Genomic DNA, 115,343 nt, shown 5'->3' with positions numbered 1-115,343 from the left:
CGAAAAGGCTATATCATCTTCTTCATATGAAAAAAGGCGAATTTTATCATAAAAAGCATGTGCTTTTTGCAATTCCCCCTTCATTTTCGTAGCCGAGTCATGAAAAGAAAGTTGCGGTTCGAGATAATTTGCCAAGGTATCGAGATAGTCTTGAGGTAGTTTTCCAAAAAAACTATCACGAGACGTTCTGCTTACTTGAGCAAGATGAGGCGCCAGTTTTTTTATTTCTGGTTGAAATAAAAATCCATTTTTTTTAAGCTCATCTAAAAACTCCAAAAACTTGGGATGCTTTGAGGCCTCTACTTTTGACTTGTCCCATTCATAACCATAAGCTACTCTTAGCTCAAAAGAATACTTATTAACCAGAGCTGTAAATTGTTCATTTACTTTAATGGAAAAGAAGTCGGGAAAAATGTTCTCAAAATTTTCAATAAGTAAGTTTGCATAAAAATTATGTTGATAGCCATGCCGTCCTGAATTATTTTCTTTAAGATATATGGCATATTTTTCTTTCCAAGAAGAATAACTGATATTAAGTTCTAAATTGCTTTGCATGGCATTCTCCTGCGAATAAACATTAGAGCTGTGCACCAGACTGGAATTGGTGCGGTGTATGCTAGAGAATATCATTTGCTTTATTAAGGTATGATTAAGGAAATAGCGTAAAAGTTGCAATCTCCCTACCAACCTATGCAGGTAGAGTATTGAATTCAGGACCATAATGGACAAGCATTATCTTGCTGGTTCAAAAATGTAAATTGGCATGCCTAGAGCAAAAGTACTGCTACTTTAAAATGAGCCGAGCAACGACAAATAAAACAAGCGCTCTTCGCTTCGCATTAAACTAACGCATCAAGGAACCAAAGTTTATACGGAATTGGTTAACGACTGTTTATTCGCAGTAACAACTTTTCTTTCAGGTTCTGTACTAAATACATTCTTATGGAGAGGATTGCTCATAGTACTTGTTAACGTATCCTCAGAACCCGGCATATTGTGCATCATAGGGATGTAAGAGGTATCCTTGTCTAAATGCCCTAATTCCTTTTGAAATGCTTTAAAATTAGCATCAGTACCATTTCCTTTAATCGCAAAAACAATATGTGTAAAAAATTGTTTATATGGGTTTTGGCTTAAAATTTCTTGATACAAATGAGCGACTTTATCAGGAGGATTACAAAAAGCACCACAGCCAAACGCACCTAATATGATATTTTTCTGATTCATTTCAACAAGAGTATCGAGCTGGGCGTGTATTTTTTTTCTCATACTTTCTTCATTAAATGGATGAGGAAAAAATGGAAGAGGAATGCCAAAAATTCTTCTACGTAAATCATCTGCTGCGGCACGCAATTCAAAGAAAGAAAAAATTGTTCCATCATTGCTTTGGGGATTTAGAAGCGTACCATCACTATCGCGAATGAGGGTAAGCTGAGAAGGATTAAAATAAACTCTCCCGTCCTCGCCATTGATTAAACGAGACATGCCGGGTGAGTAATGGTGCGCATCCTGAAGATCATCATCCTTAATCGTGAAAGACCAATTGGTTCGACGCGCGATATCTTCTTCTTGGCTGCCTCTTCGATATTGAAAGACTCCGCCCACATGGTATGCATTCGCAAAATTTACCACAACTTGAGTTTCCCCCGTTTTTTGGGTCTGGATTCGTGCTTCAGTGAGCGAATCATTGGTACTCACAGAGATTTTGCACGTAGGGCGTACTGCTTCTGCAGGTTTTTTCCAAGCATCTAAGTTATTACTTGCAGCTTTAGTGTATGCAGATTGATGGTGTTCATACGTTTGAACCACTTCAGCTAACTGACTTCGATAAATTTTATCTTTGCCTCTAAGAAAAAAACTCATAAATTTTACAGAAAACGGTAAGTCTTCCTCTTTAATAAAACGTTGCCACATTTAAATGCATTCTCATAGTTAAAGATTAAACTGTACGCTATTTTATCACATAATGCTCAAAAGATAAGAATTTTCTACAGATTATAATGGAATCAAAGTTTCATGATCTAGATCCCAGAATTAATTGTAATCTAGATATTCCCTTGCTAGTTAAGTAATGGAACGGCACAAATCCCAATTGTAAAAACCGAGCATTTCTAATGCCAAAAATCTAAAAAAACAAAGCCATAGATATCTCAGCAAAATATTGACCATCAATTAATAAAGAATTTTTGTGAGTTCCTTCAACAATAAACCCAAGAATTAATTAGTTTTTCCATCGAGTCGATTAAATGTGGAATATCATTTTTTGAAAAATTTCCCCACTCATTATAATGAACAGCAGGATTGAGTTGCCATTGATCAAAATGTGACTCTCTAGTTCTGGTCTTAATTTCTTGGTCTATAATGTTTAATTTTTGAATAGTTTCATTTTTTGAGCGAAGAAGTCCATAATGTAGTAGGATTTTAAAAAAGTGTTACAAATTTGCTGCAGCACCTTTTTTAGTCTCTACAAAATGGAACTAAACTTCTTGATTGTACTGGATTAAATGGCGCGCCCGGAAGGATTCGAACCTCCGACCCCCTGGTTCGTAGCCAGATACTCTATCCAACTGAGCTACGGGCGCGTTGACTGGCGGAGAGAGAGGGATTCGAACCCTCGATGGGATTTCTCCCATACTCCCTTAGCAGGGGAGCGCCTTCGACCACTCGGCCATCTCTCCAATCAATGGTTGCGGAGTATATCAGGTATTTTGATGCCGTCAATATCCATTACTTATAAATTAAAACTTAATAGATACCGTAGTCTTTATAAGTCTCAGTATGGTCTATAGTTATTCAATAAGGGGTGAATTACTGTCTTATCTGGATACTACTCAATATTTCAAGAAATTAGTTTAATATTTTTTTATATAATGCTTTATAAAATTTCCAAATTTTCATGATTACTGCTACTCTTTATCATTCATAAATCAAAGCCAGTTTCAGTGAGGAGTAAGGGCGTGAATTTAGAAGATTTTGCACTCTTTGGTAACAGAACTCATTGATTTTTTGGAGTATCTTTTCTTTTATCAAAACATTATTGCAAGGCTGCGCCCCAATTTAAAAATAAGGAGGATCGATGAAGCAGAAGTCGAATTTACATGGTCGAGACGTGTATATAGTTGATGGCAGTCGAACACCATTTCTCAAGGCCAAAGGGATAGGACCTTTTACTGGATCTGATTTGGCAGTAGCTGCAGGGACGACATTATTAAATCGACAACCTTTTGCTCCAACTGAATTGGATGAAGTGATTATTGGTTGTGCTATGCCTAGTCCAGATGAAGCAAATATTGCTCGAGTGATTTCCTTGCGCTTAGGATGCGGTGATAAAGTGCCCGCGTTTACAGTAATGAGAAATTGTGCCTCTGGAATGCAAGCGCTGGATAATGCAGCAATCCAAATTGCGAGCGGGCGCAGTGACTTGGTGCTTGCGGGGGGGACCGATTCTATGAGTCATGCTCCTTTATTATTTAACCAAAAAATGGCCTCCTGGTTGGCTAGTTGGTATGGTTCTAAAAGTTTTAGTCAAAAATTAGGGTTAATTACTCAATTTAGACCTGCTTATCTTGCTCCTGTTATTGCTTTGCTACGTGGTCTTACTGATCCTATTGTTGGTATGAATATGGGGCAAACAGCGGAAAAAGTCGCTTACCGTTTTAACTTAACTCGTGAGCAAATGGATGAGTTTGCGAACCAAAGCCATTTAAAGTTGGCAAAAGCTTATAGCGAAAATAGAATGACTGAAGTATCACCGATTATTGATTATAAAGGACGTGTCTATCCACAAGATGACGGTCTACGTGCAGATTCAACAGTCGAAAAATTAGCTAAATTGAAGCCTTTTTTTGATAAAAAGTACGGTATGGTTACGGCTGGGAATAGCTCGCAAATAACGGATGGTGCGTGCTTGTTATTACTCGCTAGCGCAGATGCAGTGAAAAAATATGGTTTACAGGTAATAGGTAGAATAGTGGACTCGCAATGGTCGGCCCTGGATCCATCACAAATGGGACTAGGCCCTGTGCATGCGGTTACTCCTATTTTACAAAGACAGAAATTAAAAACTGATGATATCGATTGCTGGGAAATTAATGAAGCATTTGCTGCGCAGGTTTTGGGTTGTGTTGCTGCTTGGAATGATGAGAATTATTGCCGCACTCAATTAGGTTTGGAAAAAGCATTGGGTGGCCCTTCATTGGACAAGCTTAATCGTGATGGCGGAGCAATTGCAGCAGGACATCCTATAGGTGCAAGTGGAGCACGTATCGTATTACACGTTTTAAAATCATTGGAACAAAGAAATGAGTCGCGAGGTATGGCTTCTATCTGTATTGGTGGGGGACAGGGCGGGGCTATGTATCTTGAACGAGTGACTGAGGTGAAAGGACATGAATAATTACAAACATTGGGACTTGAAACAAGATAGCGACAATATTCTGTGGTTAGGACTGGATAGAATAGATACGTCTGTAAATAGCATTAATGAAGAAGTATTAGACGAACTCAACAGTCTTCTGCATGAAATATCACAAGATAAAAATGCTATAGGGTTAATTGTTTATTCAGCTAAAGAAAAAGGGTTCATAGCGGGTGCTGATGTGAATGCCTTTTCAAAATTTGAAACTCCAGCTCAAGCGGTAGATTTTTTACGAAAAGGACAAGCAGTGTTTGCTCGATTACAGGCGCTAACAATTCCTAGCGTGGCTATGATCGATGGTTTCTGCATGGGAGGTGGTTACGAGTTGGCTTTAGCCTGTACTTATCGTGTTGCTAGTGACGAAAAAGATACTCGTATCGGTTTGCCTGAAGTAATGTTAGGTATACATCCAGGTTGGGGAGGCTCTGTACGATTACCTCAATTGATTGGTGGTTTTAATGCTTTATCACAAATCATTTTGACTGGAAGCGCAGTGCATGCTGTAAAAGCCAAAAGCTTAGGCATGGTTGATGATGTAGTTCCCGTACGTCAGCTAAAACGAGCTGCTGTTTATTTTATAAAAAACAAGCCGCCAAAGCATAGACCTTCATTCATACAAGGATTAACAAACAGTGCATGGATGAGAAAACCTATAGCAGCTTTAATGCGTCGTAACGTTGCGAAAAGAGTACGAAAGGAACATTACCCTGCGCCTTATGCCATTATTGATTTGTGGGAAAATGAAGGGGGTATGGGCGATAGGGCTTACTTGAAGGAAATAGACTCAGTAGAACATTTAGTATCTACTGGAATTACTTCAAAAAATTTGATCCGCGCGTTTTCTTTGCGTGAGCGTTTAAAAGGTTTTGCAAAAGGTAGTGACTTTAAAGCAACTCATGTACACGTCATAGGCGCAGGGGTGATGGGCGGCGATATTGCGGCTTGGTGTGCTCTACGTGGTCTGCGAGTAACTTTGCAAGATCAATCTTATGCGCAAATTGCACCTGCAATTGGCCGTGCTCATACTTTGTATAAGAAAAAATTACGTAAGCCACGACTCATACAAGCTGCGATGGATAATTTAATTCCTGATCCTGAGGGGCATGGTATTGTTCGCGCCGATGTAATTATTGAGGCTGTTTTCGAAAATCTTGCAGTAAAGCAAGAAATTATGAAAAAAGTTGAAAAGCTTGCTAAAAAGGACGCCATCATTGCGACGAATACATCCAGTATTCCACTGGATGAAATGAGTAGTGTGATGAGTAATCCGAATCGTTTGGTTGGTATCCATTTCTTTAATCCAGTTGCTAAGATGGATTTGGTTGAAGTTGTTAGTAGTGTAAAAACCTCCAAAACGGTTGAGCTTGATTCATGTGCTTTTGTCAATCAAATTGGCAAACTGCCTTTACCTGTTAAATCCAGCCCTGGATTCTTAGTCAATCGAGTGTTAATGCCCTATCTTATGGAGTGTGTCCAATTGCTGGATGAAGGATATAGTGCTGAAACGATTGATGAAGCTGCATTATCATTTGGTATGTTTATGGGACCTGTGGAGCTTGCAGATACAGTAGGATTAGATGTTGGTCTTGCTGTTGCTGAAAATTTAACAGCTCATTTTGGTGGAACTGTTCCTCAAAAATTACGTGATATGGTTAAAGACGGTAAACTGGGTCGTAAAACAGGTCAAGGATTTTATCAGTACAAAAATGGTAAGCCGGTTAAAAAACAACCCAGTACACCAATTAACCCTCATATTGCCGATCGGTTAATTTTGAGAATGGTAAATGAGTCGGCTGCCTGTTTGCGCGAGGGAGTTGTTGCGGATGCTGATTTGCTTGATGCAGGAATGATTTTTGCTACAGGCTTTGCCCCATTCCGTGGTGGCCCAATGAACTATGCAAAAGATTTTGGAACAAATAATCTGGAAAATTTGTTTAAGACCCTAGAATCCAAGTATGGTGAGCGATTTAAGGTAGATGAAAGTTTGTAATTTTGATTCTACGAGACATTTACGACAACGTCATCCTGAGAAGTTTACTATGAAGGATCTCCTGATTTTATACCCATCTTATGGAGAGCCTTCACTGCACTCGGGATGACGAATCCTCAAAACTAGGTTAGGATATCAGTACCAGATCGCATTTATGGTTAATTCATTACAAATGATCTTATTCAACCAAAGATTATTTTTTTTGATGTTTCAATTTTTTTGCGCATTTATATCTCATGCGACCACTTTGGTTTTACCAACAACAGGTAATGTGGTTGGTGAGATGCAATATGCTTTAGCTGAGGCAAATGAAACAATAGATGAGATAGGACGACGTTTTGATGTGGGATATGATGAGCTTGTTAGAGCAAACCCTCAAATCGATGCCAGACAATCTTTAATTGCAAATTCTCGGCTTGTTATTCCTGCACAGTATATTTTGCCTAATGTTCCTCGAAAGGGAATTGTAATCAATTTAGCGGAATATCGACTGTATTACTTTCCTGAAAATGAGAATGTGGTAATTACTTTCCCCGTTGGTATTGGCCGCAAAGGATGGAGTACTCCTTTGGGGGAAACCAAAATTGTAGCCAAAGTTGCAAATCCTAAGTGGCGACCAACAGAACGACTGCGTGACGAAGCAGAGAAAAATGGTGATTTTCTTCCTGATGAGTTTCCTTCTGGACCATATAATCCATTAGGTCAACACGCTTTGCGCTTAGGGTGGCCAACATTTCTTATACATGGTACGAATAGACTTAATGGAATTGGCTCGCGTGTCAGTGCGGGATGTCTTCGTATGTTTCCTGATGATATCGAATATTTATTTCGAATGGTTCCAATAGGAACACCAGTAAGAGTAATTAATGAGCCAGTAAAAATTGGTAAACAGGATGGCGCATGGGTGATTCAAATCCATCCTCTTTTAAGTGAACAACATGGTAAGCCCCTGCAATCAGTAGTACAAGAGCAATTAAAAGATCATAATATTTTCAATTTAAGTCGCAATAAAGTAATTCAAAATGAGCTTTATCATCCAACAGGTATCGTACGTAAAATATAAGTTATCGATATAATCTAAGTAACTTGAGTACAAACCTCTAAGATGCCTAGGTTTCTCTGTAAATGCTACAGTATTTCAAAAGATAGTAGCTTAAAAGCAGGACAATAAAGCCACCTATAATATCGATTAAATAATGCCATCCTAATAAAACACAAGATGCAATAAGAAATAGATTAATTATAAATAGTAGAAAACAAGGAATGGGCCATTCTCTAAGAAGATTCACACATAATAACGCCCAAATTGCATGAAAAGAGGGAAGTGCTATTAATCCTCCTTCATTTGTAGTGGGGTTTATATAATGATGAATTTGTCTGAACTTAAGGCCGGTGTCAATTTGCTCCGGTGAGAAAAAAGGACTATTGATTATACTCGCAGGAGCAGTAGTAGGAAAAAAATAATAAAATCCAAAGCCAATCAAGACCGTACTTAACAAATAAAAATAATACTCTCTTATTAAATGAAAGCGACAGGTGACAATGATCAGCAAAGGCAAAATACTCATTTGATAGATGAGACTATCATAAATTACACCGAGTAAATATTTAAACTGAGGATGATTGTGTGTCCAGGCTAATATCGCTTCCATATCGATATTCATATGTTCTTCGAGTGTGTTAATGAAGGGATCAATAATTGGGAAAGGGGTTAATTGTACTGCATTTGTTGCGATAGCAATAAAACACATCACGGAAAAAAAATAGATAAGCTCTCGTCCGACTTGCCGGATTTTATTGTCCTTGGGAAAACTGAGGATGAGCCCAAGATTTAGAAGAGTTAAAAAGAGCGCCAGAAATGGGATACCATCAGGAAAAAAATTATTACCAGGATATTTATAAAAAAAATGATTTATTGTAAAAACAATAGAGGATAATATCAGGACTAAACCAGATAGGATAATAAGTGAACGTGATGACACTTGTCTCATTTTAGATTAACTATTCAACTGTTTCTAAAAGTTGTTTTTGTTTAATGGCCTGAAAAATCTCTTCTCTATGCACATTAACAGATCTGGGAGCATCAACACCAAATTTTATATTTCCATGTTCTTGTGTTTTAAAAGCTAAAATTTTAATAGCAGTATCACCAATATGAATCATTAAAGGTTCTTCAAATTGAAGAGAAATTATATCCATTAAAAACCTCTGTACTTTCAAATAAGTTGATTATAAATCAATGACATTTACTTTTAATGCACGGTAACCTAATTCATAGATATTTGTCACTAAAATTCAATAGAAAATCAATAAAAAAAAATTTAATAGAGTTTTTCATTTGTCTTACACCCTAATTAAATTATTTTTAATTGATTGAGAATTGTATGATGCGACTAAAATGGTTATAATTAGCAGCTTTTTTTAAACCTTGCCTTACTGTTGTTTCGAATAACAGGAGGCTTTTATCCATAAGGAGAAATCATGAGACATTATGAAATTATGTTTCTTGTGCACCCGGATCAAAGCGAACAAGTACCAGCAATGGTAGAGCGCTATGAAGGGATCATAAGCAAGCACAATGGGGTCATCCATCGTAAAGAAGACTTGGGTCGTCGCCAGTTAGCTTATCCAATTTGTGATGTACATAAAGCGCATTACATTCTTTTAAACATTGAGTGTAGCCTTGAAGCTCTGGAAGAAATTAAAAATGCATTCAAATTTAATGATGCAATTATTAGAAACTTAATCACTCGTCAAAAACAAGCGATCACTACTGAATCTGTTTTGATGAAGAAAGAAAAAGAAACCAGATCAGCTTAAGAGGAGTTTTAATTATGTCAGCTTATTTTCGTAGAAAAAAAATGTGCCGTTTCAGCGCAGAAGGCGGCAATGAAATTGATTATAAAGACATCAATTTGTTGAAAAATTACATATCTGAAACTGGTAAAATTGTACCAAGTCGTATTACTGGTACTCAAACCCGTTTTCAAAGACAATTAGCTAGAGCAATTATGCAAGCCAGATTTCTTGGTCTGTTGCCATATTGTGATAGCCACAGATAAATAATAATGATGCGCGCAGGCAATTTTATAATAAAGCAATGTAAGTTAATGCTTGAAAGTAAACAGCAAGCAATTGTTTTTGCTGCAATTTTTTCGGTATTGCCTTTTGCATCTTGGCTTTCCGTCGCTTTAGTATGTTTAGTGACATTAAGAAAAGGTGCGCGATCTGGTTTTGATGTGTTATTGCCTGCACTTGTTATTCATTCTGTTCCATTGATGATGTTAATACCGTTGTCCGGAGCACTAATTAATACTCTTATTGCTTATCTTCCGTGTTATTTTGCAGCATTGAGCTTGCGAAACACTGAAAAATGGCAGGTGGCTGCAGGGGTATTTTTTACACTGTCATTTTTGGGTTGCTTACTCATTCAACTTTTAGCACCTGGTTTTATTGTCGAACAATTTAAGCTATTTAAAATGATTTTGACACAATACCAGGAACTAGTTGACTCCACTCTTAATGGCATAAACTCAGTAATTTTAGCGCAATTATTCTTCGGAATTCAGATATTAAGTGTGATTGTTTCTGCAACGATTTCCTTGATGTTTGCGCGAGCTATGCAAGCAAAATTATTTTTACCTGGTGGTTTCAGGAATGAGTTGATGGTATTTCGTAGTGGTAAACTTTCATTTTTAGTCTTCATGGGCGTTTCGTTGGCAACTTTTTATGAAATTCCTTTGGCTTTGAATGTGCTTCCCATTGTGCTTTGTTATTTCTTGGCTTCTGGATTTGGATTGGTTTATTTTATCTTTTCTCAAAAGAGACAAGTGAAGGTATTCATTTTATTAATGTTATTAATATTATTGAAGCCAACTTTTGTATTATGTACCTACATCATCCTTGGTTTGTTAGATAGTTTAGTTAATTTTAGATCGTATTTCCCTTCAAGGGTTGGCGAGTCAATTTAAGGGGTTATTAAGATGGAAGTTATCTTATTAGAAAAAGTGAGAAATTTAGGTAACCTGGGTGATAAAGTAAATGTAAAATCAGGTTATGGCCGTAATTTCTTAATACCACAAAATAAAGCGGTTTTTGCTACACCAAAAAATATTGAGCTATTTGAACAGCGTCGTGTTGAGCTTGAGAAAAAAGCGCAACAATCTTTGGCTGTTGCTGAGCAGCGTGCTGCTAAGTTGAATGATACTACAATCGTTATTAACGCTATGGCGAGTGACGAAGGAAAGCTATACGGTTCCGTTGGTGTTAATGAAGTTAAAGATGCTTTAGTAGAGAAAGGTATCGAAGCAGTTAAGCGTGAAATTGTAATGCCAGAGGGACCTTTGCATTCAATTGGTAATTTCGTTGTTGAAATACATGTTCACAGCGATGTTATTGCTAAATTGCACGTTGAGATTGTTCCTGCTAAGTAAGTTTCTTCTAACCTGGGTCAAACGCATTGCGTAACCCAGGTTTTCCTAAAATTATTCTTCAATCTCTTGTTTTATACTAAAAGTATTCGGTAGAGGGCAAGCAGTGCAATTATTGTATTTAAAACTGCCCAAATATAAGAGGGATATAATCCTTTATACCCACTATAGTAAGCATAAATGGCAATAAATGTACTTCCTGAAAAAAATATCCATTTATCATTGTAGGCAAACCCCATTGAAAGCAAAGCTATGCCAAAAACTCCAAGTATTAAAAATACACTATTTTCCTTGCCAAACATCAAATAAAACGTGAGAAGCTGACAGCACATTAATATAGGTAAGAAAAACTGAGTATAAGGCCCACTACCTAATAAAATTGCTGCGTGCCCAGCAATAAGTATTAATTGTAGGGCTATGAAAAAAAGCAATCTAAAATAAATGGCGGTAATAAGTAAAGCTACACCGCCAATGAAATAATAAAGTTGAGAATGAAGTTGAGGTGTAGTAGTTCCAAAAAACTTCAAAAGGCCACTTAATATAATAACTGAGCCTATGCATCCCAAAAAAATAAATATTTTTTTAGTCACGTATCACCATTTTAAGTAAATCCCTTTGGCCACTGATTCTTGAATAATTGCACCTTGGGATTTGTTAAATGAAATCCAATAATTTCCCATGTTGCTCAGAGCAAACTTAACTCTTGGGTATTGGCATACTTCTAATACATTACGACAGTCCACAAGAGTAGTAGTTTCATCAACACGTTTATAACATTTAAAATTTAAGTTTCTGACATCAGAAGCAAATGCGCCCCAGCTCATTGGATCCAATGTGGCATGTAAAGGGGGGCTCATAAATGCTTCCTCCGTATTTACACGTTCCATTTCAATTTTAGAATCAGAATGATTTTGTATTAAATAGTAAGACTGGTTTCCAGTCTCATTTAAAATCAAATAATTTTGACTATAACCGAAACCTGTAACTTCACATCCTCTTGGGAATGTACTTGGAACTTGAGCTTGTGCTGCGCTAATTAGTACAGCAGATAAAATAATCGATTTATTCATTTGGTGATACACAGACATAAATACCTCAGTAAGTAAACTTTGTGGGTTATTTTAATCATAAAAAATACAAAGTCTATCCCGAATAAAAGAATCTATTCTTTTTGTGCCGCTATTTTTGCCTTAATCATAGGATAGTAAGTTCTGTAAAAACTTAAAAATATATACATTCCAACATAAGCTAAGGAAAGTGTTAGACAAATCACGTTTGTATTAGGATAACTAATGAGCAAACAAATCGAACTAATAGCATAAGTAATAGAGCAAACATGCATCAGTATTTTTAATACTCTAGATTCTGTTAAATAGTCCAGTCTTGAAGGGTATACGTATTTTACAGGTACAAAAATAAGGATGGAAAGTATTGTCAATATAATTGCATTAGTCGTGGCAGACGTATTAAAAATGAACATGTATAAAATAGTAACATTCCAATAACAAGGAAATCCCTTAAAAAAATGATCTGGGGTTTTGGCATCAGACTGGCAAAATTGATAAGCAGAAGTAATTGATACCGCTGCGATCAGGACTACTGAATAAGTAGGCGGAAGCATACCGGGCTTAACGAGCAAGAAAAAGCAAGGAGTAATAACGTAATTTAAGTAATCAACAATATTATCAAGTAATGCACCATCAATTTTGGGTAAAATTTCCTTAATGTTGACTAAACGAGCCAGACTTCCATCAACTGCATCAATAACAACCGTAATAAGCATAAGCCATAAAGCAAAAATATATTCATGCTGGTACATCTTTACTAATGAAAAGACACCAATACAGGCTGCACTTGCAGTAAAGAGATGCACTGACCAAGCCGCTACGTACTGTAAGGGATGGAATTGCTGTTTGCTTAAGTTCATTAATTATCCTAGTGTTAATAGAAACCATTGCTTAAAAGTCGCACTTAATTATGGATTTCTGAAATATTTATTAATTGTACTAACATATTGGTTTAAACTACTGTTGCTTTTTTCTGAAAAGCTAAAAATATAAAAATAGTATCAATAATCAAAAGTAGTACGCAAGGAGAGTTGATAACTTTAATTAAATATACTTTATTCTGTATGGAGACATCATGAAAATTCAAACTGTAAATCCCGCAACAGAAGAGGTACTTCAAAGCTATGATTGCTTGAGTGAGCAGGAAGTTAATGAAAGACTTAATAAAGCGCATGAAGCATATCTGGAGTGGAAAAAAACCTCTTTTAGCAAAAGAAAAGCTTTAATGTTGCGACTTGCCCAATTGTTAAAATCAAAAACGGAAGAGTTAGCTCATTTAATGTCAGTTGAAATGGGTAAGCCGATCGCTGCTGGTATTGCTGAAATTAATAAGTGTGCCTGGTTATGTGAGCATTATGCAGAACATGCAGAAGCATATCTCGCTGAAAAAGTGGTGCAAACGGATATGAAAAAATCCAAAGTATGTCATTTACCGCTTGGGATCGTTTTCGCCATAATGCCATGGAACTTCCCATTTTGGCAGGTTTTTCGCTTTGCTGTTCCTACTCTTATGGCTGGTAATGTTGCGGTTTTGAAACATGCACCTATATCTTCTGGAACCGGTAATAAAATTGAAGAGTTATTCCTGGATGCGGGATTCCCTAAATATGTGTTCCAGCATTTAATTGTTGATAATGACGGTGCTGCTAAAATTATAGAGCATCCTTCAGTTATCGCAGTCACGCTGACTGGAAGTGGGCGTGCAGGAAGTGCAGTTGCAAGTCATGCTGGAAAATTTTTAAAGAAAGCGGTGTTAGAGCTTGGTGGAAGCGACCCTTATATTGTTCTAGAGGATGCCGATCTGGATCTGGCTGCACGTTGTATTGTTAATTCAAGACTTAATAATTCAGGTCAAGTTTGTATTGCTGCTAAGCGTATCATTGTTTTAAAATCTGTTGAAGAGGCCCTGGTCCAGAAGATAATTGAGCAAGTTTCCACCTTTAAAATGGGGGATCCACTTAATTCGGAAACCAAGCTTGGCCCATTAGCACGTTCAGACTTGCGTGAGAGCTTGCATATTCAAGTAGAAAAATCACTAAAACAAGGTGCTAAATTATTGCTAGGTGGTATAATTCCCGAAGGAAAAGGTTTTTATTATCCACCAACTTTGTTGACTCATGTGACACCTGGCATGCCAGCTTTTGATGAAGAGTTATTTGGACCTGTTATTGCTATTATTACTGTCAATAGTGAAAAAGAGGCCATTGCTTATGCCAATCAAAGTCAATATGGTTTAGGTGCCGCGGTGTTTACTCGCGATTTGGAAAGGGGGGAGCGCATAGCTACTGAGGAAATAGAAGCTGGTGCTTGTTTTGTTAATGCTTTTGTGGCTTCTGACCCCAGATTACCATTTGGTGGAATAAAAGAATCAGGTTTTGGCCGTGAGTTATCAAGGGAAGGTATATTAGAGTTTGTTAATACAAAAACCATAGCCATTAGTGATTCATAACATTAAAGTTTGCAGCCATTTACTTAAAGCGCAAATGGCTACAATATGATTTTTTGGCCACTCTCATTGAACTGGTTTATTTATTGGTTCAGTGTGAGTGGCTGGTTATTTTTATTTAAACAATAATTCTCGCTGTAGGGCTGAGGCAAAAATCGACGAGGTAAAACAACAATGTCTTATAAATTTGAAGAGGGTAAAGATGTATTAATTGAAGCCATTGTAGATAAAATTAGAAGCTCTATGGTAGGTGATCAAACTGAGTTTTGCGCCGAATTTGCCAAACAGTTGTATGGTACTGTAGCAATGGAGGACCTGAGTTCATGGAGTATTGATGATCTTTATGGCGCTGTAGTAAATTTTTGGTCTTTAATTAGTGAGCGAGCCCCTCATGAGACGAAAATTAGAATCTATAATCCTGACTATGAACGTCACGGATGGCAAACTACCCATACTGTAGTTGAGGTTATTTGTGATGATATGCCATTTTTGGTTGACTCAATCCGTTTGGTAATTCACCGAATGGGCTTGTCTTCTCATCTAACTATTCATATGGGCGGTATTCGTGTTAAAAGAGATAAAAAAAATCGTGTCTGTGAAATCTTACCTCGTACTCAAATTTTAGATGAGAAAGGTGTTATCCATGAAGCACCAATATTTCTCGAAATAGATCGACAAACTGATCCCAAGGTGCTTGAAGAGCTGCACAGGGGATGCGAGCGCGCGCTTGAAGACAACCGAGTCGTTTTTGAAGATTGGGAAAAAATGCGTGCCGAAGTTCGAGAAGCAATTTCAGAGATTGATAAAGTATCTTCTGTGCTTGATTTGGATGAGGTGGAAGAAACCAAAGCATTTTTACATTGGATAGAAGATCACCATTTTACCTTTTTAGGAATGAGAGATTACGAATTAGCAGAAAAAGGGAAAGAAACAATTTTACAAGCTGTTCCGAATACTGGATTAGGACTTTTGCGTGAAAGTGTTACTAAATCAATGACACGTAGTATTTCTGCAATGACTCCTGAAGCCCGTGAATTTACCTTATCTCCACGCATATTAGTTACTTCAAAAACAAATACATTAGCAAGTGTTCACCGTGATGCATACACTGACTATATAGGAATTAAACGGTTCAATGCCCAAGGACAAGTGATTGGGGAAAGAAGAATTATCGGGCTTTATACTTCTGCTGCTTATCATACCAACCCCAAACAAATTCCATTCTTGAGACGTAAGGTGGCGCTCATTATGGAAAATTCCAAATTAAACCCACGCAGTCACGCGGGTAAGATCTTATTGAATATTCTTGAAACATTACCACGGGATGATTTAATTCAGGGTACAGAAGAAGAGCTTCTGGAAATTGCAATGGGTATTTTTTACATGCAAGACAGAAAGCGCATTCGATTATTCGCGCGAGTTGACGTTTATCGTCGTTTTGTTTCTTGCCTAGTATATGTGCCTAAAGATAGGATTAATACCGAATTAAGAATGGCGATGAAGAAAATTCTTGATGATAGTTTTAACTCCGTTGAGACTACATATTCAACTCAATTTACCGAGTCTGTTTTAGCACGCGTGCATTTTATTATTAAAATTAATCCGAATATCCCACTTGAATATGATTTAAAAGATATTGAAAGAAAACTAATCGAAGCAGGGCGCTCTTGGACAGACGATTTACAAACTCATTTATATGAGGCATATGGAGAGGAACAAGCAAATAGTCTTTATGCACGTTATAAAAATGCATTTCCTCTTGCTTATAGTGATACGTTTCCTGCGAGAACGGCTGTCTATGATATTAAACACATTGAGCTACTCACATCTGAAAAACCCTTAGGCATCAATTTTTACAAACCATTAGATGAATCAGAAAATAGTTTTAGGTTAAAAGTATATCAGCACGATAGTACAATCCCTTTATCTGATGTTTTACCGATATTAGAAAAACTTGGTTTACGTGCAATAAGCGAACGCCCATATTCATTAAAATTTGAGGATGGCAAAGTAGCCTGGATTAATGATTTTGCCATGCAATATAATAAACCGATCGAGTTTGATCTGGATGAGATAAAGGAATTATTCCAGAATGCTTTTGCTAAAGTCTGGTTTGGTCAAGCTGATAATGATGGTTTTAATCAATTAGTTTTGGCAGCAGGTCTAAATTGGCGTGAAGTAGCAGTGTTACGTACCTATGCTAAATATTTCAAGCAAATTGGTATTACATTTAGTCAAGACTATATGGAAATGGCATTAAATAATAATGTCGCAATTGCTAAAAAGTTAGTGAAATTATTTGAAATTCGCTGTAATCCTGCTGAGGATCCAAATAGAGAAGATCGTTTTGCTGATTTGTCTATTGAAATATTAAATGATCTCGATACTGTATCGAATCTGGATGAAGATAAAATAATTAGACAGTATATTCATGCGATTAGTGCAACATTGCGTACTAATTTTTATCAATTAAATCAAGACGGACATCATAAACCTTATATTTCGCTAAAACTAAATAGTAAGATCATCCCTGGGGTACCTAAACCACATCCTATGTTTGAAATCTTTGTTTATTCTCCACGCTTTGAGGGGGTTCACTTGCGAGGTGGCAAAGTTGCTCGCGGAGGTTTACGTTGGTCTGATCGAAGAGAAGATTTCCGTACAGAAATACTTGGTTTGATGAAAGCGCAGCAAGTAAAAAATTCAGTAATTGTACCTAGTGGCGCAAAAGGCGGTTTCGTACCAAAGTTTTTACCTGTAAATGGCACTCGTGAAGAAATAATGGCTGAAGGGATAGGCTGTTATCAATTATTCATTCGTGGTCTTCTTGATATTACTGATAATTATGTTGAAGGGAAGGTAGTTAAACCGGAAAATGTCGTCTGCTTTGATGAGGATGATCCTTACCTCGTTGTAGCTGCAGATAAAGGTACTGCAACGTTCTCTGACCTTGCCAATGCCATTTCATTAGAGTATGGATTTTGGTTGGGTGATGCCTTTGCATCAGGTGGCTCAATAGGTTATGACCATAAGAAAATGGGTATTACTGCCAAAGGTGCGTGGGAATCAGTAAAACGTCATTTCTATGAATTGAATATAGATATTGAAAATAACGACTTTACAGTTGTCGGTATTGGCGATATGGCGGGAGATGTTTTTGGCAATGGTATGTTGTTGTCCAAACATATAAAGTTAGTGGGTGCCTTCAATCACATACATATTTTTGTGGATCCTGATCCTGACGCAGAAGTGAGTTTCAAAGAGCGTGAGCGTTTATTCCATTTACCTCGCTCAAATTGGACAGATTATGATAAAAAGCTTATTTCCAAAGGAGGCGGTGTATTCAATCGTAATGCCAAATCCATACCTGTTAGTAAAGAAATGCAGGCTGTTTTCGGAATTAAGCAGACTGAAATTGAACCAAATGAACTAATTAAAGCGATTTTGAAAGCCAAGGTTGATTTACTTTGGAGCGCTGGAATTGGTACTTATGTTAAGGCAAGTACTGAGTCTAACTCTAATGTTGGTGATCGAACCAATGATACGACTAGGATTAATGCCAAACAATTACGTTGTAAAGTTGTGGGTGAGGGTGGCAACTTAGGATTAACCCAATTGGCCCGTGTTGAATATTCGCTAAATGGCGGAATGGTATATACCGATTTCATTGATAATTCTGGTGGTGTCAATTGTTCTGACAAGGAAGTAAACATTAAGATTCTGCTGAACAGTATTGTTGCCGTCGGTGATTTAACTCCAAAACAACGTAATGAGTTGTTAATTGAAATGACTGATGAAGTAAGTAAATTGGTACTTCGTGACAACTTCTTGCAAACACGAGCCATTAGTTTATCTGCATCGCAACCTCTTCAGGCGTTGGATCTGCAAAGTCGTTACATCAGTGAACTAGAGCGAACCGGAAAAATCGATCGTAATCTAGAATACTTACCCGACGAAAAGATCATTATGGAACGTAAATTAATGGGCAAAGGTCTGATGCGCCCTAGTATTGCCGTATTAATGTGTTACAGCAAAACGATTCTTAAGGAACAAATTCTGGCTTCAGGTGTTCCTGAAGAAGGGTATATGACGCAATTTTTAAGTAGTTCATTTCCCAAGCCTTTGCAAGAGCGGTTTAGCAAGCAAATGCAATCTCATCCATTGAGAAGAGAGATTATAGCTACAAAGTTGAGCAATATTATTGTAAATGAAATGGGCTTTACTTACATGTATAGATTGCAAGATGAAACTGGTGCTCCTGTTTCTGCAATCGTAAGAGCTTATGTCATTACTCGCGCTGTGCTTAATCTCGAATCTGTTTGGAAGCAAATAGAGGAGTTGGGCACGCAGATCAGTGCTAAAAAGCAAATAGAAATGATGATGCTTTATGCTCGCTTGGCTCGTCGTATTACCCGTTGGTTCTTGCGTAGTCAGCGTAGATCTGTTGATATTTCTGATGTTGTGAAACTCTACGCACAAGGGGTTGTTGAATTGAAGATGTCCATACCAGCAATCTTAAGTGAAGATCGACGAGTAAAATTCGATGAGGATTATCAATCGCTTATTGATGAAGGTATTCCACCAGCTCTAGCACATGATTTGACTGTTGCTCGTGGTTTATTTGCTGCAACAGATATTATAGATATCGCTGATAAAAGAGATATGAAGGTAGCTCAGGTTGCTGAAATCTATTTAGGAGTCGGTGAGTTCTTGGATCTTGCTTGGATAAGAAAACAGATTATTATGCACCCAAGTGAGAATCATTGGGAATCCTTGTCCAGAGAAGCATTAAGAGATGATTTGGATTGGCAACAACGTCAACTCACTGCTGGATTGATTAACTATGATGGTGGGAACCCGGATTTGCAGGCTCGTCTTGCTTCATGGGGAGAGTCGCATCGTGCATTGATTCAACGTTGGCGCTTTATTTTAGCCGATCTGAAAGCAAGCTCAGTTCTAAACTATACGATGTTCTTTGTTGCAATTAGAGAGTTACTCGATCTTACTCAAACTACTTTGCAATCCTACGAATTAATTGAGCAAGAGGCATAATATTAGTTAATGTCTGGGGGATGGCGGAAGTCAGAACCCAGCGGGCTGTATCGGTCTATCTAAGTTTTTTGTAATATTGAAGTGGAACACCCCAACTCCAGTGCAACAAGAGAGCTCCCTTGTTGCGCTCGAGATTACAAAGCCTAAACACTCAGGCTACATTAATGGATTGGATAATTCTATTGAGGCCTCTGCCAACTCTATAGGTTGATCATGTCCATCAAGAAATACAGTTTGTCCGGTTCCTTTCAATATACTGACTGCAATTAAGTAATGCCCATACCCCAGAATAGAAAAGTCAACTAACTCACCCAGTTCACTTCCCCCAGGCTGCTCAAATAATTTTTGTCCAGAATAGATCTTATGCTCAGTTTTAATTTGATAAACGCTCATTTGATGTTTTAAAGTAGCTTTGTAATGCATACGCGCAATAATTTCTTGGCCTTTATAGCAACCTTTGTTGAAATTAATATATGGAGTTTTTTGTAAATCGAGCCTATGTGGTAAAAACAAACCGCGAGATTCGGGATAAATATCTATTTGTTGTTGAAATAGCCTTAAAGTATGCCAGGTTAGTGAACCAAGAAATTGTTCTTTTCTTATAAAACGTTCTTGAATCTCCTGTGTATGCTCATTTTGTACTAGAAAAATATAGAATCCATTACCTAAATGATAGAAGCAGGAGTGAGCGGTGTATGATTGTGCATAAAGTGCGTTAGGAAAAAAATCCGTATCGGGAAGGATATCTTCCTGATTTTGTAGATAAAATCCAAAAATTTTAAATTGGATGGTTGACTTAAGGCTGACACGAGATAAAAGCGCATATTTACTCAATGAATGAATTGTTGATTCTTGTAAATCTTTGGGGAGTACTAACTTAACTCCGTGCCAGTTAATAATATCCATTAAAGCGAGAATCCGTCCTTTAAGATTGCACTGGGCTCCTTGAATCATTTGTATATCAGATATGGAGCCTAAGTCGCAGGTTAATTGGCCTTGAAGAAAGTCAATGGCTTTATTTCCCTCAACATCAATAGTAGATAGATAAGATAAATCAAATAAATAATTTTTTTGAGGCAAGAGCTTTAACTCATTTTCCAACGCGTTAAAGGTAGTTAAGGCTCTGTTATTAATTAAATGGGTAAAAGTCGTGCTCATCATTCTAACCTAAATAAGACAGTTACTTTTCTATTATTGGTAACTGTTGAAGTAAAGTTTGCAGAGTTTATCGGATTAAACTCATCATAAAATGGTTTCTAAAGGGAAACTTAATGATTTCCGTTTATAAAGACAGTAGTGTATCATTTGTCCGTTATAAGATCACAAAGAGATTTACCATGTTGGATGTGAAGGAAAAAGCAAAACTTGCATGGCACTGCCGCCGAGGAATGCTGGAGTTAGACCTTATTTTACAACGATTTCTTGAGCAAAAAGTTGATCATTTATCCATACAAGAGCTCGCTGCTTTTAATTCATTATTAAGTTGTACTGATCCTGAGTTATTTGCTTGGTTAATGGGGCATGATGATCCTCAAGATAAAGAGTTAAAAGAAATTGTTACTATTATCCGAAATAACAATTGAACCCGGAAAGTCAAAGATTTATTTGCGTTTGATTTTAGTGGTTTATCTCATTACCGTTACATTAATACTTTTTTCATCCATATATCTATTGCTTAAACTGTTTTTTCTTGGCCTTATTTTCATTTTTTTGAAAATTGATAGGATAAAGCAAAGTCCGTGCTCATCAATTAGAAAAATTCAATTTATTGGTAATAAGTGGATTTTAGAAATGCGTCAAGGTAATAAGGAATCATATATCCAAGCAGTAGTCCTAATTCATAATCCTTTTTTCCAGCTTATTGAATTTGCAAATTTAAGACAAAAAAAACGAATTGTTTTATTTCTGGATCAAATTACACCTCATCAATTACGTCTATTACATCTCAAAATAAGCCAAAGTAGTATATAATTGTACATATGGTTTAAATAAAGGCCAGTCATTTAAATAATGGAATTATGAGGAAGTGATGAGTAAAGAAACTTCTTATAGTGATGAGGACTTGATTAATTTGGCGAGACAAGGGGACATGGAAGCTTATAATCTGTTGTTGTCACGGTATAACAATAAAATACAACAAATTATTCACTTACATATTCAAGATAGAGCAAATGTTAGTGATCTGGCACAAGAAGTATTAATCAAAGTTTATCGCTATTTGCATTATTTTAAAGAAAAAAGCCAGTTTTCTACGTGGCTGTATCGAATTACTCAAAATACAATTAAAAATCATTATCGAGCTGCTAATCTACGTATGGATCTGGAAGCAGAATTTGCTGATAATTATTATCCAGCGGTAGAGTTATCTCCTGAATATCTATTAATTAATATCGAGTTTGGTGAGCAATTGGAGCTGATTCTTTCCACTTTATCCGAAGAGTTACGTCTCTGCTATGGTATGTACATTCTAGATGGCCAATCTTATGAAGACATTGCAAAAAAAATGGATTGTCCAATAGGAACTGTTCGATCACGTATTTTTAGAGCACGAAAATTGATCATGGATTCAATAGGTCAATTTGTTTTATAGACATTTATTCTTTCCATAATTATGATATGAGCGCAATGTTCGACTGTTTTAGTCAGTTGTTTTCTAAATATTATAAAGAGTTAAACTCATGCCTAATTCTCTGGAAATTCGTTTAGCAAGCTGTCGAAACATACTTCTAGGACTTCATCTAGACTATCAATTTTATGGAAACAATGATTTTGAACCAAAAATTAAGCAACAATTAGATGAGGTGGATACGTACTATAAAGATTCATTTGAGAAATCAGCAGTGAGTTCTCACGCAATTATAGAAAGTTATGAGTTGTTTGTGTCATATTTGGTAAAAGTTAAAAAAGGTGAGATTTCTGCAGAACAAGCATTAGCCGGAATCCAAGAAGCCACTTTTAATAGAAAGTTAGCTATTGTCTTCTATAATATTGCCAAGGCATTGGAAATGACTTTTTGGGCGATTGCCATTCCCTTTTTTTTACTTAGTGCTGTCTCAGTCAGCGTACCTAACCCCATCTGTGGAATAAGTCTTACAATCATTTTCACTGCGCTCATGTTAAAATCAATAAATAATTTTTTTGACTGTATCAATGATTTCAAATCTTGTACGCGATTACTTGCCGAGGATGAACGCGAGCGAAGTTTGGTATCGTTTTTTAAACCGGCCATTTCCTCTTTACAGGAATCAAAAGAAGTCAGCTCGGAGGTGGTAAATTTGGATCCAATATTTAGTTAGCTTTGAGAGAAAACTAATATCATCTTTAATTGTTTTTCAGTTACTTGCATCATCTTTAATAGTCCTTTTAATTATGATATAAAACATTCCGATTATTTACTAATCAAGCCGATTTTATTTTTCTTCGTTAACTTAAGGGATGAATTATGACTGGTTCATTGGGAAAACGTTTAAATGAATATGATAAACAAATTGATGACCTCTTCAAAGGAGTGATGAATGAAGAAATTGAAAGACAATTAAAGGCAATCAAAACTTATTATCATAAATTATATCTTGACGCGATTGATGAAGCGGCTGAAAAAGAGCATATTCAAATGTATGGGATTCTTGCAGCTGGCCTTGAGGCAGTAAAAAACGGCATGCTGGATTCTGAGGCCGTCTTAAAGGAACTTGGTGAAATAACATCCCTAAGAAAATCGAACATTGTCTTAGAAAATATTCTTACTGCATTAGAATTACTATCTTGGGCTTTGCTTTCAGGTGCATTTTTTTCTTATTGTGTTCTTATGGCGCCGCCACTTGTAGCCGTTAATCCTTTTTTTGCACTAGCCGTGATATCAATTGCTTGCATGGCCGCAATCTATTCAACAGTCAACTTCTTTGATTGTATTGATGAATTTAAATCACTCACTCCGATCGAAGAGGAGTTTAAACGAGAAAAAAATTTAGTATCATTTTTTAAGTCTCTGCCAACTTCTGAGTCGCCGCAAAAAGTATTCGAACCCAATGCCCCTCAAAAAGAAGCACAACTATACCCTCAATTAAATTAACTACCTCAATTTATTAAACAAATATTTGACACAATAAACCCCGGATAAAGCCAGATGTTATCCGGGACTTGGTTATGATGTAATTTCAACATAGAACGTCGATTAAATTTTTAGATTTTTCTTGGTTTATATTCAACAAATAAGCTGCTATTCAAAAAACATATGATAAAATGCTAACATTCAATTGAACTCTTAAAAGAACTTTATGCTGGAAAGTGACCGCTTAATCAGTACTCAAAGTACTGCCTCGGAGGAGGCCATTGATCGTGCGATTAGACCCTTAAGTCTTCGTGAGTATATAGGGCAAGATGCAGTAAGTTCGCAGATGCAAATTTTTATTGATGCAGCTAAAAAGCGAAAGGATGCTTTGGATCATGTTTTAATCTTTGGACCTCCAGGCCTTGGTAAAACTACTTTAGCCAATATTATTGCCCATGAAATGGGTGTGAATTTGCGCCAAACATCGGGACCTGTGATTGAACGAGCAGGAGACATTGCAGCAATACTTACCAACCTGCAAGCAAATGATGTACTCTTCATTGATGAAATCCATAGGCTTAGTCCAGTAATAGAAGAAATACTCTATCCAGCAATGGAAGATTATAAACTGGATATTATGATTGGTGAGGGGCCCGCTGCACGCTCTATCAAATTGGAGTTACCGCCTTTTACCTTGATTGGAGCAACAACGCGAGCCGGGTTACTTACTTCCCCTCTCAGAGATCGATTTGGTATTGTACAGCGTTTAGAATATTATTCTGTTGACTCATTAACCCAAATTGTTGCTCGGTCAGCGCAATTACTTAATGTAAAAACCAAACCCGAAGGAGCAAGAGAAATTGCATTACGCGCAAGAGGCACACCACGCATTGCAAATCGATTGCTACGACGTGTTAGAGATTATGCAGAAGTTAAAGGTGGCGGTATTATTACCGTTGATATTGCGCAAAAAGCTCTAGAAATGTTGGAAGTAGACAAACATGGTTTTGATCTCATGGATAGGAAATTACTGTTAGCAGTGATTGAACAATTTAATGGAGGTCCTGTAGGGGTGGATAGTATAGCGGCTGCAATTGGTGAGGAAAAAGGCACAATTGAAGATGTTTTGGAGCCATTTTTAATACAACAAGGATTCCTTATGCGCACTCCAAGAGGTAGAATAGCCACACCAAGAGCATATCAGCATTTTGGTTTAAATGCAGTGGAACAGGATTGATCAATGGATGCTACAACCGTGTATCAGCATTCCTTTCGTGTTTACGCTGAAGACGTAGACTACATGGGAATTGTTTATCATGCGAACTATCTTCGTTATTTTGAGCGGGCTCGTACAGAAATGTTAAGACAGAATAATCTGGTCCTCTCTGATTTAATGAAAGAAGATACTCTTTTTGCCATATATGATGCACATGTTCGTTATAAAGCACCAGCTCGATTAGATGATTTGCTAACAGTAAAAACACAAGTTCAGCAATTAGGAGCTTGTAGTTTTTTATTTGATCAGAGCATGCAAAATCAGCAAGGCAAAATAGTTTGTGAAGCTAAAATTCAAGTTGTTTGTGTGGATAGCAATTTAAAACCAAAGCGATTTCCACATTGAGTAATGAGTTGTTATCGTTATCGGGGTATAGATAAAACTATAATTCGATGATGATTTATAAAATAAGATCTTGGTACTGGAGATAATATAAATGGGTAATCAAGCAAATGTATTAATGTACTTTATGCAAGCAGGTCTAGTTGTTAAATCAGTCATGATGTTACTCGCTGCTGCTTCCATTACTTCATGGACATTAATATTTCAACGCGCCTGGTTTTTTAATCGTAAAAAACAGCTCACAGATTCCTTTAATCAAAGATTTTGGGACAGCGGTGATTTAAGCAGACTTTATGCCGATATTGATAGTAATTCAGAAGAGCGGGATGGTATGGCTGCTATTTTTCATGCCGGCTTTAAAGAATTTGTACGTTCTAGAAAACTGGGCAACGTAATTATTGAACCCATCCAACGGGTGATGCAAATTACCCATGCCAAAGAAGCTGAAAAGCTGGAAAAACATTTGCCTTTTTTTGCTTCCGTGGGATCTATTGCCCCTTATGTAGGATTATTTGGTACTGTTTGGGGTATAATGACCTCCTTCCAGGCATTAGGTCATGCTCAACAGGCAACTATTGCTATGGTTGCTCCTGGTATTTCTGAAGCGTTAGTAGCCACCGCTTTAGGTTTATTTACAGCAATACCGGCAGTTATTGCATATAACCGATATACAACGCGCGCTAATGATTTATTAAATCGATTTGACTTATTTCAGGAAGAATTAATATCGCTTATAGAACAACAAAACAGTGATACTGTAAGAGGGTAGAATTTGAAATGATCAGAGCAAAAACCAAGCGCGAGCGCCCCATATCAGAAATTAATGTCGTACCCTATATCGATGTGATGTTGGTTTTACTTGTTATTTTTATGATCACAGCACCAATGCTGAGTCAGGGAGTAACTGTAGATTTACCTAAAGCGGCAAGCCAGACGCTGTCACCTACAGATAGAGAGCCTATTATTGTTTCAGTAAATCAACAAGGTACATATTTTCTTAACATCAGCACTACCCCCGCTGAGCCTATAGAGTCTCAAGCTTTAGTTGTTCGTGTTGCTGCAGAGTTAGAATTAGCAAATCAATCAGGTCAAAAGCTGAACGTTTTAGTTAAGGGAGACCAGGGCGTTGCGTATGGTAAGGTTGTTCAGGCAATGGCTTTACTCAAGCAAGCAGGGGCAGAACAGGTAGGATTGTTGACTGATTCAGAGCAAGAAAAATCAGAGGGGCAAGCATGATAAGTCCAAGTTATCGTAAACCTTTTTTTGCCGCAATTGGTTTACATCTCTTTTTAGTGGTAATGCTTTTGACCGATAGCTCAAGCCAACGACCTGTTTTAACGGCGGAAACGAAAAATACGCCTGGAGTAGAGCAGCCAATTGCTGTAACTCCACAAAAGGAAATAGTAAAGGCGGTGAGTGTCGATAACAAACAAGTTATGGAAACGGTCAATCGCTTGAAACAAGAGCGTGAGCAACAAAAAAAGGCTGAAGTTAATCGACAGAATGAACTCAAGCGACAGGCTGAAGCGGCAAAGCAACAAAGAATAAAAGAGCAGCAACAGCTAGCTCGACTTAAAGAAGAAGCTAATAAAATAGCAATTGCACGTAAAAAACAAGCAGAGGAAGATAAAAAGCGTTTGAAGAAACTTGAAGAGCAAAAGGCATTGGAAGCAAAGCATATTGAAGATTTAAAAAAACAAAAAGAAGAGTTGGTAAAACAACAGAAATTGGAAGCTAAAAAGCTTGCTGAGTTGAATAAGAAAAAGATAGCAGAGAAGGAGCAAGCTGATAAATTAAAAGAGGAACAAGCCCGAAAGGAAAAGGCTGATCTTGCAAAAGCAGAAATGGAAAGAAAAAAACAAGCTGAGGCCGCAGCTGCAGCGAAACAAGCACAAGCAGCAGAAAATGCTGAGAGACAGGCACGTATAGCTGGTGAAGTTGACAAATATAAAGCACTCATTGTTAATGCTATAGGTAGAAATTGGATATTACCTGAAAATGTTGACAGTAGTTTATCAAGCCAATTCAGAATACGCCTTGCTCCCGATGGAATGGTGTTGGAAGTTACTTTAACCCGCAGTAGCGGTGATCCATTGCTTGATCGTTCAGCACAAACAGCTATTTATAAGGCATCACCACTACCTGTGCCCGCAGATCAAGAAACATTTAGTTTGTTTCGTGATATAAGTTTAACCGTTCGACCAGAACAAGTGAGGGGGTAAAACTCGTGATTAACCGGATTATTACACTATTCTTAGTACTTTTTACGCAGCAAGTTTTTGCTCTTGATTTAGAATTAACCCAAGGGATTAACTCTGCTTTACCAATAGCAATCAATTCTTTCGGCTCAAATAGTACATCTCAAGAAATCGGACAAATTATTGAAAACGATTTAAATTTATCAGGTCAGTTTCGAATTGTTTCAGGTCCCCAAGGTGCGAATGCGCAATCATCAGTAAGCACGTTAAAACAACTTGGTGCGGACAGTGTTGTAACTGGACGTGTTAACCAAGTAGGAAGTCATTATGAGGTGAGTTTTACTTTAACTGATGCTGTAGCTAATGGGGCAACTTTATTAACAAAAACATATCAGATTAACGCAAATCAAATTAGGCCTTTAGCACATCACATTAGCGATGAAGTATATCAAAAGTTAACGGGAGAAAAAGGCATATTTTCTACCCGTATCGCTTATATTTCGGTTCAAAGAACTACCAGCAGCACTCGTTATTCACTCGAAGTTGCTGATGCGGATGGACATAATCCACAAAGCTTATTGATTTCATCCGAACCTATTATGTCACCAGCATGGGCTCCTGATGGTAAAAATATTTCTTATGTTTCTTTCGAGAAAAAAAGAGCTCAAATATTTACTGTTTCAGTTGAGACAGGCCAAAGACGCTTGATCACGAGCTTCCCAGGAATTAACGGCGCACCTGCTTGGTCTCCCGATGGCAGGGAATTGGCTGTAGTATTATCTAAAAGTGGGACACCAAAAGTGTACAGTATAGACATCAACACCGGTAACATGAAGCAATTAACCTTTGGTGATGCCATTGATACTGAACCACGTTATGCCCCAGATGGAAAAAGTCTATTATTTACCTCAGGTAGAGGAGGCTCGCCACAAATATATCGTTTATCTTTAGCTAATGGCCAAGTAAGTCGAATAACGTTTGAGGGTAACTATAACGCGCGTGCCTCTTATACACCTGATATGAAAAATATCATTATGTTGCACCGTGACGATAAGCAATTTAACATAGGAATGCAAAGTGCAAGTGGTGGGCCTATTGCTAGCCTTACATTCTCTGGCCGTGATGAATCTCCATCTATTGCCCCCAATGGTCGTTTAATTCTGTATGCGACCCATAATCAAGATAAAGGTGTATTGGGTATCGTTTCTCTGGACGGTAGAATAAGAATGAGACTTCCCGCACGAGAAGGAGATGTACAAGAGCCGGCGTGGTCTCCCTATTTGAGTTAATTATGACACGAATTATTTATGTACTTGTTTTGTGTTTAGGGGTTATAAATAGCTATGCTTGGAACGCGGCAGGCCACAAGGTCGTGGCACAGATTGCCTATGATAATTTATCACCAAAAGCAAGAGACATGTGCTATAAATACCTTCGTTCGCGCACGCATAACACACCTAACTCAAGTTTTGTTAGTGCTTCGACTTGGATGGATGACATAAGGTGGCGAGGAGTATATTGGTATGATGTAATGCATTATATCGATATCCCTTTTTCCAGCGACGGGACTCGCTTGCCTCCCATTGAAAGTACTAATGCAATCAAAACAATTAAACAAGCCTCGGCTGTTCTTAGCTCTAAAAAAACGAATCCATCAGACAAAAAACTTGCATTACGTATGCTAATTCATATCGCTGGTGATATTCATCAACCCTTACATGCCGTAACACAAGTCAGCGCACAACATCCTATGGGTGACTTAGGTGGTAATTTATTCTTATTGGGGAAAAATCCAGTAGGAAGTAATTTACATCAATACTGGGATAATGGCGCTGGTTTTTTTCTGGGCCAATATGATGAGGCACGAATTAAAAGTACCGCGCAGCAATTGGAACAAAAACTACCTTGTTCTACGATCATTGATGCCCAAATAAGACCTGCTAAATGGGCAAAAATGTCTCATAAGCTGGCTTTAAGAAATGCTTATCAAATAAATTCTAATGAAATACCTAGTGATAAATATCAAGAAAATGCTCAACTATTAGCGCAAAAACAGGTTACTTATGCAGGATGCAGGCTAGCGGCATTGCTTAATAAGATCGCTCAAACATAATTTTTTAATAAAGCTCAAATCATGCCCGATAAATTTAAAATTTATTTTGCGTAAAATGATTTATTTTGCTGTCGTTAAAATTCTCTTGCAATTGCTCATAGAGCGTTTCAAGCTTGGCTATTAATTTTGGAAAATTATTCTCGAGTTGTTCCTTCTTCTTCACATTTTTTCCATGCTGCCATTGTGTGAGCTTGCCAGGTTTCTTAAATGTTGAATATGCTTTTTTATGGGTTGTTTCAAAAGAGTGTTCTGTTTTTTCTAAAGCTAAGATATTCTTATTGAATTCATTAATTAGTTTATTCAACTGAACTGAGAAGGGCGCACATTTATCCTCATGGAATCTTATTTGTAAACTAATTAGTTCAACAAAAATATTAAACAGCCATTGATAATGTAATAAATCGAATACATCTATTCTATAACAAAGACAGGGAGCTATATTGTTTTGCATGAGTTTGATTGCTAGATCTGATGAACAGGGGGCTTGAAATAAAGGAAGCCGAGCTCGGTTTAATTTAGTAAAAAATGGAATTAATGAATATTTAGTAAATCCATTTATCAAAGGTTTAGCGCTTAGTTCTTTACTTGCTCCAGGTATGGCTTCCTTACAGAGATAAAGATAGAGCTGGTATTGTTGATCAGCATAATTCTTCAAATAAAAATTCAATTTTTCTTCTTCTGTAGTCGCTATCCCTGTATTTAAAACTTGAATTTTTAGATGGGTATTTTGAGACTGATAATGTTCGATTATTGATTGAGGTTCAGTATCATCAAAAACCACAAATTGAGTTTCATGTGCTTTTTCATATTCATGCTCACTCAACAAAATAATATGATTTGAAATACCAATTTTATCAAGTTGGTGTATGTGGCCTAAAGGAATGTCAGTATATTCTATATTCGACCAAATTACTGCAGTTTTCATTTGTACTTACAATAAAGGAGCGTTAATTAAATATAGCTCAGGAAATTGAGCGAGCTGTGAAGATTTTTTTAAAAATATTAATTGTGCATTCAAAAAATGGAGAAAAACAGAATATAAATCCTGTGCTATATTTTAGAGGCAATTGTTGAAAAAATGGGATTTATCCTCAAATAAAAAGGAATTATAAAAATGAATAAATTATTTGCAAAGATTAGTATATTGGGTTTATTAATGAGTGTTTCTTTATACGGTTGGACAGGACCTTGTAAAGCCATAGCAATGTCTTGTATGCAAAATGGTTACTATAAGGGCGGAGAGAATGCAGGTAAAGAGTTAGTTAAAGACTGTGTTCTACCTGTAGCAATGGGTAATAAACAATTACCCAATACCAATTTTAGTGCAGAACAATTGCAACAATGCAAAATGAAAATAGCTGAGAAAATAAAAAGTAAAATGCAAGATAAAATGCAACAGTAACAACTAAACCCTCTCCCTCAGGGGAGAGGATTTTCCTCTTATTCCTTTTGTAATGATTCCATCACTGCACCTAAGAAACGAGTGGCTTCGCCTCCAGTGACTGCTCTATGGTCAAAGCTTAGTGATAGGGGAAGTATGTTGTGAGCTTCAACATTCCCCGTACTATTGACAACTGCTCCTTGATAGAGCCTACCTACAGCTAAAATGGCAACCATTGGGGGAACAATAATCGGACTTGCAAAACGACCAGCAAACTTTCCAAAATTAGAAAGAGTTATCGTTGCTCCTTTCAATTTATCTGCAGTAATTTCTCGATTACTTACTGATTTTTTAAAATCATTAATTACTTTTCGTAGATCGGCATCGGAAAGTTTTGCTGCATCATGAATAACAGGTACAAACAAACCTTCTTCATTATCCATGGCTAATCCGAGGTGTACCTGCTCAAAACATTGGCGTGCACTATGTTTTGTATCAAACCATGCATTTAATGCAGGTTCTTTGTTAGCAGCGTTGATCATTGCTCGGACAAGGCGAACGGTAATATCGGTACCAGGCTTCCAAGTACTAATATCTGCTTCATCAAAGATACTTACCGGAACTACTTCGGCGTGTGATTGAACCATGCTGTTGAGCATTGCGCGTCTTACTCCGCGCAGGGGCTCAAAACCCGCAGGAACTTCAGAGTTTTTATCTGCTTGCGCTTGAACATCAGTACGAGTAATGACACCAAATTCGCCAGTTCCTTTAACTGTAGATAAATCAACCCCCAATTTTTTAGCAAGCATTTTAACAGCTGGTGTTGTCCTGATACGATTTCTTGTACCATGTTGGGCACCAATGGTGAAGTTATCTTCAAAAACTTCACTGCTTTCTTCTAAGTTACCGACAACGGTTCCTTTATCTGCAGTTTTGGCACTGGTTGATTCAAAAGCTACCAAGGGCTCCCCCGTTTTAATTACATCTCCAGGTTTACCGTATAATTTGCTAATAGTTCCAGACTGAGGACAGGGTACATCAACTACTGCTTTTGCAGTTTCCATAGAAACCAAAGGTTGATCTGCTATGACTTTATCACCTTCTTTGACAAACCATTCATGAATCTCTGCATCCGGTAGACCTTCACCCAAATCAGGTAGATTGAATATATTCATTATTACTCCATTATGCTCATAACGCTGTTTTTAATACGTGTAACACTGGGTATGTATTGTTTTTCCAATTGGAAATACGGCATTACCGTATCATATCCAGTCACCCGTTGAACTGGAGCCATTAAATCAGACATAGAATTTTCCATAATCTGTGCTGAAATTTCGGCACCCACTCCACAAGTTTTTGCTCCCTCATGAACGATAACACAACGCCCCGTTTTCTCTACTGAGGCTAAAATTGTCTCGATATCTAGTGGTTTAATTGTTGCTACATCAATTACTTCGCATGAAATTCCTTCGTCACCCAATTGTTTCGCTGCTTGTTGTGTTTCGTGAATACTAGCACCCCAACTTACTAAAGTGACGTCATCCCCTTGTTGCAAAGTAAAACATTTGCCTAGAGGAAGAGCTTCTCCATTATCTTCAACAGGCTGTTTAACCAAACGATAAATTCGCTTTGGTTCAAGAAAAATTACTGGATCAGGATTACGAAGAGCAGCTAAAAGCAAGCCATAAGCACGTCGTGGAGAGGAGGGGATCACTACCTGTAAACCAGGAATGTGAGCAAATAATGCTTCAGTACTTTCTGAATGGTGTTCAGGAGCACGAATACCACCACCAAAAGGGGCTCTAAAAACGAGCGGACAATGCAGTCGCCCACGAGTTCTATTACGCATTCGCGCCGCATGAGAAATAATTTGGTTCATTGCTGGATAGATAAATCCCATAAATTGGAATTCGGCTACAGGTTTTAGACCCTGTATTGACATACCAATTGCTAATCCAGCAATCATTGACTCTGCCAGAGGAGTATCAAAAACTCGTTTTTCTCCGAATCGCTCTTGTAATCCTACTGTGGCACGGAAGACACCTCCATTTTTACCGACATCTTCTCCAAAAACCACGACATTTTCATCATGAGCTAACTCATAAGCCAAAGCCTGAGTTACTGCCTCGATTAAAGTAATATCAGGCATGAGTTGCTTCCTCCATAGCTATTGCACGTTGTTCCACTAAATATTCAGGTAGTTCTGCATAATGATAATCAAAAATGCTACTAATCGGTTGTGTCTTCATACTTAAATATTCATTAACGGCTTCTTCTACCTCTTTAGAACATTGGATTACTAAATTTTCCTCATCTTGCGCATTCCAGATCTTTTGTTCTGTAAGAAACTCTTTAAATCGTGAGATAGGTTCTTTCGGTTTTGCCTTTTCAACTTCCTGACATGGTTGATACCGTGTCGCATCATCAGCAGTAGTATGATCTGATAAACGGTAAGATAGGGCTTCAATTAAAGTTGGTCCTTCACCACGGCGAGCTTTTTCTATCGCATCGCCAATTACCTGTCTTGTTGCTAGAATGTCATTTCCATCAATTTGCATCCCTGTAAAACCAGCCGCTATAGCTTTCTGGGCAATCGTTTGTGTACCAGTTTGTTGATCTCGAGGGACAGAAATAGCCCATTGGTTGTTATTAACTATAAAGACAACAGGTAACTTCCAAGTACCTGCAACATTCATTGCTTCGTAAAAATCTCCTTCTGAAGTCCCCCCTTCACCAAGGCATACGACAGCAACACGTGGTTGATTTCTGTATTGGAATGCAAATGCGACTCCCGCTGCATGCAAGCACTGAGAGGCGATAGGTACACATATAGGTAAGTCTTCTGAATTGCATGAATACTGGCTGCCACGTTCATCGCCACCCCAGAATGCCAAAATTTCAGACATTTTTACGCCGCGTTGAAATTGAGCAGCATAATCTCGATAATAGGGAACAAACACGTCTTCAGGACGCATTGCATGACCTATAGCTGCTGAAATTGCTTCTTGTCCATTAATCGGGGCGTAAGTTCCCATTTTACCAGTTCGCTGCAAAGCAATTGCTTTTTTATCAAATGTTCGTGTAAGAACCATGATTTTATATAGTTCTTTAAGCACCGCATGATCATGGGCAAAAAGGGGTAATTGACCGACCAATTTTCCATGTTCATTTAAAAACTGAGTATATGTAATATCAAATTGAGCAACTGTTGACATATAAGGCTCCTTGTCAATAAAGCGTTTGCATAGCATACTCACAAATTAATTCAAAAACCAGAGAATAAGTAAGAAACTTGTAGCCCTGGATGAGGCGTAGCGGAACCAAGGAAAGGTCTAAAATATTAATCTCCTGGGTTGCGTTGTGCTTTGTCCGGCCTAGATTGAAGTAAGATTTATAATAATTAGTAAAGAGGAATATTTTGAGTCAAATTGTATTATATTCACTGGAGTATCACGATTCATTACATGAGTACTATCAAAAATTGCACCATTTACCTGGTTTTGTTCTTCTTGAGAGTACAGATCGCTTTCATGGACGTTATGATATTATCAGTGCTTATCCTTATGATTCTATTGAAATCGATCAAAATTCTCATGATTTTCCGGGTTTATTAAAGAAAATCAGCGAAATCTTATCGCCAATACCTTCCGTAGCGGATCTTCCTTTTCAAGGTGGTGCTCTTGGTTATATTTCTTATGATCTTGGTGCAAAGTTATTAGGGATAGACTCTTGTAGACAACCTACATTAGAGAATATGCCCTTGTTGAACTTTGGATTATATGATTGGGCAATTATTGTAGATCATAATCAGAAAAACATAACATTATTCGCAGCAAATACGCTCCAATCCACTCACAAGGTAGTGGAAGAAGTATTGACATTATGGAATACCGATACGAAACAGTCTTGTGATGCAAACATTAAAAGTGATTTTACTTCTTTGATGAGCAAACAGGATTACATGAAAGCGTTTTCTTCCATATATCAATTTTTAAAAGAGGGACGAAGTTACCAGGTCAATCTTACTCAACCATTTCATGCTGCTTATGAGGGAAATAGCTGGGCTTTTTATAAAAAAATCTGTATGAAAAACCCTGTACCTTTTGCAGCCTTTCTAAGAACTGCCGATGCTGATATTTTAAGTTTTTCACCGGAGCGTTTTCTTTTTTATGACGCAGGTAAATTAACTACATCGCCTATTAAAGGAACAATTGGTCGATCCAAAAATGATATTGAAGATGAGCGATTAAAAAATAAATTAACATCTTGTGAAAAAAATCGAGCTGAGAATGTAATGATAGTTGATTTATTGAGAAATGATCTGGGGAAAATTGCACAACCTGGTTCAGTTAAGGTAACTGATTTATGTGAGGTGCAAAGTTATAATTCAGTTCATCATTTAGTAAGTACAGTTGAAGCTCAATGTTTGCCCACCATTTTGCCATTTGAAGCTTTTTTGTCTTGTTTTCCGGGTGGTTCGATTACCGGAGCACCCAAAATAGAATCCATGCGAATTATTAACGAGCATGAATCTTATGCGCGAGGAATTTATTGCGGGTCTATAGGCTATTTTTCACGACATGGGCGGTTTGATACGAATATTGCGATTCGAACGATGACGGCTAAAGATAATATTTTGCATTTAGCTGCTGGCGGTGGAATAGTTATTGACTCAAACTGTGAAGATGAATATCGTGAATGTTTTATTAAAATAGCAGCGGTTATTAATGGACTTAAATGATTTTAAAGGGAAAAAACTTATGCATTCGGCAGTAGTTGTTTTGTATGAGAAATTATCTGACTCATTAATTTTAACCCAACGCAGTGATCAATTGCGCACTCATCCTGGAGAAATTTGTTTTCCTGGTGGTATATGGGAAGAGGGGGATGAGAATTATTATGGTACCGCACTTAGAGAATTGTATGAAGAGTTAGGTATTTCCCCAGAACGTGTAACCCTAATTAAAGAATTGGATACACAAAGAACACTATTGGGAAGTATTATTCATCCTTGGTTTGCAAGCATTGAGTCTGTTCAACCCTATCAATTAAATGTTCATGAAGTAGCACGTTTAATATCAATCCCAATGACACTAGTACAAGATGCTAAAAATTATAAAGATTTTAGGGTTGAGCGCGGCGGTCGCAATTATGTCACTTGTGAGTTTACTGCGAATAAGGATTGGGTGTGGGGAGCAACAGCTCGCATAATGAAACAATTGGTTAAACAAAAGTAGTGAACAAACGCTCTGATTAGTTAGAGGTCCGGGTGGAGGCTGGTGCCATCCCCCGGGGCCACGTGTTATATTGCAACTGCTGGTTTTTTCTCGGGATGGCTAGGAGATGTAGAATGAGAATCCTTAAGTGCTCGACGAAGAATTTTTCCTACATTGGTTTTGGGAAGCTCATCATAGAACTCCACAATTTTAGGAACTTTATAAGCAGTTAGATGTTCTCTGCAATATGCAATAACTTGTTCTTCGGTTAACTCAGGATCTTTTTTTACAACGCATGCTTTAACACGTTCACCAGATTCCTTATCATAAACCCCAACTACCCCAACTTCTAAAACACCTGGATGCATTGCAATTACTTGCTCCACCTCATTAGGATAAACATTAAATCCTGATACGAGTAACATATCTTTTTTGCGATCGACCAAATAAATAAAGCCTTCTTCATCCATTTTACCGATGTCACCTGTTTTTAAGTAGCCATTTTTAGTGAATACTAAAGCAGTTTCATCGGGTCGTTTCCAATATCCTGGAGTTACTTGAGGACCTTTAATGCATATCTCTCCACTAGTTCCTATAGGTACTTCATGCTCTTCATCATCAAGAATAACGACATCAGTAGAAGGAATGGGTACGCCTATACTTCCAGTATATTCGGTCAGATTCATGGGATTCATGATGGCAGCGGGACTAGTTTCAGTTAACCCGTAAGCTTCTAATACAGGTGTTTTAGTAACCTCACGCCATTTAAGAGCCACACTTTTTTGCAGCGCCATACCTCCGGCAAGTGAAATTTTTAGTTTGCTAAAATCAACTTCCTTAAATTTGGGATGGTTTAATAAACCATTAAACAGAGTATTGACACCTGTAATTGCTGTGAAGCCTACTTTTTTGATTTCTTTGATAAAATGTCCCATATCACGAGGATTTGTAATAAGCACATTTTTTGCTCCTTCTTTTAAGAAGGTCAAACAATTAGCGGTGAGTGAGAAGACGTGATAAAGAGGAATTGCTGTAACAATGATATCACTGCCATCTGTACCTATAACAGGCTTAATCCATGCATCGGCTTGCAAGACATTAGAGATCATATTGCCATGAGTTAAAATCGCACCCTTTGCGACTCCTGTTGTACCTCCGGTATATTGCAAAAAAGCAATATCATCATGATTTAACTCTACATGATGTAAAGGCGCTTGTTTTCCCTCAAGTAAAGCATAGTTAAAGGCTACCGCATGAGGAATACTATAAGCGGGTACCATTTTTTTAACATATTTAATAATGGAATTAATAATGAGTCGTTTCGGTGTTGGGAAGAGATCAGCTATTTCAGTTACGATGACATGTTTTAATGTCGGAATGGAATTTAATCCCTTTTCGACAGTTTTTGCAAAATTGGCCAGCACAACAATCACTTCGGCTCCAGAGTCATTCAACTGATGAATAAGCTCGTCCGTGGTATAAAGTGGATTTGTATTAACAACAACATACCCTGCGCGTAAGATGCCAAACAGAGCTATGGGGTATTGAAGAACATTCGGAAGCATGATTGCTATTCGAGTTCCTTTATCCAATTTAAGCTGTTGCAGATAGGCAGCAAAATCTCGACTTAACTCATCCAGTTCGCCAAAAGTAATACTACTTCCCATATTGCTATAAGAGGTTTTTTTAGCATGAAGCGTGCAGGATTCTTTAAACAAATCTACGAGGGAAGAATATTGACTTGAGTCAATTTCATGGGGAACTCCTTTCTGATATTGTTCAAACCACCGTTTATCCACCTTAATATCCTTCTGTTATTGGTTTTCACATGTTAGTATAAACAAAAATATTCGTTATGGATATCATACTCATGAGTGAAAATACAACACAAACTCAAGCATTTAAATTAAAAGGTCGTCTTTATACATTTACTGTATTACAAGTATTAAATACGAATCCTGAGGCTTTTGGGCATCAGCTTGATGATACTATTGCTAAAGCTCCTAAATTATTTGAGCATACGCCTGTTGTTTTTGATTTATCTGCAGTACAACAAATAGAGTTTGATTTGCAGGCTTTACTGCAGCTTGCCCGTTCTCACGGCATGATTCCTGTTGCCCTCCAGGGAGGAAGTATATTACATAACACCCTAGCCCAATGTCATGGGTTAGCTGTTCTACATGCTTCTTCAACCCAAGATAAACCTATTATCGAGCGACCAATTGAAAATAATCATCATGAAACAACAAAATCAAAATTAATTACTACCCCTGTTCGTTCGGGGCAGCAAGTTGTAGCAAAAGGTGCTGATCTTGTAGTAACTTCTTCAGTAAGTCATGGTGCTGAATTATTGGCTGATGGTTGTATCCATGTATATGGAGCTCTAAGAGGAAGAGCTTTGGCCGGAATTTCAGGTGATAAAGAGGCACGGATTTTTTGTCAATCACTTGAGGCTGAATTAGTATCAATTGCTGGTTTTTATCGCTTAAGTGATGCGATCGAACCTTATAATGGCCCCTGTCAGATTTATTTATTGGATGAGCATATACATATCGAGCCTTTATGATAGAAGCTGTTTTTATTTCTGATCTTCATTTACACCCTGAAGATCAGGCCATTCAGGAACGTTTTAATCAATTTCTCGAATGGACCAGGGATTCAGTCAAAAATATTTATATCCTGGGTGATTTCTTTCATGCATGGGCAGGGGATGATACAGCCGATGATTGGAGCAAAGCGATTGCTTATCAGTTATATTCCCTGAAAAAACAAGAAATTAACGTGTTTTATATGCATGGAAATCGTGATTTTCTATTAGGAAAAAACTTTGCGAATATGGCTGGATGGACAATTTTACCTGAGCCCACATTAATTCAATTGGGCCAAGAAAAAGTTCTTTTGGTTCACGGAGATCGATATTGCACTAAAGATATACCTCATCAGCGTTTTCGTTTTTTAACCCGAAACAAAATCTTTTCTACCATATTTTTAAGTTTACCATTGAACTATCGTAAACGATTAGTAAATCAAGTGCGGTATCGTAGTCAAATGAATCAAAACAAATCCCTAGAGGAAATGGATGTAGTTGCTGAAGTTGTAGTTGACCATATGTTACACTATCAAGTGAGACAATTAATACATGGTCATACCCATAAACCAGGCATAACATGTTATCAAAAAAACTCGCAAAAACTAGTACGTTATGTTCTGAGTGATTGGGATGACAAACCCCAGTTATTGTGTTATGATCATACAAAAGGGCTCTATTTTGCCCACTTTTGATTTTCGTGGAGAAGCAGGTTATGGCGGCTAAAAATAAAGACCAAATAGATACAGAAATGAAGGATTTGAATGAACGTTCCGCTAAGGGAATGGCTGATATTCGAGAACAAAAAAATAAACAAGATCTGGATGCTTATATTGCTGAGAAACGTAAAGAAGAGCAGATGAGATATGCCAAATCAATGGATGAGCTAAGAAATAAACATCGAATGACCAGCAAACGTACAGGGAAAGAAACAACTCACTGGGAGGAGTTGGATCAAGTGGTTGAAGACGTAATTAATTCAAAACAAGACGCATTTAATGACTGGCGTTCTAATATGATGTCTTTGTTAAATTTGCTTAAAGAGGCGAATACAACAGTCAATATCTCAGTAGAACAAGTTGCAGGAGAAGGATGGGATATGGCTAAGAATCCCAAGGAAGATAGCTGGACGGCCACCAAGCTTCTTGGCAGTGCAATCCATGGTGCAGGGGATAAATACACTGAGGTCAAAAGTAAGATGCTCCATGCAATCAAAGGAGATGGAGATCTTCAGTTACCTACTCTAGAACATAAAGTTAAATTTAAAGATGGAAAAGTTGATATAGCTGATTTAACACGCTCTGACGGCATTCCACTCGATAAAACTAATGAGGCTAATCAAGCATTTAAATCAATGGTTGCCCTTTGGTTAGCTGAAAATGATTATGCCACGGTTCAAAACAAACCAGGAGAATTTGAACACTATGCGAGTGGCGCTGTATTGGATGAGGATACGTTCAATAGATTGAACGCTAATCCAGAAACGAGTTTATCTAAATTCTTAAAAGATAATGCCAACTTAAAGTATGAGGAGCAACAAGAATTACATTCTACTCCTACTCCTCCATAATTTGAGAATGTTATCTTAATTTTTATTGAATTTGCGGTATTCCGCTATGGAAGCGAAATACCGTATCAATAGACAAAATAAAATTATTTTCTATAGATAAAAACAACTGTAAACGCTGTTCTATATCTCCTCCATATAATTTCGCAAGCCGCAGATAGTCTTCAAAATGACGCGCTTCTGATTTAATTAAAGTACGGTAAAACTTTACCAAATCCTGATCTTGGAGATAGGGTATAATGGCATGAAAACGCTCACAAGAACGGGCTTCAATAATGGCACCAATAATCAATTGATCACATAAGCGTTGAAGAACATTTCTGTTCGTAACGTGTTTATGCATCTGAGTTGCATATCCTGATGGTTGCAAGGGACAAAATTCAATACCTTTGTTCGACATAAAGTTAATGACTTTTTCGAAATGAAGTAACTCTTCACGAGCCAAAGGAGACATCACATCAACCAATTCTCTTTTTTCCGGATATTTGCTCATAAAATTAATTGCAGTTGCAGCTGCCTTTCGTTCACAATGAGCATGGTCAATTAATAACAGAGGTATATGGTCGGCAGCATAATCCAACCATATTTGCGGAGTTTTTACTTGAAGAAAGTCATTTAATAATTGTAAATCAGTATCTAATCGTTTTAACATCTGCGAAATACACTATACTTATCGAATAAATTGTCTTATATCATAGGACCTTTTTACAATTCTACTATTTTGGCCCTAAGGGTTTGATTATCTTCGATTGGTACCCATGTATACTACGCTTTGTCGCTATGTAACATAAAAAAAATTAGATTTACTCTAAAGGATTGTAAACAAGGTTAATATTTTGAACATTTAAATTGGATGAAATATGAACGGGGAAGAAGCTGATAATGAATTAAGTCACTGGTTTTCAACTTACGGAGTAATCACAGCGGAACGTATACTAGGCAGATACAAAGTCAATTTAGCACAAAGTGAACTAGTAGAAGCAATTAAATGCCCATATAGTTTTTATCATCGAATGTTACGGGTTCCACTAAAAAGCGTACTCAATGGTATCGTCCTACAACAAGCGAATGATTATCATGTTTATACACAAAAATTATTTATTGATTATTTATTATCTGGAGAAAACTCTAAAGGTGAGGAGGCCCAAGGTGCTTCAACCCGTGAGGATCTAGAAAATGAACGACAACGATTAGTTACTCTTGGCGATGAGTTCCATACTGTGCAAGGGCAACATGATTATTTGATTGCTAATAGTCAGGCTGCGTTGATAAGAATGACTCAAACATTTAATACGGAAATAGAAAAAGCGATTACTACATTGAGAACCTTACTAAAAAGTGACGGTGTTTCAGAGAAAAAAAGTAAAATTCGACAGGCAATTAACCATGCACTAATTTATTGCAACATATCTGAGGTACAAAGCAACCAATATCTTTTTATAGAGAAAATGAACGAGGTTCTTAAGACTTCGCTTTCTGAAGATTTAAAGAGAAAAATGGCTATGATATTGTCCGAAATTTTGCTAATTGATATGGATTTTGATGAGCAAATCAGTGATTTTGTAGCGCAAACGGAAGAGTTAAGTCGAGCAGCTAATTCTTACCGAACTCTCTTTTATGAGACAATTCTTCGGGTTATTGAGTTAATGAAATCATTACCTGAATACAAAATTGATCCCGAACAAGATGCTATTAATAGAGAGCCTTTATATTTTGATAAAACTATTGGTTCATTAGAATAGTTATGCAAGAAAAACAAACGGTTTCTGAAATGATATGGGTGTGTCTCTGGGTTCTACTCTATTTATGAAAACTATAATGACTTTAAATGAATTTATATTAGCCATATAGCTTGGATTTCATGTATAATATTGCACTTTAACTAAACCCCTATGGAGTGCGTGATGACAAAAGAAACAACATTGTCAATTATTAAACCCGATGCAGTAGCTAAATCTGTTATTGGTCAAATCTATACTCGTTTTGAAAGCGCTGGTCTAAACATAGTTGCTGCAAAAATGATGCAACTTTCTCGTGAACAAGCAGAAAGTTTTTATGACATTCATCGTGCACGTCCTTTCTTCAAGGATTTGGTTGAGTTCATGATTTCAGGTCCCGTCATGGTTCAGGCATTACATGGTGAAAATGCAGTAATGAAAAACAGAGACATCATGGGTGCAACAAACCCCAAAGAAGCTGCTCCTGGAACCATACGTGCTGATTTCGCAGATAGTATTGATGCTAACGCAGTACATGGTTCTGATAGTCTTGAAAATGCGGCTCGTGAAATTGCCTTCTTTTTTGAACCACATGAAATTTGTGTACGATAAGAACTGGTTTTTTGACATTTAATGACACGTATAAAGTAGCCTGGGTGATGCGTAGTGGAATAGATTATCTTCTACGCCTAACCAGGTTATAGTACGCTCCAATGGTATTTTTTATCCTTTGTCATTAAATTAGGAGTAAAAATGACTGTACAAAAAGTAAATCTGCTCGATTATAACTATCAACAAATGCGTGAATTACTCAATAGCTGGGGTGAACAACCCTATAGGGCGCAACAGCTAATACAGTGGATTCATCAGGCGGGTTTTACTGATTTCACAAAAATGACCAATCTTAGCAAGACGTTAAGAGAAAAATTGACCCAACTTTCTTGCATTAAACTACCTGAAATAGTCGCCTGTCAAAAATCAAATGATGGTACCCATAAATGGCTTTTGAAGCTGGACTGCGGTAACTGCATCGAGACCGTATTCATTCCCGAAACCAATCGAGGGACTTTATGTGTGTCCTCGCAGGTGGGGTGCGCATTAAACTGTTCTTTTTGTTCTACTGCAAAACAAGGTTTCAATCGTAATTTATCCACTGGAGAAATTATTGGTCAAGTATGGTTGGCTGCACGTGAATTATCACAACAAGAAGGTGCACACGACAAAAGAGTCACTAATGTGGTGATGATGGGTATGGGGGAACCCTTACTAAATTTTGATAATGTGGTATCAGCCATGGATATTATGATGGATGATTTTGCTTATGGATTATCAAAACGCCGTGTTACTTTAAGTACCTCTGGAGTTTTACCCGATCTGGAACGTTTAAGAGAAGTGAGCCCTGTGGCCTTAGCTGTTTCATTACATGCACCTACAGATGAACTTCGAAATGTACTTGTTCCTATAAATAAGAAATATCCTTTGGCGCAATTGATGGCTTTATGCAAAACCTATTTTAAAAATGAACCTCGAAGAAAGGTAACTTTTGAGTATGTAATGCTAAAGGGGGTAAATGATCAACCCGAACATGCGAATCAATTAATTAAGTTATTGCGTAATATTCCATCAAAAGTCAATTTAATTCCTTTTAATCCTTTTCCGATGACACAATATGAGCGCTCGCCTCAAGCAGCAATTGATGCATTTAGAGATAAATTAATAGCTCATGGTATTAACACCATTACTCGTAAAACACGAGGTGATGATATCGATGCAGCATGTGGTCAATTAGCAGGGGAGGTCAAGGACAGAACAAGTCGCTCTCAAAGATGGCAAAAGTTGCACTTTGTGCCCAAAAAAGATCAGGGGCAGCACGCCGTAGAAAAATGAGGGTAGTTCTGGAGCAGCGGAGCGGACCCAATTAATATATCTCCGATTTCCGGCTTTTGCTGCATGCTTCAGTTCTTAGGTATTAGTTGGCGCTCAATAAAATCATTATTTGTGACAAATCATTTTTAATTTATTTATAAGCGGTTATAATGCGCAATCATTTCTAACCTTAGTGTGAAATATTGTGTTAAAAAAGTTTTGTCTTTTATTTATTATGACTTGTCTGTTTTTACAGGCATGTGTGCATGATGAAGAAGATGAAAAACAAAATTTGAAGAAGCCTGATCTGAGTAAAGCTGCATCGTATAATGTACAGTTAGGCCTAGGTTATTTAAAGCAAGGAGATAGGCCTAGAGCGAAAAAAAAGATTCTTACTGCACTAGAGCAAGAACCTACATCACCTGATGTTAACTCAGCAATGGCCTATTATTTTGAGCAAACTAAAGAGCTAGAACAGGCAGAAAAATATTATTTGAAAGCCATTACATTGGCAGGAAGTGGAGGCGCTCAGCTAAATAACTATGGCGCTTTTTTATGTCGACAAGGCGATTATAAAAAAGCGGAAAGTTACTTTTTAAAAGCTGTGAATGATTTAAAGTATGTGCATACTGCTGGAGCTTATGAAAATGCCGGCCTTTGTGCGCTCTCAGTTCCAAATGAAGACAAAGCTAGGCTTTATTTTACAACAGCACTAAATCAAGATCCTTCGCGTAAGGCGTCTTTTTATGAATTGCTGAAACTTGAAATCAAAAGCGGAAAAGATTCAGATGCTTTTGCGTTATTACAAAAGCACCCTGATTTAATTTTAAATGACAGAGTATTATTATCTCTGGCCAAAGAGGTTTCTGAGAAAGTCGGACAATACACTCTTGCGGCAGAATATGGGCAAAGCATAAATAATTTGAATTCCAATATCGACAATAGTGGAGTAAATAATGAATACAATAACCACGCTGGATGAAAATATAGTTGAGCATAAAAATCCAGGGGAACAACTTGCTAGTATACGTGAACAAAAAGGGTATACAGTTGAGTATGTTGCCAATAAATTACATTTAAGGGCACGTATTATCGAGTTAATTGAAAGTAATGAATTTCATTTGTTACCAGAACCTGTTTTTGTTAAAGGGTATTTGCGAGCATATGCTAAATTATTAGGAACTTCACCTGAACCATATCTTGCGATATTCAATGAGCAGTTTGTGGTTGAGAAAAAATCAGACCGTGCTCTGCTATGGCAACAAAGTAAACGTGAATCTCATAAAGCAGAACATATTATTCGTTGGTTCACAATTTTATTTGCTTTAGGGGTGATTGTTGCAGTAGGAATTTGGTGGCAAAAAAATAGAGATACCCAGCAGGTATTTCCTGCAAAAAGTACCCCTGTGGATTTATCACTAAATCAAACACCTGCAACAGAAACTCAAGAGTTAAAACTGACAGATATATCAAAAATGCAATCTTTATTAAATCCTAAACCGGAAATGTCTCCTCTGGAGAAGATTGGTGGCTGAGAGAATTCAAGCAATACGAGGAATGAATGACATTTTGCCTGAAACGACGGCATTATGGCGATCCATCGAACAAGTTTTTGTGAGTGTACTGTCCAGTTACGGTTATCAAGAAATACGTTTCCCACTGATTGAGAGCACTCAGTTATTTAAACGGACTATAGGTGAAGTCACTGATATAGTCGAAAAAGAAATGTATACGTTTAATGATTTAAATGGCGATAGTATTACTTTGAGGCCTGAAGGGACGGCTGGTTGTGTACGAGCTTGCCTGCAAAATGGGCTCTTACACAATCAACAACAAAAACTATGGTATATGGGGCCCATGTTTCGTCATGAACGGCCACAGAAAGGACGATATAGACAGTTCAATCAATTAGGTGTGGAGGCATTTGGTATGCCTGGTGCTATGGTTGAATTGGAATTAATTTCCATGTGCCGTAAATTTTGGGAACAATTAGGTTTTGCGGATTTTGTACAGTTGCAAGTAAATACCTTAGGTGAATTATCAGAGCGTCAGCGTTATAAAAAAATTCTTGTTGAGTATTTGACCGATCATGAACATCAGTTAGATGAAGACAGTAAACGCAGGTTAACTCGCAATCCGTTGCGTATTTTAGATAGTAAAAACCCTGAAATGCAGGTGTTATTGGCTAATGCACCTAAACTAATTGATGTTCTTGATGAAAAAAGTCGAGCACATTTTCAGTCTTTTTGTGATGGTTTAGACGCATTAAAGGTACCTTATGTAGTTAACCCCGTTTTGGTTAGAGGGCTTGACTATTATGGGCATACTGTTTTTGAGTGGGTAACTGATAAACTAGGAAGCCAAGCAACAGTTTGTGCTGGAGGCCGATACGATATACTAGTTGAACAATTAGGAGGCAATCCAACACCTGCAGTAGGTTTTGCATTAGGCATTGAGAGAATATATCTTCTCATGGAAACTCTGAGTGTTCTAAAGCAGACGAATAAAAAGAATGCGTTGTATATTATTGCTACTAATGATGAGGCTGTGGTACAAGCTCTCGTGATTTCTGAATTGATACGTACTCATTATCCAGAAATTGAAGTATCAGTAAATACGGCCGGTGGTAGTTTTAAAAGTCAATTTAAAAAAGCAGATAAAAGCGGGGCTCGATTGGCTTTAGTTTTAGGTGAAGATGAGCTGGCTACTAAGCAAATTAGTATTAAAGATTTGCGAAATGGGGCTGATCAAATTACAGTTGATCAAAATACGATCAATCAGGTTTTGAAAGATTATTTAGAGTGAGTGCAGGAGAATGTTATGTCAGTGTATATGACTGAAGAGGAACAATTAGAATCGATAAAAAAATGGTGGAAACAATACGGTAATCTTGTCACTGTAGTATTATCGCTTGTGCTCTTTAGTATTGCCGGATATCGCTATTGGAATTGGCATCAGGAAAAACTTACTCAACAGGCATCAGTTGCATATGAACAAATGATGGTTGCTCTCTCTAATCAAAATATTAAAGCAGTAAGAGCCTATGCTAATGAATTAATTCATGAGCACGGACGTACAGTTTATGCCGATGCTGCACATATGACCCTTGCAAAAATTTATGTATCAAAAAGTAAACTGGATAAAGCGACTGAAGAACTACAGGCTGTTGCCTCGAATAGTAAAATGCCAACTTTAAAGCAAATTGCTAAAATTCGTATTGCACGTATCTTCGCAGCAGAAAAATCTTACACCAATGCGCTTAAAGAATTGAGCAACGTTGAGGATAATACTTATTTACCAGTTATTAATGAATTAAAGGGTGATATCTATGGAGCTACTGGACAATATAAAGAGGCTATGAGCTCTTATAAACAAGCTTTAGATGAAGTAAAAAATAATGGAATGGGGAATTTATTTTTAGAAATGAAAACCAATGCGATAGCAAGTAAGTCGCATTCGATGATTTCTGGAGATAAAAAAGTAGAATCTGCATAACTATTTGTTATTAGCCTGATAGGGTCATAAAACACATGTTTCAAGATTCTCTCTATCGAGCTAAAACGTAGTCAGTGCTTTTATTGATCTGTTTTGTAAATTGAGGTTCGATTTTCATGAAAATGAAATTATTTATTTTAATTCTTTGTACCATAATTCAAGGGTGTTCAAAACTTGATGATTACATGTTAGGTAAAGACAACACTCCTAAACCTAAAGAGCTCAAGCAAATTAATGACAAAGTTAAAGTCGACCAAAACTGGTCAGTCGCTGCGGGTAAGTCATCTAAAAATAAAGAATATTTAAGACTTAAGCCTGTAATTAAAAGCGGGACTATTTATACAGCGGATGCCAGTGGACTAGTTCAAGCCATTAACAAGCACAATGGTAAAATGAAGTGGTCTACTGCATTGAAGCATGGTTTGGTTAGTGGACCTGCTGTAGCCAGTGGATTTGTTGCTGTGGGTACCAATAATTCCTCATTAGTAGTATTAAATGAGAATAATGGTAGTAAGTTATGGCAAAAAAAGGTTACAGGTGAAATTCTCTCACCACCAACTATTTTAGGTGGGAAAGTAATCGTTAAGACGATCGACGGTAGAGTGTATGCATTTAGTGCAGCTGATGGAAAACAGATATGGATGGCTGAGCATGGCTCTCCTAGTTTAATCCTCAAGGCAAGTTCCTCGCCTGTTGCTATGGGAAATTTGGTACTGATTGGTTTTTCTGATGGGAAGCTGGATGCATTAGATGTCAAAACAGGACGTGTTATGTGGCAACGAAGTATTGCTTATGCGTCAGGACCAAGCGATGTAGAGCGATTAGTTGATATCGATGCGGATCCAATTGTGGAAAATAATGTGGTTTATCTTGCCAGTTATCAAGGTTATATTGGCGCATTATCTTTATCAGATGGACAGTTTATTTGGAGAAAGCCTGGTTCTGTTTACAAGAATATGATTCTAAGTGGTAACACCTTATTCGTAACTGACAGCCATGATGTCGTTTGGTCTATTGATAAACGCAGTGGCCAAGTCAATTGGAAACAGACTGGATTGAAGGCAAGAGTACTAACTGAACCTGCATTAATTAAAAATGATTTAGTGGTTGGTGATAAAACAGGTTACTTACACTTTATTGATGCCCAAACTGGTGAAATTATAGCTCGTTCAAAAGTTTCAAGTGGTGTTAGTATTTCTCCAAGCGTAGTCGGAAGAAAATTATATGTATTAACAGACAATGGAATGTTAAATCAATTATCTGTGAGTTAATAAATGATCCCTGTGATAGCACTTGTTGGACGTCCTAATGTTGGTAAGTCTACATTATTTAATAGGCTGACTAAGACACAAGATGCCCTAGTTGCTGATTTTCCTGGCTTAACTCGTGACAGACAGTATGGTCAAGCCATTCATGATGATAAACACTATATCGTTGTTGACACCGGTGGTATCGGTGTTGACGATATTGCTGTCGACAATTTAATGTCCAAACAGTCAGAAATTGCGCTCAATGAGGCTGATATAGTTCTTTTCTTAGTTGATGGAAGAGCTGGTTTGACTGGAATTGATGAAAAAATTGCCAGTAATTTACGTAAATTAAATAAAAGAGTTCATCTTGTTGTAAATAAAACTGAAGGCTTGGATGATGATGTTGTTTGTGCCGACTTTCATTCTTTAGGCATAGCTGATGTGCATTCAATTTCCTCATCACATGGTAGTGGTATAGGAACCTTACTCGAAGAAGTTCTCTCACCATTTGCGGTACATATTGATGAAAATGAAGAAGATAAGGCAATTAAAATCGCTTTTGCTGGCCGTCCGAATGTTGGTAAATCAACTTTGATAAATCGAATTTTGGGAGAAGAGCGGGTCGTTGTTTATGATATGCCGGGGACAACCAGAGATAGTATTTCTATTCCTTTTGTTAGGGATGAACAAAACTATGTCCTTATTGACACTGCAGGTGTGCGCAGAAAATCTCGGATTGATGAAAAAATAGAAAAATTCTCTGTGATTAAGACACTTCAAGCGATTGAAAAATCCAATGTGTGTTTGCAAGTCCTGGATGCTAGAGAAGGGATTACTGATCAAGACATGAATTTGCTCGGTTTCATTATTGAATCAGGTAAAGCATTAGTTATTGCTGTGAACAAGTGGGATGGGTTAGATGAAGAGCATAAAGAAAATGTAAAAAGCGAATTATCTAGAAGATTGCACTTTGCCAATTTTGCAAAAATAAGATTTATTTCGGCCTTACATGGCAGTGGTGTTGGTGGTTTATTTAAAGATATAAACGAAGCGTATGCTTCTGCTATCCAATCTTTTTCGACACCGAGATTAACTCGGTTACTTCAAGATATTAGTACGAAACACACACCTCCTTGTGTGAGTGGACGCAGGATAAAATTAAGGTATGCGCATCTTGGGGGACATAATCCTCCCGTAATAGTCATTCATGGAAATCAGTTGGCTGATCTACCTGATAGCTATAAGCGTTATCTTAATAATGAATTTATTAAGCATTTAGGACTAGTCGGAACTCCGTTAAAATTGGAGTTTAAAGGAGGGACAAATCCTTTTGCAGATAAGAAGACTAAATTATCACAACGACAAGTAAATAAAAAAAGAAGATTAATGAGTCACATTAAAAAGAAAGCTAAAAGCAAAAAAAATAAGTAGTTTATTTTTTTATTTACCGGGATGAAGACATCTGCTGTAAACCAGGTTTCGAATTATAGACTCCACAGTCTCGATATGTTTTCCAATGTTAGAATATACCAGCGAAGTCATTAATTTTTACAGAGGGCGTGGCATTGTCCAACGATCTCTTTTATTCTGGCAGCGCCAATATTTAATTTATTAAGAAGCTTAGGATTTTCATTAATTGTTTTGCATAAGAGAATGTTTTCTGTAAGTAAGATTTCAATTTCAGCTTTTGTAAGGTTAGTAATGCAGGTTATAGGATATAAGCCAGAAAATTCAATTAACTCTTTTAAACTTCCTTTTTGTGGATAATCCCAGCCGATTAAATGTAAACCTGAGCACTGACCGTATTGTATTGCATCATTGGTAAAGCGGGTATTAGTCACAAGCCAACCCTTGATTAATTCACCATTTTTTTTATTGTAGGCCTGTTCAATATCAATAAATCGTGCCTTGATGTACAAGGGAATTTTTACATCACAAGCAAGACCTAAGCGATTATGATATTTGCATTCTACAAAAACATGTTCATTCTGGCGTTCTCCAACTACGTCCACTTCGTGATTGACGCAGTATCCCTTAATAATTTGATTAGTGAGTACATTAAATCCTTGATGGCGCATGATTTCAGCTACCAATTTTTCAAATGGATATCCAGAAAATCCAAGTTGCATAATTGCACGTTTTAAATGATATTTTCCGGCTATGTTTCTTGATTCATTACGTAAGAGATTAAAAGCAATACGATAAATTTCTTGTGTTGTCATTCCTTCAACTATAAATTTAGATACTTCATTAATAATCTTATTAATGAGAGACTCGTCTGCACCAACACGTTTTAATGAGTGATAGATCCGGTAGGGATCAAATGGTACTTTTTCTCCAGACGCTTTAATAATATTAATATGGTGTGCAGGTGTAATAACTTTATTCATTTATAGCATCCCACTTAAGTAAAAAATTAATAATATTCTGGCTGGTGTCGATATTATTTGAAGTGTGAGGAATTGTATTGCAGGTAATGACCTTTGCTACATGAGAGAGCAGAAGTTCTTGATATGCATTACCGGCAAAAATGGCATGGACACCAATACAAACAGCTGGTTTCATATTTAATGACTTTAAATGTTTCAATGTTTCCATCATAGTCATTCCTGTTGAGATAATATCATCAATAAGAATTGGTGTTGCGTTCAGATAGGGTATTATCCCAGGTATAGAAATCTCAACTTGTGTATCGCTTTTCCGATTTTTTTCCAAAATCGTAAATGGTGACGAAGATTTTTGTGCAATTGTTCTAACCCATTGTGCACTTTCTGAATCAGGTCCAATAAGAATGGGATTAGATACATGCTGACAAATCCAAGAGGCAATGTCATTTACCGCATGAAGGACTTTTGCTGGTATCTTATAAATCTCGCTTAATTTTGACCAGCGATGAAGATGTGGATCGATTGTTATTAAGCTATCAAAATAAGAAGAAACCAATTGTGCAAAATATGCAGATGTAATGCCTTGGCCAGGTTCAAATACTTTATCTTGTCGCATATAAGGAAGATATGGAGTTACCAACACGACTTGAGCCGCTCCTAAAGATCGTGCTGTTTGTGCTGCAAATAAAAGAGGAAGAACTTTCGAGTTGGGGTGCGCTAAATTGGCAACAAATATAACGATTCGCTTCGCTACATCGGATTCAATTTTCACGACAGTTTCGTTATCAGGAAAATGATGGAAGCAGATTTTACCTAGCTCATAATGACATTTTTTTTGAATCGTAGCTGTGAGTTTATCATGTCCAAATAGTGCAAAAATAATAGAATGATTTTTCATATACTGGCCTCAATTTGAAATACTTCATGACCCTGCTTCAGGAAATCAAGGGCATAATTGAGCTCACCTCGAGTTTCTGCATAGATTCTAAAAAGAGGTTGAGATTTTTTGACTACTGAATGGAGTGGAGTTAATAACTCAACACCCGCTGCTTTTGAGCGTGGTGCCCCAGCCAATTTAGCCAATTGAGAAATGTGTCGATTATCAATGTTAATAATGATACCTGATAGTTTTGATTCTACAGTATAAACAATAGGCGCTTTTTTAATCTCACGAAGGCCGCCCTGAGCTCTGCAAATTGCTTCAAATTTGGCCAATGCTTTGCCACTGTTAAGAATGTGAGTCGCGATGCTCAATCCTTGACCTGGTAAAACTTGAGGTGAAAATTCGATGATATGAGACGCTAATACTAACGCATGCTCACGTAAATCTTGTGGGGCATGTTTATCGCAATTTAAAACGGCTAATACATCAAGCGCCTCAAGAACAGGTCCTATTCCACGGCCTACAGGCTGTGAGCCATCACTTAATATTACTTTTGTACTGATATCAAACTCTGTTGCAACCAGTTTTAATAATTTTTTTAAGGAATTGGCTCGCTCAATTGAACGAACTTTAGCAGTAGTTCCTATGGGCATATCAATGACAAGATGATTTGAACCTGCAGCAATTTTTTTTGATAAAATTGAAGCAACCATTTGTCCTTCACTATCGATATTTGCAGTTCTCTCAATTCGGATAAGTAAATCATCGGCTGGACTTAAAGCCATAGAGCCACCCCAAACAAGGCAGCCATTTTCTTGCTCAACAACTTTTTTCATTTCATTAATATTCAGATCAACTTTAGTAAATACTTCCATCGTGTCTGCTGTTCCTGCGGGTGATGTGATGGCACGAGATGATGTTTTAGGAATAACTAAGCCGAAGGCTGCAACAATTGCAACAACAATAGGGGTCGTACGATTTCCAGGCAAGCCCCCCACAGAATGTTTATCAACAATGAAAGGTAGCTCCCATGATAACTGCTGACCTGAATGAATCATCGCTCGGGTTAGATCAATAATTTCTTTGTTAGAAAGCCTATCTCCACCACTGGCAGCAAGATACATTGCAATATTAATGTCTGAGAGTTGTCCTGATACAATGTCTTTGATGATATGTGTTGTTTGTTCTTCTGTGAGCTCATTTCCATAAATTTTTGAGCGGATATAACTGAGGGAGTCCAATTGTTGCGGATGAGTTACTGCGATTTTATCTCCTTCTTTTGCAGCGAGCAGCTCCCAAGCATAATTTGAAAGCCCTGCCTCATTGTGTCTTAATAAATTGGTCTCCACTGTATTTAATGTGGCAACAATAGAGCGCTCATTGAGTAGGACTTGAACACGTGCCTGAGCAGCGAATCCTTCTGATTTACAAATATAACAATCTTCACGCATGTAAATAACAGGTTCCTTATGAGTATTGATACCCAAATATTTAAGCGTTAAGGTTGTGTGTTTTTTACTCATAATTGTTCTTGTTGTCCATATTCAGGAATATTACATTGCCAACCGAGTTGTTTTTCGATTTTAGATTTTAGGGATAAAGCAGCCTCAGGCTCCCCATGGGTTATAAATGTTTTGTTGGGCGGTTGTTGAAACTGATTAAGCCAACCAAGTATCTCACCATAATCTGCATGTGCTGAAGTACTGCGCATGGATTCAACTTGAGCATGTATGGGGATAATTTTGCCATGAGCTTCAATGAACTTTTTACCTGCAAGAATCTCTGCTCCCAGTGTCTCCTCAGCCTGGAATCCAGTGAATAGTAAAGTATTACGTGGATCTGCAGCGTAGGCTCTGATATGAAATACAATCCGTCCACCAGAGGCCATACCACTTGCAGAAAGAATTATTTTGGGCGTTTTGTCTAAGTCGAGCTCGATCGACTCTTCTACATCATTCACGTATGTGGCTACATCACAAAGCTCCTGACATTGTGTTGGAGTTAAACGAAGATCTTCTATATGTTTATATAAAATTTGTGTTGCATTGATGGCCATGGGACTATCTAGATAGATAGGTACATCTGGAATTGCATTTTCTTTTCTTAATTCAGAAAGATAGTGCAATAATATTTGTGAGCGTCCCACCGCAAACGCGGGAATAATTACGGATCCACCTCGAAGAATGGTTTTATTAATAATATTTTTTAAAGTCAACTTGGGAGGTTCCTTTTCATGCAGTCGGTCTCCGTAGGTTGACTCAATTACAAGATAATCAATTTGTTCAATTTTGGTCGGCTTTTTCATTACAGGATCATGCATTCTTCCTAAATCACCAGTAAAAAGAAGAGATTTATCTTGATGCTGTAATCTTACATAGGACGAGCCTATGATGTGTCCTGCTGGAATTAATTGAAAACTGATATTGTCTTGTAAGTTGACTACCTTATCATAAGCCAAGGGTTGAATGAGTTGTAATGCATTTTCTGCATCAGCGCTCGTATATAGAGGGAGAGCGGGGCGATGTTTGGAGTAATGATGTGCATTAGCATGACGAGCATCTTCTTCTTGTAAGTGCGCGCTGTCAGGCAATAATATCTCACATAAATCTTTAGTCCCATAAGTGCAATAAATTGGTTTATTAAATCCATTTTTAACCAATAGTGGTAAATAGCCCGAATGGTCAATATGAGCATGAGTGAGAATAATGGCATCCAATAGTTCGGGATTGAAAGGAAGTGGATTCCAATTTCTTAAACGTAAACCTTTAGGACCTTGAAAAAGACCACAATCTATCAAAATATTTTTTTTATTAAACGATAAAAGATATTTGGAACCTGTTACAGTCCCAGTGGCACCAAGAAATGTGATTTGCATATTAATCCTTTAATAACAGCGATGTTAAAAAATTAATTTTTAAAGTCGCAGAGTTAATACATCACATGGAGCGTGATTAACTGTAGCATGTGCTGTGCTACCCAAAAATGAATGCAAACCAACAGATGAATGACTACCAATAATAATAAGCTGACAATCTAGTTCTTTTACTTTATTAAAAATATGCTCTTTTACTGAGCCAACCTCTACAAATTGATGTTCGTGCGGAATGTTAAAATTCTCCCCTAGTAGAGATAATACAGTCTGTGCATCATCTTTGGCTGGGTTGGCTAATTCTGTAAAACCAAGTCCTTGTGCCAATTGAAAACTAGCAGGTAGTTCAATAACATGTAACAGATATAGTGTAGAGCTAAATTGTTTTGCAATAGCGATTGCTTTTTCTGTGAGATGATTATGTTCCTTGATCAAATCCGTAGCAAATAAAATATTCTTATACATAGAAGCCTCACAATTAAATTTATTATTGTAAATAATAGTAGATTCCTTGATATAAGTACCTATTTTACATCACAAAATTTGAAATAATTTGGTTCGAGGTTGATGGCTGGTATTGTTTTGTGTATTTTTTAGATAAGGTCAGAGTGTATCAGAGATAATTTCCTAATTAAGATTTTTTAATTTGTAATCAGGATTGATTTCCATTAGAGGAATTAAGACAAAATCTCTAAATTGAATCTGAGGATGGGGAATTATCAGTTTCTTAGTGTGAATAGATTGATTCTCGTAAAAAAGAATATCAATATCAATAATTCTTGGCCCCCAGTGTCTTTTTCGAACTCGCCCTTGTTTTTTTTCAATTTTTTGACATGCATTAAGTAATTGTAAAGGGGATAAAAGGGTAGAGAGCTTAATCACAGCATTACAAAAGTCTTGTTGAGCTTGCAATCCCCAGGCTTTATTCCAATAAAAAGAGGAGATTTTGATAACCACAGTAGAGGGTAACGCTCTTATCGATTTAATTGCCTTGCGAAGTTGACGTTCAGGTACCTGCTGATTTGAGCCCAGACCTAAGTAACACACCCTCATTGTGGATCACTAACTTTATTACTTTTTGGCTTGCGGCGACGCTTACGCTTAGGCATATCCGGTGTGAGTTGTGCCACCATTTTACCTTGTTCTGCTTCATCTGCATCCTGAAAGGCTGTCCACCATTGCGCCAGCTCCATGGACTCATCGCCTGCAAGGGCACGTAAAGCCATAAAATCATAGGCTGCTCGAAAACGTGGATGTTGTAAAAGATTAAAGGCTCTTCCTCCTAGTCTTTTTGAAAAGCGATACTGTAATAACCATATTTCCCGAATGATTTGTGTGTAACGTTTAGGAATTGAAATAATCTTATTTTGTTCCGCAATGACAAGTGACATTGCTTTTTCTATAGAAGGCAGTGGATCTATTCCAGTTTTTTGGAGTTCCTTTGCGCGCTCAATCATCGGAAACCATAAAAGAATCGCGAATAAAAATGCTGGTGTTACAGGCTTATCTTCTTGAATGCGAGTATCTGTGTTCTCAAGAGCAATTGCTAATAATGCATTTACTGGATGAGTACTGTTCAATAGAGCATTAGTTTGAGGACATAAATGTTGGAACAAACCATATTGCATGAGAAGCCTTTGTACTGCAACTGCATTACCACATTGATACAGTTTCGTCATTTCATCAAATAAGCGTGAATTGGAAACATGGGTAATGAGATGACTAATCTCAGGAAACGGTGCCTCTGTCTCTCGCGCCAGTTTGAAATTTAATTTGGCACTAAAACGAATTGCACGCAACATACGTACAGGGTCTTCCTGATATCGTTTGGTCGGATCCCCAATCATACGAATAAGCTTTTCTTCAACATCCTTTACACCACCAGTAAAATCAACAATTGAAGAGTCACTGATATTGTAGTAAAGCGAGTTAATTGTGAAATCACGTCGCCAAGCGTCTTCATCGAGGGAGCCGTAAGCATTGTCACGAACTAACATACCACGTTCATTTGTTTGTTGACTCTCATCTTCTGCAACATGACTTCGAAACGTAGCTACTTCAATAATTTCACGATGGAACAGTATGTGTACAAGTTTGAATCGACGCCCAATAATTCGTCCATTTCGAAACAGATTTTTTACTTGGTTGGGCGTTGCATCGGTTGCAACATCAAAGTCTTTGGGAGCCTTATGCAGTAATAGATCTCGGACGCTGCCTCCAACAATGTACGCTTGAAAACCAGCACCAATTAAGCGGTTTAGCACTTTGAGCGCATTGCTACTAATGTCCGCCTTAGATATGGAATGTTTATTCCTTGGGATGATATAAGCTGAGGCAACAGGCGCCACATGAGCCCTGTTTCTCTTTAATAGCTTTTTAATAAATTTGATGATCTCTGTATCTCACAAGATTAATAAAACACTTATATTATATCGAAGCAAATGAATAAAGTGAATCATTTGTCCTTACAAACCTTGATCTTTCAGTAAAATTTATGCTGTATATTTACAGAAAGGTGTAGGTAAATATCAGGCTAAGAGTATATCATATAGTTTTTCAATTTCTGACATCTGAGGATCTGATGGATTTTATTGATATTACTGTAGGCTTAATTGTCTTAATTATTTTAGAAATAGTTCTGGGAATCGACAATCTCGTAATTTTGTCTATATTGTCAGAAAAACTACCTCCCAAACAGAGAAAAAAAGCAAGGCGCTGGGGACTGACGCTTTCTTGGGTTATGCGGTTGATTTTACTGGCGTTGGCAGTGGATCTCATCAAATTAACCAAACCATTACTTACAGTGGCTAACCTTTCCTTATCTGCTCGAGATTTCTTTCTTATTGGAGGTGGGGCTTTTTTAATTTGGAAAGCAACAGATGAAATTCATCAAGATGTGACTGAAGATCTTGAGATAACTGATGAAAAGACAACACCTTTTAAAACAACATTTCGTGCAGTTATTTTTCAGATTGCATTAATGGATATTATATTTTCTTTAGATAGTGTGTTGACTGCAGTCGGATTAACTTCACACTTTTGGGTAATGGCTGTTGCAATTAGTTGCGCTATCCTTATTATGATTTTTGCTAGTGAAGTTGTAAGTGCATTTATTAAAGAACATCCTACAATCAAAATGCTTGCCCTAAGTTATTTAATTCTGATTGGTATGGTCCTGGTTGCCGATGGATTTTCTTTTCATATCCCTCGAGGATATATTTACTTTGCCATGGGTTTTTCTTTGGGAGTGGAGGCCTTGAATTTGGTGAAACACTCACGAAAAAAACGAAAGCATCGCTCAGGAAATTAATTATGTTGTTGATTAAAGCGTTTCATATCATTGCTATGGTAGCCTGGTTTGCAGGATTATTTTATTTACCCAGGCTATTTGTTTATCATGCTGATACGCAAGATGAGACGAGTCTCACTCGTTTTAAAATAATGGAGAGAAGGCTTTACTATGGAATTACTTGGCCTGCTGCGATACTAACCACTTTATTGGGGCTATGGCTTCTTAGCTATAATCCATCTTATTACATGAGTGCGGGATGGATGCATGCTAAATTAAGTTTGGTGATTGTTTTGTGGATTTACCACCTCTTATGCGGCCACTATCTAAAGGCTTTTGCGCGGCATCAAAATAAGAAAAAATCACGTTTTTTCCGTCTTTATAATGAATTTCCAACTTTGTTGCTGATAGGAATCGTGATCCTAGTGGTGGTGAAACCGTAGTTCCAGATGTGTAGTTTGAGAGCAATGAAACCCGGGAGTTCTTTACTTGATAAACTTCTTGAACCCGGGCTTCATCTTGTTCATATAGAAACTTATTCTATTTCCACCATATCAAAGTCTTCTTTGCCAGCGCCGCAATCTGGGCAGAACCAGTTTTCGGGTACATCTTCCCAGCGTGTGCCTGGTTCAATTCCATCCTCAGGCCATCCCTCAGCTTCATCATAAATAAACCCACAGATGACACAAATAAATTTTTTATATTCTTGCATGATAATACTCATTTAAAAAGGCGTAATTTAGCTATTGTAGACGTCGATGTAAAGATAAACTGCTTTTTTTGCCAATTTTTAATAATGTCTGTAATATTATGCGGCAAAATTATGGAGACTTTTTATGACTCGTTCAGCAGATTTATTTCATCAAGCTCAAGCACTTATTCCTGGAGGTGTTAATTCACCAGTGAGGGCATTTAAAGGTGTAGGTGGTGATCCTATTTTTTTTAAACAAGGTAAAGGAGCTTATCTTGTTGATGTTGATAATAATGAATACATTGATTATGTAGGCTCCTGGGGACCTTTAATCCTTGGACATTGTCATCCTGCTGTAATCGAAGCTGTAAATAAAGTGCTACATAGCGGCATGAGTTTCGGGGCGCCTACAGAACTTGAAGTGCAATTGGCTGATAAAATCATCGCTTTAATTCCCTCGATTGAAAAAGTACGGATGGTTAATTCAGGTACTGAAGCAACGATGACCGCTATTAGGTTGGCTCGAGGTGTAACAAAAAAAAATAAATTTATTAAATTTAATGGTTGCTATCATGGACACAGTGATAGTTTGCTAGTCAAAGCAGGTTCTGGTCTACTTACCTTAGGTATCCCCTCTACACCAGGAATCCCCAAAAGCGTTACAGAGCATACTTTAACGGCAAACTTCAATGACTTGGAACAAACGGCACAATTATTTGAAAAATTTCCAGATGATATTGCTGCAGTAATATTGGAACCGGTAGCTGGGAACATGGGGTTTGTTTTACCTGAACCAGAGTTTTTGCAGGGATTACGACAATTATGCGATCAACATAATACTTTATTGATATTTGATGAAGTAATGACAGGTTTTAGAGTGGGCTTAACTGGTGCTCAAGGAGTATTTGGAATCACTCCCGATATTACTACTTTGGGTAAAGTTATTGGAGGAGGGATGCCCGTAGGCGCTTTAGGTGGTAAGGCTGAAATTATGTCCTTTTTAGCGCCTGAAGGCCCAGTGTATCAAGCAGGAACGCTTTCTGGTAACCCATTAGCAATGGCAGCAGGTCTTGCCACTTTATCTGAAATTGAAAAACCAGAATTTTTCACCAGATTAAGTGAAACAACACAAAATCTAACCCAAGCTTTAGCCTCTGTTGCTGAAATGTTAGGTATTCCATTTTTTACGGCTTCATTAGGTGGGATGTTTGGTTTTTGTTTTACAGAAAAGAAACGCATTGCAGATTATGCTGATGTTGCTGCTTCTGACGAGGCTTTATTTAAGCAATTTTATCATGGAATGTTGGATAAAGGGGTTTATTTTGCTCCTTCAATGTATGAAGCTGGATTTGTTTCCAGTGCTCATGGAAAAAATGAAATTACCAAAACACAAATGGCTGCAGAGGAAGTTCTTAGTCAATTAAAAAAATAAGTTAATAAGGTGGTCTAACTGTTTTTTTGACTGGGGGAAGCACAAGCGGAACCCAGTTTTTTAAGAAGTTTATGTAGGTCTAAAAAAACCGATTTTATTGCGCTGCATCATTATAACATATTGAAAAATAATAAATTTAAAATATATTTTTGAAATGGCTAGACAGTGTTTTTTCCTCATGTCATATTCAAATACGATCTTATTAACAAGGAAGGTCATATGTCGATAATGACAAATAAAAAGGAATTTATAAAGTCAATGCCCCAAGGAATTGTTCCTCTTTTTTTTATTCAGATTGTTTCTACTTTAAGTTTTAGTGTGTTGTACTCAACACTTGTGTTGTATATGAAGGGTAAGTTAGGACTCCAAATTAGTACTGCCAATAGTATTATGGGTGTTTTTATTGCATTTAATTATGGCTTGCATTTGCTTGGTGGTTTTTGGGGAGGTCGTCTGCTCTCTAATCGTGCCTTGTTTTGTGCTGGGATGGTGGCGCAAATTATAGGTTGCGTCTTATTGTCATTCGGTGATGTTTCTTTTCTATATTATGGTTTGGCAGCATTTTTAACCGGATCGGGATTAAACGTAACATGCGTAAACTGCATGTTAACACAATGTTTCTCTCCAAAAGATACGCGACGCGAAACAGCATTTCTCATGAATTATGCGGGTATGAATGTCGGTTTTTTTGTGGGTTTTAGTTTGAGCGGTCTATTTCAGTTGACCCAGAATTATGAGCGACTTTTTTTACTTAGTAGTTTGGGAAATTTGATTGCCTTACTTATTTGTTTATATTGTTGGCAGCAATTATCAGATAAAGAAACAATTTTCTCTAAAAAAGACAAACATTCACAAAAAAGAGCTGTGCTGATAGGTAGCATTCTAATTATAGTGCTTCCTTTCATTTTGGGACAAATGCTCCAATATGCGGACTGGGCTAAAAAATTAGTATTGGTAACCGGTGTAGTAATGCTTGGGGTGATTTTGTATCTGGCAAAGGAGCAATCAACTAAAGAAGCCAAAGATAAATTAGTAGCATTTGCAGTCTTTATGATTGTGGGAACTGTTTTTTGGATGCTATATCAAATAGCTCCCATGGGTCTTACAGTGTTCATTGATCATAATGTTCAGCGAGAATATGCAAGCGGGGTTATTCCACCACAATGGTTCCAAAATATTAATACAGTCGCTATTGTTATTGGTGGTCCCTTATTAGGGGTATTCCTGCATAAAATGCGCAAAAATGGGGTGCAAATTAATATTCCAACCCAGTTTGCATTAGCATTGTTGTTTATTGGAATTGCTTTTGCAATATTGCCTATTGGTATTGCTTATGCCAACTATGAGGGGTTAGTGAATCCCAGCTGGATTATCTTGAGTTATATTTTGCAGAGTATTGGCGAGCTTTTAATATCTCCAATTGGTTATGCTATGATAGGATATTTGGCTCCTACCTCATTGCAGGGCGTGATGATGGGAATGTGGATGCTTAACTCAGGAGTTGGTGCAACTTTATCCAGCTATAGTTCAAATTTAATGATTGATGGGCAAGATAGTGTTTCACCTTTAGTAACTAATAGCGGTTACAGCCATGTATTTTTGATGTTAGGTTTATTTGCAATTGGTTCTTCAATTGTACTTTTTATCCTAGTGCCTAAGTTAAAGGAGTTAATTCAGGAAAAAAAGCCAACTGAATTACAAGAAGCCAAAGGGATGGCTACGAATCGGGTAGTTGTATGTGAGTAATTTTTTTGTACCTATTAATAAGGCAGAGTTGAGTTGGCATAACACTCTGCCTTTTTCGACACAATATGATGACATTTACCATTCTTCTGAAGGTGCAATAAATCAAGCACTTCATGTGTTTGTTGATGGAAATGATTTAATCAACCGTTGGCAATCATTTTCTGATGATGAACCTCAAAGATTTACGATTGCAGAAATGGGCTTTGGAATTGGTTTAAATTTTCTAGTAAGTTGGAGTTTATGGGAGCAATATGCACCCAAGTCCAGCAAGTTGCATTTTATTTCGTGTGAAAAACATCCTTTATCTCTTGCTGATTTAGCAAAAAGTCTTGCTTCCTCGCCACAATTAGAAAAGCATGCCCAGCAGCTTATCGCAAGTTATCCCGTCTTGACTCCTGGCTACCATCATTTGTCATTTTGTAATGGTAGAGTAACATTAACATTAATGCTAGGTGATGCTCTTGAATGCTATGAACAACTATTAATTTGTGGCGAATCTTTCCTTGAGAAGGAGCTTAGAACGGCTTTTATTGATGCATGGTTCCTAGATGGCTTTGCCCCTGCTAAAAATGAAAGTATGTGGTCTGAGGCGTTGATGAACGTAATTGCAATGTTATCTAAAGAAAATACCTCTTTAGCAACCTATACTGCTGCTGGCTCGGTTAAATCAGGTTTAAGCAAGTATGGATTTGTTGTGGAAAAAAGGAAAGGTTTTGGACCAAAACGGCATATGATTTGTGCACGTTTCACGAAGCTACCGACACAAAAAACTGCGAAACGACATACACCTTGGCACGTGGGAAAACCTGAAAAATATTTCAATAAATCAGCGATTATTGTAGGGGCTGGTTTAGCGGGCTGTTTTACAGCCCATGCTTTGAATAAGAGAGGTTGGAAGGTAACAATTATTGATGAATTGGGACAGGTTGGCAGTGGAGGATCGGCAAATCAGCAAGCGGTTTTATTTCCAAAACTATCTGCTTACAGATCTCCATTAACACAATTCATGTTAACCGCGTTTTTATATGCTGCACGAACGTATCAATCTATTTTAAATCAAACAAAAATTGGAGAGTTGAATGGTTCATTGTTACTTTCATACTCTGACAAAGAAAAGGCAGCACAATCCAGCTTACACTCTTGGCTTGCTCATTATCCAGAGTTGGGATCTCTCGTGGATGCTCAGCATGCATCAGAATTAGCAGGATTTTCTTTAGACAAACCCGGATTGCATATTCCTTTATCAGGATGGATTAATTCTCCAGAATTATGTCAGTATTTAGTAAATGCAGAAGGTATTTCATTAGTAACTGATACCACAGTCAGTCAATTGTATTTCGATAAAAGATGGATCGTGAATGATTTGGAGACGGAAGTGCTCATTTTAGCGAATGGTCATAAAATTAACTCTTTCCATGAAACCGAGTATTTGCCTGTTAAACCGATAAGGGGGCAGATGACGGGGATTTCATCAACGGTACAAAGCGCTGGTTTAAAATTGCCTGTTTGCGGAGATGGTCATGTGCTTCCTGCAATAAAAGGTATCCATCAGTTAGGTGCTACCTATGAGTTAAAATCGGCAGATTCTCAAATAAAACCTCAGGATGATCAAAGTAATTTGGCTAAGCTTAAACAATTAGCGCCTGAAGTTTTGTGGGCTGAAACAGTAAGTAATCATTGGGCAGGTGTTAGAGCATCAACTCCCGATTATCTTCCTTTAGTGGGGCAAATTGCTAAAGCCAAGCACTTTCTACAACAATTTGCTCAGTTGGAAACTAATGCAAAACGCTGGATAGCCCAAGCTGGTTCTTATTATCCGGGACTTTATGCTTGTGCCGGATTTGGTTCTCGAGGCCTGACAACCATTCCTTTATGTGCGGAATGGCTTGCTTCTGTAATCAATAAAGAAATTGGTTGTCTACCCAGGAATTTGCAATATGCTTTATCGCCTGCTCGTTTCTTACGTAAAAATATAATTAGAGGTGAGATTAAAATCGATTGAGATGGAATTCTCATTAGAGCATAATATTAATCCCGTAGCTGGGATGAAGCTAAATTTTCGGGTTCTCGACTAAAGATTTCGAGTTCCTTATGATTTTCCAGCGTGATGAGTTCACATTAAGATCAAGGAGTGACCGCTAATGGCAAGTTCCATGGGCAAAGCCTTCAAACAGACTGTCAAAGAAAATAAACCTTTACCTGTATTGGGTACTATAAATGCTTACTCTGCTATGCTCGCACAATCTGCTGGTGCTAAGGCAATATATCTTTCAGGAGCTGGTGTTGCAAATGCATCATACGGGATACCTGACCTTGGTATGACTAATTTATCTCAAGTTCTTGAAGATGCGCGCAGAATTACTGAAGCGTGCTCTTTACCACTGCTGGTTGATGTGGATACTGGATGGGGGCATGCGTTTAACATTGCTAGAACGATAAAACTAATGGAAAAAACAGGAGTCGCTGCCATTCACATTGAAGATCAGGTGTTAGCGAAACGATGTGGGCACAGACCCAATAAAGCTATTGTATCTTTGAAAGAAATGGGGGATCGGATTAAATCAGCAGTTGATGCGCGCCAAGATCCTGATTTTGTTATCATGGCACGAACTGATGCCTATGCTGTCGAAGGGATGAATGCTGCTATTGAACGAGCATTGCTTTGTGTGGAGCTAGGGGCTGATATGATATTTCCTGAAGCAATGACACGTCTAGAAGAATATCAAACCTTTACTCAAGCGGTTCCCGTCCCTGTTCTAGCAAACATTACTGAGTTTGGTAAAACTCCTTTATTTAATCGAGAAGAACTTAAGCAGGTAGGTGTATCCTTAATTTTATATCCCTTAAGTGCATTCAGAGCTATGTCTCAAGCAGCGCTAAATACCTATAGTGCCATTCTTCAGGATGGTACGCAAAAGTCTATGATCGATAAAATGCAAACACGCGAGGAATTATACGAAGTACTTGGTTATTATCAATACGAACAAAAACTAGACCAATTGATGGAGGAAGACAATGAGTGTTAAAAGCGGCGGTTTAGCCGGGGTTGTTGCTGGTCAATCAGCAATTTGTACAGTTGGGCTAGCAGGGAAAGGTTTGAATTATAGAGGCTACTCAATTGATGATTTGGCAGAGTATGCTACGTTTGAAGAGGTAGCCTATTTATTGCTTTATGGAAAACTTCCTACTCAAAAAGAACTGGATGAATATACTAAAAAATTGGTTAGTCTTAGAACATTACCAGATACTTTAAAAACGGTACTTAAATTAACTCCTAAAAATACGCATCCCATGGATGTTTTAAGAACTGCTTGTTCATTTTTGGGGACGATTGAGCCGGAACATAATTTTTCGGAACAATATCATATTGCAGATCGATTACTGGCTTTATTTCCGGGGATAATGTGCTATTGGTATGCATGGCATTTTCATAACAAGGAAATTACTGGCTTAAGTGATGAGCAAACAACGGGAGCGCATTTTCTTGCTTTATTACATGGACGTAAGCCAAGTAAAAAAGAAGCTCAGATGATGAATGTATCTTTGATTTTATATGCTGAGCATGAATTTAATGCTTCTACCTTTGCCGCCCGTGTTACTGCTGCAACACTGGCTGATTTTTACTCCGCAATTACAAGCGCGATTGGTACATTACGTGGTCCTTTACATGGAGGTGCTAATGAAGCCGCAATGGAGCTTATAGGACGTTTTAATAGCCCGGATCAAGCTGAAACTGAACTGAAAAAAATGCTTCTTAATAAAGCGCTTATTATGGGATTTGGGCATCGAGTGTATACGACCAGTGATCCACGTTCTGATATCATCAAAAAATGGTCATTCCGCTTAGGTGAAGAGAAAGGGGATCTTCTTTTATATCACATTTCAGAACGTATTGAAGAAGTTATGTGGAATGAAAAGAAATTGTTCCCTAATTTAGATTTTTATAGCGCTTCGGCATACCACTATTGCGGTATACCTACGTTCTTGTTCACACCTATTTTCGTTATGTCGCGAATTACAGGATGGGCAGCACATGTATTTGAACAAAGATCGAATAACAAATTGATAAGACCCACTTCAGAATATACTGGACCTGAACCCCAGAAATTTCCCGCTATTGAAACGAGAGGGTAGTTAATCCATACATGAAGCATGAGTGGAATATGTAGCTTGGAGTGAAACAAAAGAACCCGGGCTACTTTCTAATGAGAACATTATTAGATGATACAAGAGGTTTATTATGCACAGTTATGTAGAAGACAACATAAAGCCTGATTATGATCAGGTTATGATTGATATTGCGGATTATGTGTTAAACAAAAAAATTGACAGCGCTTTGGCTTATGAGACAGCACGTTTATGTCTCATGGATACCTTGGGATGTGGTATTTTAGCGTTAAATTTTGCTGAATGTACCAAACTTTTGGGCCCTGTTGTTCCTGGAGCAAGTCTTGCAGGTGGCGCACGTGTTCCTGGTACATCATACGAGCTAGACCCAGTACAGGCTGCCTTCAATATTGGAGCAATGATACGCTGGCTTGATTTTAATGACACATGGCTTGCTGCAGAGTGGGGGCATCCTTCTGATAACTTAGGTGCCATTCTTGCAGTTGCAGATTATATGTGTCGACAAAACTGTACAAAGGGGAATGCACCAATTTTAATGCAAGATGTGCTTACTGCTATGATTAAAGCGCATGAAATTCAAGGTTGTTTCGCTTTAGAAAACAGTTTCAACCGAGTCGGACTCGATCATGTCTTTTTAGTTAAAATTGCTAGTGCTGCTGTTGCAGCTCAGCTTTTTGGCGCAGACAGAGACATGATGCTAAGAACTTTGTCTCAAGTTTTTGTAGATGGTCAAAGCCTTAGAACTTATAGACATGCGCCTAATGCGGGTTCAAGAAAATCATGGGCGGCAGGTGATGCTACATCAAGAGCAGTTCGGTTAGCATTAATTGCTAAAGCAGGAGAAATGGGTTATCCAAGTGCGTTAAGTGTCCCAATCTGGGGATTCTATGATGTGCTTTTTGACAAAAAAATATTTAAATTTCAACGTCCTTATGACAGTTATGTCATGGAAAATGTTTTATTTAAATTATCTTATCCCGCTGAATTTCATGCCCAGACTGCTGTGGAATGTGCCGTAATGCTGCATCCAATTGTGAAAGATCGATTTGATGAAATTGCTCGAATTGATCTAGTAACTCATGAATCAGCAATTCGAATTATCAGTAAACAAGGTGCACTGCATAATCCTGCCGATAGGGATCATTGTTTGCAATATATGGTGGCAATAGGTTTATTATTCGGTGATTTAAAAGCAGAACATTATGAAAATGATATTGCCGCAGATCCCAGAATAGATTCATTACGTGAAAAAATGCATGTTACTGAAAATGAACGTTTTTCTCGTGACTACCACGATCCTGAAAAACGCTCTATAGCTAACAGTATTAAAATAACTTTTAAAGATGGTACCGAAAGTGATTTAGTTACTGTGGAATATCCAATTGGTCATAAACGTAGACGCGAGGAAGGTATTCCAGTTCTATTATCAAAATTCAAAAAGAACTTAAGCACCCAATATACTGCGGATCGTGTTGAACGAATTATGCAAGCAATGAGTGATACAAATACGCTTGCAGCAATGAAAGTTGATGATTTTATGCAATTATGGGTTGTAGCGTAATTCTTTTTAGTAGCCTGAATTTAACGTATGGAACATTAGATATTCATATATCTGTAGTTCCATCACGTTAATCCTAGTTTGTCTTAATTTAGAAAGATGTATCCATTTGCTTATCCCCATTAAATGTATATAATTTAAACAGCATCTAATAAGTAGCTTGGGAGAAGCAATGAAATTAAAACGGACCGGTCTCTCTTTGTTATATACTATGTTGATGCTTGGATGTTCCGCTTCTGTTGTACAGGCTAGTGTTGATCCTAATGAAAAAATCGTTTCTGTTTATTTGCTTATTGATACTCCTGAACAACTTCAACGCTACGTTAATGATTTAGTTAAATTAAAAAAACCTAATTTTAACCGGGTTATCTTTTCATTTGTTAGGCCAACTTTGATCGATTACCAGGCGGGTAATTTAGCAACGACAGGTATATTAGGCTACTATACAGATCATGATGGTAAAGGTGCTCAAGCTTTTAATGCACTAAAATCAGCAATCAAATTATCTGCAGAAAAAAAGATTCAAACATTTCTAGCCGTAGGAGGTTGGAATTACAGTTGTAACTTCAGTGTAGCACAGGAGAGTTGTGGGAGTTCGTCCTCAACTACGAGTCAAGTGCTCTATGATTGGTTTCCAGATCCAACGGATCCAGATCAGGCTGCAAAAGCAAAGACTTCCTATGAAAATTTAGTTAAATTAGCGAATGACTTAGGTGTGAATGGCATTGATTTTGACTATGAGGAATTTTGGCATGCGGATCAATATGCAGTTGCTTGGGGACCAAGTACGAGCGGTGAATGGTCAACCGATATTGCCCAAAGCATCCTTAAAGCGGGAGGTCCAACTTATAAAAATCTCATGAAGTATGGAATAAATTCTGGAGCATCTTATGTGATGCCCAAAACAATTGATAAAGTCGATGCAATTTTACATGCCATAATGGATAATCCCGGTGCAAAATACCTTAAGTTTACTACAGCCTCGCCACCCATTGGAGCGCGTCCAATTACGGGTTTTGTATTTGGAGACAAATATCCAGACATAGACACAAAAGGAGGACTTTGGTGGAAGGGAAACTTAAAAGGATTGTGGTACCACCTTGCGAATAAGGATGAAGCAATAGTTGCTCGCTTTGATAGCATGGGATTAATGACCTATGATCTGTGTGGAGACAATCCAGTTGTATGCGCCCCCTATGCTAATGGGCCTTTAGATTTACCCGGGCAGGTCAATGCGTACATACATGATTATACCAATTGGCTGAAAGCAGAGCATCCTAGTAAACCGAGTTTAACAATTGATAGCATTGGAAAAGTAACGTTTTTACCAGCCAAATATCATATCAATGCAAAAATACAATTTGGGTTTGAAGTAAATCAACCTGCTTATCCTAGAAATATCAGTGGGCAATTGCAACTCACTAATCAATTAGTCGATAAAATTCTGAGTCAACAGAAGGACAGTGGTGGGGTTATCATCTGGCAAATGTATTCCAAGAAAAATACAACTGTACCAGATGCTACAACTGTAAAATATACTATTAATCAAAGTTGTAAGACCTTTTTAGCTAATGATAGTCGATATGATTGTAATGCAGATTTCCCTAGTGCGTCCAAATAGTTTCTCATATGGTGTTATCACTCAAGGGGTTGCAGCATTACAGCCATGATATGTGTGAAGGAGATAAAAAACGCCTATATTTTACGTTGTAACCCTGATGCAGCCAGTATTTTTGTTGAAATTTCTTCAATAGAATATTTTGTCGAATTAATATAAGCGATTTTTTCCTTTTGATACATGGCTTCCACTTCCTTTACTTCCAGACGACATTGTTCAGGAGACGCGTATTTACTGTTTGGCCTGCGTTCTGCTCTAATTTGCTGTAAACGCTGTGGATCAATGGTCAATCCGAATAGTTTATTTTTATAAGGCTTTAGTACCTCAGGTAATTTAAAACCAATAATATCTTCTTCAGTAAAAGGGTAATTAGCAGCGAGAATTCCATATTGAAGTGCCATATATAAACAACTTGGTGTTTTTCCACAACGAGAAACACCAATAAGAATAATATCTGCCTTATCATAACCTCGGGTTTTAACTCCATCGTCATGCGACAATGCAAAATCGATTGCTTCAAGTCGATGCAGATAGAGTTTACTGTTCACCACGCCATGAGTTTTTCCGACTGTGTATGAGGATTTTTCATTAAGCTCTTCTTCCATGGGGCCAATAAAAGTATTAAATAAGTCAAATACGCGAGCATTAGCTTTTTTAAAATAATTTCTGATTTCAGCATCAATCAAGGTCATAAAAACAAGAGGTTTGATTCCTTGTTCCTCAAAGGCTTGATTGATCTGTTCAACAGCGTGTTCTGCTTTTTTTAAAGAATCAACATAAGGAATAGTGAGTCGTTCGAATTTTGTATTTTCAAATTGGGTAATCAAACTATGGCCTAAAGTTTCAGCAGTAATTCCTGTGCCATCGGAAATCATAAAAACATAGCGTTTCATGTATAGCCTTATAATTAAAATATTATTTATATTCTATTTTAAAATGAATTGGTTAATAGCACCAGTAAGTGTACTTATTTAAATCCATCTGCTATCTTAAATTAAGGAAAAGGATATTTTAGAGGTAATATGGAACAAGATCGGTTTGGAAACAATAGCAAGCTCTATATTCTTGGCATGATTTGTTTGGTTCTTTGCTTGGGATTATTGTTCTATAGTTTATATATATTGCCCTATCTTGCTTGGGGACTTAACTATAATGTTCCTGAGGTTGTTATGACGCTATTGAGTTCATTGCAAGATGATTATAACTATACTGTTGGAGCAAGTAAGGTTATTGTTTGGCTGATATTTTTTGTACCAAGCCTCATCACCGGACTGATTTCTTATTTTGTATCGAATCATATTGATAATAATCTTTATAAGTCAGAACTGCACACCAAAGAAGAACAAGAAAATCCTCCTAGTAAACAAATTGGGAAGGAAATAAAAGAATCTGCTGGTTTTGGACTAAAAATTCTTAGTTTAATGATCTTGATTGTAACAGCGATTTTTTTATTACAATATCTGATTGGCGTAACAGCATAGAAAATGGCAGGAGAGTTTATGGCCTATTTAAATCGTTGGAAGATTAAAAGAATTACTAAGAAAATAAAAGCAATGCAAGCGAATCGGGTAAATAATCAACCCGGAGATGAAATGCTTAAAAAAGAAATTGCATATTATTTTGAATTGGCAGCTATTTACAATAAATTAAAAGGAAATAAAAAATTTCCTTATGCCTATTTGATGTATATGGAATGTTATAGAGCAGCTTCAGCGCTTGATGATGCGGAAGCAAATTATCAATTAGGACAAATGGTTCTTGAAGAAGCCAAGTTTAGACAAAATTTGGAAAAAGAAGGGGTTTTTAAAAGCGAAACAAATTTGAAAAAATGCAATCAGCTTTTTGAAGAGGCTCATGCGTATTTATCGGTAGCAATAACATTAGGTCATGTTGCTGCAAAACGCTTAAGAGGACTCAGTTTTATTAATGGTTGGGGATTAGAGGCCGACAAAAAAACGGGGTTTGAGTTAATTGTTGCGAGTATTGAGGAAGAAGGCTCCTGGGATAGAGTCCCTCAAATTTTTGCATCTATGGGATTGAACAAACCTGAATTTTTTTCGCAAATTATGCAGCGAAGAAAATCATCATAAATATTTGAACTATAAAATCTATCGCCTGGGTAGCTAAAAAGCAATGCCTAGGCATTTGCATCGCGGCTTTACATTAAAACGGTTCATAATTTAATAAACTGTTATTGGTATTAATATGGTTTTTAATGTAAAATTATTAACCTATAAGGTTAGGTTGTATTCAAAAAACAGCACGCATCTATTTTGTTGATTTATGCCCTCATATCAATACAATAAAAAGGTTCAACGTCCAATTACGCCTAGTGAAAAACTGTATCTTGTTGGTGATGCAATGAATCACTCTTTTTCACTGCAGCTGGTGCTTGAAATGGATTCAGACGTGGATGTATTTTCTCTCAATAAGGCAATTATTCAAGCGAGTTCTGCTAATCCATATGTTCATTTGCGAGCTAAATTAGGCCTCATCAATTCGATTTGGTATAAGGTCCCAGATGAATTTATAGATCCTGACACCATTCAAGTTATAGAGATGGAATGGGATGGACACGATATTCAAGGGGTATCATTATTCCATGGACATAAGTTTGAACCACAAAATCCAGCGACGCAAATTATCTACATCAAGGGGAAACGGCATTTTTTAGTATTCCGTGCATTTCATGGGTTAATGGATGGCATGGGTTTATATCATTGGGTGACCGAGATTTTTCGTTCGTGGAGAAAACAACCTTTAGTTGGTACAGGCTGTACAATGACGGATTATGAATTCCTCACGCAAAAAAGAACAATTGAGTATCGACCTAATTTTCCATTGGATTGCATTGCACCAACAGGCAATACTGGCTCTACTCATACTAATTACTTATGGCATAAAGTAACGCTTCCTGGAACAATTAATGCGGTAACTGCGAAGATTTGTCACATTCTATTAGAGCACAGTACCCATTTTGGTGCTGAAAAGGCTCGTTTTATGATTCCAGTAGATTTACGTCATCATGTTGAAGCCAACACCACAACTAATTTTGCAAATCCTATTTTTATTGAGGCAAAAAAAGGAGCAAACTGGGCGGCTATTTATTGTGATATCGTGAGGCAACTTAGTTGTCAGAATGAACTACACGTCGGAACATATGATGCTTATTTGTGCAAATTTCCTTTGCCCTTGTTAAAAGTTTTACTTAAGGCATTAATTTATTATCAGAACAAAAAAAATCAGTATATGATGTCAGGAATTGTATCAAAGCTATCGATTAATTTATCAGATCTCAATTCAGAAAGCTGTAAAGCACTCGATGCTTATTTTTTGCCAATCAATGTTCCTATTGCCCCCATTGTTCTTATTGCAACAGAGCATAACAATGCAACAACCATTTGCTTCTCTGTTTCAAACGCCCATGCCACACTTGAAACATGTACTCATTTAGCTAACCAATTCCAAGGATTGATTGATGCGCCTGAGTTCGTTCTGCAGAGCAGGCTACCTTATTGCAATACATTATGGCCTGTATATAACAATACCCAGGCTGATTATCCCCAAGAGAAATCAATTTTTACAAAAATATGGGAGTGTGCGCTAAAGCATTCCCATTTGCCTGCTTTATTTTTAAACACTCAAACTGTAACTTATAAACAATTGACTCACCGTGTTTTGGAAATCGCCAGTTATTTTTCCGATTTGGGTATACGGGGTGGGGATAAGATTGCTATTTATTTACCAAGAAATGAGGATATGATTTGTTCTATGCTTGCTTGCTGGTATTTAGGTGCTGCTTATATTCCTATTGATATAAAATCACCCATTGCTTGGGTTTTAGCTTTATTAAAGGATGTGCAACCAGCTTTAGTGGTTCATGAAGAGTTTTCTGTATTGAAGCAACACTATTCTGGATCAATGACACACATTCCATTTCAAATTATTAGTTCCAATGCACCAAAGAAGAACGAAAACCCACTTACGCAATTGGCTTACATTATTTATACCTCGGGTTCCACGGGGACGCCTAAAGGAGTCATGATTAGTCATGGACAATTACTGAATTATTTGTCTTGGGCTGTTGGAGCTTATGGAGCTAATAATCAACCTTATCATACAGCGCTATTTACAAGCATTGCTTTTGACTTAACAGTGACTTCACTTTATTTACCTTTACTTACGGGTGGGAGCATGATTTTAGTCCCGGAGTCGATTAACTCGCTAACACTAAAAGATATTCTTACCAACCCAACAATCAACTTTTTAAAGCTGACACCGTCACATTTGAGAATGATAGGCAGTTTGCCTATGAAATCAGCGCACCAATTAACTTTGGTCGTTGGTGGCGAAGACTTGCCTTGTACATTGGCTCAAATCACTATTAAAAAATTGTCTGCGGTACAAATATTTAATGAATATGGTCCGACTGAAACTACCGTTGGATGTATGGTTCATCGATTTGATGTGACAAATGATCTTCAAGGAAGTGTCCCTATTGGTATTCCCATAGCTAATACCCGAATTTATTGTTTAGATACCAAACTTAAACCAGTCAGACTTGAAGAGGAAGGAGAAATTTATATAGCAGGAAGAAATGTTGGGGTGGGTTATTTAAACAAACCTACGTCTACTGATAAAAATTTTATAGATGATCCTTTTTTCCCAGGGGAGCGTATGTATCGAAGTGGGGATTTCGCCAAACATCGAGAGGATGGTTTGCTTGTTTATTTAGGAAGAAAAGATCAACAAACAAAAATACGTGGTCATCGCATTGAATTAGCAGAAATTGAACATGTTTTATTAGCAATTGAGGGGATCTCTCAGGCCGTGGTAACACTCATAAAACAGGATCATTTTGTCGTTGAAGGACATAATGAGTTAGCTGCATACCTCGTATCAGACTCAAAAAAGAAGGAAATTAATGTACATGGTGAGTTATCTGCAATTCTTCCTTCTTATATGATACCAAAATACGTTATTTTTTTGCCTGAACTGCCTTTAACTGTTAATGGGAAAATTGATTACAAAAAACTACCCGCACCCGCTTCTGACTTCATTTTTAACAAGATAGACGAGTATGATGATTTATTAACCAAAATTCGTCAATTATTTGCAAACGTATTATCTTTACCCCTTGAAGTTATTGATAATCATGTTACTTTTGCCAACCTAGGAGGAGACTCCATGCAAATGGCTTATATGATTAATGAAATGATTACAAAAATGATTTCTCCGCAGCATCATGCGGTATTTGCCTATGAACTAGAACGGTTATTAATTTGTGCAACGCCATATAATTTTTATACACATCTGTCAAAAATTATTTGAAATAATAAGATTAGGCTAAGGAGCAGAAAAGCAAAATAAGTTTATCTTTTATTGGATGCTGTATTTTGAAAAGTAGATAATTGGGTTTTAAGGAAATGATGTAGATGAAGATTTTAGTTACTGGGGGTAGGGCGCCTGCTACTATGGATATTATGCGTAGCCTCATTAGTCAGGGATATGAGGTTTATGGTGCCGAAAGCATGCTTTATCCACTGGCGCGATTTGTTAAGGGAGTCAAAAAACATTTTGTTATTCCTAAGCCCAATCAAGATTTAGCTGCATTTTTAAAGGCAATTAAAGAAATAGTAATTCAACATAAAATTGATTTACTAATTCCTACATGTGAAGAAATTTTTCATATAAGCCAAGGCTATGAAGAATTATCAAAGCATACCCAAGTATTCTGTGAGCCCTTTGAACGCCTGAATCAATTACATAGTAAGTATGCTTTTAACCAGCTTGTTAGTGAATATGGTTTATCTGCTCCACAAAGCTGGTTACTTAATACAGATAAAGACAAAGAGGTTCTTCCAAAGGATGTAGCTTTGGTTTTAAAACCTGTTTTTTCTCGTTTTGGATCGCGTACGCTTATCAAACCGTCACAAAAAATCATTGCAAATCTAGCAATTAATGAATCTCATATTGCTCAACACTTTATTCAAGGAAAAGAATACAGTAGTTATGCTATTGCGCATAAGGGAGAGGTATTAATTCAATCGTGCTATTACTCTAAATACCAAGCCGGTCGATCCACAGGAATATACTTTGAACCTGTAGAAATTAAACCAATAACTGAGTTTATTAAGATATTTTGCAAACGGTTTCAATTCAGTGGCCAAATAGCTTTTGATTTTATTTTGATGAATGATAAAGCATATGTTTTAGAGTGTAATCCAAGGGTAACCAGTGGGTTTCATCTTCTTACTGATAAAATTGACTGGCACACTATTTTAAGTGGACAACGGCAGTATGATGTACCCAATATGCAACATATGCAGCCCTTAATGCTTGGCCAAGGAATGACGCTTCACTGTTTGAAATATCTATTGAGAAATCCACGCCAATTCATTAAAGATTATCAAAGAGCACATGACATATTAAAACATAAAGCTTATCCATGGTTAAAACTGAAGAGTACGCTGATGATGCTAAATGTACTTTGTAGAGTAATCAGAACGAAGAAGGGATTTTATCCTGCGTCTACATACGATATTGATTTCAACGGAATTAAAAATTTGCCCAAATAAATTTTTCATCTCCAATTTTTTAAGCAGAGTCCGTGTTTAGCTAAGGCTGCTCAGCATACTTTTAATCTCATCTACAACTGCATCCCACAGAAAAACTGTGAGATGCACTGAGTCTTTTTTATTTGCCTATACTTTAAGTAGCCAACCGTGAAGGAATCAGAAAATGAAAGAGATACTATTGAGTAGTATTGGACTTTTATTTGCCACACAAGCCCTTGGTCTCGACATGCCTATGATGGGCTCAGATGCAAATAAATCCTTATTACCATCACCTTATCCTGTTTATATTTTGGGAAATAATGGAGTTGTCAATCAGCCTTACCCTGGTGCTGAGCGTGCTTTATTACCTACGGATAATAGTTACACGATGACCCCAGGTTGTTATATTGCCTGTTATTCACATAAGCCGGGTGTTTATCCTGTTGCAGCAGATATTTACGTCATGGGACAAATTCGTATTTGGGGTGAGTATGTAGCAGGAATTTGTCAGCCCCACGGATATAAGGGAATGGACATCAGTCAGGTAAGCAAATTTAAATTTCTCTGCTCTGAAAAATTTAATGCATGTAAAAATAATATATGTTGGGCAGGTGGCGATACTGGCGGTTGGTTTGGGATTCATTAAACTGTTTTTGAGATGCATTCTTGCCCTATGTTATATAGAATGGATTTTCTGAGTTTATTCAAGAGTCCTTTAGTAAGGAGTAGCGAGTCGATGAAAATAGCAGTGTGCAGTGATGAACTCTATCCTGTTAATGAGTTTGTTGTGCAGGAACTTGAGCGTTTAGGACATCAAGTTATTCCATTTGGTGCAATCAAATCACGCCAAAATGAATCGTGGATTCATACTGCTCAAATTGCTGCTGAAGCGATTCATCATGGTGAATGTGATGAGGGTATTTTCTTTTGTTGGACAGGTACGGGCATTTCTATTGTGGCGAATAAAATTCCTGGGATAAGAGCGGCGTTGTGCACAGATGCCCAAACTGCAAAAGGTGCAAGAATATGGAACCGAGCAAATGTTTTAGCGTTATCTAATAGACTTGTAACTCAGGATTTAGCAAAAGAAATCTTAGAGTCTTGGTTTAATACTAAATCTGATGAAGAAGGGGAAGGGATCATTAAGGAAATAGAATCCATCGAAAGAAAACATTATTAGTTTATTTTTTAAAAATTATTATTCATAACTTATTCTTACAAGACGTGAAAGCGCAATTGAGTGATAATAAAAGAGTTTTAGCAAATATTCGCACTAAATGAACCTATTAAAACTTGTATAATGAATCACTTTCTGGCTAAATTGGAGTATCAAATTCCTCATAGGTTTTTTATGTTAAAACGGGATATTTCAACAACTAATATTCTTATTGCCTCTGCTGGCGGAATGATTGGATCAGGGTGGTTATTTAGCCCATTTATTAGTGCCCAAATGGCAGGTAGCAACTCATTAATTTCATGGATTATTGCTACGATTTTTATGATCTTTATTGCGCTACCTCTTTGTGAGCTTGGTACTATGTTTCCAATATCCGGAGGGATGTCTAATTATCCTACTTTTACTCATGGGAAGGAGGTAGGATTTTTATTTGCATGGACCTCATGGTTGTCTTATGTGGTGATGACTCCTATAGAAATCCAGGCTATTTTACAGTACTCAAGTCATTTTTTTCCAATATTAATTGTTAAAGACTCAACAACATTTACGCTCTCCGGCTATGGTTATGTTGCAGCTATGGGGATCATGCTTTTTGTCGTAGTATTGAACTCCTACGGAATTAAATTGCTTGTTGAATGTAATAAATATGCAAGTATTATTAAATTTATATTACCAAGTATCGCAATTGTTTCCTTGCTTCATATTGCTCCAACGTTCGATAACGTCAAAATTAATTTGTCTGATAAAGAAAGTTGGGTAAATATTTTTACTGCACTTTCTGCTGGAGGCATTGCTTTTGCTTTTACTGGATTTCAGAATGGTTTGGTATTGGCAGGAGAGGTAAAAAATCCACAACGAAATATTCCCATAGCTATATTAGGTGCGGTACTGATTGGATTTGTCTTATATTTCATGTTGCAATTAAGTTTTATCGCTGCAGTACCTCAGAAATATTTAACACATGGTTGGCAAGCCCTGAGTTATCCAGGAGATAGCGGACCTTTAGTAGGCTTAACTTTGCTTTTAGGCTTAGGGCTTGTAGCCACTTTGCTTATGATCGACGCGGCGTTTTCCCCATTTGGAACAACCTTAGTTTATACAGCTGCTACTTCGCGAATTTTATATGGAATGGCATTAAATGATCATTTGCCCAAAATCTTTTTAAAGGTAAATCGTCATAAGATTCCTTATGTGACTCTTTATGCAAATTTATTAGTTGGAATGTTTTCATTTCTCCCATTTCCAGGATGGCAGAAGTTAGTGGCATTTCTGTCTTCTGCAAGTATTCTTTCATACAGTATTGGACCTATATGTCTTTTAGCAATGCGTAAATTACAGCCATCAACACCAAGACCTTTTAGACTTTCAGGGGCACTTGTTTGTTCGCATATTGCATTTTATTTTTGTAATTTAATGCTTTATTGGTGCGGGTTTTCAATCATATGGAAGTTGGATATTGCTTTACTCGTTGGTATTCTAATTTACTATGTGTATCATCGTAGAAACTCCTGGGATAATAGTTCACTTTTATACTGGTTTTTATTTTATATGGTGACCATACTTGTTGTTTCTTATTTAGGCACTTTTGGTGGCATAGGAATTCTAAAGTTTCCTTTTGATCTCTTCAGTCTCTTACCTTTAAGTATTTTTATTTTGTACTCCTCCCAAAGATTGTTGAGTCCAACACGCCATGAGCATGTTATTTCTATAGTAGAGGAGTCAACTGCTGTTGTAGAGGACGAACTTCTTACATAATGAATTTTTAATGATATAATCGCCCTCTATTTAATTTTAATGGGTTTTTTTGATGCTTTTTGTTCATTTTGGGGTCGGTCGCTTAAGTAAACGAGTTTTCGCACTTTTAGGTATTTTTTTTCTATCCGTTTCTTTTGCTACTGAGGTACCTATTTATGATTTTCCGCTAAAATCCTATTCCCAAGATATCCAAGATTATTTCCCTTCGAACAGTGAAGACAACGATGCTCCATTATTAAAACCTGAATATCAAGAAACCCAATTGCAGCAATTTTATAATCACTATTATTCAGATAGTTCGGAAGGTCTCTCCCCTTGGAGTGAGAAGATGGTCAGCTCTGTTCTTCCAATGGTTAAAAAAATTGAGCTGGAATTATTAACGGAATTTGATAATCAAAATAAGCCTGATGAAGAGCGACATTATGCCGAAAACTTCAAAGAGCATGATGAACGATGGTTAAATCGAATCAAAAACAATATGGATTTCCCTGCTATTGAAGTATCAGCATTTAATGAAAAGAATAGGGCCATTGCTGTAAATAATACATTTGCTCGTGCGCTACCAGATGGTGCCCCAGATTTTTTCCATTTCACTATACCTGGCCAAGGTTTTCCATTTGATAATTTACAAGAATCAGTGATTTGGGCGGGAACTCCACTTTATGTTTTTACTGTTTCTCAGGATAGAGCCTGGTCATTAGTATTAACACCTGATGCTTATTTTGCCTGGGTAAAAAATTCGGATATCGCTTATGCTTCAAACGGATTTATTGAACAATGGAAACATGCAGCTAAAAAGGGCTTAGTTGCTATTACTGAAACTGAAGCCAGCGTCCTGAATCAACATGGTCACTTTCAATTTGCAGGCTATATAGGTGCAGTATTCCCACTACAAAGTCGCACCCAAAACTCTATTTCTATCTTAATTCCTATAAAAAATGAGTATCATCAAGCAGTGATGCAGACTGGGTTTGTGCGATCACAATCCGCTAGTCTCATGCCTCTTGAGGCTACAAAAAAAAATATGGCTAATATCTTAAAACAACTGCAAAATCGTCCTTATGGTTGGGGAGGCGCTTTCTTTTTTAATGATTGCTCCCAAGAGCTAAAAAGCATATTTACTCCATTTGGTATTTGGTTGCCACGTAACTCGTCACAACAGGCAAAAATAAGTTCAGGCATCGATTTAACCAAAAGTACGGTTGATGAGCGAATTAGTACTTTGAAAACAAAAGGACATCCACTCATGACCCTTATTTATATTGGCGGTCATGTGATGCTTTATTTAGGCAATATATCTATAAGCAATCATGAAGTCGCTGCGATGACCTATCAGAACCTTTGGGGACTTTCTCCTGAAAGCAGGGACAAAAGATATATCATCGGACAAGCATTATTTTTTCCTTTACTTAAGTATTATCCGGAAAATCCAGATATAAGTTCGCTGGCTAATAAATCATATTTTAAGATGATTCAACTTGATGAGTTGAGTACAAAGAGTCTTACACCGGAAGTATTTTCACGAAGCTTTACAAAACCGAATCGTCCTAATTTGAACTTATAAAATGGCAAAATTTAAATTAGTATCTATTTCGTTATTATTTTTTTTCTTTTTAGTTTACTTTTTTATATCTATAAAGAAATATTCTACTGATCCTTGTGTTTTAGCACATTTACAAGATGTTCCTGACGACACATCCCAGGTGATTGTGGTAAATCTTGTAAAAGGCTTCGAAGCTAAAGTAACTGCGTGTAAAAGGCAAAGGCAGTCATGGAAACTTGCATTAAATTCTTTTCCTGCAGTTGTAGGCCAGGAAGGTGTAGCTCCTGTTGGGAAAAAGAAGGAAGGGGACAGGAAAACTCCTGCAGGTTTATATCCCCTTGGGGATGCTTTTGGCACAGAGCCTTTAGGACTTAAAATGGATTTTAAATACATTACTTCTGATGATAAATTTATTGATGATGCATCTCATAGTGGCTATAACACCTGGGTCAGAGGAAAGACAGATGCTAAAAGCTATGAATCGATGTTAATTGATGTGTATAAAATGGGAGCTGTAGTTAATTACAATATGAATCCAGTTATCCCAGGAGATGGAAGTGCTATTTTTATTCATTTATGGCGATCGATTCATGTAGGAACCTATGGATGTATTGCTATGGATGAACCTCATTTATCAAAATTACTTCATTGGCTGGATAAAACGCAGCGTCCTTATATTTACATATCAAGCTAGATTTATTTGTGACCAAAATACTTTGAATAGGGGTTGCACTTCGGCTCTGAATCGGTAAAGCTATACTTCATGTATCTTATTAGGGTAAATGTCGTGCGCTATTCTAATTATTTATGTTTCTTCGCTGCTTTTTTCTTTAATCAAATAGGGAATTCTCAAACGCTTTCAGAGAAAATAGATGAGATTATTGCACAAAAATTGCCACACTCAACCGTCGGTATCCTCATTAAAGAAGCGGAAACTGGCCAGGTGGTTTACAGCAGAAACGCAGATAAGTTGCTTTCCCCAGCTAGTGGGATGAAGTTGCTTACCGCAGCAGCAGCGCTCTATCAATTAAAACCAGATTATCGATTTATAACAACACTTTCTCGAAAAGAACAAGATTACTATGTTCAATTTACAGGGTCACCATCATTTACTGCTGATAATTTAACTTCATTAATGTTGAACTTGAAAAAAAATAATATAAACTCCATTAATGGAAATATAATAATTGACACTTCGCAATATCAAAAACCTAACTATCCAAGTGGAACTTCTTATGACGATTTAGGGTGGTATTATGCTGCTCCAGATTCAGCTGCAATATTAAATGAAAATAAAGTCGCTTATGAACTTATTAGTGCGAAGGAACTAGGTAAACCCGCCGATATAAAACCGAAAACACAACTTAAAGCACTGACTGTTGTTAATGAGGTCGTAACAGTGAGTAAAGAAGAGGGTAAGGACCACTGCAGTTTGAATCTTGAAATTAACCCCAATAATAACATTCGCTTATATGGGTGTATGATTCAGGAGAAAAATCCAAAAGTAATAGAGCTTGCTATCCCAGACCCTATATTGTTAGCAAAACAAGTAATCCAAAAAGCTTTAGATAAAAACAGTATTGGCTTAAAAGGAAAAATTATTAACGGTACCTCTCCTGCGGATGCTGCTTTTGTTGCGAGTTTTCAATCAAAAACATTAAGTAAGCTAATTACCCATATGTTACAACAATCAGATAATCTCTATGCAAACAGCCTAACAAAAAAATTAGGCTATTCTCTAGCAGGAAAAGGAACACATAAAGAAGGCGCTTTCGCAATTAAAAAAATATTATCTGAACATACCCATCTTGATATGTCACAGATGGATATTATTGATGGTGAGGGAACTCGCTATAATTTGGTGACCCCAGAACAAATGGTTGTTTTACTGAACGATCTTTATCATGATCAGGCTATGAAATCTATTTTTTTCAAGGCACTACCCCAAGCGGGTGTTTCAGGAACATTAAAGGATAGAATGAAGAAGACTATGCTCGAAAAAAATGTCTATGCAAAAACGGGGTCAATGCATGATATATCTTCGTTATCAGGCTTTCTTGTTAACCCACACCAAAAAACATTTATTTTTTCTATTATTATTAATGGAGTTAATAAACCCATAGAAAAAGCGAAGTCTCTTGAGGAAAAAATCTTGTTAGCATTAGATGAATATAGTTTAGAAGGAAGTCCTTCTCTTTAAATATTAATGAAGCACTCGTTTTAATACATATTTCTGAAGCGTGAGCATGCCTTCAATTGTATCTATAAGTTTTTCTTTGACTTATACTATTTTTATAGTCAAGGAAAAAGAAAATGGACGAAAAGATATACTATAGGACTTTTACGCATCTTATTGGGGGAATTTGTTTCCTATCAGGTTTTTTTGATCTATGTGCTTGGTATTTTAGCCCTCATTCATCAGTTGAACTTCCCGAATATCTTTTTATGAGGCCGACCACTGCGGTGGGCTTCCTTTTTTCGGGTTTGACTTTAATGTGTTTGAATAGAAAAGCAATACAAACAAGTCGAATTCTTAGTTCTATCCTTTTATTATTTTCCGGATTGGTTTTGTATGAACATATCTTGAATGTTAATCTAGGTATTGATACTTTTTTTACTAAAACTCTTGCATTAGACTTCAATCAATATCCAGGGCCTATGGCTCCTAGTGTTGCTTTAAGTTTTATAATTGTTTCTCTTTGTTTTTTAATCATTTCATTCGATTTTTCTACTAATTGGCTTTGGCTGAGTTTATTCGGTGTATTTTTTATTTTAAGTTTTGGATTTATTGCCGGGACTGATTACTTTATCGATTTTACAACACGTTTTGGTGCCGGAAGATGGATGAAAATTTCTATTTATACTTCTATTGGTTTAATCCTTTTAAGTTTAGGAATCATCTTCTACATTAACTCAAAGAATGTAAAACATTCTCGGGTTTCTCTTCCATTAATTACGGTTTTTGTAATTTTAAATATCACTATTGTAGGCTGGCAGATTACCAAGAAAAACCAAGAACATTCATTAAATATGTTACTGCAGTTGAAGGTTGAAAATGTTGAAGATGTCATTGAGTCGCATTTACAAGAGCTGGCTACTTCTTTTTCGCGAATGGCCGAACGTTGGATAAATCAACAAACAATCTCCAAAAATGAATGGCGTTCAGACGTAATGCATTATATTCACGATCAACCGGGTTACAGAGCAATTGAATGGGTAGACAATAAATATATCGTGCGTTGGATTGCACCAGAGGAGGGTAACGAACAGCTTAAGGAATATAATCTTTACAATGATGCTGATCGACGTAAAGAGATATTAAGAGGTTTGGCAACAAATGAACTGCAAATGAGTGCTCAATTTGAACTAGAAGAACAAAGTAAGGTTCTTTTATTGTTAAGTCCTATGCATAAAGGAACTCTTTTTCAAGGGTTTATGGTTGGAGTTCTTGATACAGAAAAATTTTTGGAGGATATTTTAAAAAAAATGGATATTCAAGGATATAATTTGAATATCTATGATTCTTCCGGACTTTTATATACTAATAATCGTGATAAGAAGTTTTATAAAAGTTGGCAACACCATATTATTCTTCCGGCCTACGGTCAAAATTGGAAAATCGTCCTTTGGCCTTCCGTTACACTTCACGAACAAGTAATTACCTCTTTTTTCCCTGCGATGATCTTAATAATCGGAATAATTATGGCGCTGCTCTCTGGATTTTTGATTTATACCCTCCAATTTATAAGTGAGAGCTCTGAAAAGTTAAAGAGAACCCAAGTAGCGTTAGCAAATGCGCGTGAACGTTTGCAAGGAATTATTGAAGGGAGTAATGATTTAGTTGCTGCAATTGATTTGAACTACAATTTTATTGCTTTTAATACAATGTATAAATGTGAAGTTTATCGTATTTTCAAAGTTGATTTGGAAATTGGCATGAATTTTAGTGTGCTTTCACAGAAAATGAGTGCTGAGAATCAAACCAAATCAATGTCGCTTTGGGAAAGAGCAATGAAAGGCACTGCATTTACAGTGATTGAGTCATTTAAAGACAAACGATATGACGGACTCGATTTTGAAATACATTACAACCCAATTCATGATTCAGAGGGTAATCTTATTGGTGTTAGTCATTTTGCAATCAATGTCCATCAGCGTATTCAAAATGAACGAAAACTTGAAGAATCTAAAATAGAGCTTGAAAATCTTGTTAAAAATCTTGAAATGCAAAACAAGGAACTGGAGTTATTGAAAGAATTAATGAGTTTATTGCAATCCAGCCTTTCCATGGATGATGCAATTGAAATAATAAAAAATTACAGTAAACGCATCTTATCTGGCACTTCTGGAATTGTTTATCTTATTTCTTCTGATAATTTGAACGTGATTAGCCGAGTTTTAAGCTGGGGTGAGCCTATTTCTAATTTATTTCTTTTTACGCCCAAAGATTGTTTGTCTTTAATACGACATCAATCTTATTATATTTCTGATATAACCGAAGGAGTATTGTGTAATCACATTAAAAATGCTGAGAAAAAACCAAACAGCTATGCTTGCTTGCCTTTATTTGCCCAAAATGAAATGTTAGGTTTGTTTTATGTGGAGTTTGGCGTAAATGCTGACAATCAACGATTAATTGCCTTAGCGCAAATTATATCTGAACAGTCTGCATTGAGTTTGTATAATATTAAACTTCGTGATGTCTTGAAAACCCAATCTTCTCAAGACAGTTTAACCGGTGTTTATAATCGACGTTATTTTGAAGAATACCTGCAAAAAGAAATCTTAAAATCAAAAGATAACCCATTTACCTTTGCTCTTTTATTAATTGATATCGACTTTTTTAAAAAAATAAATGACACCTATGGTCACCTGATTGGAGACCAGGTTCTTTTTGAGTTTGCAGCAAAAATACGGCAAATATTCCGGGAGGATGATTTAGTATCTCGTTGGGGTGGGGAAGAGTTTATGATTTATTTACGAAGTAATAATTTGGAGCATGCCAAATCAAAGGCGGAAACCCTACGCGAATCAATCGAAAATTTTTCAATTGAAATCAATCAGGAAGAGCCTATTTCAGTAACCATCTCGATTGGTATTGCTTTTTATCCTTATGATGGTAAAAGAGTAGATGATTTAATATCAAAAGCAGATGAAGCACTTTATCAGGCAAAAAAAATGGGGCGCAATAAAGTCGTAGCGAGCTCAAACATCCATCAAAATAGAAATCATTAAATACTAAATGGGCAGGATCCCCTTGAAAACTCTGCACGTGTCTTTACATTATCTGTAATTAAACAAGACAAAGTTTTCAATTAGCAACCTCATTTTAGGAAAAATACAATATCAAGCCTTTATATCTTGTTCTTAGTAATAAAAACTGGATAATCGGCCATTATTTAAATAGGTAAAAGCTATGAATACTGAGAAGCTATTTTCTTATGGTACTTTGCGTTATGAAGCAGTACAACTAAGTAATTTTGGACGAAAATTGCATGGGACTGCTGATAGACTGCCTGGATTTGGTATATCTAAAATCAAGATTAAAGACGCTAGTGTAATAGCGATGAGTGGTGAAGAAGAGCATCCTATTGTTACATATACTGGAAAGACCTCCGATAATGTAGAGGGTATGGTTTTCGATGTGAGTTCAGAAGAGTTAGAAAAAGCAGATTCTTACGAGGTTGAAGACTATAAACGGATCAAGGTGAAGCTGGTTTCAGGTGTATTCGCCTGGGTCTATGTTCATGTTGAGAGCATTGATTAACTTCATTAAAAAAGTGGATTCCCGCTTGCGCGGGAATTGGTTTTTAGTGGTTAGACCATTGATTAATCTTACCTTCGTTTTCAATCAATGCTGCATCCTCAACATAATGAAAAAATTTATAGGCATTGTTGGTTACTTTATGGAGTGGACATTTGCTTTCCTTTTGTGCCACGGGTGTTTCCATAAGCACTCCAATGACGCGAGGACCATATTTCCCCAGAACATCTTGATACATAGCCTGCCTATCATTAAGCATTCTTAGGCCAATCTGCATATTATGCAAATCTCTAGCTAAATCATCGATAAGCATTTCGATAGTTAAATCTTTCATTTGTTGTGGCAACATTTCAGAATAGATAATACCTCCAGAAGGTGTATTCTTTTCATCAATGCCGTAATGAGCCCGCCATGCATTAAAAAATTGATGTTCTATAAGATCCTTTTTAGGGCCTCGAGCACCTACAATGATGATATAGGTTTTCTCTAAGTCAATTCCATGTTTCTTGTGCCAAGAGACACATATTTGCTGCAAGCCGTTTAGTTGCAATTCGGCTGCTTTTTCACTGAGCTTATCTATCCGAGGTTTTAAATCACGTAAATAGCGTTTCTGTATCAGTTTAAGTTGATTTACCTGTGTACAACGTGAAATTAAGTCGAGATAAGATAACATTAAATCAATAGCAGGCTTTACTGTATCAAGATTGAAATAGTTAGTACGCAGTGTTTCAATTTTTTCATACAATTGATCTAATTCTTTTGGCAAATCTTCCAAAGTTATATTCAGTTGGATGGATTGTTCTAGAATTTCAAATAAAGAAATTGAAAAATGGCACGTGACTTTCATAAGTAAATAAGAATCATCAATTGCGGGTGTATCATTTTTTTCCAAGAATATAGGCCCTGATTTATCATCAATTTCGAGAAGCATTAATGTTCCATTCATGTAAATAACAATATGATTTACACGATCTAATTCCTTTTTTGAGTAAATGAGATGTTTTTCTAGGAACCACATTGAGGCTTCCTGAGCATATTGTCTTAGTGAAGTTTTTGAGGGTGGAGCTATGGGTGAATCTTGGTGTTTTCTTTTTATATTAAGTGCAGTAAACGAAGAAGACTCAGATAAATGAGGAGTATTTTTTGAGGGGCTCGGTGAGGTTTCATTAGCGTCTAAAAAGATACCCCCAACTCCATATTGTTCTTAATTGAGCTGCTATTTGAGAGATTTTGTGGGCTGCATTTTTGAGCATAGCGATTAACATAATGATCTCCTATAAAACATAGTGAAAAATAAACAACAATTTGAAGCTAACATAGGCTTTATTATTTTGTCAATTTGTTCTCTGGAGTGGCTTGAAAGAAATGAATCATTAAGTTTAATGAAAACTTAATGATTCATTGCATGCTTATTGAACCGCACGATGTTCATCTTTTACCCATCGCATCAAAAATGCTCCAATTATTTGATATAAAGGTAAAATAGCCAATGCAATATGATAACTAAATAGTGAAAAATCATGAGATGCACCTGCATTGCTAAAAGTATCAAGCAGTTTTCCAATTGCTGGCTCTGTAACTGCATCCAAAAATGCATCACTGGCATTGATTAAAGAGCTTACCGTTCCTGCCAGATATAGCGGATTTGACTCTTTTCCGATCACAAATACTATTGGAAATGCTCCTAAACTAAAACCAAAAAGAAAAAGTAATACACTCAGTAACCAAATTGGCATAGGGTGAGCGAAGATTATCAAGCTAATGGATAATGCAGATACCAAAGTGCTGTAAAAAACGAATGCGCAGCGATTTTGTATTCGATTAATAAACAAAGCAAATAGAGGGCATGCAATGGCTAATCCTACAAATACTAATGAAATGAGGGAGGGCGCAACCAATTTATCTAAATGATAAGCCTTTTGTAAAAAAGGATTCCCCCATAAACCACAAAAAATAACGATAGGAGAAAATGCTAAACCACTATATCCGGTTAACAACCAGTTTTGTTTGTTTTTTACGATTAATAAAATATCGCTCCATAGATGTGGATTTTTAGCAGCATGACTTTCCGATTTTGGTGACTCAATAGAAGTGGATGGTTTGTCTTTAACAATTAGTAAGAACAAGAAAGCCAAAATTATTCCCATCCAGGCTACGTTGGTCAAACTGGCTCTCCATCCTATTTGGTTAACCAGCCATGCAAGCGGCATCTGTCCGAAAATTGCCCCAATCATTGCGGCAGTAACGAGTAGTGAGGTCAACAAAGCATAATATTTTTTGGGAAACCACACTGCCGCGAGTTTGAAATAAGCGATGGAAGCAAAAGAAACACCAACTCCTGTTAAAGAACGTCCTAAAATAGCGGTATTTAATTCCTGAGCCTGAGAAAAAATATAAATTCCAAAAGCACAGCAAAAAATAGCTCCTGTAGTAACCCACCGTGTGCCATAGTGATCGAGGATAATTCCAACAAATAAAGGTACGATGAGATAAGTCCAGAAGTACACTCCTGATAAAACCCCAAGACCTAACCCCTGGAGGTGGAATGTGTCCATCAATTGTTGTGGCATTACACTTGGAAAGTTCTGGAGAATGTATTTATAAAATAAGAATGCTGCACATAAACTAATGATATAAATAGCGCGACAGGTAATGGTTTTTTGTTTTTGCGATGCTTGTGCATCTAGTGCGGTTTCCAAAGTACATCTCCTCAAAATAGTTAAAGTCGTATCGCCTGATTATTTGGCCTTTCCCTAGAGAGGCCGAATAATCAAAAACGCAACTCTAGGGTGAGGAGAGAAAGACCACGACCACCACAGAAACGACAGAAACAATAGCACGCACCAACCCAGCAGAGCCGTTTAAAGTTAATTGATGTTGAAAGCCATTGTTCATATATGATACAGAGTGTGAAATAAATATTAATTTGACAATGGTAACAATTAGTATTAGATATTGTCAAATAGATTATCGAAAGAATGAGATATTTTAGCTTAAAATTCTTTGATTATGAGTGATCTGAGTCCACCTCAGATCACTAGAGTTTACCGACTTGATTAGAACGATTTATTTTTCTGATGTTTTAGACTCGAATCTAATTCGGGAACAGGAAGATCTGGTATCAGTTTCTTAACTCTAAAGAGCCAACCAAGTCTTACATCCGGAGCCATTATTTCCCCAGGTTTTACCTCGCCGATTAATTGATTTAATTCGCGTTTATGTCCTGGTTGAACTACTGCTTCAAGCACATTTTTCGCTTTAAGAATGTCTTCAGGACGAGGTGCAGGGGCATGAGTTGGCACCAGACACTTTAACATGTGCGAGTAACTACTTTTAGGTTCGAGTTTAGGGGCCGTTGGTTTAGGTTGTGGCTTTGGTGACATGGCAAAAGGAGTTTGATCTTGAAGAAGTTGTATTTTATTTGCTTGCACATTATCTATACGGCTCATCAGTCCTTGTAATCGACTTTGGCAATCTTGAGCCCGTCCCCTAAGCGTTTCTGCGCGATTTTGTATTCGATCATTGTAGAGATAGTTAACGGTACAAATATCAGATTTTAATTTATCATATTTCAGTTTGGCCTTTAATAAGTCTTTTTCACTAACATGTTCGGTATCCATATTTTTTGAAAAGACAGCATATGAATCTCCATGTCGGCGATAGCGAGCTCTTTGACTTGGATCGATAATAAATTGTGCTTGACTGAAATCGTTAACTGGCTCTAACTGAGAGTTAAGGAGGATTTTTTCTTTTCTTAAAAATTGCAGAGCTTGTAATAATCCGCGCTCTTGCATTCTCAAACCTTCTATTTGTCGCGCACGATACGTAGGCAATTGTATGTCTTCGTTTAACGACTCCTGTTCATTTAATCGAGCTCTTACTTGATCGAGTAACTCTTGATATACATCTTCAGAAGTTTTAGGTGGTTGTTTGAGTTGAGATTGATAAAAGGCTAACTGCTCTTCCAACAATCGCATTCTTCTATCAAGTCTGTGCGTGCTTATCTCTTGTATTCTATCAATACTATTTGAAGTAGTAGGTGCCTGTGCTGTTTGCTGTGCTCTAAGAGCCGCTAACTGTGTTGATAGTGAGCTTATTTGTTGATTTGCATGCGTAACATATTGATCTATGGGTTGATTGTTTAATAAAGGTATTTGAAGAAACGCATTGAGTTGCTCTAGATGGTCGACAATATTCGCATTGTCTTCTTCCATTGCTAATACTTCCTCTTCAAGCTCTTGTAATTCTTCTTTTACTTGGATTAAGTCCATTTCTAGTTTATTCAGTTCTTCATCAAGTTTTAGAATCTTACTCGCTCGAATACTTGCATCCATAAGATGCATTGCAATTGACGAGTCCTTTTTCTCATCAAATTTGTTTTCTTTAAGCTTTTGATCAATTTGATGTTGCGTAACCTCGTTAACATGTTCTATATGTGCTTTATTTTTGGCAATTAATGTCATAAGAAGAAAAAGTAAACGTTGTTTCCGGAGCAGTTCCTCAGCACTACTTTCTCTAATCATTTGAGTTTGTGCCTCTTCTTTCATTAGCTCTTGGGCTATCATATTTATAGTTTCGCTTCCGCCTGCTGTTTTAAGAAACTCCACTACCTGTGCAGCATCTCTTAGTCCAAAACGAGCAAGGAATTGGGCGGATAAATGAGAATTTGTTTCGGTTGTATTGGGGGTATTGTCTCTTTCTATTTTTGCAAACCATTGTTCAAGCTGACTCGAATTCATCATCATTGGCACTGATTGAGTAGATAATGGGGATGGCACAGAAAAACTCCTGTTGAAATATTCTGTTCAAATTATAATCTTTTTTTAATTTAAAGTAAAGAAAACATTCATTAATAAACAGATAAATCAATAGCTTAGTACATTGACTTACTACTTCTGGATTTAGCTCACCTGAACTTGTTTAAGCAAGTTATTCATTACTCTATAAAAAAGAATTTTTTTCCACAAAAAAGCTGAACAAGCGATGAGTGTCAAACAGATAATAATTAATAAATCATAACGTAGCAACGAGCCATATTTTAATGAGGATGGAGGGGTAAAGCTTACAACGAGTGAAATAGTAATGCCAATAAATCCGAGAATAGATGACAAAATAATGAACCAAGAATATTGATTTTTTTCTCGCCAGGATAATCGTATTGCACCCGCAAACATAATCCCATACATCAACAAATACATTTGAATAGCTAGAGTGATCATGAACCAATAAGATGTATTAATACTGGGGAATAGTAAAAAAAGAGTACTGATAAAGGATACACCACATGCTTGCATAACCAATAATCCAGAGGAAGATTGTTTGACTGTGTTATTAATCTCATTACTTGCAAACAAAAGACCTTTAATTGGAGAAATAAGCCAATTATTGGCACAACCAATACAACCAACGACGATTAAAACATTAACAAGCAAACTCAGTTTCGGAAATTGGATTAGGGTAAAAAACACTTGAAATAGTTGGGGGATGCCACTAATAAAGTTCAATTGATTCGGTGAAAGTAGTAAAGCTAAAGTCAGGGAGCCAAAGAGCATCGTAACAAAAATAATAATTACTGAAAGAGCAATGGCCTTAGGTAATGACCCAGGTATGCAATCTTGCGCGTGCACACCAGCAATTTCAATACCACAAAAAGAAAGTATGATAGCTGTAAGAGATGCCCATGAATCTTGATGAGAGGGTGTGATAAGGTTCAGTGATTGTGGATACATAATTACCCAGATTAATCCTATAGCCAAAATTAAAATAAAGGGGAGTAAAAGTCCAAATATGGAGCAAAAAACAGTCAATCGATTGGATAAATGGAGTCCTTTTATATTAATCCAAGTTAAACACCAGATGAGGATGTTAATTATAATAAAAAGAAGCGTTTTATTTTCAACAAGATTTGGATTAATGCAATACAAAAATGCACCAGCTATAAAACTAAAAAAGGTAGGATAAATAAGGATGTTCTGCATCCATTGGAACCAAATAGCAAGAAACCCTGCTTTTTTTCCCAGACTCTTTTTTACCCAGCCATAGATTCCTTCGTGAGATTTAGAGGAAAACCAGCCTGCAATGATGGCACTGGGTAATAAAAAGAAAAATAATGCCAGGCCGAAATACCAAAAAATATCTGTTCCAACTAATGCCGCGGCAGGTAAATTACGAATGCTGTCTACTGAACCTACGGTCATTAAGGTCAAACTAAAAATGGTAAGCTTTTTATTCATTAAAATCTCAGAGATAAACAGCTCAATCCACCATCAATTTTACGAAATTCGCTTACATCTACAGTGATAACTTGAAAGCCAGAATTATGAACCAGTTCAATAGATCGAGGGAAACCCTGAGGCATGATGACGGTATTATTAACATTAATGCAATTAGCGGCATAAGCTTCATTATCATCAACAATTAATTGTTCAAATGATTGAAAAGCAGGATGGTTTACTAATTCACCATTGACAAGTAAACATCCATTCCCCAGATATGAAACTCCAGTTTTTAAATGCAAAAATTTATTAAGTTCGATCACCGTACTTTTAAAACCATATTGTGCCAATAAAGCAGTCAATTGTGTCGCGCCTTCTTTGTTAGTGCGCTGAGAAAGACCGATGTAGAAATGATCCTCTACTTGCATCACATCACCAGCTTCCAAAGTTCCAGGTGCGGCTATTTTATGGGTTTTAGCTTTATAAAAAGTTTGAATACAAGGTTCAATTAAATTAACTTCATCCTGTCTTGACAGCGCACCGGGACGAGTGAGGAGAGCGAATCGCTCGGTAAGTAGTGCGGGATCTTCAACAAAACACGAATCAGGAAACGCATCTGATGCGGGTAATACAGTTACTTCGAGACCACAGTGAGTCAGTGCATTAATGTAACTTTGATGTTGCTCTAGAGCTTTTCTATAATCAGGTTGACCTAACTCTATTGCTGATGTTAATCCATGAATCAAGCTGGGTGAAGGTGTTCGTACTATTGCTTGTTGAAACATAATAATCCCTTTGTTGTGTCAAATGAAATCCTCGTGGTCGATAGTCCCAAATATTATGATTCAAAGCAAGAAAATATGATGGTTTATTCAAACGTCCATTTGATTTTCAAATTTTAATTACTGCAGCACCTGTAAACCGTCCGTGACGCAGATCGTCAAGTGCTTGATTGACTTCATTTAATGGATACGTATTAATTTCTGTTTTAATAGGAATTTTCGGTGCAAGTAATAAAAATTCTTCACCATCCTTTCGTGTTAAATTTGCTACAGAACAAAGAGTTCGCTCTCCCCAAAGGATGTCATAAGAAAAACTAGGAATATCACTCATGTGAATTCCAGCACACACCACTATCCCTCCCTTTACTGTATTACGAAGCGCAAGTGGGACAAGTGCTCCTAACGGTGCAAAAATGATCGCAGCATCAAGTGGGTGGGGCGACTCTTGCTCGGAATCCCCTGCCCATACCGCGCCTAAGCGATAAGCAAACTCTTGGGCCTGTTTATCGCCGGGACTCGTAAAGGCATAAACCAAGCGTCCTTGTTTTTTTGCTACCTGAATAAGAATATGTGCTGCTGCGCCAAAACCATATAATCCCAAATTTTTGGCATCATTTGTTTTCAATAAGGCTCGATAACCAATTAATCCAGCACAAAAAAGTGGGGCGGCCTGCTCATCAGAATAACCCTCAGGTATAGGGAAACAAAATCGTTGGTTCGCCACACAATATTCTGCAAAGCCACCATCAATTTGATAACCAGTAAATCGGGCTTGATCACAAAGATTTTCACGACCTGACGTGCAAAACAGACATTGCCCACAACTCCCACCTAACCACGGGACCCCAATTCGTTGTCCAATAGTAAAAGGACTATTCAAAGAACCGATTTTTTCAATGGTGCCAACAATTTGATGCCCTGGTATTAGCGGAAGTTTGGGATCGTGTAATTCACCATCCACAACATGTAAATCGGTACGACAGATGCCACAAGTATGCACTTTAATGAGCACTTCATTTTCTTGGGGCTCAGGTTTGTTTACTTTTTTATAGATTAGCTTTTGGCCTGTTTTTTCCATAATCATCGCATGCATCATAATATCGTCCTTAAATCGTATATGCTAAAAATCAAATGATATTTATTAAACTGTAGACCAATTAAAACTATTTTGACTTGACAAATTCCTTTTGTATATCAAACTGTATTTTGGTGTATTTTTCACGTTAATGGAAATTATATAGGACGGAGTCGATAATATGAATGCGCTATTAAAATGGAAAAAAGGAGCCCCTATTTCTGTTGAACATCCTCATAATCCTTTTTTAAGTCTTCAACAGGAAGTGGATAAAGCATTCCAGGATTTTTATGAAATGTTTTCGCCAAACAAAAGCATGGAGCAATTTGAAGATCTGAATCTTATGCCATCAATGGATGTTGTTGAGGATAAAGATCACTTTACCATTCAGATGGAAATGCCTGGCATGGATGAAAAAGACATTACTGTGTCTTTAAGTGGTAATTCGATCACAATTACAGGTGAAAAATCAATTTCCAAAAAGAATGAACAGAAAAAATATATTTCCCGAGAAATTAGTTATGGTAAATATGAGCGCTCACTCTCTTTACCCGCTACAATTGATATAAATAAAGCCAAAGCAACTTTTAAAAAAGGAATGCTCTGGATAGAATTACCCAAAAAAGCTGAAGCCAGAAGCAACTCTCGACATTTAAAAATAGAAACTGCAAAATAAAGATACAATGCCCCATGATATTTATTGTGGGGCGCTAATGCTCTAACGTTATATACAGCAGCCACACTCTCAAGTGGATTATGAATTTTATTAAAACAGGCCATATAGATGAGTTACATTGAAAATTACGTCTTTGATGAACTAACAATTGGTAAATCAGCAAGTCTAATACGCACTCTAACTCCCGAAGATATAGAACTTTTTGCCATCATGTCGGGGGATATAAATCCAGCACATGTAGATGCTGAGTATGCTAAAAATGATATGTTTCATAAAATTATCGCTCATGGAATGTGGGGTGCGTCACTTTTATCTACTGTTTTAGGAACAGAGTTGCCCGGTCCTGGCACCATTTATTTAGAGCAAACTTTAAAATTCGAACATCCGGTTGCTCTAGGCGACACAATTACAGTAACACTTGAAGTAGTGAATAAAATACCTGGGAAACAGATTGTTGAGCTGGATTGTAAGGGTATTAATCAACAAGGAAAAATGGTGATTAGTGGCCTCGCAAAGGTTATAGCCCCCACAACTAAAATTAAAAGAGAGTGTGTTGAGTTACCTAAAGTGGAGCTTAAACCAAAACAGGAACATTGGTATCACCACTTAATTATGGCAAAAAACTCCCTCAAACCACTTAAGACTGCGGTGGTACACCCTGTTGATGTATTGTCACTAAAAGGAGCAATTGCTTCTGCAGAGGAGGGATTAATTATACCAGTTCTCGTTGGCCCGAAACAGAAAATTCTTGATGCCGCAAAAGAGGCCAATATTGATATTTCAGCGTATGAGCTTATTCCTACAGAGCACAGCAATGAAGCTGCTGAAACCGTGGTAAAATTAGCTGCAGCACAAAAAGTTGAAGCCATTATGAAAGGAAAACTTCATACTGAAGAATTGATGAAACCTATTGTTTCTAAGGAAAACGGATTACGTACTGGACGCCGCATGAGTCATGTATTTTCCCTTGAAGTGCCCAATTATCCCAAACCTATTTTTTTGACTGATGCTGCAATCAATTTATTTCCTAATCTCAAAGAAAAGTGCGACATCGTGCAAAATGCGATTGATCTATTTCAAGCACTCGAGCTAGGTACACCCAAAGTCGCAATTCTTTCTGCAGTTGAAACGGTAAATGAAAAAATTCCATCCACACTTGATGCTACGGCATTGTGTAAAATGGCTGAACGCGGACAGATCAGAGGGGGAATTTTAGATGGCCCATTAGCATTTGATAATGCTATTTCTATGGATTCAGCGCGTGAAAAAGGTATTTTTTCTCCTGTTGCGGGGAATGCCGATATCTTAGTAGTTCCTGACGTGGAATCAGGCAATATGCTTTATAAACAGATGACTTATTTATCGGGTATTGAAGCAGCAGGAATGGTCTTGGGAGCTCATGTTCCCATTATTCTTACCAGCCGAGGTAGTGATGAGTTATCAAGAAAAGCATCATGTGTTATGGCTTTATTGTACGCACGAAGAAAAAAATAATGAAGACAAAACAATCTGGCGAAGTCATTTTAGTGATTAATGCGGGATCTTCCAGCATTAAATTTAGTTTTTTTATTTCTTCTTTAACAATAATTTATCACGGCGAAATAGAATGTATTTTTGATAATCCACATATTACGATTTCTAATGAAAAACATGAACAAATTATTAAAGAATCCATTTCATCCCCTGGGTATGAATCTGCAATAATTCATTTATTTGGATGGATAAAGCGTTTACCAACGCGTAATATTTTAAAGGCGGTTGGTCATCGCGTGGTTCATGGTGGTCGTTTTTTTAATGCTCCCACATTAATTAATACGGATTCCCTTGAAAAACTATCTTCTTTAAATCCTTTAGCGCCACTTCATCAACCTCATAATGTGGCTATCATTGAAAGTATCTTAAAGCTTTATCCTGAACTACCGCAAGTTGCTTGTTTTGATACATCATTTCATCAAACTCAAGACAAACTGGCTACTATTTTTGCAATCCCCAGGGGCTTTAGTGAGGAGGGGATTATTCGTTATGGATTTCATGGTATTTCTTATGAATACATAGCTTCAGTTTTACCTGAACAAATCAAAGATAAAAAAGTAATAGTTGCCCATCTGGGCAATGGTGCCAGCATGTGCGCCATGGAGTATTGTAAAAGTGTTACAACGTCTATGGGCTTTACTGCCTTAGATGGCTTAATGATGGGAACTCGTTGTGGAGTGATTGATCCCGGGGTCATTTTATATTTACTTCAAGAAAAAAAACTATCGATAGAAGAGGTAAATACCATTTTATATAAAAAGTCTGGACTTTTGGGAGTTTCTGAGATCAGCAGTGACATGCGTGAACTTCAATCGAATAAGGATCCACGGGCAATAGAAGCGGTTGAATTATTTTGTTATCGAGCAGCACGAGAGTTATGCGCTTTAGCCAGTAGTTTGCAAGGATGCGATGCCATAATTTTTACTGCCGGAATTGGTGAACACTCTGCGCCAGTGAGAAAAAAAATATGTCAACGTTTGGCTTGGTTGGGGGTTATATTGGATGACCCTGCAAATCTTAAAAATGCAGCGGTAATTAGTCATCCTCAAAGTAGGGTTTACGTAGGTGTTATTTCTACAAATGAAGAATATATGATTGCAAAACATACTTTGAGTCTGGTATTAGATGCATAAACTATCTGGAGTTATTTATGATTCAGTTGTTTTTAAGATTAATTGTAGTGATTTCCGGATCTGTCGCGAGCTGGTTTGTTGCACATGATGAACTAAAGTTTCCTATCATTCAAATGGTAGTCGCAGTAATTTTATTTACTCTTATGATCATGATTGTTGCTTTTTGGCCTGAGTTAAAAAGTTGGGTTAAACGCATACGCAATAAGAATTAAGCACTGGTAAGATTTGGAAACTCATCCTTAAATATATTATAAAATTGGTCATTCAAGGCCACATCATCCTGAGGAATTTACAATGATGGAATCTCCTGGTTTTAGCGTTATTATAATACCGGAGATCCCTTGCTACGCTCGGGTGACATAATTGTGCTCGGGATGACTTATAAGCTCATGCTTTTTACCGGAGTAGTGTAGGAGCATGAGTTGGTTTCAATTATTTTATCTCAGGTCTTTCTTTAGTTTCTTCATCGGTAATTTCTTCAATCTTGGGACCTACTTTTCTCATATGAGGTAAGGATTCAATCGTTTTAAGCATACAGTGACGAATTGCGTCCATGTCATTAACGGGAATATCGCTTGGTACATGTGAAAATACATAGGTTTCATCATCATTTTCATACATACCATTAAGCATTTCTAATAGACCTGACCTCGCTAAATATTTGGCTTCATGCATCGTAATTACTCTTCCGTCAGCAGGAATAAGTCCCATATCTCGATTTCTTTGATTAACTAAATCAAACTCATCTGTAAGATATGCATCATGCTCAGCAAAACCTACTTTTACAGAACAAACTCTAAGCTTGTATTCTGGATTTTCAAAGCTAACTTCATGCAAAGGAGTCTTGATACTTGTCCAATTACATAACAGTTGGCCAGGAACTGTTAAAAGATGAATATCTTTTACATCGTGGATTCCTAGTCCTACATAGGTTTTACCAAAATTTCTAATCATAGTAATCTCTATGTTTTTTGCAGCTGTTTCCAAGACGTCCGTCAGCCCTTGAAACTCTGTATTCATTTCTGTTTCTAAGTCGTAACGTTTTTTAAAGCGTTTAAATAGCTCTTCATGAGTCCCTAGCACCTCTTTAGGATTAATAAAAAAAGGGGGTAAATTAGTTGTGACAATTGCTCCAGTGCTGGGAATAATGGTACTCATGCTTGCATAAGTACCACCAACTTGTAATGATGGGGTAAAAGAACCAAATTTGGTGGTGTTATTAAGGATAACATGTTCAGGAATGTTATAATGTTCCTGTTTTTTTTTGCTGGGTGCACATAAAAACCTTTGCGTTTTTAGAAAATGAGCTACTTCATCATTACTCATACCTCTGAAGATAAGATTTTTTTTATTTTCCTTCTCTAGACGTGTGACAAACTTTGGAAATGGATCATGACTCGAATGTAAATTTGTTTTATAAACCGTTTTAAAATCTTTTAAAATGGAACTTTGGCGAGTTTTTAGATAATCTAATACAACATTGGAGTATGAAGACTCACTGCGGCCTCTACCATGTGACTTTACATGACTAAAAAATTCTCTTGCTTTCATCAGGAACACTCCAACGATTTAAGTGATCGAATTTGGATTTATCTGATTATAATTATAGCATTTGGATTATAATTTGTTCTTGTTGTAACTCTTGCTATATGGAAATGAAAAAATGCAATAAATTATGGACAATAAGTTAAATAAACAGTTAGGAGAACATAGTGAAACAACATGCCCAAGGATTTTTAGCACTGGTAGCTGAATCAAAAAAACGTATTAAAGAAATAACACCAAAAACACTAAAAGAAAAAATTGATCGCCATGAACAGATGCATCTTATTGATGTGCGCGAACTTAATGAATGGGATACAGGTTGTATTCCGACCGCAATTCACTTAAGTAAAGGAATTGTTGAGCGAGATATTGAGAAGACAATTCCGGATCTTAATGCCCAAGTCATTGTTTATTGTAGTGGGGGATTTCGAAGTGCCTTAGTCGCGGACAACTTACAAAAAATGGGTTACTCCAATATTTTATCGTTAGAAACAGGACTGCAAGGCTGGCTAAATGATGGATATTCTTTACAAAAATAGATGGTTTAGGACATTGTGAAAGAAAAGGCACTCGGCTAACCTCTCTTCTAATAAGAGAGGTTAAGAGCTCCCAGATCTGAATACCTTTCTAATAAGACATGCGTTTAAAATTAATAGTATATTCGTTATTCCAATGCCAATTTCTTTCTTGATTTGTTGAAATGATCAAGGATTTTACCTTTTTAGCATCTAATTTGTTATTTTTCTTATAAAGTACTAAAAACTCGCTAGTATTTTCAACAAGAGGCGAAAGAAGAAACATTGACTTCGCCATGTTTGCAACAAGACGATATTGTTTTGTTGTGCCATTGTTTAGATTCATAGTAATCTGCAATTGTTGCGGTTTAAAGATAATGGTTGCTAAAGTTCCCCATATAGTAGGGGTTAGCTCAATTTCAACAAATAGTAGTTCGGTTTCTGGTATTTTGACTTGCTCACCAAGCAAATGAGATTCCTTTTTTAATAAAGTCATTTTTTTTTGATGCTCATGTTTCTTCTTTCGGAGAAATAGAAAATTATTATTGGAATGAATAGGTTGATAATTAACCAGTAGTAAGGGCCAACTTGCACCATCCTCCAACGAGGGGACTCGTTGATCAATAGGTTCAATTTTAAAAATAATATTATCAGGTTTTTGTTTGCCTTGAAGATGTTGTTTATTGTTCTTAGCCAAGACTGTATTAAAAACAGAGTAGCTCTGAAAAATTGGACGTGGCGACCAAGTGTTTTGTGAAGATATTAAGTACGCTTGATCGTATGAGTAAATGTCAGTGGTACCTTTTAAAATGGGGAATGCCGCTTGCTCATGTATAAAATTCATAGTGAACGCAAAATTTTTTTCGAGCCAGGAAAAATCGTGTATTCTGTTCTTTAAACCATGCCAGGCCGATGAATAAGTAGAGATAAAATTATCTCGAATGGATATGTGGGTATACTGACTATTAATGTAAAACCAAGTGTTTAATGAAAAAATAATGAGCAAGTAACTGATCCAGGAATTAAAAATTAAGGATAAAAATAGTGCTGCAAGGAAAATAGAAGTTCCAGGTATGAAAGCATGACCAAAATGACGTGTAAAACCGGTTTTAAAAGAAACAAATAGAAAAATAAAATACATACTCAATAAAAAGATTTTTTTAGTAATGGGTATTTGTTTGTTCCATGAAATGGTTGTGAAAATTAATAGACAAGTAAGCAAATATAAAAATATTTCGTTCATATTTCCATCAGCAGACATGGCTTCAGTAAATCCTGATGCTATGAAAAGTGAGCTTGTGAGATAATCAGGTAATGTCAGAAGTGATTGTCCTGCCGCCAACCAAAATACAATGATTGATATCGAAGGAGATAGAAGACAAATCAATGCGAGTTTTTTTTCTTTGTGTGCAAGAAAAAAAATGAAGCAAAGAAAAAGCATAAGTAAGCAAATAATCAACATTGACCCTTTGATTAACGCCATTAAGCCAAAGGGAGCAAAGAGGAAAAAAACAAAGAATAAAAGATAATTTCCAGCGGGCTTATCTTCCAATGAGATGATTTTGAAAGTGCATAATCCAGCAAGCAATGGATAAGAAAAAAACAAAGAGTCCCGTGAATAAATCATCCCTAAAAATGGAACGCAATAAATTAGAGCCCAATACCATTTACTTTTTTTCATTAAAAATCGTAAACAACCCCAGTACGTAAGTGCTATGTAAAAACAACCTGTAAACATCATTAGATCAGTTGCTGGATGATAGGCTTTTGTATAAAGAGATGAATAGGGGCCTAGGGTAAAAATTATTTCCTTACCAAAAGCCAATCCTTGAGCAACTGCTTGGTTTAGTCCAAGGGCCCATGAAGGATCGATGCCTGAAGCTGGCATTTTGGGAGAAAAGGGAACAAAAGCAATGATGAGAATCAGTAATAGCAATAATTGACCCAAAAAATATAAGGGCTTATCTGCTTTTTTAAGCAGTATCCTTGGTAGGTTCCTCAATGTAGGCATCCATAATTTTATTTTCAGTAGTGTAGCTTGGGTGATATATGGTAACAATCTTTTTATAATTTGTAGCCTAGGCTACGATCATAAAGTTATCTAAAACAGAAACGACAATCCTAAAGAAACTGTATTCGAAATGTCGGGAGTAATACCTGTATCCTCAATTGTTTTAAACGCCCCGTAATCATGTTCGTTTTCATATTCTACGAACAAACTTAGACCAGGCATAAGACGATAATAAGGTCTTACTATATAACGCATTTGATTCAAACCACCGCCAATTTGAGCATGGACCACTGTTTTAGTTGCTAAAATACTGCGGATTCCCGTTCGTATCAAAAAATTATTAGTAATTTGCGTATCCCGCGATAGTTCAATATCGAATTTTACGCTGCCAGCATAGAAATAAGTTCTTATATCGGTATCAATGAAAAAAGGCATTAATCCTTCCAGACCAAGGCCAGCTTGCCAATAGGGTTTGGTGGCAGGTTGATTAAAATAGTTTACTCCACCTTTAACTGCCCAAAATTGACTGATTAAATGCCAGTAAAATATATCAATATCCGCATTTTCAACTACGTCTTTGTACAGTTCAGCATCATTGGTAAATAATTCTAATTTATTATAATCAGGACCATACATGCCCTTATATGAAAGTCGTTGAGAGTTGTGTAACGGATCGGCCCCCACATCAACAAGTGTAGCAAACCAAAAGCCTGCACCATGAGCCATAGGATGCTTTACTAAATGTAAATTAATCGGCCTAATTGCTTCATCGACTCTAATGATGGGGCGGTTGTAATAAGCTGTATTCTTCTCAATGTCTTCCGGTTTGGCTGTACCTTCTGCAATTTTGATGATTGTTGTATATTGAAAGACCCGATTCATTCCCGTCATCATATGATAAAGCATGTGACAATGGAAAAACCATTGCCCACTTGCATCAGTATCTACATCCGCAGTTATTGTTGCTCCTGGTGGAATATCTAGAGTATGTTTCAAAGGATCATAGGCATCTTTTCCTGTTCGTAAAATGAACCAATGACCATGAATATGCATTGGATGATGCATCATGGATGTATTGGTAAAGACAAAGCGATAACGTTTCCCGGGTTTCAACGGAATTGGTTTAGCCTTATAACCAGGTACGCCATTGATGAACCAGATAAATTGTCCCATGTAGCCAAATAATTCCAAATTAATCACTCCTTCGACAGGTTTATTGGGATTATTGGTTGGAACTGCAGCAGTCAAATCACGATACTTTGTTTCTAATGACGTCATATAGGATGAATCAGAGGGGGATACTGTATCTTTAAATCGAGTTGGCTCAATGGGCATCTTCATGCCATGATCCATCTTCATGCCATGATCCATCTTCATGCCATGATCCATCTTCATGCCATGATCCATCTTCATGCCATGATCCATCTTCATGCCATGATCCATCTTCATGCCATGATCCATCTTCATACCATGATCCATCTTCATACCATGATCCATCTTCATACCATGATCCATCTTCATGCCATGATCCATCTTCATGCCATGCGTTTGCCTCATTGAAAACTTTGGTTTTTTTTGTTTTTGTTGATTTATAGGTAAGGTTCCATGATACATACCACCCATCATAATATTCATCATTTCTCTACTGACAGGGATGGGTTCAGGAAAGGGCTCTACTTGACCGAATTGAACAGTTTGATTTGCTCTTGTCTTTAAAGCGCCATATGCAGTCCCGACGGTATCTTTTGAGCCTGCATAAATAATATAAGGTCTATCGTTATCTATTTTCACTAAAACATCATATGTTTCTGCTGGTGAAATCGTTAATTCTTTAGTTGAATAAGGTTTTACATCATTTCCATCAGCTTGGATGACCCTCATGATGGAACCCGGTATTTTGATACGGAACATGGTGCTACTCCCGGCATCAATAAATCGCAAGCGAACGATATCACCTACTTTAGCAGGGGCAGTCCATGGGTTGGAGTTAGGATGTCCATTGATTAAAAAAGCATCGAAAGCGACATCACTTATATCATAAATGCCCATGCGCATTTGCTGCATGCTTTTATAATCGGCAATGAGACTTTGTCGTTCATTTTTAGATGCCTTATGATAATCATGAATAAATTTTGCGAGTGATGGTTGTAGCGGAAAGCGAGGAGCATAATAATCTCCGGATTTTTTAAGATTTGCTAAAACGTGTTCAGGTTTTGTATTAATCCAATCCGATAAAACGATCACATAATCTTTGGTATAGGTATAACGTGGCGTTTTTTTTGGATCAATCAAAAAAGCCCCATACAAACCTTGTTGTTCCTCCAAACCAGCATGAGCATGGTACCAATAAGTACCGGATTGCTTTAAAGTAAATTGATAATGAAAAACTCCGCCTGGAGGAATTTCAGTTTGTGCCACACCCTCCACACCATCCATTTGCCAGGGTACCAATACACCATGCCAATGTACGGCTGTTCCTTTATCAAGATGATTGTAAACATTAATAGTCACCTGATCGCCTTCTTTAAAGTGTAAAGTGGGGCCGGGGATTTGATTATTTACAGCAATAGCTTTGGCAGGTTTATTGGCGAAATAAACGGTTTTATAAGCGATATCTAAATCAATGATTTTGTGTGCTGCGAATGCGGGAAGTGAGAACATCCATGAAATCAAGCATATAAGGAAATGATATTTTTTAAATTGGGAATCATAAAAATTCATCTTGCTATCCTTTTAATGCATTTGCTCTAAACTCAAACGCAATCCTAGAGGTTTATGACCTGTACAATATCATTTACATGATAAGTAAAATAGTGGGATCTGGGATTGGAACAATTATCAAAAGTGGAAGATATTTGGATTAATAGATAGTTTGAGTTTTTGCTTTTATAGCATTCTAGGTTTTACTATTGCAGGCTCTTCATCTAATCGAGTATGAACAAGCTTATAGGTTTTTATAATTGAACCAGCCTCAGTTATTGCTGCATTTGTAGCAATTTCTAGTTCCAAAGGGGATAATGACAAATAACGTTGTAACCTGGATAATGCTTGTGAAAAACTCGTTATTTGTCCATTACTTGCTTCATTTAATGTTTTTCCTTGGTATGCATTATTAAGCATTGGGGCAGAATATTGCTCTAATCTCTTTGCGACCCCCATTGCTTGAAATGCTTGAAGCGATAAATTCCGTCCAATAAAATTAGGTTCATTTTGATGTTTAAGCAATTCTTGATAAACATTTGCCAACAGTAAATACCCTGCTGATAAATAATATTTTGCGGCGAGTTCAGCATAAAAAATTACCTTTTCTGCAATCTTTTCATCAAACTCATAGTGTAATAAATCTAATCCACCTTTACATAACGCATTTAAGGCAAAAAAACATCCATAGAGACCGGACGTCGCTAAAAATTCTTCTACATCGTCATAAAACTCCTTTGTATGCTCCATGTCGTTAAAAATTTTTCTATAATTTTCATAAAGATATAGTCCCTTGAGTAGATCAAAGCAAGAGCTAACTGTGGACATGGGTTGATATTCATGCACTGGTTTTAGATTTACTAAAGCATTTTCTTTGGGATTAACACCACAAAGTCGCCACATCTCTTCCCAGTGAGATTTTAATTCAGGTGCTTTACATATCGCATCAATTTCAGGATTATTAATCGCAAGCTTGAATAACTCTTCCTGATCTGCTTGTTCAATTATTTGATAAAAAAAATCCGGTTTCAATCGTTTTTTTAGGCTTAATAACTTAATTTGCTGGTAATTTTCTTGTTCATTTAACTCAAGAAATTTAGCTAATTGCATATGGAATCCAAGCAAGTGTTAAAAGAGCATACATATTTAATGTTTTCCCTATAAAAAATAATGAACACAAGAGGGTCTTATATTCTTATTTCTGCAATTAATTGTACACCCTCTCCCTCTTTTTCTATAGTAGTCTTAGATGTTTTATCCGCGTGAACAGATGAAACGAGTATATCTGCATCTTTTGTTGTTCTTTGTGGGCCAAGCCAGGATAAGAGTTTTTGTTTCGATTGAGTAGCAACAGATTTACTATCTGTTTTTAATGCTAGATGTCCATGTCCTTTTATTTCAATGATCCCATCTAATTGATGTTTCTTCAAAAGAGCTAGAATCATTGAATGCGATGCGCCACAAGTACTCATTTTTCTTGCATCTAACAAGTCATCTACGAACTGTGCAGCCACTTTTTGATCCACCCCGGCTTTTTCCAAGTATTTAATAATTAAATATTGACTGTCCATATTGGCATTAATACTATTTGGGTCTAGACCACGCCAAAAATTATAACACTTGATTTGTGCTCTAGAAGGGGGCATTGATCCAGGACCTACATCACCACCAATATTTTCGGATTTAAGCCATTTCCATGTAGCTTCCATATATTCCTTTTCTCGAACGGCCATGGCAGCTGCTCCGAAGAAAAATACTTTTTTATCGGCTGAGCATACATGAAGTACCATATCATTTTTATCATAAACAAGTGACAGATCGGTTTCAATTTCTTTGCAAAGGGTTCTCGTAAGATTATCATCTTGTCCAACAGAATAAATTAATTGGTCGCACTCAATAGGAAGGTTTTTTGATGCGCTTTTAAATGACAATAATAGTTTTCCATTACTTTGAGGTTCAATTTTTGATAATTCAGCTGTCATTAATTCTCCACGTGCCTTTGCCGTGGCTAATGCAGTAGTAGCAAGTTTACCTGTACCGGCTTTATCAAATTGCTTTGCTATCCAGGTAACTGTGTTTTGCTGATTTGTTTTGTTGAACTCCATATCTTCTGTTCGTTTATCATGCCCAAAAAAGCCTTTTCTATAGCATGCAGCAGCCGTTCCACCACCTCCGTAGATTACTATTGTTCTTGGTGCCTTACCGTGTTCTTCCGTTTCAGTTAAAATAAAACGGTTACCATCCACAATTGGTGTAAATCCTTTGTGGGGATCAAATTTGTTTAAGCTTTCAAAATCAACAGAGGAGAGCAACGATCCTGAAATGATATTTCTTGCTGGTCCAAGACCTGTGCAAATATTAAGCTCATCGGTATAGATCCTTTTTGCTCCAGCAGGAGTATTCACAACCACGCGATATTTCTGATCTGGAGAGTTCCAATCTCCTAAATGATTACTTCTTTCTTCAATGCGTAATACAGATGCACGTAACAAAGGTGCTTCTGTAAAACCAAGATTTACTTGATTTGCTTGGTAGACATGTCGACCATTAGCATGGGGATTTTTTTGATAATAATCTGTTGGCAAATAAATCGATGGATTTTCTCTACCCGTTGTACGCTCAAGAATACTGTGAGGTTGAGCAAGGGTATAGTTATGTCTCCAATTACCAGGATCTTCACCAATCATTAAAATTGGAGGAAGTTCTCCACGAGCTAAAAGTTCTTGGCTGGTTCCGTGATGTGCTTTATGTTGTTCAAGCCAAAGTGTAGTCCCAGTATCACCTGAACCAATAATTATTTGTGGTACCACAGCAAATTCTTGATGTTGTAACACCTGCAAAATGCTAGTACTCATTTTCTGGACTCGTTCTTGAGCAATTTCAAGACGATCATAACCTTTTGTTACTTTGGTTAAATCATCTTCAACTGTTGTATCAAAAGAGCTTGTTTGAGTGATGCTTACTGGTTTTTTTGTCTTTTCAACATAAAGAAAATTATCTATGAGTTCTTCTTTTAGCGTAATTTTATAGGCATATACATTATTGTAATCTTTAATTGCCTTTTTGAGTATTTGAACGCATTGTTCTGGAGTGTACGTTTTTTTAAAAATTTGCTTGTTTTGGCGAATTTGTTCAATAAGTTGCTCAAAATTATCTATTAAATCTTGAGTGGTACGGATTAAATTCTGATTTAATAATACACAAATAGAGTTTATCTCATTTTGTTTTATGTCTTTGGGGAGGGAGCTTCTACCCATATCTTACCTCTTGGATTGCTCATTATCAGCACACATAGGAGGTAATTGTATCAAGGCAGTATTAAGAAATTATTAATTAACCAGAGTGCCTGTTAATTTTTCATTAAAGAAAATATCTGAGTGAAGAACAACTCAAAATCTTGGCATTTAAAATTCATCTTGAATAACAAAACGTTACCTAGTACGCATAACAATTCGGATTTGTAGGGGAGTCGTTTAAATTTTATTCTAAGATCTTAGGAGTTTTATATTTTCTCAATTCTCATCCCCTTGTATAAATTCGGGACGTTGGGCTTATAAAATAATGTTAACATCCACTAGATTGATAGCTTTTTCCCTACGTTTTACAACGTTCACTTCTTTATGCTATAAACTTCGTCACTCGGTGGAACTAGTACATGACCTATAAGGGAAATTAAATTTGATGACACTATCTAAGGTATTTTTTATAAAATGTCCCGAACTGAACGACTATTGGACTTAATTCAGATATTAAGACGGCACCGTTTTCCAGTAAGTGGCGTATCGCTTGCCCAGGAGCTAGGAGTTAGCCTTCGTACTTTGTATCGAGATATTTCGATGTTGAAAGGACAGGGGGCTCCGATTGAAGGGGAAGCAGGTATGGGTTATATGTTGCGCCCAGGATTTACCCTTCCTCCACTTATGTTTACCACTGATGAAATTGAAGCTATAGTTCTTGGTTCGCGATGGGTAGCGGATCGAACTGATACTCAGCTCAAATTGGCTGCACAAAATGCACTGGCAAAAATTGCAGCAGTACTTCCCAATGAATTACGCGAACAACTCGAAATTTCTGGGCTGCTTATTGCTCCAGGAAAAGTCACCGAAGGTAAAGATTCTGATTTAATTTTAATTAGAAAAGCAATACGCTTGGAAAGAAAACTTCAAATGATCTACCTGGATGTAAATGAAAACTCTTCCGATCGGATTATTTGGCCATTAGCTCTGGGTTTTTTTGACCAAGTCCGTATACTTATTGCCTGGTGTGAACTAAGGCAAGATTTTCGACATTTTAGAACGGATCGTATTATTGAATTAAATCTAAAAGAAGTAGTTTATCCTGAACGTCGCCAACCTCTTTTAAAAAAATGGAGGGCAACTCTTGCGGTAAATAAATCTCAGTAACGAAATTTATTTTAGAAAAAGTAGGGTGTTGATTTATTTTTCTTTAAGAATACACTAAAACTATTCTACTCATCCTACATTAAGTTGCTATTCTATGCTTGAAGCATTTAAACACGAGTTAAACCATATTAGTATCCCACCTTTTCTCTATGGCACAGCTTGGAAAGAAGAACGAAGCCAAGAGCTAACTTTTCAGGCATTAAAATATGGGTTTACTGGAATTGATACAGCAAACCAGCGTAGGCACTATTTTGAAGAAGGGGTTGGACTTGGAATTCAGCAATTTTTAAAGGCAAGCGGAAAACAACGAAACGATTTATTTTTGCAAACCAAATTCACACCCGCTCACGGACACGATGAGCGCAAACCTTTTGAGAATACGGATTCATATAAAGAGCAAGTGAGACAATCATTTGCAAGCTCTCTAAAGCACTTACAAACCGATTACATTGATTCATACATTCTTCACGGCCCATCTTATAATTCTGGTATTGTTCAAGATGATCTGGATACTTGGGCCGCAATGGAGGATTTATATCATGAAGGAAAAATCAAATTACTTGGTATTTCCAATGTGGGTTTGGATCAACTGGAAGCACTTTATCATGCTGCAATTGTAAAACCGGCATTCGTCCAAAATCGCTGTTTTGCTAGTAAGCAATGGGATTTAGCAATTCGATTATTCTGTAAAAACCATGGAATAATTTATCAAGGATTTTCTTTACTCACGGCAAACCAAGCTTATTTGCAAACGAATACTATGTATCAACTTGTGGAACAGTATAAAAAATCGATACCTCAAATTATTTTTCGATTTGCATTGCAAAGTGGGATACTTCCTTTGACGGGAACAAGCAACCAACAGCATATGCGGGAAGATTTAGATCTGGACTCATTTGAACTTGCATCGGATGCATTAAAACTCATTGAAGAAATTAGTATGAACTGATTGTTCACTACTGACAAAAACTGTCACTGGCTTCGATTATATTGGTAACTTCTCTAATGAATTGGCAATGAATCATGAGTAAAAATTGGTTGGCGGTTGCGTGTGCTGAACATGTTCGTTTAGGTCAACACTTAGGCATTATGCAAATTTGTCATGGTAAACGTGCGCCTTTAAATCGGATCCATCCAAATGACTATGTTATCTATTACTCGCCAACAATCAGTTTTCATGGAAAAGATAGATTACGCTCATTTACAGCAATAGGAATTGTAAACTATGGAGAACCCTATCAAGTTGAAATGAATCAAGACTTTCATCCTTTTCGACGAAATGTACAATGGGCTAGGGCGTTTGAAATTCCTATTACACCTTTACTTCATGAGCTCGATTTTACAAAAAATAAAAATTGGGGTTATCAGTTGCGATATGGATTAATTCCAATAAGTGAACACGATAAATCAATTATTGCTGCTGCTATGCACGCTCAATGGTTATAAACTCAAGAGAGAGCTCATTATGAAGCAAATTACACCACAACTTATCAACCTCCAAGCATTTACCGTAATAGGTTTGAGTGCGCGAACCAAAAATTCTGATGAATTTAATCCTCAAACAGCAAAGCTACCAGAACTTTGGCAACGATTTTTTACGTCAAAAATATCGACTCAATCTGATGTACCGATTTATGGAGTCTATTCTGATTATGAATCTGATTGTAACGGTTTTTATACAGTTACTGCTGGAGTTAAGCTCAATGATTTGACAATAAAAAATAATTTTAATTCCATCAGTGTTAATAAAGGGAATTATCTTGTTTTTAAAAACTCAGGTTCTATGCCTCAAGCCATTATCGAAACCTGGCAAGCAATTTGGCTTTATTTTGAAAATCAATCTACTGTATTAAGAGCCTATGAGACCGATTTTGAGATTTATATGGGACAAGAGCAATGTGCAATTTACATTGGAATTAAATCTCCTCAACACTGAGAATTTTTTCGTTCGCTTTTAAATAGTGATGGATCGCGTTGACACATTGAGGCGATTCGCTTTATCGATTCTTTCGCATATCTAGCATATAATGTATAATTATTATACATACAAGACATTGTGAATACGTAATGGATAAATTGTTTCACTCCGATTTAATAGAATTATATAAGCTTATTTGTAATAAACAAAAATCTGAAGGCGTATGCAGAGGTTTCTCATGCATGTGGGCTCAGGCCATCCTTGCTAATGATGAAAAAGTATTTTTTGAAAGGCTTGATTTAATTTCTGCTTACAAACCTGATTTCGAAGCATTAAAAAATGAAATTGAAGAAGTCAAAAAGAAGGTACAGATGCATGAAAAGCTTGATAACAAAGCCAAGCAATTACTACAAATACTAGCCTTTTTTGAGGGTATTGAACTTTATTTGGCGCCAGATGAGCATAGTGATTTATTTAATAGAAATTATGTTGCTCAAGAAGACATTAGGGATATTTATTCTTTTGCTAAATCAAAGAAGCTGGAACAACAAGAGTTAATCAGTATACTGCACAAATCTTATGCATTTAACAAAACAAGTTTAGCCGACTATTTAAAAAATCTAGAACAGATATTAAGCGAAACTGATTCAGAGTTGCCGATTTTATTAGATAACTTAAGACATAGTGTTTGTATGAAATATAACAAGACAACCAAAACTTGGTTTTATATTGACACAAATGACTTTAAGCGATACCCATCTATGACATCCTATTATCGAGAAATGAATTTAGAAGGTCTTGTTGATAGTATTTTTGATTCACTGGATGGTAGCTCGAATGTAGTCTTAGGTACAAGGGTCCTTGCAAATGGCAATGGAGATCTAGATTCAATTAAAAAATCCTTTGTTAAATTTAACTTAGACTATCCCATTAAGCCTGAATTAGCACGTATGTATGATAGATATGGCGGTGGATTGTTATTTATGGCTTGTAAAAATGGCCATCTCGATATGGTCAAAGAGCTATTACTGCAACCTGGAGTTGAAATTAACCCTCATAGAGGAATGACCCCCCTTAGCATCGCCTGTTATAAAGGTCATGTTGAAGTAGTAAAGACTTTGTTAGCGCAAGAAGGGATTGAGATTAATCTAGCTGATGACCTGGGAGCAACCCCTCTTTTCTACGCATGTCAAAATGGTCATGTTGATGTGGTTAAAGAACTACTTAAGCAACCTAAAACTAATACTAGACAGACAAATATAGACACATTTTCTCCCCTTCATATTGCTTGCAAAAAAGGCCATGTAGATGTAGTTAAGGAGTTATTAAGTAAAAATATCAAGATTAATAAGTTAACTGACAAGCAGGAAACTCCTCTCTATATTGCCTGTAAAAATGGCCACGTTGATATAGTTAAAGCACTATTAAAGCAACCAGGTATTGATGTTGATCAAGAAAATATGCAATACGAAACCCCTCTTTATATTGCTTGCCGAAATGGGCATAGTGGTGTAGTTAGAGAATTACTAAGTCACGATCCTCCGATTAAAATTCATCGTTGTGATGAGTCTGGGCTAACTCCTCTACATATTGCTTGCGCAATGGGCCATCTCGGTGTGGTAAACGAGTTTATAAAACGCCCAAAGATGATTTTTACCCTAGAGACATTAAACACTGGATTAACCCCATTTCATATGGCTTGCAAAAATGGTCATGTAGAGGTAGTTAAAGCGCTATTAAATAACCAGAAAGTTAAGCGAAACCTAACAAAAGATATTCTAATAACGTCTCTTTATCTAGCTTGTGAAAGTGGCCATCTCGATGTAGTGAGAGAATTACTAAGCCAAAAAAATATTGATATTAAACAGAAAACTAAGTATGTGGGCTCCCCTCTATATGCAGCCTGTGCGCATGGGCATGTATCTATAGTCAAAGAATTGCTAAGAACAGAATCCATTGATATTAACCAACCGAATAATAATGGCAGTACGCCATTTTTTGTCGCTTGTGAAAGGGGACATCTTGAGGTAATTAAAGAATTATTAAGAAAAGAAAAAATTCAAATCAATCAAGAAGATAACTACGGAAGAACACCATTTTTTCAAGCTTGCCGTTATAAAAAAACCGCTGTCATTAAGCTTATTTTAAAATCACCAAGAATGGAAATTGAGTATTTAGATGGAAAAAAAAATTCACCTTTACAGATAGCGTGTTCATTTCTGGATACTTCAAAAGACAAAAAGGTATTCGAATTATTTTTAAATAAAAAAGCAAGCCTTACGCATAGAAATAATAAGGGCCAAACAGCATTAGATATTGCGATTAAAAGAAACAATACTGTAGCAATATCAATGATATTAAATTATGCACAGCATCACCAAATTAATCTTGAAGAAATCTTATCCTACTCACTTTGGAAAAAAGCCTTAAACTTGTCTGAAAGCGCACCCCCTGCTGTGGTTCAATACTTAGCAAGTTACAAAAATGATAAGGAAGACAAGCCATCTGATACTAAGAGAGCTAGGGCTTCTTTTTTTAGAGCCTATGTACCTCCTAAATACACTCCTAACCGCTACGTTGGAGGTGAGAAACTTTTAGAATCTGAGGATGAATCAGAATCCCCCCCAGAAGAAGATCCACCCGAAGACTCAAATAATTCATGTCCAGTCCAGTAAAATCTAATAGGGTAGTGAGCCCATCTCTGTCAAAATTGTAATGACCATAGAACATCTTAAATACAGCTGTGACCACTTTGTTAAGATATCCTTTTAGGAACATGACTATCCTAATATAAGCTATTTTGATGGATCATGCTCCAAGTGCTAGACATCTGAGGATTAAGAAAAAAAGCAGCTATTTTAAATAATTTGTTTTATTTCACTGCTAAAGTGTTTAAATAAATAACCCTATGCAATTGTTCGAATAATACCACCATCCACACGAATACTTGCTCCGTTTGTGGCTGAAGATAGAGGACTGCATAAGAATACAACCATATTTGCGATTTCATCAGGAGTGGAAAATCGTTTAATTAAAGAGGTGGGTCTTAGATCTTCAAAAATATCTTTCTCAATTTGTTTTGTCGATTTATTTTGTTGTTTTCCAAGATCAGCGACAAATTGGGTAATCCCCTCGCTGCTGGTAGGGCCAGGGAGAACTGAATTAACCGTGACATTAGTTCCTTTTGTTGTCTCAGCCATTCCCCGAGCAATAGCAAGCTGTGCCGTTTTACTCATGCCATAATGCACCATTTCTTGAGGAATTTGTACCCCTGATTCACTTGAAATAAAGATAATTCTGCCCCAGTTTTGCTTTAGCATGGGGACCAAATAATGACGACTCAAACGAACCCCACTCATTACATTGACTTCAAACATATGCAACCATTCTTCATCGGAAATCTCAACAAAGGGTTTGGTGCTATAAATACCGACATTGTTGACAAGAATGTCTAAAGTGGGTATTTGTTTAACTAATGCTTCTGTTTCTTTTTTTAGGCTCAAATCAGTAGGTGCTGCAATCAAGTTGGCCTCAGGATTGTGTGCTTTTATTTGTTGGATGGCCTCAGTTACTCTATCCTTAGTTCGCCCATTGATAACAACAGTTGCACCTTCATGAGCTAATATTTGCGCGATTGCAAAACCTATTCCTGCCGTAGAGCCTGTTACTAACGCTGTTTTACCTTTAAGTTTTAGATCCATGATTTATTCCCTGAAATCAATCGGTTGAAATGAAAAAGTACCTATTTACATACTTAATGAAACAGCTTAGCAAATATTTTTTAATTGTTAATCATTTTATAAATAATTATTCTAATAGGGGTTCTAACCGCAAACCTCAGAAATTACCGGGCATTTTTTGGTCACCTTGCTTTTTCTTAACCTCCGCCAAAGAACCTTTCCGATTATCTCATCAAGATTGATGATTATATCATCCGTAAATATGAGTGTTCTTGAAAATGAATGTGCCGCCAAGCTACAGGGGATATTTTCTTTAACATAGACACCGCCTTTTCATCGCCTTCAGCTTCATATTTCTGCTTGGGCACCGCCAAGTTAATACCTATTATAGACTCGGCATTTTGTAAGGGATGTTATGTTGAAGAGCAAACCAAAGGGCTATCGATTTCCGTTAGAGATTATCAGTTTTGTAGTATGGAGCTACCACCGTTTTAATGACAGCTATCGAGATGTAAAGGAAAGGCTGCTGTATCGTGGGATATTAGTGAGTCATGAAACAGCGCGTAGCTGGTGTATGAAATTAGGCTCCCCATTCCGTGATTAGAAAGCGGGAAGCAAAGCCTGCAGACAAATGGCATGTGGATGAGATGCTGGTGAAATTGAACGGAGAAAAATTCTGGTTATGGCGTGCCGTAGATAGAGATGGTTATGAACTGGATGTATTCCTGCAGAAACGTCGCAACAAACGTGCTGCCATACGGTTTCTGTCAAGGTTGTTGGGTTCATATCCAAAGCCCCGGGTTATCGTGACTGACGAGCTGAAGAGCTATACGAAACCTGTGCGCCACATGTGCCGTGGCACCGAACACAGACAGCATAAGGACCCTGAGCAATCGGGTGGAAAATGCCCATCAGCCAACAACAAGAAAGGAAAAGTGTCTGGTCAGGTTCAAGTCACCAGCTGGTGTCCAGAAGATGCTTTCCCTCATGGGAAAAACCCGCAATATCTTTGCCGTGAATGTCGAAAGGTACAGCAACACGGCTTCAGTGCAACGGGAAAAATTTCTGGAAGCCAAAGCAATCTGGGATTCTGCTGCACTCTCGCTTCTTTGTGTCTAAAATCCATGATTCTGGCATAATTTTATACTAAATTCGCTAACTTGACGGTGCCGTTGCAACAAAGCGATTGATAATCATCTCTTTGTCTGTATAATAAACCATCAATTTTGTTTTATTTAAGTCATTTTATATGTATAGTGTTAATGAATTGCTAAATTTAGATTGGATTTTAGAACTAA

Annotated in this window: 104 protein-coding genes and 2 tRNA genes (1 of these 106 running past the window's edge); 69 read left to right on the top strand and 37 right to left on the bottom strand. The window is 36.9% G+C overall.

From position 1 onward, the window contains the following. The 4 genes from ACWTEW_RS34140 to ACWTEW_RS34125 all read right to left on the bottom strand — a co-directional run. On the bottom strand, positions 1–555 hold the 5' portion of the coding sequence (locus ACWTEW_RS34140; protein ID WP_454782429.1) for a hypothetical protein. It extends 399 nt beyond the left edge of the window; the window shows 555 of its 954 coding nt (coding positions 1–555); it begins with the start codon at positions 553–555; the stop codon falls past the left edge of the window. Positions 556–867: 312 nt separating this feature from the next. Next, the gene (locus tag ACWTEW_RS34135) at positions 868–1,914 is read right to left on the bottom strand and encodes a TIGR02452 family protein (RefSeq protein ID WP_454782428.1); all 1,047 of its coding nucleotides are present in this window, start codon (positions 1,912–1,914) and stop codon (positions 868–870) included. Between the two features lie 591 nt (positions 1,915–2,505). Beyond that, positions 2,506–2,582: transfer RNA gene (locus ACWTEW_RS34130), tRNA-Arg, on the bottom strand. A 6-nt stretch (positions 2,583–2,588) separates the two neighbouring features. Next, positions 2,589–2,678 (bottom strand) — tRNA-Ser (locus tag ACWTEW_RS34125). A gap of 398 nt (positions 2,679–3,076) precedes the next feature. Between ACWTEW_RS34125 and ACWTEW_RS34120 the strand changes: the two genes are divergently transcribed. The 3 genes from ACWTEW_RS34120 to ACWTEW_RS34110 all read left to right on the top strand — a co-directional run bounded on the left by ACWTEW_RS34120 (position 3,077) and on the right by ACWTEW_RS34110 (position 7,470). Beyond that, positions 3,077–4,396 (top strand): acetyl-CoA C-acetyltransferase, encoded by a 1,320-nt coding sequence (locus ACWTEW_RS34120; protein ID WP_454782427.1) that lies wholly within the window; start codon positions 3,077–3,079, stop codon positions 4,394–4,396. Continuing rightward, the gene (locus tag ACWTEW_RS34115; protein WP_454782426.1) at positions 4,389–6,407 is read left to right on the top strand and encodes a 3-hydroxyacyl-CoA dehydrogenase NAD-binding domain-containing protein; all 2,019 of its coding nucleotides are present in this window, start codon (positions 4,389–4,391) and stop codon (positions 6,405–6,407) included. The genes ACWTEW_RS34120 and ACWTEW_RS34115 overlap by 8 nt, the downstream gene beginning before the upstream one ends. Before the next feature lie 205 nt (positions 6,408–6,612). Continuing rightward, positions 6,613–7,470 carry a L,D-transpeptidase family protein gene (locus ACWTEW_RS34110; RefSeq protein WP_454782425.1) on the top strand — a complete coding sequence of 286 codons (858 nt, stop codon included), beginning with the start codon at positions 6,613–6,615 and terminating at the stop codon, positions 7,468–7,470. 46 nt (positions 7,471–7,516) lie between these two features. Here ACWTEW_RS34110 and ACWTEW_RS34105 read toward each other — a convergent pair whose 3' ends face one another. Together ACWTEW_RS34105 and ACWTEW_RS34100 are read right to left on the bottom strand one after the other, a co-directional pair. Continuing rightward, positions 7,517–8,398, bottom strand: a complete 882-nt coding sequence (locus ACWTEW_RS34105) for a phosphatase PAP2 family protein (RefSeq protein ID WP_454782424.1) — start codon at positions 8,396–8,398, stop codon at positions 7,517–7,519. A 10-nt stretch (positions 8,399–8,408) separates the two neighbouring features. Then, positions 8,409–8,606 (bottom strand): carbon storage regulator, encoded by a 198-nt coding sequence (locus tag ACWTEW_RS34100; RefSeq protein ID WP_454782423.1) that lies wholly within the window; start codon positions 8,604–8,606, stop codon positions 8,409–8,411. A gap of 282 nt (positions 8,607–8,888) precedes the next feature. On the opposite strand from ACWTEW_RS34100, the gene rpsF reads away from it, so the two are divergent. From rpsF to rplI, 4 genes are read left to right on the top strand one after another with little or no spacing between them, the layout of a single operon-like run. Then, a complete protein-coding gene (rpsF, locus tag ACWTEW_RS34095) occupies positions 8,889–9,227 on the top strand; it encodes a 30S ribosomal protein S6 (RefSeq protein WP_454782422.1) in 339 nt (112 codons plus the stop codon). A gap of 14 nt (positions 9,228–9,241) precedes the next feature. After that, positions 9,242–9,469 (top strand): 30S ribosomal protein S18, encoded by a 228-nt coding sequence (gene rpsR / locus ACWTEW_RS34090; protein ID WP_058469456.1) that lies wholly within the window; start codon positions 9,242–9,244, stop codon positions 9,467–9,469. Between the two features lie 6 nt (positions 9,470–9,475). Further along, the gene (locus ACWTEW_RS34085; protein WP_454782421.1) at positions 9,476–10,378 is read left to right on the top strand and encodes a hypothetical protein; all 903 of its coding nucleotides are present in this window, start codon (positions 9,476–9,478) and stop codon (positions 10,376–10,378) included. A gap of 12 nt (positions 10,379–10,390) precedes the next feature. Next, positions 10,391–10,840, top strand: coding sequence for a 50S ribosomal protein L9 (rplI, locus tag ACWTEW_RS34080; protein ID WP_454782420.1), 450 nt, complete (start codon positions 10,391–10,393; stop codon positions 10,838–10,840). 71 nt (positions 10,841–10,911) lie between these two features. On the opposite strand, the gene ACWTEW_RS34075 is transcribed toward rplI, so the two are convergent. From ACWTEW_RS34075 to pcsA, 3 genes are all read right to left on the bottom strand, one after another. Beyond that, positions 10,912–11,427: a hypothetical protein gene (locus tag ACWTEW_RS34075; protein ID WP_454782419.1), complete on the bottom strand. Its 516-nt coding sequence runs from the start codon at positions 11,425–11,427 to the stop codon at positions 10,912–10,914. 3 nt (positions 11,428–11,430) lie between these two features. After that, a complete protein-coding gene (locus ACWTEW_RS34070) occupies positions 11,431–11,925 on the bottom strand; it encodes an enhanced entry protein EnhB (RefSeq protein ID WP_454782418.1) in 495 nt (164 codons plus the stop codon). 74 nt (positions 11,926–11,999) lie between these two features. Continuing rightward, a complete protein-coding gene (gene pcsA, locus ACWTEW_RS34065) occupies positions 12,000–12,764 on the bottom strand; it encodes a phosphatidylcholine synthase (RefSeq protein WP_454782417.1) in 765 nt (254 codons plus the stop codon). A 215-nt stretch (positions 12,765–12,979) separates the two neighbouring features. On the opposite strand from pcsA, the gene ACWTEW_RS34060 reads away from it, so the two are divergent. Both ACWTEW_RS34060 and ACWTEW_RS34055 read left to right on the top strand, forming a co-directional pair. Then, positions 12,980–14,353 carry an NAD-dependent succinate-semialdehyde dehydrogenase gene (locus ACWTEW_RS34060; RefSeq protein WP_454782416.1) on the top strand — a complete coding sequence of 458 codons (1,374 nt, stop codon included), beginning with the start codon at positions 12,980–12,982 and terminating at the stop codon, positions 14,351–14,353. A 171-nt stretch (positions 14,354–14,524) separates the two neighbouring features. After that, positions 14,525–19,402 (top strand): NAD-glutamate dehydrogenase, encoded by a 4,878-nt coding sequence (locus tag ACWTEW_RS34055; RefSeq protein WP_454782415.1) that lies wholly within the window; start codon positions 14,525–14,527, stop codon positions 19,400–19,402. 156 nt (positions 19,403–19,558) lie between these two features. Here the strand turns inward: ACWTEW_RS34055 and ygfZ are convergent, their stop codons facing one another. Next, positions 19,559–20,560, bottom strand: coding sequence for a CAF17-like 4Fe-4S cluster assembly/insertion protein YgfZ (gene ygfZ / locus ACWTEW_RS34050; protein ID WP_454782585.1), 1,002 nt, complete (start codon positions 20,558–20,560; stop codon positions 19,559–19,561). Positions 20,561–20,739: 179 nt separating this feature from the next. Between ygfZ and ACWTEW_RS34045 the strand changes: the two genes are divergently transcribed. The 12 genes from ACWTEW_RS34045 to ACWTEW_RS33990 all read left to right on the top strand — a co-directional run bounded on the left by ACWTEW_RS34045 (position 20,740) and on the right by ACWTEW_RS33990 (position 29,379). After that, complete coding sequence (locus ACWTEW_RS34045) at positions 20,740–20,985, top strand: FAD assembly factor SdhE (protein ID WP_454782414.1); 246 nt, start codon at positions 20,740–20,742, stop codon at positions 20,983–20,985. 208 nt (positions 20,986–21,193) lie between these two features. Beyond that, a complete protein-coding gene (locus tag ACWTEW_RS34040; RefSeq protein ID WP_454782413.1) occupies positions 21,194–21,373 on the top strand; it encodes a hypothetical protein in 180 nt (59 codons plus the stop codon). Positions 21,374–21,431: 58 nt separating this feature from the next. Further along, the gene (locus ACWTEW_RS34035) at positions 21,432–21,992 is read left to right on the top strand and encodes a sigma-70 family RNA polymerase sigma factor (RefSeq protein ID WP_454782412.1); all 561 of its coding nucleotides are present in this window, start codon (positions 21,432–21,434) and stop codon (positions 21,990–21,992) included. Between the two features lie 88 nt (positions 21,993–22,080). Then, positions 22,081–22,698 carry a DUF5638 domain-containing protein gene (locus tag ACWTEW_RS34030; protein WP_454782411.1) on the top strand — a complete coding sequence of 206 codons (618 nt, stop codon included), beginning with the start codon at positions 22,081–22,083 and terminating at the stop codon, positions 22,696–22,698. A 146-nt stretch (positions 22,699–22,844) separates the two neighbouring features. Continuing rightward, complete coding sequence (locus ACWTEW_RS34025) at positions 22,845–23,471, top strand: DUF5638 domain-containing protein (protein ID WP_454782410.1); 627 nt, start codon at positions 22,845–22,847, stop codon at positions 23,469–23,471. A gap of 205 nt (positions 23,472–23,676) precedes the next feature. Next, positions 23,677–24,687 carry a Holliday junction branch migration DNA helicase RuvB gene (ruvB, locus tag ACWTEW_RS34020; protein ID WP_454782409.1) on the top strand — a complete coding sequence of 337 codons (1,011 nt, stop codon included), beginning with the start codon at positions 23,677–23,679 and terminating at the stop codon, positions 24,685–24,687. A 3-nt stretch (positions 24,688–24,690) separates the two neighbouring features. Then, on the top strand, positions 24,691–25,071 hold the full coding sequence (locus ACWTEW_RS34015) for a YbgC/FadM family acyl-CoA thioesterase (RefSeq protein WP_454782408.1): 381 nt from the start codon (positions 24,691–24,693) through the stop codon (positions 25,069–25,071). Between the two features lie 91 nt (positions 25,072–25,162). Beyond that, positions 25,163–25,837, top strand: coding sequence for a protein TolQ (gene tolQ / locus ACWTEW_RS34010; protein WP_454782407.1), 675 nt, complete (start codon positions 25,163–25,165; stop codon positions 25,835–25,837). Between the two features lie 8 nt (positions 25,838–25,845). Next, entirely contained in the window at positions 25,846–26,304 is a 459-nt protein-coding gene (tolR, locus tag ACWTEW_RS34005) for a protein TolR (protein ID WP_454782406.1), read from the top strand. Next, positions 26,301–27,290 carry a cell envelope integrity protein TolA gene (tolA, locus tag ACWTEW_RS34000; RefSeq protein WP_454782405.1) on the top strand — a complete coding sequence of 330 codons (990 nt, stop codon included), beginning with the start codon at positions 26,301–26,303 and terminating at the stop codon, positions 27,288–27,290. The genes tolR and tolA overlap by 4 nt, the downstream gene beginning before the upstream one ends. Positions 27,291–27,295: 5 nt before the next feature. Then, on the top strand, positions 27,296–28,555 hold the full coding sequence (tolB, locus tag ACWTEW_RS33995; RefSeq protein WP_454782404.1) for a Tol-Pal system beta propeller repeat protein TolB: 1,260 nt from the start codon (positions 27,296–27,298) through the stop codon (positions 28,553–28,555). 2 nt (positions 28,556–28,557) lie between these two features. Next, a complete protein-coding gene (locus ACWTEW_RS33990) occupies positions 28,558–29,379 on the top strand; it encodes a S1/P1 nuclease (protein ID WP_454782403.1) in 822 nt (273 codons plus the stop codon). A 34-nt stretch (positions 29,380–29,413) separates the two neighbouring features. Here ACWTEW_RS33990 and ACWTEW_RS33985 read toward each other — a convergent pair whose 3' ends face one another. After that, complete coding sequence (locus ACWTEW_RS33985; protein ID WP_454782402.1) at positions 29,414–30,304, bottom strand: hypothetical protein; 891 nt, start codon at positions 30,302–30,304, stop codon at positions 29,414–29,416. 189 nt (positions 30,305–30,493) lie between these two features. Between ACWTEW_RS33985 and ACWTEW_RS33980 the strand changes: the two genes are divergently transcribed. Further along, positions 30,494–30,781, top strand: a complete 288-nt coding sequence (locus ACWTEW_RS33980) for a hypothetical protein (RefSeq protein ID WP_454782401.1) — start codon at positions 30,494–30,496, stop codon at positions 30,779–30,781. A 38-nt stretch (positions 30,782–30,819) separates the two neighbouring features. Here the strand turns inward: ACWTEW_RS33980 and ACWTEW_RS33975 are convergent, their stop codons facing one another. Genes ACWTEW_RS33975 through pdhA form a run of 3 tightly spaced genes read right to left on the bottom strand, consistent with a single transcriptional unit; the run spans position 30,820 to position 33,978 of the window. Beyond that, positions 30,820–31,935, bottom strand: coding sequence for a dihydrolipoamide acetyltransferase family protein (locus ACWTEW_RS33975; protein ID WP_454782400.1), 1,116 nt, complete (start codon positions 31,933–31,935; stop codon positions 30,820–30,822). 2 nt (positions 31,936–31,937) lie between these two features. After that, positions 31,938–32,912, bottom strand: a complete 975-nt coding sequence (locus ACWTEW_RS33970) for an alpha-ketoacid dehydrogenase subunit beta (protein WP_454782399.1) — start codon at positions 32,910–32,912, stop codon at positions 31,938–31,940. Beyond that, a complete protein-coding gene (gene pdhA / locus ACWTEW_RS33965) occupies positions 32,905–33,978 on the bottom strand; it encodes a pyruvate dehydrogenase (acetyl-transferring) E1 component subunit alpha (RefSeq protein WP_454782398.1) in 1,074 nt (357 codons plus the stop codon). The genes ACWTEW_RS33970 and pdhA overlap by 8 nt, the downstream gene beginning before the upstream one ends. A gap of 203 nt (positions 33,979–34,181) precedes the next feature. Between pdhA and pabB the strand changes: the two genes are divergently transcribed. Together pabB and ACWTEW_RS33955 are read left to right on the top strand one after the other, a co-directional pair. Then, positions 34,182–35,504, top strand: coding sequence for an aminodeoxychorismate synthase component I (pabB, locus tag ACWTEW_RS33960; protein ID WP_454782397.1), 1,323 nt, complete (start codon positions 34,182–34,184; stop codon positions 35,502–35,504). Next, positions 35,491–36,000 carry an NUDIX hydrolase gene (locus tag ACWTEW_RS33955; RefSeq protein WP_454782396.1) on the top strand — a complete coding sequence of 170 codons (510 nt, stop codon included), beginning with the start codon at positions 35,491–35,493 and terminating at the stop codon, positions 35,998–36,000. Before pabB ends, ACWTEW_RS33955 begins: the two co-directional genes overlap by 14 nt. Before the next feature lie 65 nt (positions 36,001–36,065). On the opposite strand, the gene ACWTEW_RS33950 is transcribed toward ACWTEW_RS33955, so the two are convergent. Next, the gene (locus tag ACWTEW_RS33950; protein ID WP_454782395.1) at positions 36,066–37,778 is read right to left on the bottom strand and encodes an AMP-binding protein; all 1,713 of its coding nucleotides are present in this window, start codon (positions 37,776–37,778) and stop codon (positions 36,066–36,068) included. 71 nt (positions 37,779–37,849) lie between these two features. On the opposite strand from ACWTEW_RS33950, the gene minC reads away from it, so the two are divergent. Genes minC through ACWTEW_RS33935 form a run of 3 tightly spaced genes read left to right on the top strand, consistent with a single transcriptional unit; the run spans position 37,850 to position 40,136 of the window. Continuing rightward, positions 37,850–38,545 (top strand): septum site-determining protein MinC, encoded by a 696-nt coding sequence (gene minC, locus ACWTEW_RS33945; RefSeq protein WP_454782394.1) that lies wholly within the window; start codon positions 37,850–37,852, stop codon positions 38,543–38,545. Then, the gene (locus ACWTEW_RS33940) at positions 38,542–39,261 is read left to right on the top strand and encodes a UDP-2,3-diacylglucosamine diphosphatase (protein WP_454782393.1); all 720 of its coding nucleotides are present in this window, start codon (positions 38,542–38,544) and stop codon (positions 39,259–39,261) included. Before minC ends, ACWTEW_RS33940 begins: the two co-directional genes overlap by 4 nt. 20 nt (positions 39,262–39,281) lie before the next feature. Continuing rightward, a complete protein-coding gene (locus ACWTEW_RS33935; protein ID WP_454782392.1) occupies positions 39,282–40,136 on the top strand; it encodes a hypothetical protein in 855 nt (284 codons plus the stop codon). 22 nt (positions 40,137–40,158) lie between these two features. On the opposite strand, the gene ACWTEW_RS33930 is transcribed toward ACWTEW_RS33935, so the two are convergent. After that, on the bottom strand, positions 40,159–40,785 hold the full coding sequence (locus ACWTEW_RS33930; protein ID WP_454782391.1) for a MiaE family protein: 627 nt from the start codon (positions 40,783–40,785) through the stop codon (positions 40,159–40,161). Positions 40,786–40,993: 208 nt separating this feature from the next. On the opposite strand from ACWTEW_RS33930, the gene ACWTEW_RS33925 reads away from it, so the two are divergent. The 9 genes from ACWTEW_RS33925 to der all read left to right on the top strand — a co-directional run bounded on the left by ACWTEW_RS33925 (position 40,994) and on the right by der (position 49,893). Next, positions 40,994–41,875: a hypothetical protein gene (locus ACWTEW_RS33925; protein WP_454782390.1), complete on the top strand. Its 882-nt coding sequence runs from the start codon at positions 40,994–40,996 to the stop codon at positions 41,873–41,875. Positions 41,876–42,037: 162 nt separating this feature from the next. Continuing rightward, positions 42,038–42,463 (top strand): nucleoside-diphosphate kinase, encoded by a 426-nt coding sequence (ndk, locus tag ACWTEW_RS33920; RefSeq protein ID WP_454782389.1) that lies wholly within the window; start codon positions 42,038–42,040, stop codon positions 42,461–42,463. Between the two features lie 141 nt (positions 42,464–42,604). Then, positions 42,605–43,738, top strand: a complete 1,134-nt coding sequence (rlmN, locus tag ACWTEW_RS33915; RefSeq protein WP_454782388.1) for a dual-specificity RNA methyltransferase RlmN — start codon at positions 42,605–42,607, stop codon at positions 43,736–43,738. A 184-nt stretch (positions 43,739–43,922) separates the two neighbouring features. Further along, positions 43,923–44,699 carry a type IV pilus biogenesis/stability protein PilW gene (pilW, locus tag ACWTEW_RS33910; protein WP_454782387.1) on the top strand — a complete coding sequence of 259 codons (777 nt, stop codon included), beginning with the start codon at positions 43,923–43,925 and terminating at the stop codon, positions 44,697–44,699. Beyond that, entirely contained in the window at positions 44,674–45,252 is a 579-nt protein-coding gene (locus ACWTEW_RS33905; RefSeq protein ID WP_454782386.1) for a helix-turn-helix domain-containing protein, read from the top strand. Before pilW ends, ACWTEW_RS33905 begins: the two co-directional genes overlap by 26 nt. Continuing rightward, the gene (gene hisS, locus ACWTEW_RS33900) at positions 45,242–46,522 is read left to right on the top strand and encodes a histidine--tRNA ligase (RefSeq protein WP_454782385.1); all 1,281 of its coding nucleotides are present in this window, start codon (positions 45,242–45,244) and stop codon (positions 46,520–46,522) included. Before ACWTEW_RS33905 ends, hisS begins: the two co-directional genes overlap by 11 nt. Positions 46,523–46,537: 15 nt before the next feature. Continuing rightward, the gene (locus ACWTEW_RS33895; protein WP_454782384.1) at positions 46,538–47,212 is read left to right on the top strand and encodes a YfgM family protein; all 675 of its coding nucleotides are present in this window, start codon (positions 46,538–46,540) and stop codon (positions 47,210–47,212) included. A 116-nt stretch (positions 47,213–47,328) separates the two neighbouring features. Then, positions 47,329–48,483: an outer membrane protein assembly factor BamB gene (gene bamB / locus ACWTEW_RS33890; RefSeq protein WP_454782383.1), complete on the top strand. Its 1,155-nt coding sequence runs from the start codon at positions 47,329–47,331 to the stop codon at positions 48,481–48,483. Between the two features lie 3 nt (positions 48,484–48,486). After that, positions 48,487–49,893 carry a ribosome biogenesis GTPase Der gene (gene der / locus ACWTEW_RS33885; protein WP_454782382.1) on the top strand — a complete coding sequence of 469 codons (1,407 nt, stop codon included), beginning with the start codon at positions 48,487–48,489 and terminating at the stop codon, positions 49,891–49,893. A gap of 110 nt (positions 49,894–50,003) precedes the next feature. Here der and ACWTEW_RS33880 read toward each other — a convergent pair whose 3' ends face one another. From ACWTEW_RS33880 to pcnB, 7 genes are all read right to left on the bottom strand, one after another. Next, positions 50,004–50,852: an ATP cone domain-containing protein gene (locus ACWTEW_RS33880; RefSeq protein ID WP_454782381.1), complete on the bottom strand. Its 849-nt coding sequence runs from the start codon at positions 50,850–50,852 to the stop codon at positions 50,004–50,006. Next, complete coding sequence (locus ACWTEW_RS33875) at positions 50,845–51,747, bottom strand: ribose-phosphate diphosphokinase (RefSeq protein WP_454782380.1); 903 nt, start codon at positions 51,745–51,747, stop codon at positions 50,845–50,847. The genes ACWTEW_RS33880 and ACWTEW_RS33875 overlap by 8 nt, the downstream gene beginning before the upstream one ends. Then, complete coding sequence (locus tag ACWTEW_RS33870) at positions 51,744–53,255, bottom strand: thymidine phosphorylase family protein (RefSeq protein ID WP_454782379.1); 1,512 nt, start codon at positions 53,253–53,255, stop codon at positions 51,744–51,746. The genes ACWTEW_RS33875 and ACWTEW_RS33870 overlap by 4 nt, the downstream gene beginning before the upstream one ends. Beyond that, a complete protein-coding gene (locus ACWTEW_RS33865) occupies positions 53,252–54,607 on the bottom strand; it encodes an MBL fold metallo-hydrolase RNA specificity domain-containing protein (protein WP_454782378.1) in 1,356 nt (451 codons plus the stop codon). Before ACWTEW_RS33865 ends, ACWTEW_RS33870 begins: the two co-directional genes overlap by 4 nt. A gap of 39 nt (positions 54,608–54,646) precedes the next feature. Then, a complete protein-coding gene (locus ACWTEW_RS33860) occupies positions 54,647–55,066 on the bottom strand; it encodes a universal stress protein (RefSeq protein ID WP_454782377.1) in 420 nt (139 codons plus the stop codon). 162 nt (positions 55,067–55,228) lie between these two features. Beyond that, complete coding sequence (folK, locus tag ACWTEW_RS33855; RefSeq protein ID WP_454782376.1) at positions 55,229–55,654, bottom strand: 2-amino-4-hydroxy-6-hydroxymethyldihydropteridine diphosphokinase; 426 nt, start codon at positions 55,652–55,654, stop codon at positions 55,229–55,231. Then, a complete protein-coding gene (gene pcnB / locus ACWTEW_RS33850) occupies positions 55,651–56,949 on the bottom strand; it encodes a polynucleotide adenylyltransferase PcnB (RefSeq protein WP_454782375.1) in 1,299 nt (432 codons plus the stop codon). Before pcnB ends, folK begins: the two co-directional genes overlap by 4 nt. A 233-nt stretch (positions 56,950–57,182) precedes the next feature. Between pcnB and ACWTEW_RS33845 the strand changes: the two genes are divergently transcribed. Both ACWTEW_RS33845 and hemJ read left to right on the top strand, forming a co-directional pair. Beyond that, on the top strand, positions 57,183–57,911 hold the full coding sequence (locus tag ACWTEW_RS33845) for a TerC family protein (RefSeq protein WP_454782374.1): 729 nt from the start codon (positions 57,183–57,185) through the stop codon (positions 57,909–57,911). A 2-nt stretch (positions 57,912–57,913) separates the two neighbouring features. Next, positions 57,914–58,333, top strand: coding sequence for a protoporphyrinogen oxidase HemJ (hemJ, locus tag ACWTEW_RS33840; protein ID WP_454782373.1), 420 nt, complete (start codon positions 57,914–57,916; stop codon positions 58,331–58,333). 92 nt (positions 58,334–58,425) lie between these two features. Here hemJ and ACWTEW_RS33835 read toward each other — a convergent pair whose 3' ends face one another. Next, complete coding sequence (locus tag ACWTEW_RS33835) at positions 58,426–58,602, bottom strand: rubredoxin (protein ID WP_454782372.1); 177 nt, start codon at positions 58,600–58,602, stop codon at positions 58,426–58,428. Positions 58,603–58,726: 124 nt separating this feature from the next. On the opposite strand from ACWTEW_RS33835, the gene hemL reads away from it, so the two are divergent. The 7 genes from hemL (at position 58,727) to ACWTEW_RS33800 (ending at position 69,066) form a co-directional block, all read left to right on the top strand. Further along, positions 58,727–60,013, top strand: coding sequence for a glutamate-1-semialdehyde 2,1-aminomutase (gene hemL / locus ACWTEW_RS33830; protein ID WP_454782371.1), 1,287 nt, complete (start codon positions 58,727–58,729; stop codon positions 60,011–60,013). Between the two features lie 219 nt (positions 60,014–60,232). Further along, positions 60,233–61,759 (top strand): peptide MFS transporter, encoded by a 1,527-nt coding sequence (locus tag ACWTEW_RS33825; protein ID WP_454782370.1) that lies wholly within the window; start codon positions 60,233–60,235, stop codon positions 61,757–61,759. Beyond that, complete coding sequence (gene mnmC / locus ACWTEW_RS33820) at positions 61,752–63,761, top strand: bifunctional tRNA (5-methylaminomethyl-2-thiouridine)(34)-methyltransferase MnmC2/FAD-dependent 5-carboxymethylaminomethyl-2-thiouridine(34) oxidoreductase MnmC1 (RefSeq protein ID WP_454782369.1); 2,010 nt, start codon at positions 61,752–61,754, stop codon at positions 63,759–63,761. Before ACWTEW_RS33825 ends, mnmC begins: the two co-directional genes overlap by 8 nt. A gap of 139 nt (positions 63,762–63,900) precedes the next feature. Beyond that, a complete protein-coding gene (gene prpB / locus ACWTEW_RS33815) occupies positions 63,901–64,785 on the top strand; it encodes a methylisocitrate lyase (RefSeq protein ID WP_454782368.1) in 885 nt (294 codons plus the stop codon). Further along, positions 64,775–65,893 carry a bifunctional 2-methylcitrate synthase/citrate synthase gene (prpC, locus tag ACWTEW_RS33810; RefSeq protein ID WP_454782367.1) on the top strand — a complete coding sequence of 373 codons (1,119 nt, stop codon included), beginning with the start codon at positions 64,775–64,777 and terminating at the stop codon, positions 65,891–65,893. The genes prpB and prpC overlap by 11 nt, the downstream gene beginning before the upstream one ends. A gap of 106 nt (positions 65,894–65,999) precedes the next feature. Further along, entirely contained in the window at positions 66,000–67,448 is a 1,449-nt protein-coding gene (locus tag ACWTEW_RS33805; RefSeq protein WP_454782366.1) for a bifunctional 2-methylcitrate dehydratase/aconitate hydratase, read from the top strand. Positions 67,449–67,617: 169 nt separating this feature from the next. After that, the gene (locus ACWTEW_RS33800; RefSeq protein WP_454782365.1) at positions 67,618–69,066 is read left to right on the top strand and encodes a glycoside hydrolase family 18 protein; all 1,449 of its coding nucleotides are present in this window, start codon (positions 67,618–67,620) and stop codon (positions 69,064–69,066) included. A 74-nt stretch (positions 69,067–69,140) separates the two neighbouring features. On the opposite strand, the gene ppsR is transcribed toward ACWTEW_RS33800, so the two are convergent. Then, entirely contained in the window at positions 69,141–69,956 is an 816-nt protein-coding gene (ppsR, locus tag ACWTEW_RS33795) for a posphoenolpyruvate synthetase regulatory kinase/phosphorylase PpsR (protein WP_454782364.1), read from the bottom strand. A 129-nt stretch (positions 69,957–70,085) separates the two neighbouring features. Here ppsR and ACWTEW_RS33790 point away from each other — a divergent pair, with 129 nt between their 5' ends. The 12 genes from ACWTEW_RS33790 to ACWTEW_RS33735 all read left to right on the top strand — a co-directional run bounded on the left by ACWTEW_RS33790 (position 70,086) and on the right by ACWTEW_RS33735 (position 85,862). Then, the gene (locus ACWTEW_RS33790) at positions 70,086–70,544 is read left to right on the top strand and encodes a hypothetical protein (RefSeq protein WP_454782363.1); all 459 of its coding nucleotides are present in this window, start codon (positions 70,086–70,088) and stop codon (positions 70,542–70,544) included. Between the two features lie 18 nt (positions 70,545–70,562). Beyond that, complete coding sequence (locus ACWTEW_RS33785; RefSeq protein ID WP_454782362.1) at positions 70,563–71,153, top strand: SEL1-like repeat protein; 591 nt, start codon at positions 70,563–70,565, stop codon at positions 71,151–71,153. Positions 71,154–71,346: 193 nt separating this feature from the next. After that, complete coding sequence (locus ACWTEW_RS33780; protein ID WP_454782361.1) at positions 71,347–74,394, top strand: non-ribosomal peptide synthetase; 3,048 nt, start codon at positions 71,347–71,349, stop codon at positions 74,392–74,394. Between the two features lie 104 nt (positions 74,395–74,498). Then, the gene (locus ACWTEW_RS33775) at positions 74,499–75,641 is read left to right on the top strand and encodes an ATP-grasp domain-containing protein (protein ID WP_454782360.1); all 1,143 of its coding nucleotides are present in this window, start codon (positions 74,499–74,501) and stop codon (positions 75,639–75,641) included. Between the two features lie 163 nt (positions 75,642–75,804). Further along, positions 75,805–76,266, top strand: coding sequence for a hypothetical protein (locus ACWTEW_RS33770; RefSeq protein ID WP_454782359.1), 462 nt, complete (start codon positions 75,805–75,807; stop codon positions 76,264–76,266). Positions 76,267–76,356: 90 nt separating this feature from the next. After that, entirely contained in the window at positions 76,357–76,800 is a 444-nt protein-coding gene (locus ACWTEW_RS33765; RefSeq protein WP_454782358.1) for an RpiB/LacA/LacB family sugar-phosphate isomerase, read from the top strand. A gap of 171 nt (positions 76,801–76,971) precedes the next feature. Then, complete coding sequence (locus ACWTEW_RS33760; protein ID WP_454782357.1) at positions 76,972–78,552, top strand: APC family permease; 1,581 nt, start codon at positions 76,972–76,974, stop codon at positions 78,550–78,552. A 52-nt stretch (positions 78,553–78,604) separates the two neighbouring features. Then, positions 78,605–80,116 (top strand): SH3 domain-containing protein, encoded by a 1,512-nt coding sequence (locus tag ACWTEW_RS33755; protein ID WP_454782356.1) that lies wholly within the window; start codon positions 78,605–78,607, stop codon positions 80,114–80,116. A gap of 1 nt (position 80,117) precedes the next feature. Further along, a complete protein-coding gene (locus ACWTEW_RS33750; protein ID WP_454782355.1) occupies positions 80,118–80,789 on the top strand; it encodes a L,D-transpeptidase family protein in 672 nt (223 codons plus the stop codon). Between the two features lie 93 nt (positions 80,790–80,882). Then, positions 80,883–82,295, top strand: a complete 1,413-nt coding sequence (gene dacB / locus ACWTEW_RS33745) for a D-alanyl-D-alanine carboxypeptidase/D-alanyl-D-alanine endopeptidase (RefSeq protein ID WP_454782354.1) — start codon at positions 80,883–80,885, stop codon at positions 82,293–82,295. Between the two features lie 113 nt (positions 82,296–82,408). Continuing rightward, positions 82,409–85,330: a sensor domain-containing diguanylate cyclase gene (locus ACWTEW_RS33740; RefSeq protein WP_454782353.1), complete on the top strand. Its 2,922-nt coding sequence runs from the start codon at positions 82,409–82,411 to the stop codon at positions 85,328–85,330. Positions 85,331–85,511: 181 nt separating this feature from the next. Next, the gene (locus ACWTEW_RS33735) at positions 85,512–85,862 is read left to right on the top strand and encodes a gamma-glutamylcyclotransferase family protein (protein WP_454782352.1); all 351 of its coding nucleotides are present in this window, start codon (positions 85,512–85,514) and stop codon (positions 85,860–85,862) included. A 43-nt stretch (positions 85,863–85,905) separates the two neighbouring features. On the opposite strand, the gene ACWTEW_RS33730 is transcribed toward ACWTEW_RS33735, so the two are convergent. The 6 genes from ACWTEW_RS33730 to ACWTEW_RS33705 all read right to left on the bottom strand — a co-directional run bounded on the left by ACWTEW_RS33730 (position 85,906) and on the right by ACWTEW_RS33705 (position 93,949). After that, a complete protein-coding gene (locus tag ACWTEW_RS33730; protein WP_454782351.1) occupies positions 85,906–86,877 on the bottom strand; it encodes a hypothetical protein in 972 nt (323 codons plus the stop codon). A 391-nt stretch (positions 86,878–87,268) separates the two neighbouring features. Then, the gene (locus tag ACWTEW_RS33725) at positions 87,269–88,558 is read right to left on the bottom strand and encodes an MFS transporter (protein WP_454782350.1); all 1,290 of its coding nucleotides are present in this window, start codon (positions 88,556–88,558) and stop codon (positions 87,269–87,271) included. Positions 88,559–88,915: 357 nt separating this feature from the next. Then, the gene (locus tag ACWTEW_RS33720; RefSeq protein WP_454782349.1) at positions 88,916–90,637 is read right to left on the bottom strand and encodes a hypothetical protein; all 1,722 of its coding nucleotides are present in this window, start codon (positions 90,635–90,637) and stop codon (positions 88,916–88,918) included. Between the two features lie 123 nt (positions 90,638–90,760). After that, positions 90,761–92,092: an APC family permease gene (locus ACWTEW_RS33715; RefSeq protein WP_454782348.1), complete on the bottom strand. Its 1,332-nt coding sequence runs from the start codon at positions 92,090–92,092 to the stop codon at positions 90,761–90,763. Beyond that, on the bottom strand, positions 92,092–92,859 hold the full coding sequence (locus ACWTEW_RS33710) for a dimethylarginine dimethylaminohydrolase family protein (protein WP_454782347.1): 768 nt from the start codon (positions 92,857–92,859) through the stop codon (positions 92,092–92,094). The genes ACWTEW_RS33715 and ACWTEW_RS33710 overlap by 1 nt, the downstream gene beginning before the upstream one ends. A gap of 106 nt (positions 92,860–92,965) precedes the next feature. Next, positions 92,966–93,949, bottom strand: coding sequence for a zinc-dependent alcohol dehydrogenase family protein (locus tag ACWTEW_RS33705; protein ID WP_454782584.1), 984 nt, complete (start codon positions 93,947–93,949; stop codon positions 92,966–92,968). Between the two features lie 163 nt (positions 93,950–94,112). Between ACWTEW_RS33705 and ACWTEW_RS33700 the strand changes: the two genes are divergently transcribed. The 4 genes from ACWTEW_RS33700 to ACWTEW_RS33685 all read left to right on the top strand — a co-directional run bounded on the left by ACWTEW_RS33700 (position 94,113) and on the right by ACWTEW_RS33685 (position 97,485). Further along, a complete protein-coding gene (locus ACWTEW_RS33700) occupies positions 94,113–94,607 on the top strand; it encodes an Hsp20/alpha crystallin family protein (protein ID WP_454782346.1) in 495 nt (164 codons plus the stop codon). A 108-nt stretch (positions 94,608–94,715) separates the two neighbouring features. Next, complete coding sequence (locus ACWTEW_RS33695) at positions 94,716–96,101, top strand: bifunctional enoyl-CoA hydratase/phosphate acetyltransferase (protein ID WP_454782345.1); 1,386 nt, start codon at positions 94,716–94,718, stop codon at positions 96,099–96,101. Next, positions 96,101–97,273 (top strand): acetate/propionate family kinase, encoded by a 1,173-nt coding sequence (locus ACWTEW_RS33690; RefSeq protein WP_454782344.1) that lies wholly within the window; start codon positions 96,101–96,103, stop codon positions 97,271–97,273. The genes ACWTEW_RS33695 and ACWTEW_RS33690 overlap by 1 nt, the downstream gene beginning before the upstream one ends. A gap of 17 nt (positions 97,274–97,290) precedes the next feature. Next, the gene (locus ACWTEW_RS33685) at positions 97,291–97,485 is read left to right on the top strand and encodes a hypothetical protein (protein ID WP_454782343.1); all 195 of its coding nucleotides are present in this window, start codon (positions 97,291–97,293) and stop codon (positions 97,483–97,485) included. 220 nt (positions 97,486–97,705) lie between these two features. Here the strand turns inward: ACWTEW_RS33685 and ACWTEW_RS33680 are convergent, their stop codons facing one another. After that, complete coding sequence (locus tag ACWTEW_RS33680; protein WP_454782342.1) at positions 97,706–98,824, bottom strand: hypothetical protein; 1,119 nt, start codon at positions 98,822–98,824, stop codon at positions 97,706–97,708. A gap of 161 nt (positions 98,825–98,985) precedes the next feature. Here ACWTEW_RS33680 and ACWTEW_RS33675 point away from each other — a divergent pair, with 161 nt between their 5' ends. Continuing rightward, entirely contained in the window at positions 98,986–99,357 is a 372-nt protein-coding gene (locus ACWTEW_RS33675) for a rhodanese-like domain-containing protein (protein WP_454782341.1), read from the top strand. Positions 99,358–99,445: 88 nt separating this feature from the next. On the opposite strand, the gene ACWTEW_RS33670 is transcribed toward ACWTEW_RS33675, so the two are convergent. The 4 genes from ACWTEW_RS33670 to ACWTEW_RS33655 all read right to left on the bottom strand — a co-directional run bounded on the left by ACWTEW_RS33670 (position 99,446) and on the right by ACWTEW_RS33655 (position 107,301). Beyond that, entirely contained in the window at positions 99,446–101,344 is a 1,899-nt protein-coding gene (locus tag ACWTEW_RS33670) for a hypothetical protein (RefSeq protein ID WP_454782340.1), read from the bottom strand. 90 nt (positions 101,345–101,434) lie between these two features. Next, a complete protein-coding gene (locus tag ACWTEW_RS33665; protein WP_454782583.1) occupies positions 101,435–104,005 on the bottom strand; it encodes a multicopper oxidase domain-containing protein in 2,571 nt (856 codons plus the stop codon). A gap of 225 nt (positions 104,006–104,230) precedes the next feature. Beyond that, complete coding sequence (locus tag ACWTEW_RS33660; protein WP_454782339.1) at positions 104,231–105,154, bottom strand: DUF5630 domain-containing protein; 924 nt, start codon at positions 105,152–105,154, stop codon at positions 104,231–104,233. Positions 105,155–105,231: 77 nt separating this feature from the next. Next, complete coding sequence (locus ACWTEW_RS33655) at positions 105,232–107,301, bottom strand: hypothetical protein (protein ID WP_454782338.1); 2,070 nt, start codon at positions 107,299–107,301, stop codon at positions 105,232–105,234. 453 nt (positions 107,302–107,754) lie between these two features. Here ACWTEW_RS33655 and ACWTEW_RS33650 point away from each other — a divergent pair, with 453 nt between their 5' ends. The 5 genes from ACWTEW_RS33650 (at position 107,755) to ACWTEW_RS33630 (ending at position 113,040) form a co-directional block, all read left to right on the top strand. After that, positions 107,755–108,447 carry a helix-turn-helix transcriptional regulator gene (locus ACWTEW_RS33650; protein WP_454782337.1) on the top strand — a complete coding sequence of 231 codons (693 nt, stop codon included), beginning with the start codon at positions 107,755–107,757 and terminating at the stop codon, positions 108,445–108,447. A 94-nt stretch (positions 108,448–108,541) separates the two neighbouring features. Then, positions 108,542–109,396 carry an aldo/keto reductase family protein gene (locus tag ACWTEW_RS33645; RefSeq protein ID WP_454782336.1) on the top strand — a complete coding sequence of 285 codons (855 nt, stop codon included), beginning with the start codon at positions 108,542–108,544 and terminating at the stop codon, positions 109,394–109,396. A gap of 74 nt (positions 109,397–109,470) precedes the next feature. Then, a complete protein-coding gene (locus ACWTEW_RS33640) occupies positions 109,471–109,893 on the top strand; it encodes an EVE domain-containing protein (RefSeq protein WP_454782335.1) in 423 nt (140 codons plus the stop codon). Between the two features lie 19 nt (positions 109,894–109,912). Continuing rightward, entirely contained in the window at positions 109,913–110,383 is a 471-nt protein-coding gene (locus ACWTEW_RS33635) for a GyrI-like domain-containing protein (RefSeq protein ID WP_454782334.1), read from the top strand. 131 nt (positions 110,384–110,514) lie between these two features. Continuing rightward, positions 110,515–113,040 carry an ankyrin repeat domain-containing protein gene (locus ACWTEW_RS33630; protein WP_454782333.1) on the top strand — a complete coding sequence of 842 codons (2,526 nt, stop codon included), beginning with the start codon at positions 110,515–110,517 and terminating at the stop codon, positions 113,038–113,040. Between the two features lie 231 nt (positions 113,041–113,271). Here ACWTEW_RS33630 and ACWTEW_RS33625 read toward each other — a convergent pair whose 3' ends face one another. Continuing rightward, positions 113,272–114,066, bottom strand: a complete 795-nt coding sequence (locus tag ACWTEW_RS33625; protein WP_454782332.1) for an SDR family NAD(P)-dependent oxidoreductase — start codon at positions 114,064–114,066, stop codon at positions 113,272–113,274. 394 nt (positions 114,067–114,460) lie between these two features. On the opposite strand from ACWTEW_RS33625, the gene ACWTEW_RS33620 reads away from it, so the two are divergent. Together ACWTEW_RS33620 and ACWTEW_RS33615 are read left to right on the top strand one after the other, a co-directional pair. Continuing rightward, the gene (locus tag ACWTEW_RS33620; protein WP_454782331.1) at positions 114,461–114,649 is read left to right on the top strand and encodes a hypothetical protein; all 189 of its coding nucleotides are present in this window, start codon (positions 114,461–114,463) and stop codon (positions 114,647–114,649) included. Further along, positions 114,642–115,184, top strand: a complete 543-nt coding sequence (locus ACWTEW_RS33615; protein ID WP_454782330.1) for an IS6 family transposase — start codon at positions 114,642–114,644, stop codon at positions 115,182–115,184. Before ACWTEW_RS33620 ends, ACWTEW_RS33615 begins: the two co-directional genes overlap by 8 nt. The last annotated feature ends 159 nt before the right edge of the window (positions 115,185–115,343 follow it).

This window comes from Legionella stuttgartensis, from assembly GCF_977063405.2.
The sequence above is the reverse complement of the archived record's forward strand: the minus strand, read 5'-3'. Positions and strand labels throughout refer to the sequence as shown.

Bases quoted from the DNA above. Each gene is read 5' to 3' on its own strand.
- ACWTEW_RS34135 (WP_454782428.1), bottom strand. From the start codon at position 1,914: ATGTGGCAACGTTTTATTAAAGAGGAAGACTTACCGTTTTCTGTAAAA.
- ACWTEW_RS34120 (WP_454782427.1), top strand. From the start codon at position 3,077: ATGAAGCAGAAGTCGAATTTACATGGTCGAGACGTGTATATAGTTGAT.
- ACWTEW_RS34115 (WP_454782426.1), top strand. From the start codon at position 4,389: ATGAATAATTACAAACATTGGGACTTGAAACAAGATAGCGACAATATT.
- ACWTEW_RS34110 (WP_454782425.1), top strand. From the start codon at position 6,613: ATGTTTCAATTTTTTTGCGCATTTATATCTCATGCGACCACTTTGGTT.
- ACWTEW_RS34105 (WP_454782424.1), bottom strand. From the start codon at position 8,398: ATGAGACAAGTGTCATCACGTTCACTTATTATCCTATCTGGTTTAGTC.
- ACWTEW_RS34100 (WP_454782423.1), bottom strand. From the start codon at position 8,606: ATGGATATAATTTCTCTTCAATTTGAAGAACCTTTAATGATTCATATT.
- rpsF (WP_454782422.1), top strand. From the start codon at position 8,889: ATGAGACATTATGAAATTATGTTTCTTGTGCACCCGGATCAAAGCGAA.
- rpsR (WP_058469456.1), top strand. From the start codon at position 9,242: ATGTCAGCTTATTTTCGTAGAAAAAAAATGTGCCGTTTCAGCGCAGAA.
- ACWTEW_RS34085 (WP_454782421.1), top strand. From the start codon at position 9,476: ATGATGCGCGCAGGCAATTTTATAATAAAGCAATGTAAGTTAATGCTT.
- rplI (WP_454782420.1), top strand. From the start codon at position 10,391: ATGGAAGTTATCTTATTAGAAAAAGTGAGAAATTTAGGTAACCTGGGT.
- ACWTEW_RS34070 (WP_454782418.1), bottom strand. From the start codon at position 11,925: ATGTCTGTGTATCACCAAATGAATAAATCGATTATTTTATCTGCTGTA.
- pcsA (WP_454782417.1), bottom strand. From the start codon at position 12,764: ATGAACTTAAGCAAACAGCAATTCCATCCCTTACAGTACGTAGCGGCT.
- ACWTEW_RS34060 (WP_454782416.1), top strand. From the start codon at position 12,980: ATGAAAATTCAAACTGTAAATCCCGCAACAGAAGAGGTACTTCAAAGC.
- ACWTEW_RS34055 (WP_454782415.1), top strand. From the start codon at position 14,525: ATGTCTTATAAATTTGAAGAGGGTAAAGATGTATTAATTGAAGCCATT.
- ygfZ (WP_454782585.1), bottom strand. From the start codon at position 20,560: ATGAGCACGACTTTTACCCATTTAATTAATAACAGAGCCTTAACTACC.
- ACWTEW_RS34045 (WP_454782414.1), top strand. From the start codon at position 20,740: ATGTTGGATGTGAAGGAAAAAGCAAAACTTGCATGGCACTGCCGCCGA.
- ACWTEW_RS34040 (WP_454782413.1), top strand. From the start codon at position 21,194: ATGCGTCAAGGTAATAAGGAATCATATATCCAAGCAGTAGTCCTAATT.
- ACWTEW_RS34035 (WP_454782412.1), top strand. From the start codon at position 21,432: ATGAGTAAAGAAACTTCTTATAGTGATGAGGACTTGATTAATTTGGCG.
- ACWTEW_RS34030 (WP_454782411.1), top strand. From the start codon at position 22,081: ATGCCTAATTCTCTGGAAATTCGTTTAGCAAGCTGTCGAAACATACTT.
- ACWTEW_RS34025 (WP_454782410.1), top strand. From the start codon at position 22,845: ATGACTGGTTCATTGGGAAAACGTTTAAATGAATATGATAAACAAATT.
- ruvB (WP_454782409.1), top strand. From the start codon at position 23,677: ATGCTGGAAAGTGACCGCTTAATCAGTACTCAAAGTACTGCCTCGGAG.
- ACWTEW_RS34015 (WP_454782408.1), top strand. From the start codon at position 24,691: ATGGATGCTACAACCGTGTATCAGCATTCCTTTCGTGTTTACGCTGAA.
- tolQ (WP_454782407.1), top strand. From the start codon at position 25,163: ATGGGTAATCAAGCAAATGTATTAATGTACTTTATGCAAGCAGGTCTA.
- tolR (WP_454782406.1), top strand. From the start codon at position 25,846: ATGATCAGAGCAAAAACCAAGCGCGAGCGCCCCATATCAGAAATTAAT.
- tolA (WP_454782405.1), top strand. From the start codon at position 26,301: ATGATAAGTCCAAGTTATCGTAAACCTTTTTTTGCCGCAATTGGTTTA.
- ACWTEW_RS33990 (WP_454782403.1), top strand. From the start codon at position 28,558: ATGACACGAATTATTTATGTACTTGTTTTGTGTTTAGGGGTTATAAAT.
- ACWTEW_RS33985 (WP_454782402.1), bottom strand. From the start codon at position 30,304: ATGAAAACTGCAGTAATTTGGTCGAATATAGAATATACTGACATTCCT.
- ACWTEW_RS33980 (WP_454782401.1), top strand. From the start codon at position 30,494: ATGAATAAATTATTTGCAAAGATTAGTATATTGGGTTTATTAATGAGT.
- ACWTEW_RS33975 (WP_454782400.1), bottom strand. From the start codon at position 31,935: ATGAATATATTCAATCTACCTGATTTGGGTGAAGGTCTACCGGATGCA.
- ACWTEW_RS33970 (WP_454782399.1), bottom strand. From the start codon at position 32,912: ATGCCTGATATTACTTTAATCGAGGCAGTAACTCAGGCTTTGGCTTAT.
- pdhA (WP_454782398.1), bottom strand. From the start codon at position 33,978: ATGTCAACAGTTGCTCAATTTGATATTACATATACTCAGTTTTTAAAT.
- ACWTEW_RS33955 (WP_454782396.1), top strand. From the start codon at position 35,491: ATGGACTTAAATGATTTTAAAGGGAAAAAACTTATGCATTCGGCAGTA.
- minC (WP_454782394.1), top strand. From the start codon at position 37,850: ATGAGTGAAAATACAACACAAACTCAAGCATTTAAATTAAAAGGTCGT.
- ACWTEW_RS33940 (WP_454782393.1), top strand. From the start codon at position 38,542: ATGATAGAAGCTGTTTTTATTTCTGATCTTCATTTACACCCTGAAGAT.
- ACWTEW_RS33935 (WP_454782392.1), top strand. From the start codon at position 39,282: ATGGCGGCTAAAAATAAAGACCAAATAGATACAGAAATGAAGGATTTG.
- ACWTEW_RS33930 (WP_454782391.1), bottom strand. From the start codon at position 40,785: ATGTTAAAACGATTAGATACTGATTTACAATTATTAAATGACTTTCTT.
- ACWTEW_RS33925 (WP_454782390.1), top strand. From the start codon at position 40,994: ATGAACGGGGAAGAAGCTGATAATGAATTAAGTCACTGGTTTTCAACT.
- ndk (WP_454782389.1), top strand. From the start codon at position 42,038: ATGACAAAAGAAACAACATTGTCAATTATTAAACCCGATGCAGTAGCT.
- rlmN (WP_454782388.1), top strand. From the start codon at position 42,605: ATGACTGTACAAAAAGTAAATCTGCTCGATTATAACTATCAACAAATG.
- ACWTEW_RS33905 (WP_454782386.1), top strand. From the start codon at position 44,674: ATGAATACAATAACCACGCTGGATGAAAATATAGTTGAGCATAAAAAT.
- ACWTEW_RS33895 (WP_454782384.1), top strand. From the start codon at position 46,538: ATGTCAGTGTATATGACTGAAGAGGAACAATTAGAATCGATAAAAAAA.
- bamB (WP_454782383.1), top strand. From the start codon at position 47,329: ATGAAAATGAAATTATTTATTTTAATTCTTTGTACCATAATTCAAGGG.
- der (WP_454782382.1), top strand. From the start codon at position 48,487: ATGATCCCTGTGATAGCACTTGTTGGACGTCCTAATGTTGGTAAGTCT.
- ACWTEW_RS33880 (WP_454782381.1), bottom strand. From the start codon at position 50,852: ATGAATAAAGTTATTACACCTGCACACCATATTAATATTATTAAAGCG.
- ACWTEW_RS33875 (WP_454782380.1), bottom strand. From the start codon at position 51,747: ATGAAAAATCATTCTATTATTTTTGCACTATTTGGACATGATAAACTC.
- ACWTEW_RS33870 (WP_454782379.1), bottom strand. From the start codon at position 53,255: ATGAGTAAAAAACACACAACCTTAACGCTTAAATATTTGGGTATCAAT.
- ACWTEW_RS33865 (WP_454782378.1), bottom strand. From the start codon at position 54,607: ATGCAAATCACATTTCTTGGTGCCACTGGGACTGTAACAGGTTCCAAA.
- ACWTEW_RS33860 (WP_454782377.1), bottom strand. From the start codon at position 55,066: ATGTATAAGAATATTTTATTTGCTACGGATTTGATCAAGGAACATAAT.
- folK (WP_454782376.1), bottom strand. From the start codon at position 55,654: ATGAGGGTGTGTTACTTAGGTCTGGGCTCAAATCAGCAGGTACCTGAA.
- ACWTEW_RS33845 (WP_454782374.1), top strand. From the start codon at position 57,183: ATGGATTTTATTGATATTACTGTAGGCTTAATTGTCTTAATTATTTTA.
- hemJ (WP_454782373.1), top strand. From the start codon at position 57,914: ATGTTGTTGATTAAAGCGTTTCATATCATTGCTATGGTAGCCTGGTTT.
- ACWTEW_RS33835 (WP_454782372.1), bottom strand. From the start codon at position 58,602: ATGCAAGAATATAAAAAATTTATTTGTGTCATCTGTGGGTTTATTTAT.
- hemL (WP_454782371.1), top strand. From the start codon at position 58,727: ATGACTCGTTCAGCAGATTTATTTCATCAAGCTCAAGCACTTATTCCT.
- ACWTEW_RS33825 (WP_454782370.1), top strand. From the start codon at position 60,233: ATGTCGATAATGACAAATAAAAAGGAATTTATAAAGTCAATGCCCCAA.
- prpB (WP_454782368.1), top strand. From the start codon at position 63,901: ATGGCAAGTTCCATGGGCAAAGCCTTCAAACAGACTGTCAAAGAAAAT.
- prpC (WP_454782367.1), top strand. From the start codon at position 64,775: ATGAGTGTTAAAAGCGGCGGTTTAGCCGGGGTTGTTGCTGGTCAATCA.
- ACWTEW_RS33805 (WP_454782366.1), top strand. From the start codon at position 66,000: ATGCACAGTTATGTAGAAGACAACATAAAGCCTGATTATGATCAGGTT.
- ACWTEW_RS33800 (WP_454782365.1), top strand. From the start codon at position 67,618: ATGAAATTAAAACGGACCGGTCTCTCTTTGTTATATACTATGTTGATG.
- ppsR (WP_454782364.1), bottom strand. From the start codon at position 69,956: ATGAAACGCTATGTTTTTATGATTTCCGATGGCACAGGAATTACTGCT.
- ACWTEW_RS33790 (WP_454782363.1), top strand. From the start codon at position 70,086: ATGGAACAAGATCGGTTTGGAAACAATAGCAAGCTCTATATTCTTGGC.
- ACWTEW_RS33785 (WP_454782362.1), top strand. From the start codon at position 70,563: ATGGCCTATTTAAATCGTTGGAAGATTAAAAGAATTACTAAGAAAATA.
- ACWTEW_RS33780 (WP_454782361.1), top strand. From the start codon at position 71,347: ATGCCCTCATATCAATACAATAAAAAGGTTCAACGTCCAATTACGCCT.
- ACWTEW_RS33775 (WP_454782360.1), top strand. From the start codon at position 74,499: ATGAAGATTTTAGTTACTGGGGGTAGGGCGCCTGCTACTATGGATATT.
- ACWTEW_RS33770 (WP_454782359.1), top strand. From the start codon at position 75,805: ATGAAAGAGATACTATTGAGTAGTATTGGACTTTTATTTGCCACACAA.
- ACWTEW_RS33765 (WP_454782358.1), top strand. From the start codon at position 76,357: ATGAAAATAGCAGTGTGCAGTGATGAACTCTATCCTGTTAATGAGTTT.
- ACWTEW_RS33760 (WP_454782357.1), top strand. From the start codon at position 76,972: ATGTTAAAACGGGATATTTCAACAACTAATATTCTTATTGCCTCTGCT.
- ACWTEW_RS33755 (WP_454782356.1), top strand. From the start codon at position 78,605: ATGCTTTTTGTTCATTTTGGGGTCGGTCGCTTAAGTAAACGAGTTTTC.
- ACWTEW_RS33750 (WP_454782355.1), top strand. From the start codon at position 80,118: ATGGCAAAATTTAAATTAGTATCTATTTCGTTATTATTTTTTTTCTTT.
- ACWTEW_RS33740 (WP_454782353.1), top strand. From the start codon at position 82,409: ATGGACGAAAAGATATACTATAGGACTTTTACGCATCTTATTGGGGGA.
- ACWTEW_RS33735 (WP_454782352.1), top strand. From the start codon at position 85,512: ATGAATACTGAGAAGCTATTTTCTTATGGTACTTTGCGTTATGAAGCA.
- ACWTEW_RS33730 (WP_454782351.1), bottom strand. From the start codon at position 86,877: ATGTGGTTCCTAGAAAAACATCTCATTTACTCAAAAAAGGAATTAGAT.
- ACWTEW_RS33715 (WP_454782348.1), bottom strand. From the start codon at position 92,092: ATGAATAAAAAGCTTACCATTTTTAGTTTGACCTTAATGACCGTAGGT.
- ACWTEW_RS33710 (WP_454782347.1), bottom strand. From the start codon at position 92,859: ATGTTTCAACAAGCAATAGTACGAACACCTTCACCCAGCTTGATTCAT.
- ACWTEW_RS33705 (WP_454782584.1), bottom strand. From the start codon at position 93,949: ATGCATGCGATGATTATGGAAAAAACAGGCCAAAAGCTAATCTATAAA.
- ACWTEW_RS33700 (WP_454782346.1), top strand. From the start codon at position 94,113: ATGAATGCGCTATTAAAATGGAAAAAAGGAGCCCCTATTTCTGTTGAA.
- ACWTEW_RS33695 (WP_454782345.1), top strand. From the start codon at position 94,716: ATGAGTTACATTGAAAATTACGTCTTTGATGAACTAACAATTGGTAAA.
- ACWTEW_RS33690 (WP_454782344.1), top strand. From the start codon at position 96,101: ATGAAGACAAAACAATCTGGCGAAGTCATTTTAGTGATTAATGCGGGA.
- ACWTEW_RS33685 (WP_454782343.1), top strand. From the start codon at position 97,291: ATGATTCAGTTGTTTTTAAGATTAATTGTAGTGATTTCCGGATCTGTC.
- ACWTEW_RS33680 (WP_454782342.1), bottom strand. From the start codon at position 98,824: ATGAAAGCAAGAGAATTTTTTAGTCATGTAAAGTCACATGGTAGAGGC.
- ACWTEW_RS33670 (WP_454782340.1), bottom strand. From the start codon at position 101,344: ATGCCTACATTGAGGAACCTACCAAGGATACTGCTTAAAAAAGCAGAT.
- ACWTEW_RS33665 (WP_454782583.1), bottom strand. From the start codon at position 104,005: ATGTTCTCACTTCCCGCATTCGCAGCACACAAAATCATTGATTTAGAT.
- ACWTEW_RS33660 (WP_454782339.1), bottom strand. From the start codon at position 105,154: ATGCAATTAGCTAAATTTCTTGAGTTAAATGAACAAGAAAATTACCAG.
- ACWTEW_RS33655 (WP_454782338.1), bottom strand. From the start codon at position 107,301: ATGGGTAGAAGCTCCCTCCCCAAAGACATAAAACAAAATGAGATAAAC.
- ACWTEW_RS33650 (WP_454782337.1), top strand. From the start codon at position 107,755: ATGTCCCGAACTGAACGACTATTGGACTTAATTCAGATATTAAGACGG.
- ACWTEW_RS33645 (WP_454782336.1), top strand. From the start codon at position 108,542: ATGCTTGAAGCATTTAAACACGAGTTAAACCATATTAGTATCCCACCT.
- ACWTEW_RS33640 (WP_454782335.1), top strand. From the start codon at position 109,471: ATGAGTAAAAATTGGTTGGCGGTTGCGTGTGCTGAACATGTTCGTTTA.
- ACWTEW_RS33635 (WP_454782334.1), top strand. From the start codon at position 109,913: ATGAAGCAAATTACACCACAACTTATCAACCTCCAAGCATTTACCGTA.
- ACWTEW_RS33630 (WP_454782333.1), top strand. From the start codon at position 110,515: ATGGATAAATTGTTTCACTCCGATTTAATAGAATTATATAAGCTTATT.
- ACWTEW_RS33625 (WP_454782332.1), bottom strand. From the start codon at position 114,066: ATGGATCTAAAACTTAAAGGTAAAACAGCGTTAGTAACAGGCTCTACG.
- ACWTEW_RS33620 (WP_454782331.1), top strand. From the start codon at position 114,461: ATGTTGAAGAGCAAACCAAAGGGCTATCGATTTCCGTTAGAGATTATC.